Origin of the sequence: Solidesulfovibrio magneticus RS-1, from assembly GCF_000010665.1 — a bacterium.
GTDB lineage: Bacteria > Desulfobacterota > Desulfovibrionia > Desulfovibrionales > Desulfovibrionaceae > Solidesulfovibrio > Solidesulfovibrio magneticus.
In genome coordinates this window covers 1,143,959-1,259,301 of the sequence record NC_012796.1, presented here as the reverse complement: position 1 = coordinate 1,259,301, position 115,343 = coordinate 1,143,959, and the positions used below count along the sequence as shown (strand labels likewise).

Here is a 115,343-nt window from a genome sequence, read left to right as displayed (position 1 = left end):
CACGCCCGGTTTCCGCCGGGCCGAGCGGGAATGCCGCGAGGCGGCCCTGGACTGCCTGGAGTTCGTCGGGCTGGCCGACCTCGCCCACGCCCCGGCCGGGGATCTGCCCTACGGCAAGCAGCGGTTGCTGGAAATGGCCAGGGCCCTGGCCGCCTCGCCCAAGCTTCTGCTCCTCGACGAACCGGCCGCTGGCCTCAATTCCAAGGAGACCGCCGAACTGGGCGTCCTCATCCGGGCCATCCGCGACCGCCGCGGCGTGGCCGTGGGCCTTGTCGAGCACGACATGGACCTGGTCATGAGTGTGAGCGACTATGTGACGGTGCTCCATTTCGGCCATCCCCTGGCCGCCGGCACGCCCGAGGCCATCCAGGCCAATCCCGAAGTCATCAAGGCCTACCTCGGCGAGGACGACTAGCGTCGCCCCTGAAAAAATACGATAGTATTTTTTTAGAAAATACTGGTTTTCGCGGACATGACAGAATAACGACCCCCTGCCCTGGGCAATCCCCAGGCAGGACACCATACCCCATATCGGGGGTCCGGGGGCCTGAGGCCCCCGGCGGAGAGGTCCAGGAGAGGCAGCGCCTCTCCTGGCCGCCGGAGGCACTCTTCCAATGCTGACCCTTCGTAACGTTGATATTCACTATGGCCGGGTGCACGCCGTGCGGCGGGTATCCTTGCATGTGGCCCCGGGCGAGATCGTCGCCCTTATCGGGGCCAACGGCGCGGGCAAGACCACGCTGCTCTCCGCCATCTCCGGCGTCGAGCGCGTCTCGGGCGGCGAAATCGAATTTGACGGCAAGCGCATCGAGGCTGAAAAACCCGAGCGCATCGTGCGCCTGGGCCTGTCCCATGTGCCCGAGCGCCGCCTCGTCTTCGGCCCCCTGTCCGTGGCCGACAATCTGCTCCTCGGGGCCTACACCAAGTTTCGCCGCCGCGAGGTGGCCGCCGACCTTGACGAAATCTACGCCATGTTTCCGGTGTTGCGCGAACGCCGCGACCAGCAGGCCGCCGCCCTGTCCGGCGGCGAACAGCAGATGCTGGCCATCGGCCGCGCGCTCATGGCCCGGCCGCGCTGCCTGCTCCTGGACGAACCCGGCATGGGGCTGGCCCCGCAAGTCTGCAAGGAAATCTTCCGCCACGTCTCCACCCTGCGCCGCGACAAGGGGCTGACGGTGCTGCTCGTCGAGCAAAACGCCAAAAGCGCCCTGGCCGTGGCCGATAGGGGCTATGTCCTCGAAACCGGCCGGGTGCTGCTCTCCGGCACCTCCGAGGAGCTGCTCGCCAACCACGACGTCCGCCGCGCCTACCTTGGGCGCGAGAAGGATAATTAGAGAGATTAAGAGAAGATGCCTCCGGCGGCCGGGGGGCTAAGCCCCCCGGACCCCCTGAATGGGGGGTAAAGGGAGGCGAGGTATTGAGAACGTAACGGGGGCTATTGCCATGCGCGAGTGTTTTGAGCCGAAATTCGAGACCATGGACCGCAAGGATCTGGCCCAGCTCCAGTTGGAGCGGTTGCAGGAGACCCTTGCCCGCGTCGCCAGAAACGTGCCGCTCTACCGCAAACGCTTCGCCGAACAGGGCATCGATCCCGAAAGTTTTGCCGATCTGGCCGACGTGCGCCGGCTGCCCTTTACCACCAAGGCCGACCTGCGCGAGGCCTACCCCTACGGGCTTTTCGCCGTCCCCCTGCGCGATGTGGTGCGTCTGCACGCCTCGTCGGGCACCTCGGGCAAGCCCGTGGTCGCCGGCTACACCCGAAACGACGTCAAGGCCTGGTCGCGCCTTGTCGCCCGGGTGATGGTGGCCGCAGGCGTCTCCCGCGACGACATCGTGCAGATCGCCCTTGGTTACGGGCTTTTCACCGGCGGTATGGGCTTCCACTACGGGGCCGAAACCGTGGGCGCGGCCGTCATCCCGGCCTCCAGCGGCGGCACCCGCCGCCAAGTCGCCATCATGCAGGACTACCGCACCTCGGTTTTCGTGGCCACGCCCAGCTACGCCCTGCACGTGGCCGAGACCCTCGACGCCATGGACGTCAACGTCAACGCCCTGTCCCTGCGCTTCGGCCTGTTCGGGGCCGAGACCTGGACCGAGGCCATGCGCGAGGCCATCGAGGATCGCCTGAAGCTCACGGCCACGGACAACTATGGCCTCAGCGAAATCATGGGGCCGGGCGTGGCCGGCGAATGCCTGGAAAAAGCCGGGATGCACGTCAGCGAAGACTATTTCCTCATCGAGATCATCGACCCGGCCACGGGCGACCCCCTTGCCGACGGCGAGGAAGGGGAACTGGTCATCACCACCCTGGCCAAGGAAGCCTTCCCCATGATCCGCTACCGCACCGGCGACATCACCCGGATCATCCCCGAACCCTGCCCCTGCGGCCGCACCATGCGCCGCATCAGCCGCATCCTCGGGCGCTGCGACGACATGCTCATTATAAGGGGCGTCAACGTCTTCCCGTCCCGGGTGGAATCGCTGCTGTTGGAAGTGGAAGGGGTCACGCCCAACTACCGCATCGTGCTCACCCGCAAGGGCGCGCTGGACGAGGCGCTGGTGGAAGTGGAACCCACCGAGGAACTGCTTTTCGACCGGGTGGGCGAGCATCAGGCGCTTCTGGACAAGCTGGAGCGCCGGCTGGGTTCGGAGCTTGGCGTGGGTTTCGGGGTGCGGCTCGTGGAACCCGGCAGCCTGGCCCGGGGCGAGGAAGGCAAGACCATCCGCGTGGCCGACCGCCGGGGCCTGACGCCGGTCAAGTAGCGGTCCCGCTCCTGCACAGCGCCGAGGGGGACAGCCAAGCCCCATAGAGAAAAACGGCCCGGGAATCCGACGATTCCCGGGCCGTTTGGCGTTTGCGGCAAACGCGGCTGGTGTTTTTCCGGCCACCGCCCGGCCAGCCGTCGTGTCAGTAAAGGCGTCGACAGCGTTTGTCGCGCCTACACCCTCACCCCATGGCGTTCTTGGCGCTACAGCCTACCGCGTCTTGACGATCTGGGCCGGCTGCCACGTGCCCGCGCCCAGCGGCAGCACCGACGGGGCCTCGGTTCTCGGCCAATACAGCCGCATGACCAGATAGATCGGGCCGTCCGGGGCCGGCAGCCAGTTGGCTTCCTTGGCTTTGCCCGGCGAGGTCTTTTGCAGGTACATGGTCAGCGATCCGTCCGGGTTCTTGCGCATCCCCGGCAGCATGGGCGAATTGATGAGATAGCGGTTGATGGGGTTTTTAATGAGCAACTGGGTCACGCCGTCGTACATGGTGATGGACCAGAAGGCGTTGACCGGCGGATACTGCCCGGCCGGGAAGGTGATGGCGTAATCGTGTTTGCTGCCGTCCAGCGGTTGGCCGTCGGCCGTGGTCTTGGCCATGGGATAGACGGCCTCCACGGCGTCGTTGCCGTAGATGCCGGCCTTGGCCGCGGCGGCGCGCAGCAGCCAGTCGCCGTGGTAGAAGGCCCTATCGCCAAAGGCTCCGGCGATGCGCCAGCCGTCGATCTCCTTGCCGAGATCGGCCACGGCCTGCACGACCTTGGCCTCGCCGGCCTTCATGCCGAGCAGGATTTCCGCTTTGTGGGCCAGGGACAGGTCTTTAAAGCTGAAGGTCTTGCCCGGCCCCACGCCGATGCGGGCGAGCTTTTCCCGGATGGCCATTTCCTCGGGGCCGGCCGGGGCGAACTGCAGGGCGAAGTCGAGGTAGTCAAAGAATTCGAGCTTGACGAGTTCCTTGTCGATCTTGGGGAAAGCCACGGCCGGGGCTGCGGCCGGAGGCTGCTTTTTCAGGAACGCCGACAGCGGGCGGGCCTTGTAGCCGGCCTGCACCTTCTTGACGTTTGGCATGTCGGCGGCGGTGAAGAGCTGGGTGCGGAAGATGGCGATGGCAAAGGCGGTGCTCGACCGGAAGACGCCCTGGATGCCGGCCGGCGTCTCGCCCTTCCAGTCCGGGCCGACGACGAGGTAGTCGCCCGGGGCGTCGCCCGTGGCCCGGCTGCCGATGTAGCCGAAATTGAAGGTGTTGCCGTCCACGAGCTGGACGCTGTAGTAGCGCTTCTTTTCCACGGCCGGCACGGAGAGCACCATGGGCTCGGCCCGAAGGTCCATGGCCACGAAGGAATACGGCGTGTCGCTGTTGGGCGTGATCACCGTCGTGTCCTTGTAAGTGAACACGTGGCTTTCGTTGCTGAGCTGATTGAACGGCGCCTTGAACTGCCCGGAGTTGCGGTCCACGGCGAACTCGTAAGTGACCGCGTAGTTCATGACGATGGGCAGGCCATAAATAAAGCCTTCCTCGGCGATGGCCCGGACCTGGGCGAAATCGAGGCGGTCTTTGTCTTGTTCCTGAGCCTTGGCGACCACGTCGCCGCGCCGGGCGCAACCGGCCAGCAACAGCAGCGCGGCCAAGGCGGCCAGTGCGGCGCGCCAGGCAAATGTCCCTTTCATTCCATACTCCTCTCGGTTGAGTGCCTTGGGTACGGCAGTGCCTGGCGTCGACTGTGCAGTGCGCCGCGCCGGATACCGCAGTGGATATCTTGCCTGACAGGATACAGACAAAGGGAAGTTTCTGGCAAGGGATTACGGCGTCACGACGGGAAGTCGCGCCGCCTGGGCCACCGAAGGCGGGGCGTGCCGTCCGGGAAGTGCTATGATTTAGAATAAACCGTGCATGCACTTTTAGGTCAGTTAGTGCGTGGCAGCATAGAGCAATTTATTTGTTGCGGAATTTTTGAGGATTCTTCAAAATCTGGCAATTGATATTCAAGTTACAGGAAAGAGCTCTTGCGCTCAGGTTTTCCGTAACCCTAGCCTCAACTTTGCTAAAAATAAATACATTGAAATAAATATGCTCATCGAATAGCGTTCAGGATGTGGGCCGAAAACACAGCACACATAGCTTAGCATACGGTTCCCTTTAATTGACGGACATCACAGCAACATGCTTTGTTAACTAACTGTACCAACAGGATCTACCATGGATGCTGATATAAAAATTACTCTTCAGTATTACAACAAAACACACCGTGAACTTTTGAGCAACTATCCATCTTTTAAGACTATTGATCAACTCGTCACAACGGGATGCGACATTCCCTTCGCAGAGTTTTTCACCTATTATCTCTTCTACAAAAAACGACCGAACCTTAGTGGTTACGATAGCTACGAATCAATATCCAGAAAGATCGATCTGGCACATAAGGAGTTGGATGGATTTATCCTGTTAAATAATAAATCTATAGTTGCTAACCCAGTGGCACTACCTCTCAACAACGCTATGACAGAAAGAATCGGCGAAGGGATTGGGCTCTCTGTCGTCAATAAAATACATGGGCTAACAGGGGCTGATTGGAGAAAAATCCCAGAGCAAAATAAATTTAAAACACTAGACTACGAAATTGCAAGCGATGGAAATAATATAATCCAAATCGAGACAAAAGGAAACTGCAGCAATGACAACACCGAAAAAAATAGTTCAATATCTAGTCACAAGAAAAGCATTGAGGAAAAGAAAAAACAAGTTCGTTCTAAATCTCAACAAACACCACTAATGTACGGAACAATTGCTGCAGTGAGCAGCAATTCACATCCAATACGATGCTGGATCCTAGACCCCGAACCAACACCATACGACAGGTCTCCACAAGAAACTAAACTACTAAACAGGTTATCATATTTATCCGCGTGGACAAGTTACATCAGCCCCCGCTCAAATTTATCAGCGACACTTCTTAACAGGACTAACCTGATTGACAATGCAAAAGATCCTTTTGAATTCGACAACATTCCACTCCTCAACAGTCACCGCGAACCATTCAACCAATATAGAATTGGAGGAAAATACAATATTGACACTTTTTTCCTGGGCAAGTCATACGTCATTAACCATAACTACACTGGAATTGTTCGTTTCTCAGGCATTAATTGCTTCGTGTTCATTGGTATTTCAGAAGACGTAGTCAAATATGCAGTATACCAAAAATATGAAGAGATCCTCCATTTCCAAAAAGAAGCATTTTCATCTACAGTTGAAATAATTTGCTCTATACCGAAATGGCACTGGACAGAGCTAAGCAATGATTTAAAACGAAAAATATCAAGCATTGAGACCAGAAACGCCATACAGTTCAAGCTCATGTTTCGCATTTATCAGAGCAAGTCCGGCCTCGCTATTGGATTTTGTGACAAAAGATCCTTATAGACTCACAATGTCAAGCTGTATTGTCGTTTAATCTCTTCGGTCTATAGAAAGGGGAGAGATTCAGGCCGCGCCGCTGGCGAGGAGACTGGCTACCGGCCGAGGTGGATTTCGCCGGTCTTTTTGAGCTTTCGCAGGAGCTTGTCGTCGGGCGCGGCCAGGCGCGGCGCGTCAGCCACGAAGTTGGCCAGGATCATGCCGCAAAACTTCTCGCCCCGGTAGACTTCCACCCGGTAGACGAGGCCGGCCTTGTCCACGGAAAATTCCTTTTTCAAATCGCCCCGGACGATGACCGTATCGGCTTCGTCGGTCAGGCCCGGCCTGGAAAAGCCGATGACGTTGACCCGGTAGTCCGAGCCCTTGGCCACGGAAAAGCCCTGCCGCACATCCACCACCCGGCCGAAGGGCACCTCCCGGCGCGCGCCGTCGATATCCATAGGCACGGCGGCCAGACTCGCGTCGAACTCCACGAACTGCGGATCAAGCTCGGTCACGTTGGTGTTGCCGAAATACACCTTGAGGCTTTTGTCCGCCGACACCAGGGCCAGGATGGGGCTGGACGGCCGGTATTCCACGGCGCTGTCCTTTTTGAGCGGAATGTAGCGCAGCCGTTCCCGGGCGTTTCGCAGATCGAGAAACATCTTGTCGCCAAAAAACGACACCGCCACATTCTGTTGCAGGGCCTCGGCCACTTGCGGCGCGCCAAGCTCGAACGTGCGTTCGTACTCCAGGCCAAAGGATTTGAAGAACGACTCGATGACCCGCAGATGGTAGTACGACCGCATGGGCGGCGGCAGGTTTTTGCTGCCTTCGATGCCAAAGGCCGGCTTGCCCTGGCCGATGGCGAAATAGGTCAGCGTCTTGGCCATTTCCTTGGCCGTTTCGCTGTTGAGGTCATGGGTATGGGTGTTCTTGACGTGGTAGGCGTGCAGCGGTTCGTAGAGGTGCTCGTTGGCGGCGGCCACGGCCCGGCCGGCCAGCTCCAGAAGGTTGCCGTAACGCGGCGCTTCGGCGGTGTCCTGGTCAATGATGACCGACTGGCCCCAGCGCAGGGGATTTTGCCATTCGTTGACCACGGTCGGGCTGTAGTAGCCCCAGCCGTCGTGAAGGTGCAGCACCGCGTCGACCTTTTCGTCGCGGATGATGGCCTTGATCTTCTGCACGGCGGCGTATTCCGGATCGCCCGGGTCGAGGTCGGCGAACTTGCGGTTCATGTCGCCGTACACGCCCCGCGAACAGCGGATGATGCTGACGAAATTGAGATTAGGCACCACCCAGACCGCGCCGGAGTTGATCTTGTAGTGGGAGACCAGCAAGGCCGCCGCCGAGAATCCGCCCGGTTCGTCGCCCTGGATGCCGCCGATGACCAGGATGGTCGGTCCGGGGCGGCCGGAGTCGAGCTTGTGCAGGGTAAAGTCGAGGTTGCCGCAGGGCGCGGCCGTGGCGGCGAAAAGCAGGACAAGCAGAGCCGTGAGCAAACGCATGGGACCTCGGCGCGGCGCTTTTAGAGGTGGCAGGACGCGGCCAGCTTACGCCAATCCGGGCCAAAAGTCACCTCGACGAGCTGCCGTGCTGGGCGGGTTGGCATCACCCCGGGACGACGGCAAACGGTTGTCGCCCCACCTGTCAAGGGAGTGCACCGCCAGCCTCTCCGGCAGACAGCTTCACACAGATATCCCGGGCACTGGCCTGCCCGTAGCCGCGTCTCCTGGCCCACAACGCCGTCCAGGGCGACACGCCCCGGCACGCACGCCCCTTGGCCAGTCTGCCGCCCCACGGCCAAGCCGTCGCAACCTTCCCGCTACTGGCTTTTCATAAAGTCACAACCATCTAATTTTACAGTTAATTATTTTTTTTGCGAAGCCTCTTCCCAGGTCCGCTGGTTCCTGTATAGTTCCGCTGTCTCGTCTTTTAAAGCTGGCTTATTTGTCGCTTAAAAAATTCCAAAAAACAGGACGTACCGATGACCAATCGCCGATTGTGGCTCATTGACGCTGGCTACATGTACCGGGGGCAATCCTATTTCAGCAGAGAATATAGCATTGACTATGTCAAGCTGCGCAACAAACTGGAAGCCGAAACACCCATCTGGCGCGCCTATTACCTCAATTCCATTCCCCATCCCACCCCGGAATCCCAGATCGCCTTCTACAACTGGATGCGCTCCGCTCCGCCCCAGGGACCGAAGATCATCACCAAGCTCTACGAACTGCGCACCAGCGAAATCAACGAACTCTACTGCGAACAGTGCCGCCGCAAGGTGCCCGTCACCTGCCCCAACGACCGGGCCCATCGCTTGAGCCGCGAACAGCAAAAAGGCGTCGACGTGGGCCTGGCCACCCTGGCGCTGACCCATATCGAGAACTACGACACGCTCATTCTCTCTTCCGGCGACAGCGACCTCCTCGACGCCGTGGAGTACATCACCGAAAAAAACAAGCGTTTCGAGCTGCTGGTCTTTAAAAACGGCGTCTCCACCGACCTCCAGTGCCGGGCCGACCGCATCTGGTGGATCGATGAGTTCGCCCACGAAGTGGCCCGCGAAGCCCGCGTCATGTCCTAGTGTCGCGCCCGCAAAAAGCGCATAAGGCATTCCGTAGGCAAGACCTTGGAACTATAGGTTCTCCTTCAAAATACTACCGTATTTTTTAAGGAACGCTACAGCTGCCCGCTTCGGGCCTGCCAGTTTTGACGCCATGCGGCCGGGACACACGTCCCGGCCGTTTGTTTTTTCGCTTCCGCCGAGTTGGTTAACAGCCCCCGGACGTTCAGGCTTTCCCGGTCCGATCATTTCATGATCAGGCTGCCACAGGGGTATGCCGCTTCCCGCTTCGACCGGGTTCAGGACCAGACGGCTTGGCGCCGCCTCCCTCCTCTCGCGTCGACGCAGCCCCCCTCGGATTTTTTTTAGCCCGGAACCGCGACAAAAAATATATTTAATTACAGCCTATTAGATACTTATCCAACAACCGTCGTTTCGTACAAAGGGTGAATTATAATCCCATACAGCGCAGTATGGGCTAATTATTCGCCCTAAAATCCGCCAGCATCCTGGCCTCAGCTGACGTCTCGCCATCAACCATTAAAAATAACAAACTTTTTATTTTCGGCACGGTTCCTGCCTTTGGCTCGGCCAAGAGCACCGCCATGCCGCCCAAACCACACCACCCCTTTCCCACGCCGCCCTGCCGGGTCTGTCTGGCCTGCCACGGCCCCAGGCTCGCCACCCTGCTGGAGACGGCCACGATCTTCCGCTGCTTTGCCCTGGCCCCGGACGGCGTGGCCGCCCTGGCCTCCTGGACCATGCCGCCGGGCGGGTTGATCGCCTTGGCCGATCTGCTCACCGCCGCCGACGTCGGGCACCTCGTCTGCGGCGGGGCCACCTGCTGCTGCCTGGCTCCCTTTGCCCGGCGCGGCATCGCCGTGGCCGCCTGGATAAGCGGCGACGTGGCCGATGTGCTGCCCGCCATCGCGCATAACCGCCTCGACGCCCTGCTCGCCCCTGGCGCGCGCCCGGGCCGGATCGCCTCCGGCCCGGGCCGTCCGGGCCGGCCCGGCCGACGGGACAACCTGACGGAGTTGCTTCGCCATGAATGAACAAGGCCTTCGCGACCTCAACGAAGAAATCGGCGGCAAGCCCAAAGCCGCCGGCCTGGATCAGGTCCGGTCCGTCATTGTCGTGCTCTCGGGCAAGGGCGGCGTGGGCAAGTCCACGGTGGCCGCCAACCTGGCCGCCGGACTGGCCATGGAGGGCCTGCGCACGGGGCTGCTCGACGTGGACGTCCACGGCCCGAGCATCCCGCGCCTGCTCAAGCTCACCGGTTTCAAGCCCGGCATGTCCGCGCGCGGCCTGGTGCCCGTGGAGTGGCACTGGAACCTCGGCGTCATGTCCATCGGCCTGCTTCTGCCCAGCCGCGACGACGCCGTCATCTGGCGCGGACCGGCCAAGGCCGGGGTCATCGCCCAACTGGCCGAGCAGGTCGACTGGGGCGCGCGCGACGTGCTGGTGGTCGACTGCCCTCCGGGCACCGGCGACGAACCCCTGTCCGTGCTCCAGATTTTCGGCCCCAAAGCCATGGGCCTCATCGTCACCTCGCCCCAGGACGTGGCCGTGGACGACGTGCGCCGCTCCATCACCTTCTGCCGCCAGCTCGGCAACCCCATCCTCGGCATTGTCGAGAACTTGAGCGGTTTTGTCTGCCCGGACTGCGGCGCGACCCATCACATCTTCAGCACCGGCGGCGGCGAGCGTTTGGCCGAGGAAGCCGGGGTGCCGTTTCTGGGCCGGCTGCCCATCGACCCGGAAGTGGCCCGCTCCGGCGACGACGGCGACGTCTATCTGGCCGTGGCCGGCCAGGGACCGGCGGCGGCCGCCTTCAAGCCCATCCTGGCTGCCGCCATCCAGGCCGTGGGACCGGCCGCCGCCCCGCAGGCCACCGACGCCAAGGAGCCCGCCCATGCCGGCTAGCCCCGACAAGGACACCCTGGACATGCTGCTCGACGTTTTCGAGCAGGAGCAGCGCGACGACCTCATCGCCCGCTTCGGCGAGAAAGGCTTTGCCGTCTGGCGCGATGCGCCAAACAGGGCGCGCCTGGAAGCGCCGACCACCATCGGCACGGTCAAGGGCTCCTGCGGCGATACCATCACCATCAACCTGCTCGTTTCCGGCGAGCGCGTCACGGCCGCCGACTGCGACACCGACGGCTGCGCCTCAAGCCTCATCGCCGCCGTCACCGCAGCGTCCCTGGCTGTGGGCAAGACCCTGGACGAGGCCGTGGACATCGACGAAGCGGCCGTGGTCGCGGCCGTGGGCCGGTTTCCCGACGACGACCGCCACTGCGCCTATCTGGCCGCCGCCGCCGTGCGCGAGGCCGTCCACCGCTGGATGATCGCCGGCGGCGCCTTGGCCGCGGCCCAGGGCCAGCAAACCAGCCAGGACGCCCAGGCCTAACCCATGGAGATAAACATGCACGCCATCATCGCCGTCAGCAGCGAAGGTCCCACCCTGGGCGACGCCGTGGACCCGCGCTTCGGCCGGGCCGCCGGCTTCGTCCTCGTGGACCCGGCCGGTAACGTCACCTATCTCGACAACGGCTCCTCCCAGGCCATGGCCCACGGAGCCGGCCTGGAGGCCGCCCGTCGTCTGGCCGACGCCGGAGCCTCCGTCGTACTCTCAGGCGTGGTCGGCCCCAAGGCTGCCGCCGCCCTTAAGACCGCCGGGCTGACGGCCGTCGAAGGCTTCGACGGCCGCACCGTGGGCGAAGCCGTGGCCGCCTACCGCGCCGGCCAGGCGGGCTAAGGCCGTGGACGCAACGAACATGCTGTCCCCGATGCCCCAGGATCGGCCATGGCGATGACGCGCGCCGTGAAAAAAGGCCTGCGTCTGGCCATTGCCAGCGGCAAGGGCGGCACGGGCAAGACCACCGTAACCGCCGCCCTGGCCAGCATCTGGAGCCAGGCCCTGTGCCGGCCGGTGGTGGCCGTGGACTGCGACGTCGAGGAACCCAACCTGCACCTGTTTTTGCGCCCGGTCATCCGCCGGGCCGAGACGGCCAAGCTCGAAGTCCCCATGGTGGCCGAGGCCGCCCTGTGCGCCGATTGCGCGGCCTGCCGGGAGCTGTGCCAGTTCGGCGCGGTCACGGTCATGGCCGGCAAACCGCTGGTTTTCCCGGAGATGTGCCACGGCTGCGGCGGCTGTCTGGCCGTGTGCCCCACCGGCGTCCTGGTCGCCGGCTCCCGCGAGCTTGGCCGCATCGAGGAAGGCGCTACCGAGACGGCCAGCTATCTGGCCGGGCGGCTGCGCATTGGCGAGGCCCAAAGCCCGCCGCTCATTCGCGCCGTGCTGGCTCGCCTGAACAAGGTCGCCGAACCCGGCGCGGACGTGCTCATCGACGCCCCGCCCGGGGTGAGCTGTCCGGCCGTGACCACCGTGTCCGGGGCCGACGCCGTGCTGCTGGTGGCCGAACCCACGCCCTTTGGCATCCACGATTTCGAGCTGGCCGTGGAGGCGTTCACGCCGCTTCACAAGCCCATGGCCGTGGTCATCAACCGCTCCGGCCCGGGCACGCCCGAACTGCTGGCCCTGTGCCGGGGGCACAACCTGCCCGTTCTGGCCGAAATCGCCAGCGACCGGACCGTGGCCGAGACCTATGCCCGGGGCGGGCTGCTCCACGAAGCCGGGGCCCACTACCGGGCCGTGTGCTTCGCCTTGGCTCGATCCCTGGCCGAGCTGCCCCAAACCGCCCGGGAGGCCGCCCATGCCTGAGATCGTGGTCCTAAGCGGCAAGGGCGGGGCCGGCAAAACCTCCGTGACGGCTGCCTTTGCCGCCCTGAGCCGCAACGCCGTCCTGTGCGACCTCGACGTAGACGCCCCGGACCTGCACATCCTGCTGGCCCCGCGAGGTTCCCGGCGCGAACCCTTCGTGGCCGGCCATCTGGCCGCCATCGACCCGGCGCGCTGCGACGGCTGCGGCGAATGCGCCGCCCGCTGCCGCTACGGGGCCGTGTCCGCCGCCGACCGCGACCGATTCGTTATTAACCCGGCCCACTGCGAAGGCTGCAAGGTCTGCGTCGTCCTGTGCCCGAGGCAGGCCATCCTGTTCACCCCCCGCACCTGCGGCGTCTCGGCCGTGTCCGACACCCGCTACGGCCCCTTTGTCCACGCCCGTCTCGATCCCGGCGCAGAAAATTCCGGCCGGCTGGTCGCCCTGCTGCGCCAAAAGGCCAAGGCCCTGGCCAAGGAGCAAGGCCGCGACCTGATCCTTGCCGACGGCGCGCCGGGCATTGCCTGTCCCGTGGTCAGCTCCATAACCGGCGCGACCTTGGCCGTGCTGGTCACCGAGCCGACCCCGTCAGGCAGCCACGATCTCGGCCGGGTGGCTACGCTTTGCGACCACTTCAAGCTGCCCACGGCCGTGCTCCTCAACAAGGCCGACCTCAACCCCGACGAGGCCGCCCGCATCGAGGACGCCTGCCGCGACGCCGGCCGGCCCATCGTCGGCCGGCTGCCCTACAGCCCGGACGTGACCGCCGCCATGGCCGCCCGGCAAACCCTCACCGAATACGGCGGCCCCCTGGCCGACGCCCTGGCCGAGGCCTGGGCCAATGTCCTTAATCTGGCCGCCGCCCCCAAACCCCAACGCAACCCGTTTTAACCCAAAGGAACAAGCCCCATGGAAACTATCCGCCTCGCCATCCCCTCCGCCGCCCCCGGCGGCCTTGACTGCGAACTCGGCGCGCACTTCGGCCACTGCGACTGCTACACCGTGGTGGATGTGGCCGACGGCCGCGTGGCCGCCGTCAATACTCTGCCCAACGTCCCCCACGTCCACGGCGGCTGCATGGCCCCGGTGGAACACCTGGCCGGCCATGGCGTGGGCGCCCTGGTCGCCGGCGGCATGGGCCTGCGGCCGCTCATGGGCTTTGCCCAGGTCGGCATCACCGTCTACCACGGCGGCCCGGCCGCCTCGGTGGGACAGGCCGTGGAAGCTTTCCTGGCCGGTTCGCTCACCCCCTTTAGCCGCAACCAAACCTGCGGCGGCGGTTGCGAGAATTAAGCGCGCCTCCGGCGGCCAGGAGAGGCGCTGCCTCTCCTGGACCTCTCCGCCGGGGGCCTTAGGCCCCCGGACCCCCAACATGGTGTATGGGAAGGCATGTTACAGCGTCGGCGGGTGCGTGGAAAAACACGGCCGGCGGCTGTTCCTGGAGAAAAATGCCGATTTATGAGATTGTTTGCGACGCTTGCTCCTATGCCGGCGAAACCATCACGCCGGGGGCCACCGATACGCCGACCTGCCCCGTCTGCGGCGCGCCGGCCCGAAAGCTCATGGCGGCCACCAGCAGCCTGACCGGCAAGTCAGGACCATCCCGGCCCGGCCCCTCGGACCACGGCTGCTGCGGCTCCCGGCCCGGCCAGGCCAGCGGTTGCGCCGGACCCGGCACGTGTTGCGGCAAGGCAGGGGCATGATGCGCCATATCTGTGTGGCTTCCACCAATCCCGAGGCCCTGGCCCCGTTTATCGCCGCCCTGGCCCAGGCCGGCTGCGCCGTGGACTGTCTGCCCACGGCCGCCGCCACCGCCTCGGCCGTGCGGGAGAAAGCCCCGGACCTGTGCGTGGTCGATAGCGACCTGCCCGACAGCGACGCCTTTGCCCTGGTGGCCGGGTTGCTTGAGATCGATGCCCGGGTCACCTCGGCCGTGATCTCATCCCTGTCCGACGAAGCCTTTCACGACATCGGCGAAGGCCTGGGCATCCTCCTGCGCCTGCCCCCCGCCCCCGGACCGGCCGAAGCCGTCCGGCTGCTGACCGCCCTGGAGGCCATCAGCTAGGGCCGCATCACAAATTTACCCGAGGCGCACGCGGACGTTGGCCGGGCGAGAGGTTCCATGCCCGCCCCCACCCTGAACGCGGTCCCGGCAAACGGGCCAAGGAGACGACATATGGCCGGTTTCACGATGCTGCTCAAACTGCTGACCGGCGCGGCCGTGGGCGGCGCGGGCATGGGGTCGGGCCTGGGCCGCATGGCCGGCCAGGGGCTGGCCAAGGGCCTTATCGGTTCGGCTGCCCGAGGGCTTGGCGGCGGTAAAAGCGGCATGGGCGGGGGCATGGGCAGCGGCAAAGGACGCGGCCAGAGCGGCGGACAAGGCGGCGGGCAGGGCCGTTGCGGTTGCGGCCAAGGCGGTGCCCAGGCAGAGACCGGCGAACAGCTGGTCAAGATCGTGGAACTGGTGGCCAAACGCCTGGCCGAGCGCAATGCCGGCCAGAGCGCGCCGGCCCTGGCGGCCGAGGACAAGCCCACGTTGCCGGCTTCAGCCCGCACGACCTTGAGCCTTGCCGTCGTCGAACCCGAAAACGCCGCCCCGACCATTGAGGTGCGGGCCGTGCCCATGGCCGCTTATGCCTGCCGGATGTGTGGCCGGCGCATTGCCGTGGCCGCCGACGATCCCATCGCCGATCCCCGCTGCCCGCAGTGCGGCGGCCCCATGGACGCGGCCCCCGAGGCGTAAACATGAACACGCCGGGAGGGGGTGCCCTCCCGGCGTGTTGCACGAAATCCGTTCCATCCTCTCCCCGGACTGCTCCAATGCCTCACCCCAGGACCGATGACGGCGGCGGTCAGTCCGCCGGCCGGGGGATGGCCGCGCCCCGTTTTCCCCCGTGAGGCCTAGGGCACGATCCAGGCTTCAATGAATGGCCGGGCCTTGTCGGCCGTGGCCGGGCGGCTGGGCTGGGACAGACGGCCGGCGTTGACAGCCAGCATGTCCACGTAGGGCGCGGGATTGGTCAGTTGCGGGGCCAGTCCGGCGGCGCGCAGGTATTCGCGGCCCATGAAGGCCACGCCCCAGGGGCTGGGATGGATACCTTCGGGCATGATGGCCTCGCCGCCAAGCTCCGCGGTCAAGGCGGCCTTGAAAGCGTCCATGCGCGGGCGCAGGTCGAGCAGCGTCACCTTGCCCTTGCTGTCCGGCAAGGCGGCCAGCTTGGCGGCGGCGGCGCGAAGGGCCTGGTTATGGCTGCGCTTTCCCTCGGGAACCTTCGAGGGGAAAAGCGCCTCGAAACGAAACGCCTCGGCCGGTACGCCCATGATGGAGCCGTCCGGGATGGCGTCGAACATGTCGCACAGGATGACGGCGGCCCCGACGTTTTCCAGCACCGCCCGGCCAAGGGCCAGCCAGTTGGCTTCGTAGGCGTCGGGGTCCTGGCCGTGGAAACCGGCGTCTTCAAGGATGACCACATCGCCGTCGCGGATGACGCCGTCCTTGGCCAGCGCGGTCAGTTTGGCGGCCCGGGCTTCCACTTCCTTGGGAAAAGGCTGCCCCAGCGCCCCGCCGTAGGCGGCAACCAGCCGGGCTGCAGGCACGGTGTCGCCGCCGTCGGGCGTGTCGAGCAGGCCGGCGGCCGCGAACTGGAAATTCATGGACGAGGCCAGGGAATGCATGGGCCACAGCGGATCGGTCCCCTTGCCCTTGGGTTTTTCCTGGTCGCGCATGAGTTCGGCCATGGCCGAAACCATATAGGCATGATCGTTGGCGTTTTCCTTGATGGCCGAGAAATCGACCTCGGTGAGGCTGCACAACATGACCACCGAGTCGCCGAAAATAAAGACCACCCGGCCATAGGCGTCGCGGTTGGCGACGATCTGTGTAAACACCGGATCGGGCGGAAATTCCTCGGCACGGCCGCTGGCCGTCCCCAGCAACAGGGCGGCCAGCCCCAGCAGGACCAGGCGCGGCAGGAAGCGGATGGACTGGAGCATGGGGCACTCCCCCCTAGCGCAGACGGCTTTTGAAAAAGTTATGCAAGGCCAGATCCAGTCGGGCAAAAAACCAGCCGCCGACCGCTACCGCGCCCAAACCCAAAAAAGCTCGGGCATTATCCAGAGGCCAGCCCAGGGTGTAGACCATGATGGAAAAGACCGCCGACAGGATGACGGCGTGGATCAAATAATAGGCATAGGCATAGTCGCCGAAATTGGACACGGCGATGAGGAAGGGATGGCGCACATAGTCTTCAAGCTTGACCACGGCGAACAAGGTCGCCGCCGTGCACAGGCTCCAGGGACCGATTTCGCTTAAGGACTTGATGACGCCCAGGGGCCGGTTCCAGCCCCAGGCCACGGTAAAGACGGAGCAGGCCACGAGGATGCCCACGGCCAGGGCCGGATGCATCGGGCCGGTACGCTTTTGCAGGTAATAGACCAGGGCGCCGGTGATGAAATAGAGGTTGTAGCCGGCGAAAAGCACCGTGCGCCAGGTGTTGAAGACATAGCCCTCGCGCAGGCCGAAAGCCAGATAGGCGACGATCACGGCCAAGCCCCATATAACGAGGAAAGCCGGGAAATAGCGTCGCAGCCGGGGCGCGGCAAAGGGCGCGATGACGATATAATAGACGATCTCATAAATGAGGGTCCACTCCACCCGAAGCGGCAGATCGGCCGGCCCCACCGGCAGCAGGGAGGCGGCGGCGAAAAGCTCCTTGCCGGGCAGCTTGCCCCACATGAGATAGCCGACAATGACCGATATGGCCACGCCGCACCAGTAAGTCGGATAGACGCGCAACAACCGCCGAGGCAGAAAGTTGCGGTAGCCGATGTCGATGAGGAAGGCCATGATGAAGCCGGAGATGCTGAAAAACGGCAAGGCAACAGCCATGAACGCATCTGGGACCAGGTTGAAGACGGTGTCCGTCTGCCCGCCATAAATGAAGAGATACGCCCTCACATGCAGATAGAGGACCATGGACATGAAAACAATGCGGAGAATCTGAATGGAATAGTAGCGCATGCCGGTTCTGTTATCTCCCAGTGCGAGGTAAAGGGGCGAGCCAGGGCACGACGTGGAGGCGTCCCGGCACGATGCTATCCGTAAGGGCTTTTTTGCGAGAAGGCCACTAAAATCGGCTCAGACACGACGCTTTGCGGCCGGGCATTGGCGCGCCGGACCGCCGGGCAGAGCCGGACCAAGGATGCGGCGCACAGGTGGGGCGGCGCGCGGCGGCGCGTTTCGGTTACGCCGGTCAGGTGCAAACGGACGCGGCGGAGCCAGGATGCTGCGCCGTACGTGCGCCTGGCGGAGGGGCCGACGTTGTGACGTTGCGACGCGGAGCCTGGTCACGCCGCGCGCAGATACGCCCCAAGCGGATGTCCGGCAAAATCAGACGCCTTCGGCCCGGGCGGCGGCGGCGCGGGCCTCGTCGTGGCGGCCCTGGGCGGCCAGGGCCCGGGACAGCTCCACCCAGAATTCCCGGCGCTCCGGCCGCAGGGCCACGGCCTGCCGGGCCATGGCCTCGGCAATGGCCGGGTCCTCGCCCTCGGTCAGATAGACCCGGGCCATGAGTTGCAGGGCAAAGGCGTCCTTGGGATCGCGCAAAAGGGCCTGGTGCAGATGTTCTCTCGCCTCGTCGAGCTGGCCGCGAGCGAAGGCCAACCGGGCCAGATGGCGCAGGGTCGGGGCGGCCGGACCGCCGGCGGCCAGGGCCCGGCGGTAATATTTGAGGGCCTCGGCAAAACGCCGGTTCTCCTCGGCCATGCGGCCCAGACGCAGCAGACTCGACACATGGGCCGGGTCGGCCCGCAGGCACTTCTGAAACGCGGCCCGGGCGGCGGCGGCCTCGCCCTGGCGCATCAGCACGCAGCCAAGGTTATACAGGGCCATGGCGTTTTTGGGTTCGCCCCGGATGACCCGCTCGAACTCGGCCCGGGCCTGGGGCAACCGGCCCAGCCGCGCCAGACAGATGCCCAGCGAATTGCGGGCCAGGGCGTTTTTCTCGTCAGCCAGCAAGGCCTGCTTGTATTCTTCCATGGCGGCGTAGACGTCGCCTATGGCGAAATGGCGGTCGCCGCTGACGGTGAGCGACAGGGAGTCGAACACGGCCAGACGCGGGCCGGTCGGCAACAACAGGGCATGGTCCAGGGCCTTGCGGCAGTTCTCGGCCACGTCGCTTCGGGCATGGTCCAGGCAGGGATGGCCGGCCACGCCCACGGCGGCGTCGAGCTCCAACTCGGCCCGCAGGGCAGCCAGGAGCCGGCCGGCCGGTTCGGCCAGGGCGGCGGGGTCGATCCCTGGCACGAAAAAGACCAGTTTGGAAGCGCTGAAGCGCCCGCCCACGGCCTCGTGGCCGAAGACCCGGCGGCACAGCCCGGCCGCGGCGGCCATGTCGGCCTCGGCCGGCCGGCCGGCCCGGCGTCTGGCCGGCGGATCGGCCAGTTGGATGAGGACCTGGGAAAAAACGGCGTTTTTCTCCCGAGCCTGGGCGGTGGCGCGCTGAAAATCCCGGTAGGGGTACAGGCCCGAGGCCGGATCGCGGCGGGGCGCGCCGGTAGCGTCAGCGGCATCGCCCTCCTCGGCCTCGGGAATAAGGGCCAGCCGGTCGCCGGGTTCCAGGGGCAGATGGGGGTCGGCCAGATGGAGCACCTCGGCAAAGGCCATGTCCTCCACCACCTCGGCCAGGACGATCTCGCCCTTGACCGCCGCCGGGCTGCGGCCGCTCAGGCGGCCGCCGTCGGCCCCGCGCACGTCCACCTCGCGCTCCAGGCGCGGCGACCAGACGAGAAACCGCTGGCCCGGCTCGGCGTCCACCCAGCGGCCCAGGCTCACGGCCGCCCGGGCGAGCGGCAGGGTTTCGAGCACCACCCCGCCCTCGGCCAAAATGCGACTGTAGGCCATGGCCTGGTCGCGGCCCAGATCCTTGGCCACGGCCAGGCCCTTTTTGGCTTTGTGGACAAGCAGCCTGGCCTGCTCGGCCGGCGAGGCCGCGAACTGGCCGCCGCGCACGTCCTGGGGATAACTCACGCAGCCGGCGCTGGCGGTCAGCGAAAGCGATTCGCCCGTGGCCGGAATGGGAAACGGCGTGCGCCCGAGCTCGGCCAGCAGGGCCTCGGCCGCCTCCCGGCAGCGCGCGGCCGAAGCGCCCGGCAAAAAGACCGCGAAAAGATCGTCGTGGAGCCGGGCGGCCAGCCCGCCCTCCGGCGTGGCCCCGGCCACGGCCGCCCCGGCCCGGGCCAGCACGTCCTCGGCCATGAGAAACCCGAACCGACCGGCCACCCGGCTGAACCGGTCGAGGTCAGCCACGATGAGGCCGAAACCGCCCCGGCAGGCGGACAGGGGCAAATCGCCCAGACTGTCGCCGCCGGGCAGGATGCGCTGCTGCACGGCCTCGATCTCCCGGGAAAGCGCCGCCAAAAGCGCCTCCCCGGTGGCCAAACCGGTGACAGGATCAGCCACGGCGGCCAGGCGCAGGCGCAACTGGTCTAGGGCCATGGCGGCGATGCGGGGAAGCAGGGAGAGCAGCGCGCGGCGTCCGCCAAGGCTGGCCCCGCGGGCCACGAAGACGCCCAGCAGCCGGCCGTCCTCGGCCAGGGGGATCATGACCTTGCGCTCGGTGGGCAGATGGGCCGCCAGCCCCAGGTCCGGCCCGAAGGCGTCGGCCAGGGCGTCGCCGGGCTTGGGAAAATACAGGCTGTGGGTCTTGAAGGCCAGAAACCGGGAGAACACGTCGCGCAGGGCGTGCTCGTTGGCGATAAGCTCTCGTTGGGTCAAGGCAGGCGCGGCCATGGCGTTCTCCCATATGGTGAAATAGGCCGGCCACCTGTAGCGCCCCCGGCCAGGGAAAACAAGGCCGGCCGGCCCCTTGACGGCAGCCGCCGGGCGCGGCATCCCCAAGGGCGGGCCAAACCCGCCAAGCGCCACCGGAGGCTTCCCATGGATATACTCGCCTTTCCCCTCGGACCCCTGGAAACCAACTGCTATCTGGCCATGGCCGGCACAGCCGCCCTGGCCGTGGACCCGGGCGGCAATCCCGGCGTCGTCCTCGACCAGATCGACAAACGCGGGCTGACCCTCGAAGCCATCTGCCTCACCCACCTGCACTGCGACCACCTCTACGGCGTGGCCGCCCTGGCCAAGGCCACCGGAGCCAAGGTCTGGGCCGGGGCCGAGGACGCCATGCTCATGGAAACCGAACTTGGCCGGGGCGGGCTTATGGGCCTGCCCATGGTCGACGGCTTCGACTGGGCGCCGGTTGCGCCCGGCGAGGCGACCATCGCCGGGGAGCCCTGCCGGGTGTTGGCCACCCCGGGCCATTCCCCGGGCAGCCGGTCGTTTTATTTCCCGGGGGCCGGGGCGGTCTTCGTCGGCGATCTGCTCTTTTACCGCTCCATTGGTCGCACCGACTTTGCCGGCGGCGACTACGACGTGCTCATCAAGTCCGTGGTCACCGAGATCTTCCCCCTGCCCGAAAAGACCCTGGTCTATCCCGGCCACGGCCCGGCCACCACGGTGGGCGACGAGAAGCGCCACAACCCGTTTTTCTCGGAGTTCGCCCGGTGACGGCCGGACCACCGGTCGTTTTTCTGTGCGGTCCCCGGGCCGGCGGCAATTCCGACGCCGCCGGCCGGGCCTTTGCCGCCGGTCTGGCCCGGGCCGGGCACGCGCCCCGGCTCATCGCCCTGCGCGACCACAGCTTCGCGCCCTGCCGGGGCTGCGGGGCCTGCGCCGGACCGGCCCATCGTTGCGTTCTGGACCGGCCCGGCGACGCCGCCGCCGAGCTGTTCGCCGCCCTGGACGCCGCGCCCGTAGCCGCCTTTGCCGCGCCCATCTACTTTTACCATGTGCCAGCGCTTTTCAAGGCCTTCATCGACCGGGCCCAGCGCCGCTACGAGGTCCGACAGGCCCAGGGCGCGGGCGAAACCCCGGACCGGCTGGCCTATCCCCTGCTGGTGGCCGGCCGGCCGCGCGGTGAGCGGCTCTTTGAAGGCGCGCTCATCACGCTCAAATACTTCCTGTGGCCCTTCGGCTTTCTGCCCGGCCCGGCCACCCTGCTGCGGGGGCTGGACGCCCCGGACGACCTGGCCGGCGACGCCCAGGCCCTGGCCGCCATCGAGGCCGCCGGCGAAGCGGCGGCTGTTTTCCTCGGCGACCAGCCGTGACCGACGGGACCGGCCCGATGCCCGGCCTGACCGCCCTGCTGCGTCGCCTCGGCCGGCGGCTCCTGGCCGCCTGCGACCGCTGCCAGGCCTGCCAGGGGCTGTTGCCCGCCCACGTCGCCCTGCCCCTGTGTCCGGCCTGCCGGGACCGTCTGGCCCCGCGCCTGGGCGGATTTTGCCCGCGCTGCGGGGCCATGGGCCAGGACGCTGCCGCCACGCCCGGACTGTGCCTGGACTGCCGGCAAGGCAGCCGGCCCTGGGACGGATTTGCCTTCCACGGCCGCTACGAGGGCCTGCTGCGCGAACTCGTGCTGGGGTTCAAATTCCACGGCCGCCTGGGCCAGGGCCGGCTGCTGGCCGGCTTCCTGGCCGCCGCCTGGCGGCGGGCCGCCGCCAGCAATGGTCCAGGCAGCCCGGACGCGACGCCCGACCTCCTCGTGCCCACGCCCCTGCATCCCCGTCGCCTGGCCTGGCGCGGCTTCAACCAAAGCCTGGAACTGGCCCGGCTGCTTGGCCGGGAAATCGGCGCGCCGCTGGCTCCCCAGGCCCTGGTCCGCCTGCGCGACACCGTGCCCCAAAGCTCGCTGCCGGGCCGGGAGCGGCGCACCAACCTGACCGGCGCTTTCGCCGCCGACCCGGCCCAGGTGGCCGGACGCCGCGTGCTGCTCATCGACGACGTCATGACCACCGGAGCCACGGTGGAAACCGCCGCCCAGGCCCTGCGCCGAGCCGGCGCGGTGCGGGTGGACGTGGCCGTGGCGGCGCGGTGAGGGGTAAACGATGAGCAAATCAGGAGGAATGCCTTGTATGTTTCCCCATCGAGGTTAGCTTGATGGGGTCAAGGGGACGATAGGTCGAAATTGCCTTGAGTTTTAAGCTCGAGCCGGAGCCATGATCGTCGTCCCCTTCTTCCATGAAGCCCGAACCGTTGCTTGGGCTAAGAGCCCGTATCACAAGGCTGGGTACTGGAGGAATGTACATGGCTGCTGACTGTTTCATCGGAATTGATGTCTCTAAGGAAACTCTTGCTGTCCACACGCTTCCTGACGGAAATGACTTTCAATTTGTTAACGACCCCGATGGTATAAAAGCTATCTGCAGGAAATTTTCAAAATTTCGTCCAAAGCTTATTATCATCGAGGCGACTGGCGGCCTTCAAATTCCTGTTGCCACGGCATTGAGTCTCAAGAAATTCCCCGTTGTAGTCATCAATCCCCGCCAGGCTCGGGATTTTGCGCGAGCTAAAGGACGGCTGGCTAAAACAGACAAGATTGACGCTGAGATTCTTGCTCTTTTTGGCAAGCAGATGGAGCCTGAAGTACGCCCTCTGAAGGACGAGCAAGCGCAAGAAATGAGTTCGCTAATGTCCAGGCGCAACCAACTCATTCGAATGCTTGTCATGGAAAAAAATCGTTTTACTCGTGCTTATGGCTCGGTAAGAGCAGATATAGAGAAGAATATTGACTGGCTTGAGGAACGATTGTCTGAGATCGACACGCATCTTGGCACAGTAGTACGAGCGAGTCCGATTTGGCGTGAGCGAGACAATTTGCTCCGGAGCGTCCCTGGAGTCGGAGATGTCCTATCAAGGTCGCTCCTTTCCAATCTGCCTGAGCTTGGAACGTTGAATCGTCGGGAGATCGCTGCTCTTGTTGGGGTTGCCCCTTTGAATTGTGACAGCGGAAAGCGTCGAGGAAAACGTCGTGTATGGGGAGGTCGAAGTGATGTTCGATCTGTATTATATATGGCTGTCTTGTCAGCTAAAAAATACAATCCCGTCATACGTGATTTTTACAATCGCCTCAAGGAAGCCGGCAAACCACATAAAGTCGCCGCAGTTGCTTCGATGCGAAAGTTGATAACGATTTTGAATGCAATGGTGCGATCCGGGCAACCGTGGGGACAGTACGCACACGCGGCGTAGATCCCTGATTATCGGTTGACTCAGAACACCGTTGCTCCGGCGGCCGGGGGGATAATCCCCCCGGACCCCCTGAAGGGGGAGGCTTACGCCAGGTCAGCCGGCAGGGTCAGGGGCAGGCGCACCCTAAAGATCGTGCCGACCTCGCGGTTGGAGACGAAATCCGCCCGGCCGCCCAGGTAGCGCTCGGTCAAGAGCTTGATGGAATAGGTGCCAAGGCCCCGGCCAACGCCCTTGGTGGAAAACGACCGGCTGAAAATCCGCATTTGCACGCTGCGGGGAATGACCCCGGCGTTTTGCACGGAAAATTCCACGGCGTCGGCCAGGGCGCGGCTGCCCAGGCGGATCTCGCCGCCGGCCGGCGTGGCCTCCAGGGCGTTTTTCACCATGTTGCCGACCACCCGCCGCAACAGCACCGGGTCGGAATGGAACACCACCTCGGAACAGACGTTTTCCACCACGATGCGCCGGTCCCGGGCCTGCTCGCCGCCCTGGAAGGTGGCCGCCACCACGTCGAGAATGTCGTCGCTGCGAAGCGGCGTGCAATTGGTCTCCAGTTCGTTGGTCTCGGCGGCCAGCAGCTGCTTTTGATAGATGATCTCGTCGGTGAGCTGGGACACGGCCCGGTGGATCAGCCTGGCGTCGGCCTGCAATTCCTCCGGGACTTCCTCGGCCAAAAACTCCAAAAGCCCTTGGACGCCGCCCACGGTGTTGAGCATGTCGTGAAAAAACAGGCGCTCCAGGGTGCGGCGGCGCTTTTCGTGGCTCACGTCGTTGATGGAAAAGATGAGGTAGGGTTCGGCGTCGAGATGGACCGAGGCCGAGGAAACGCGCAGGTCCAGCGCCTCGATGCCCGAGCCGGTGTCGCGGTTGATGGCGCACTCCTGGACATTGTCCGTACCGGCAAGGCCAAGCAGTATGGAGCGCACCGCGCCGCAGTGGGCGCAAAACTCGCTGGTGCCGCAGCCGCCCGGATGCTCGTCGGCGTGGACGCAACGAAAGGCCTCGCCCGGCCGCTTGCCCAGGGCCTCCCGGATGTCGGCGATGCCCAGCACGTCGGCGAACTTGCGATTGCCATGCACCACCTGGCGATGCCGGTTGAGCACCATGGCGATGATGGGCATGGCGTTTAAGACCAAGGGGATGGCGTGCTGGGACAGCACCGCGAACTGTCGGTCGATGTCTTCCGGGCAGGCCCGTTCGGACGGCGCGAAGCAGGTGGGGTCTTTGGCATCGGCCATGGGACGACTCCTGACGATGGGACGGTGAGACTGCTGCGCCCTGCATCATTCAGAAGTCCGACCCGAATGTAAAGCCCCAAGCGGTGCGGGGCCGCCCCGGCCCCGGGCGCATCAGGAACTGTCGGTGGTCGTGGCCTGGCTGGCCACGAGATACCCGATAAGCGCCGAGTTGAGGATGCTTCCCGGCGTGCCGTTGGCCGCGGCCGTGGCCGATCCGGCGGCAAAGGCCGACGTCGGCGTGGTCGAAACCGTGGGCGCGGTGACGCCCGAGGTGTCCAGCCCAAGCGACGTCATGAGGGTCTTCATGGAATCGGTGAGACTGGCCGCCTGAGCATTGAGGGCGTTGGCTCCGCTGGTGATGGCCGACATCCAGGCGGCCGAGGCGTTGGAGGCCATCTTGGCGGCGCTGGCCAGCATGGACTTGATGCTGGCGGCGGCATTGGAAATATTGGTCTTCTGTGCGGCCAGGGTGTCTGAGGCCAGACTGTCGAGGGTGGTCGAGGTGGCCGTGGGCAAGGTCAACCCGGACAGTTCGCTGTAGAGGGAGTCCAGGGCCTCCTGACGTTCCGTTTCCGTGGTCGCCCCGGCCAGGGCCGTATTATAGTTTGTATAGGCGTCGAAATACTGGAACTGTACGCTCGACTGGACTTCGGACGGCACCAAGCTCTTCATGGTGGCGTTGAAACTTGCCTGGGCTTCGGCAATGTCCTTGCTGCGCGTGGCCGAAGAGCTCGCATTGGCTTGGGCGGAGCTCAGCTTGGCGCTGGCCAGGCTGTACTGATAGGCCCAATTGACGACGTCGTTGGTGGCGGCTGATGTGGCCATGGGGAAGCCTCCGGGCGGCAAGTTCGGCCCTTCTCCACCGGGAGAGGACCCTTTGGCCCTTCATTGAGCAATTCCCCTGCCATCCGGTTTATTCTCGCAACACACTAATATCCCACATGAAGTCTCTTTTGGCTGGCGGCAGATTTTGCCGGCCGGCCGGCTGGACGGCCGCCGGCGTCACCGAGTCTCCACACGACCGACACGCCCCTTTCAAATGTCCCGGGCAAAAGGCGACCATGCGGTTCCCGGGAGCGTCCCGGGAAACTCCACCAACCGACGCCAACGGAGCGACGCCATGGGACATCTCGACGTGGACCGGATCAGTGAAGTGCTGCGCGACATGCTGGAAACCCTCAAAGGCAAGTCCCGGGACTCCCTGGGACTCATGGCCCGGGAAGAAACGGCCTGCCCCGACGCCGTGGACCGGGCGGCGGCCGAGTCCGACCGCCACATGGCGCTGATTATGGGCGAGCGCGACCGCCAGCTCATCAGTGAAATCCACGAGGCCCTGGCCCGGGTCAAGGACGGGGAATACGGCATCTGCCAGGAGTGCGGCGAGGAGATCGGCCTGGCCCGGCTGCGCGTCCAGCCCACGGCCACCCTGTGCGTCCACTGCAAGTCGCTGCTCGAAGACATGGGGCGGCCCTACATGCAGGGCGGCCGGGCCGAGTCCGCGTTTCTCGAAGAATAGGCCGGCGTTTGCCGGCCGCTTCATTTCCGGCCGGGGAGCGTCAGGCGGGCCAGCCCGCCGCCGTCCGGGCCGCGTTCCAAGGTGAGCGCGCCGCCCATTTCCTCGGCCCGCCGCCGGGCTATGGTCAACCCCATGCCCACGCCCACGGCCTTGGTGGTAAAAAAGGGGTCAAAAGCATAGGGCAGGACGTGGTCGGCCGGCCCGGGGCCGTTGTCGGCAACCGTTAGCGTCACGCCCTCGTCCTGGTGGGCGCAAGCCAGGGCCACCCGCGCCCCGCCTTGTGGGGCGGCTTCCAGGGCGTTGGCGCATAGCGCCGCCAGGATGGCGATCAGCATGGCCGCGTCGGCCCGCACGTTCCCTTTCGGGCCGTCCAGACCCGCCGTTTCCAGCCGGCCCGCCCCGCCCGTGGCCGCGAGGGCTTCGGCAAAGGCCCGGTCGGCCAACTCGGCCAGATCACAGGGGGCCATGGCCGGATTCTCCCGCCGGGCGTAGTCCGATACCGCCCGCACCACGGCCTCCAGCCGCCTGGCCCCGTCCAGGATCATGGACAGGACCTCGGCCTCGGGATCGCCCTCCCCTTTCCCCCGCAACAGCCGGCCCGTGAAACCGCCGATGACCATGAGCGGATTGCGGATCTGGTGGGCCACGGCCAGGGAAAACCGGACAAGCCCCTCGATGCGCTCCTTCTGGGCGGCCTGGACGCCCAGGAGCCGGTCGCGGTCGCGTTCGTGGAGGCGGTAGATCTCGGTGACGTCGGTGATCTCGATGAGGATGCCGAAGATTTTTTCGTTTTCCAGCAGCAGCGACCCCGACAGGCGATAGCGCCGCAACTGGCCGTCGGGATGGGCGTAGGCGATGGCCAAGGGCTCGGGCTTTTGGCCGTGTTTGATGGGCGCGGCCAGGAACCGGGCCAGGCGGCGGGGGGCGTCGGCCCGGGCCACCAGGGCGGCCGATGCGGCCGGATCAGCCAGTTCCCGGCGGCTGACCCCGAGCAGCCGGCAGGCGGCCTCGTTGGCGGCGTAGACCAGCCCCCGAATGTTGCAGATGACCACGCCGGCCGAAAAACTTTCCAGCAGATCGTGAAAGTAGGTCGAGTGGGCAAAGGTGAGCATGGCGGCCCCGGCTGGCAAGGGTGGAACGTGTCCGCACCATGGGCCAGAGGCGTTACGGCCGTATGACGCGGCCCGACCGACGCTTTTGTCGCCCGCAGCCACGATTTTGTCGACCAGGCGTGCCTTGCCGACGACAGCCAGCCGACAATATTGAATAAAAAATCTGGACCGGTATTTGCTTTTCCCCGGACATGGACACCATCGACACCTGCTACGGCCCCCTGCCCATCGAAGGCCTCGTGGAACGCCGCCCGGACGGCGGCGTACGCGCGGCCTTTCTCGCCGCCCCGGCCGCCCTGGCCACGTCCATCGGCCGGCTTGTGCCCCAGCACACCATCGACGACGCCCGGCGCATGACCAAGCCGCCCGTCACCTTCCACGACAACGGCCAGGTCCGCAGCCTGCCGCTGGAAACCCGTACCGTGGTGGAAACCCCGGCCGGGCCGCTGCCGGCGGAACTGGTCACCTTCCACGACAACGGGGCCGTGGCCCGGGTGTTCCCCTTAAACGGCAAACTCTCCGGCTACTGGACCGAAGCCGACGAGGCCGGGCTGGCCGAAACCCTCCCCCTGGCCACGCCCGTGGGGCGGCTTAGCGCCAAATGGCTGGCCGTGGCCTTCGACCCCAAGGGCCGCCTGCGAAGCCTGACCCTGTGGCCCGGCGAGGAACTGCCCGTGCCCACTCCCTGCGGCCAACTGCCCGTCCGCCTGGGACTCAGTTTCCATCCCGGCGGAACCCTGCGCTCCATCGAGCCGGCCCGGCCCGTGGAAGCGCCAACCCTGGCCGGGCCGGTCTGGGCCTTTGATCCCGACGCCGTGGGCATCGCCGGCGACGACAACTCCCTGGCCTTCACCCCGGACGGGGAAACCTCCCGTCTGGCCACGGTGCGCACGGCCGTGGCGGTGCGCCTGCCCGACGGCTCGCGCCGCGAACTCGCCCCCAAGGTGCGCGACAGCATCTGCGGCGACGGCGACCACGAACTGACCCCCCTGGTCCTGACCTTCTCCCCGGACGCCGTGACCGCCGCCCACGGCTGCGCCAAACCCTTCGCGGTCATTCCCAAAACCGGCGCCCACTTCACGGCCCGGCCCTTTGTCTCGGCCTTTGCTGTGTCCTTTGTTCCTAAACAATGTTCCATGTAGACCGGTTTTCCTTGACGAGTCCCCCTTTGCGACTGATATAAGAGACCATCAAGAACCGACGCTCCCGGTCGCCGCTGTTGGACGGCCGGGTTGGCGCGCTGGCCCTTGCTTCCCTCCGGGCGTGCACGGCTCCTTGTCGTCATGCCGTGGAGTGAAGTCGGGCTTGACACAGTGTCCGGCCAAAATGCCGCGACACGTAACAAGGAGGTCTTTCGTGGGTCGTACCGCATGTGTCTTGCTGGCTGTTTTTGCTTTGCTTTTTGCAAGCGTGGAACTGGGCCTGGCCAAACGGCTGGGCGGCGGCGGTTCCATGGGCAACCGGCAGTCCTTCAGCACGTCCACCACCCCCCGGCCCGATGCGGGTTCCCCTTCAGGCAGTTTTTCCTCCCAGCAGGCCCGACCCAATCCCACGGCGGCCACCCCTGGCGGCGGCATGTTCTCGCGCCCGGGCCTCGGCGGCATGCTCGGCGGCCTGCTGGTCGGCGGCTTGGTCGGCTCCATGCTTTTTGGCGGCGGCCATGGCTGGGGCGGTCCCAGCCTGCTCGACATGCTGCTGATCGGCGGCGGGTTGTTCCTGCTTTTCCGGTTCATGCGTTCGCGCCGCACGGCCACGGCCCAGGGGCCGTCTTTCGGCCAGCCCATGTCCCGGAGCTACGAAGCCGAGCCCCAGTCCCAGGCCCAACAGGCGGCGGCCGGGGGCTGGAACAACCTCGGCGCGGCGGCCCAGGCGACCGCGCCCGCCGGACCGGACCTGCCGCCGGGCTTTGACGCCGCCGACTTCCTGGCCGGGGCCAAAGCCCTTTTTGCCCGGATGCAGCAGTCCTGGAGCAAGCGCGATCTGGCCGACATCGAGGCCTTTGCCACCCCGGCGTTCATGGCCGACGTGCGCAAGCAGGCCGCCGAGGACCCGACCCCGGCGCCCACCGACGTGCTCCTGGTCGACGCCAAGCTCCTGGAAGTGCGCAGCCAAGGCGGCGCAACCATCGCCTCGGCCTACTTCGACGTGCTCATGCGCGAGGACCCCAAGGCCGGGCAGCCCGAACAGGTGCGCGAAGTCTGGCATTTCACGCGCAAGGAAACCGTGCCCGGCGACGCCTGGAAGCTCGACGCCATCCAGCAACTGGACGCCTAGCCTTCCGGAGCCGTCCCCGACTCGCTCCGGCCCGCTCCCTTGACCCGGAGAAGCCGGCGGGCCGCCCGGGACGAAACCCGCCCCAGTGTCTTGCCAGACGCCAAACGGCCCGGCCCTCATCAGGAGGGCCGGGCCGTTTAACGTCGCCGGTGCTTTGCGAACCGTCCCATTGCCGCGCTCGCCCCGCAGGCCGAACCAGCCCCCAACCCCGGGGCGGCACGGCTGGCCGGGCAGCCGGCGGTGGTTGGCGTCGCCGCCGGCGAGCCGGAGCCGGTCATGCCGCCCCGTCAGCACCGGCGTACGGGGCAACCCGTTACGGACGCTGCGCCTCGGCGCGTCTCACCTCGCGGGGCGGTGCGGATTCTTGTGGAGCCAAAATGACCAGCCATGATTCCCCTTGGGCCGAGGCGTCTCCGGGAGCGCCTGCCCTCCGGCCTGACCTTCCAAGACTCTCTAGGCAATATGTTTTTGGCCCTTTTCCCAAGCCTCCATGACCCGGCTGATGGCGTGCTTGAGGGTGTCGTATTCCAAGGGCTTGACCAGGCATTCGTTCATGCCGGCCTCCAGGAAATTCTCGCATTGGCTGTTCATGGAGTAGGCCGTCGTGGCGACGAGAGGCATGTCCGGCCGGCCGCCCCAGCCTTCCCGGACGGCCTTGGCCACCTCCACCCCATTCATGACCGGCATCTGCACGTCGAGCAGCATGAGATCAAAGGATTGGGCGTCAAGCAGGAGCAGCGCCTCACGGCCATTTTGCGCCACCGTGACCTGGTGCCCCAGCTTGCCCAACATGCCGACGGCGACCATACGGTTGATGGCGTCGTCCTCGGCCAGCAGAATGCGATAGCGCCGGGGCGCGACTTCGGCGTCAGGAGCACGGGGAAGATCGGCCTCCCTGGGAACGGGAAGGGTCACCGGCACGCTGAGGTGGACGGTCGTGCCCTCCCCCTCGACCGATTCCAGGCACAGGGCTCCGCCCATGAGGCAGACCAGGCGCTTGACGATGGAAAGCCCCAGGCCGGTGCCGGCATATTGCTTCTTAAACGAGCTGTCCCCCTGGGTGAACGGTTGAAACAGTTCGGGCAAAAGCTCCGCCGAGATCCCCTTACCCGTGTCGGCGACCGTCACCACCAGCGTCGCCTTGTCGGACGAGGCCGGCGAGCCGGCGTAGGCCACGGCCAGCCGGACCTGACCGTTTTGGGTGAACTTCACGGCGTTGCCGACGAGATTGAACAGCACCTGGCGTATTTTGGGGACATCGCCCGTCACCTGCTCGGGCAAGCCGTCGTCGGCGGAAAAGGCCATCGTTACGTTCTTGGCCTTGGCCATGCCTTGAAACAGCAACACGGGTTCTTGCAGCAATTCAAGAGGCGAGAACGGCTCCTGGACCATCACCGTGCGTCCGGCTTCGATGCGGGAAATATCCAGGATATTGTTGAGAAGCTGCAAGAGGCGTTCGGAACTGTCGTAAGCGAGCTTGATGAAATCGTTGCGTTCTTCATCGCAGCCCGTCAGCTTCAGCAGCTGGAGCATGCCCATGACACCGTTTAGGGGCGTGCGGATTTCGTGGCTCATGTTGGCCAAAAATTCGCTCTTGGCCCTGGCGGCGGCCTCGGCCGCCTCCTTGGCGGAGGCCAGGGCGGCCGTGGCCTGGACCCGCTCGGTGACGTTTTCATGGGCCACCACGGCCCGGGCCGGCCCGTCCCCGGGAAAACGCGTGACGCGCACCTGGAACCACCGCTTTTCGGTGGGTGAGTGGCAGGGGTACTCCAGGCTGAAAAACGGCAGCCGGCCGGCCAGGACCTCGCGGATGGCCCGGGCGATCCGGCCGGCGGTATCGGCCTCGTCGCCGATTGCCCCCTGGCAGGCGCGGAAATAATTGGCCCCCTCGCTCACCGCGCCCGGCGTGCAGGAGGCGTCGGCGGCAAAGGCGCGCCAGGCCGAGTTGACCGCCAGGATGTTCCCGGCCTCGTCCACGATGGCGATATGGGCGGAAAGTCCGTCGAGGGTGCCCCGGGCGAAGCGCTCGGATTCCATCAGGGCTTCCTCGGCCTTGCGGCGGGCCGAGATGTCGCTGACGGCGAGAAAGAGCTGGGGCGCCGGCCCCGGTTTTTCCAGACCGGCCGGCTGTTCGTGGACGCAGGCCTCCAGAAGCACGGGTTTATCGACGCCCCCGTGGACATCCAGGACCGTCTCCACCTTCTTGCCCTCGGGGCTTTTGAAAAGCGCCCGGTAGCGGGCCACGAATACCGGACGGGCCGGCTCGGCGATGTACTCGAAAAACGGCCGTCCCACGGGTTTGCGGCCGGTCCAGCCGATCATATCCAGAAACGTGTGGTTGACCTCCTGGATCATCGCGTCCTTGTCCAGGACCACGTAGCCGACCGGGGCCTTGTGGAAGAGGATGGAGAAGCGCTCCAGGGCCAAGGCCAGTTCGACCTGGGAACGCTGGAGCTCCTCGTTTTGCAGTTCCAGTTCGATCTGGTGGACCTGAAGCTCGTGGATAACGGCCTGATTCTCTTCCGGGGAAAGGGACCGGCCGGCGACGCCATGGGCTTGCAACAACTGTTCGGCGCGTTCCCGGAGTCCCTGGGCGGCGGGAAGTTTGTCGGAAGTCATCTGACGATACCCCTGTTCAGTATAGGCGGTTGCAGGGCGGTTTGGGCGTGAGGCCGGCGCGCGGGCCATTTCAGGGCTGCTTTTCATCGCTGTCCGGCCTGGCCGGGGGATGGGTGTGTGCCGTTTGGGAGTCGGCCGGCGCATCGCCAGGGCGGGGAGCCTCCCACCGAAGCCGGTCCTCGGCGGCCTTTAGCGCGGTGATGTTGTCGTGCATCAGCAGGACCCTTCTGCCCTTGGGCGTGTCGAAGGGTTGGATGCGGGCCAGAAACCAGCGTTGCCGGCCCTCCTGATGGCAGGGATACTCGATCTCCGTGGCCTCGTCGCAGCCGCCAAGGGCTGCCCGCACGGCCTGCGCCGTCCGCTGCGCCTCCTCGTGGCAGGGCGGAGCCGCTTCCTCGCAGATCCGCAGATAATTGGTCCCCACGGCGTCGGCCGGCAGGCGCAGGCCGTTGTCGCGGCCAAAGGCCCGCCAGGCCGCGTTGACGTATTCGATCACGCCGTCCTGGTCCAAAATGACCAAGTGGGCCGGCAGGGCGTCGATGACGCTGCGCAGATAGCTCTGGGACAGGCGCAGGGCGTCGCGGACGGTGACGAGGTCGGTGACGTCGAGCACCATGCCCATGGAGATCGTGGCTTGTCCGGCTTCGTTGCGCGTCTCCACGGATTTCTCCTGGACGATGCGCACCTCGCCTCCCGGCCGCACGAGGCGGTGGACGACCTCGTAGGGGACGCCGTCCCGCAGGGCGCGCTGGTAGGTCTTATCGACGGTTTCCCGGTCCTCGGGGTGCACCAGTTCCATGAAGGTCTCGTAGGTAGGAGAGAACGTCTCCGGATCGGTGCCGAAAATGCGGTGGACTTCGGCCGACCAATCCAGGCGTCTGGTCCCAAGGTCCAGCTGCCAACTGCCGACGCGGGCCATTTCCTGGGTCTTGATCAGGAGTTCCTGATGCATGGCCAGAGCGTCCCGGCTTTGCTTGAGCGGTCCGGTATCCATGAAGGTGATGAGCATCCCGGACGAGGTCGAGGACCCGATGGCGTAAGGCAGCACGCGCATGAGGTAGCATTCGCCTTCAAGGGTGCAGGCTTCCTGGGACACGGGCTGCCCTTGGCGCTCCACCTGGTGCAGCGCCTCCATGACGTCAACCCCGTGCAGCCGGTGGGTCAGATGGGAGATGGGGCGCCCGACGTCGCTTTGCAGGATGCGGAAGATGTTGGCTGCAGCCGGGGTGAATTTCCGAATTTCCAGATTCTCGTCCAGAAACACCGTGGCGATCTGGGTGGCGGAGATGAGGTTGTCCAGGTCGTTGGTCATCTCGGTGAGTTCCAATATCTTGTTTTGGTACTCCGCGTTGACCGTGTGCAGTTCCTCGTTGACCGACTGGAGCTCCTCGTTGGTGCTTTGCAGCTCCTCGTTGCTGGCCAGGAGCTCCTCATTGGTGGCCTGGAGTTCCTCGTTGGAGGTTTCCAGCTCCTCGATGGTGGCCTGCAGGTTTTCCTTGGTGAATTGGAGGTCCTGTTCCAGATCGAGAATACGCTGTTCGGCTTCGCGGCTGATGTCGAGTACCTGGGCCGCGCCGGGCTGGGTTTCCGACTTGCTGGGCGCGGACTCCTGGAGGATGACAGCAGCCAGCGGCAACTGCCCTTTTTTCTCGGCCAGGGGCCGGATGCGCATGACGATGGTCCTGACCCCGTCGCGGGCAGGAAGGCGGATGTTGGCGTAGCTGATTTCCTGGCCCGAATGGAAAACCTTCTGCAGGCCCGTGGCCAGGGGGATGGCCAGCTCTTTGACCGCCATGCGGGTGATGTCGTTGCTCTGCTTGCCCGACGGCAGGCGCAGGAGTCCCTCGGATTCGCCCACCAGATGCAACAGCTCGTGGTGTTCGTTGACCACGGCCACCAGGGGCACGTAATCCCCGGCCAGGGATTGGAGCAGCCTGTCCTGGATGCGTTCCTCCTCGCGCTGGCCCAGGGCGTACTCGTTGCGGAAAAACCGCGAGGCGTACTGACGCGAAAGCCGGTCCCCCGTGCCTTGGAACAGCGGTTTTTCAACGGGGTGACGACGTTTGCCGCGCGAGCGGAAAATCTTGAACCGGTGATGCAGGGGTTCGAAGTACTCCCCCATTTCCCCCGGCGTCTCGCTGGTGCCAAGCAGCAGCAGGCCCTGGGGATTGAGGGAGAAATTCATGAATTCCAAGACCTTTTGCTGCAGCACCGGCTGCAGGTAGATGAGCATATTGCGGCAGCTCAGCAGATCGATGTTGGTGAAGGGCGGGTCCTTGGTCAGGTTGTGCTGGGCAAACACCACCATCTCTCGGAGGTGGCGATTCACCTGATAGTGGTCGTCGCGGCGCACGAAATGCTTGGCCAACATGCCCGGCGGCAGGTCGGCGGCGATGGATTCGGCGTAAAGGCCGTTGCCCGCATGGAGGATGGCGTCCCGGTCGATGTCGGTGGCGAAGATCTTCACCGAAAGCGGCCGGTCCAGGCGCTCCAGGCACTCCTGGGCCAGGATGGCCAAGGTATAGGCTTCCTCCCCGGTGGAGCAGCCCGCCACCCAGAAACGGATCTCGCGCCGCTCGCTGGCCTTGAGCAAGGCGGGCAGATAGACGTTGCCGAGCTCCGTGAAGACGTCGCGGTCGCGAAAGAAGCTGGTCACGCCGATGAGCAGTTCCCGGTACAGGGTCGTGACCTCGCCCGGACTCGACTCCAACAGGCGGACGTATTCCCGTAGGTTGGCGGTCTGGCAGACGGTGATGCGCCGCTCGATGCGCCGCAGCACGGTGCTGGGTTTATAGTAGGTGAAATCCACCTTGGTCTGTTCGCGCAGCAGGGCGAAAATGCGGGTCAGGCCGTCCTCGTCGGACAGCAGGGCCTGGGGATGGCCGGGGGCGGAAGTGAAGGGGTGTTTGGCGAAGGAGATGAGCTTGCCGGGCATGGCGTCGGCGGCAAGGATCATGTCGGCCAGCCCCGTGGCGATGGCGGCGCGGGGCATGCCGTCGAACTTGGCCGAATCCTCGCTTTGCACCATGATCATGCCCCCGGCCTCCTTGATGGCCCGGATGCCGCGAACCCCGTCGCTGCCGGTGCCCGAGAGGATGATGCCGATGGCCTTGTCCCCCTGGTCCTCGGCCAGGGAACGGAAGAAGATGTCGATGGGCAAATTGATGCCCTTGGCGTGGTCGAGGTCGCTTAAAAGGAGTTTGCCGTGAAAGATGGTGAGCTGCTTCCTGGGCGGAATGAGGTAGACGGTGTTGGCCGTAACGGCCATGCCTTCCTCGGCGCGGCGCACGTTCATGGCCGTGCGCTTGGACAGCAACTCCACCATGAGGCTTTTATAGTCCGGCGAAAGATGCTGGATGACGATAAACGCCATGTCGCTGTCCACCGGCATTTGGGAAAAAAACGCATCCAGGGCTTCGAGCCCGCCGGCAGATGCGCCTATGCCTACGTAATACTTTGGTTCTCTGTCTGCGGTATCCATAAACTCCCCAGCGGACATCGCGTTGCAAAACGGCTGGCGACAACGCCGCGTGCGCGGCCCAGGGCCTGCCGGCCGCCCTTCACGGCTCGGCCACTTTCTTCAATATACTTTGACGCCAGCGCCATGCAAGCGCAGGTCGCCACGAGAACGGCCCACGGCAAGACGTTCTACAAATGATGTACTCCATTACTTTTTTGTCATGCACTGAAAACATTAGATACAAGAACTGTTATGATTCTTCAACAAATAACGTCTGACCGCGAGACATCGCCAGCCGCGCCGCGGACAACAGCACTGCCGATCTCCGCCAACACCCGCGCCTGGCCTTGCACCAACGGCAGAAACCGGCTGTCCGTGGTCACCTGCATTTCCGTCTTCACAGAAGGCATCGCCTTGACCCTCCGGTCGTCGTGGACGGCGCCGCTTTCCCCGCCCCTCGTCATGGCCCCGGCCGCGTTTGGGCCTCTACGAAGAGTTGGAACACCACCAGACACAGGCTCATGGACACCGGACCGTAAATCAGCCCCAGAGGGCCAAAAAGCAGCACGCCGCCGATGATGGCCACGAAAATCAGCAGCAGCGGCAACTGCGCGCCGTCGCGGATGAAAAACGGACGCACCACGTTGTCCACCGTGCTCACCACCACAAGCCACCACAGCGTCAAAAAAACCGCCTTGCCCATCGCGCCAAGGGACAACAAATAGACAATGGCCGGCACATGAATAAGCGTCGTGCCCACCACCGGGATCAACGACGCCAGCAAGGCCACGAAACCCCAGAACAAGGGATCGATGCCCACCAACCACAAGCCGAGCATGGTGGCCAGGCCCTGGGACAACCCGGCGGCCGCGCCGCCGACCAGAATTGAGCGGGTCACGGTCTTGAGCCGTTCCGTGAGTTCCTGCTCCTGGCTGCGCCGCAAGGGCGACAACAGCCGCAAGCCCCGCACCACCTGTTCGGCCTGCGACAGGAAATAGAACAAAAACAACACCAGCATCACCGTCTGGGCGGCAAAGCCAGCCATCTGGCCGGCCAACCCGCGCCCCATGGCCAGCAGTTGCCGGCCGGCCGCGCCGGCCGCGCCGAGCAGGCTGACCTTGAGGCCCTGGGAATCGATGGGAATCATGTCCAGCAGGCCCTGCACCCAGTCGGGCAGGGCCACGGCCTGGAGCCGGTCCAGGAGGCTGGCCACGCCCCCCTCGCTCCACCACTGCACGCCCTCGACCAGCAACGCCCCGGCCTTGCTGGTCAAGACGGCCGCCAAGACGGCCGCGGGCAAGACGATGAAAATCAGGGTGGCCGCGGTCAACAGGGCAGCGGTCAGATAGCGGGACCCCTTGAGCGCGGCCTCCATGCGCCGCCGCAGCGGCGAAAGCAAAATCGCCAGGATGGCGGCCAGGATGACGGCATGGCGAAACGGCCATAAAAGCCCTCCCACCGTCGCCACCGCCGCCAGAAAAACCAGCAGCAAAAATGGGCGATAATACCGGGCATGAAGCGGGCCGTGCTCGTCGCCGTCCGCCTCGGCCGGGACGGCCGGAAGCACCGGCTGCGGGCGGTCCGGGGCGGCGGCCGACGGAAGCCCGGCGGGTTGTGGGGAAAGGCGTTCGTCCTGATCGGGCATATTCCCCTTCCTTGTGCAGTGTCCGAAAGCCGCGGGCGTCTTCAGGATGTTTCCAGTTCCAGGTCGAAATCCGTCAATACGGACGCGTCGCCCAGGGGCTCGCCTCGGACGTAATTGTAGACATTGCGCGCATGGACGTTTTGCAAAAACATCGGCCGGGTCTCGATCTGGGCCACCGGAGCCTTGTCGTAGATGGCCGGATGGTCCACCCAGAAAACCGTATGCGGCGGACGGTTGCGTTCAAGCAGGCTCACGAAGGCGTTGGTGGCGTCAAAGAAGTCGTAGACCGTCCCGTCCTTGTATTGCAGACCGTTGGGGAAGTTGATGTAGAGTTCGCCCTGGGGCAGGCGGCTGCCGGCCTCCAGGTCCGTCACGACCTTGTGCAGCCGGGCCACGAAATGGCGTGACAGGGCGTCGTCGTTGTCCAGGCGCGTGGTCAAAAGCCACGGCGCGTCCGGGAAGGCCTCGGCCACGGCTTGGCGCGCCCGGGGCAGGACTGTTTCGAACGCGCCGCAGTAGACCGGCCGGAAGTTGGCGTAGCCTTCCAAAGCAGCGATCAGCCGGCGAAACGGCGGCGGCGTGGCCTCGTCAAAGAGCACGAACCACAGAAAATCCTGGCAGGTCTGCCCCCGCACCGAGGGCAGGCAGAACCGGCGGAAAAGCTCGAAACGCTCGACCAGCCAGGTGGAGCCGAGGCGGAAATCGTAGGGGATCGCGTTGATGTGCACGTTAAAGCGCGTGATGATGGCATGGGCAAAAGACATGACGGCTCCTTGGGGCGGCCTGACCGCCTGGCGAAGGCGATGATGCCCGCCGCCGCAAGCGGCGTCAAACAGCGCCGGCCGCCCCCGAAACGCCCCTGTCGCCAAACGTCCTGGACACGGGTTTGCACAGGTCTGTACCGCCCAGACGAAGCATCATCGGTTTCGATTGCCCGCTGCAAGAGTTCCTTGGCCTCCTCGGTGAGGGCTGCGGTTTTCCTCCCCCATACAGCGCTCGTCCGTTGACAGGACTCCTTGGTTTTGAAAATACATGCGAACTGTTTCGATGCAGATGATTATTTTCAGACCATGTCCATCTACAATTAAAGAATCCTTCAAACCGCAGACAACTCGGGGAGACGCCATGCACTTGTTGAAAAGATTCTGTCTGTTGCTGTCACTATTTCTGCTTGCTGGCTGCGGAAAATCCCTGCAACAAGCTCGAGATCTGGCGGCTCCCAACATGTATCAGGATGCGACATACGAAAATGCGGGCCAACCTGGGCCAAGCGTCATTGTCGTCGGCGGCACGCTCACCTCCAGGACCTACGAGTTCCTGTCCCAGATAAAGGCGGACAACTTGCGGGAATACGGCGAACTGGAGCTTGGCAAGGCAAACTTCAAAGTCATGGAGAAAAACTCGCTCTCCAATATTTACCAGGAAATTTCCATTGCCGCCAACCTCGGCGACGGCTCCGTGGCCAAACGCTTCAGCAAGCACAAGATCACCCCGCCCCAGTGGTTCGTCGTCTTCGACATCGCCGACGTCTCGGCCCAGACGCTCAATTTCAGCTACACCGACAAAAATTCGGCCATGTTCGCCGGCGCGCTCATGGGCAGCTTCCTGGGCAGCGCCTCGCTTGGACAGGGCGTCATCGGCTCCATCAACAACGCCAAGGAACAGCGCGCCTGGAACGTCACCCTGCGCTACCGTATCCTCGACGGCGTGTCCGGGCGACAGCTCCACGAGGGCCAGTTCACCGAACAAGCCACCATCAACCGCGAGCTGACCGGGTTTCTCGGCGTGGACGCGGCCCAGGCCGGCGGCCTGACGCTGGGGACCGTGACCCAGCGGCTGGTGCAAAAGGCCGTGGCCGACATCGACAAGCAGTACAAGCTCGCCGCCGCATCCGAGCCCGAACCCGCGCCCAAGGCCAAAGGCGGCAAGCCGGCCAAGCCCGAACGCGCCGGCAAACGGGCCGCCATCGAGGACGCGCCCGCCCCGGCCGCGCCCGAGGTGGCCTGCGCCCAACAGTCCGTGGGCGGCTTCGTGTGCCAAATGCCGGTGGCCTGGTCCACAGGCGCGCCGCCCCGGGCCGTGGAAGTGGCCGTGGCCGAGAAACCGGAACTGGGCCGGCTCCTGGAAGCCAGCAAGCGCAACGGCGGCAAGCAGGGCTTTATCGACTCGGTGGTGGCCTTCGACATCCTGCGCACGGCCGGCCCCCTGGTCACCCTGACCGAACCGGAATCCCCCCTGTCGGGCATGGGCAAGACCCTGGCCCTGACCGGCGAGGGCGTCGAAGGGCGCATTTTCGTGTTGCAAGGGGCAGCGGGCAAATTCTCGGCCGACAAGCTGGCCGAGGCCATCCTCGGGCACATGCGCAACGCCGTGGTCGTGGAACCCCTGGGCGTCGAAGCCGTGGCCGCCAAGGACGGCCAGCGCAATATCGGAGTATTTAAGTACATCAAGGTGGAGCGGCGCAAGGAACTCCAGGAAAAACCCGATTACGACCGCGACAAAAAGGACGAGTACAAGATCACCTCGATCCCCCACTACCACAACATGGCCATGGCCGTGGTGCCAAGGGGCAACGACATGCTGCTCGTCATCGTCATCGCGCCCGAGGAAAAATTCCTGCCCCACCTCGAAGGCGTCAAAAAGCTCGTGGCTTCGGCGACATAACGCCTCGCGCAAAAAGAGGAAAACATGCCCCCGGCCCCCCAGCTGGAGAAAGGGGTTAAGGGGGGCGGCGTAAAAGAACTGTCTGGCCGGTTGGACCGGCCCGGGCGCGAGAACGGACAACGGGCGGCCCCAGGGCCGCCCGTCGCTTGCGGGGACGGCGTCATGGCGGCCCCGTCGATGACAGGCCGGCCGCAGGCCGCCTCAGATGGGCCGCACCGCCACCACGGCCTGGCCGGCCAGGCCTTCGAGGTCGGCCGGGATGACGATAAGGCCGTCGGCCATGAGCAGGGTTTTGAGCAGCCCGGACTTGCCGAGCACCGGATGGGCCAGGGGCAGTTCTCCTGGGCGAGGCTCCAGGCGCACCCGGACATGGTCCTCGCGGCCCTGTTTGGAAGCCACGTTGCGCGACAGCAGCGCCGGAAAGGTGCGCGGTGCGCGGTCGAAGGCAGCTTTGTCGCCGGCCAGATGGGCCAGAAGCGGCAGCCCGAAGACGTCCAGCACCACCTGGGCCGAGGTTACCTGGCCGGGCAGGCCGATGACCGGCTTGCCGTAAAGGCTGGCCAGGATGGTCGGCTTGCCCGGACTGAGGGCCACGCCGTGGGCCAGGACCACCGCGCCAAGGCTTTTTAAGGCCTCCAGGGTGAAATCGCGCGCGCCAACGGAACTGCCGCCCGAAAGCAGGGTCAGGTCGTGGCCCTCGGCTGCTGTTTTGAGCGCGTCCCGGATGGAATCGAGGTCGTCGGGCACCAGCGGAAAAGTCGTGGGCGCGGCTCCGGCCCGGGCCAGCATGGCGGCCAGGGCGTGGCTGTTGACGTCGCGAATCTGGCCCGGTTGCGGCGTGGCCTCGGCCGGCACGAGTTCGTCGCCGGTGGAGAGCAGGGCCACCGAGGGAATCCTGCCCACGGGCACGTCAACCACGCCCAGGGCGGCCAAAAGCCCGACTTCCTGGGGGCGCAGGCGCGTGCCGGCCCCAAGGGCCGTCTCGCCGCGCCGGGCGTCCTCGCCGGCCAGCATCACGTTGTCGCCCGGGGCCACGGGACGGCGGATCTCGATGGCCCCGGCCCCCAGGTCCTCGGCGTATTCCACCATGACCACGGCGTCGGCCCCGGCCGGCAAAAACGCGCCGGTGACGATGCGGGCGCAGTGCCCGGGCGGCAAGGCCGCCTCCGGGATGACGCCGATGGGGATGTCCATGGCCAGATCGAGATAGCCGGGGTTGGACTCGCCGGCCCCGAAAACCTCGGCCGCCCGCACGGCGTAGCCGTCCATGGAAGCCCGGCTGGCCAGGGGCAGGTCCTCGCCGGAGACGACGTCAGCGGCCAAAAACCGGCGGCAGGCCGCGCCAAGGGGCACGGTTTCGACGCCAAGGGGGGAAAAAGAGCGGAGCAGATCACGAAACTCGGCCGTGGACACGGCCCGGAAAAAACCGTCGCGCATGGATAACGTCCTTATGTTCTGTCAGGCTTGGAGCAGATCACGCGCCATGGCGGCGGCCCCGTAAAGGCCCACGTCCTCGTCGCGCACCAGCCGCACGGCCACGGTGCGCAAAAAATCGCCGTACGTGGGGGAGGCGTAAAACTCCCGGGCGAATTCGGGATGCCGCACCAGCAGGGGATTTTTGGCGGCCACGCCGCCACTTAAGTAGACGCCGCCGGCAGCCACCACGGTCAGGGCGTAGTCGCGCACGGCCCGGCCGTAGAAACGGGCGAACCAGGCCGTCGTCGGGCTGTCCGGGGTGAGAAGCCGCCCGACCTCGCCCGGGGAAAGGTCGTCGCCGGTCAGGAAGCGGTGCAGATGGGCCAGCCCCGAGCCCGTCACCACGGTGTCGCGGCGGACGTAGCCCTCTCCGGTGGCCTCGAAAAGATAGGCGGCAAAGGCGGTTTCCTCGGGGCAGACAAAGGGCATGGCCGTCTGGCCGGCCTCGGAAGCCAGGGCCAGCACGCCGCCGCCGGGCAGCGGGGCCAGACAGGCATGACCAAGGCCGGTGCCGGCCCCGATTACGGCCTGGACCTTCCCCGGGTTCATGTCGCCGGGCAGCACCACTTCGGCCGTGTCGCCAAGCAGCCGGCAGCCGTGGGCCTGGGCCAGGAAATCGTTGACGCAGGCGCTTTTTTTCAGGCCATGCCCGGCTTCAAGGGCGTCGAGGTCCAGCTCCCAGGCGATGTTGGCGAACCGCACCCGGCGTCCCACCACCGCCCCGGGCACGGCGAAAACGGCCGCCGCCGCCTGGGCCGGGGCGAGATCAAAGCCGGCCGCCGGCAAGGCGGCCAGAAGGTCGTCAAAGGACGCCGCCGCCTGGGTGGACAGGCGAGCCTGGGAAACAAGGGTCAATCCGCCGTCCGAAGCCAGCTCAAAATGGCCGAAACGGCTGGAGGTGCCGCCGATGTCGGCGGCCAGCAGATGCCGGACGGCGGGGACGGCGGCGTCGGCCATGGTGGTCTCCTTGCAAGCGGTGGGCGTTTGCGGCAGGAAAAAGCCCGCGCCGACGGCAGTGTAGCCGGGGCGCCCAAGGAAACGCAAGCATGGCCGACATCGCAAGCGCCGCCCTGGCCGGGGCGGCCATGGGGCTTTCCGCCGGCTTCGCCCCGGGGCCTTTGCTCTCCCTGGTGCTGTCCCAGACCCTGGCCCATGGCCCCCGCGAGGGCGTCAAGGTGGCCCTGGCTCCCATCCTCACCGACACGCCCATTATCCTGGCCACCTGGCTGCTGCTCTCGCGCCTCACAGGTACGCCGGCCGTCCTTGGCCTCGTCGCCCTGGCCGGGGCGGCGCTGCTGTGCCGCTACGCCTACGACTGCTTCCAGGCCCCGCCTCCGGACGCCGGCGACCCGGCCAAGGCCCCGCGCTCGGTGCTGCGCGGCGTGGCCGCCAACTTTTCCAATCCCCACCCCTACCTGTTCTGGGCCACCGTGGGCGTGCCCTACCTCCTGGAAACGGCCCGCTCCGGCCCGGCCGGCCCCATCGCTTACCTGACCGCCTTCTACGTCTGCATCGTCGGGGCCAAGGCGGCGGCGGCCGGGCTGGCCGGACGCTTCCGGCGGTTCTTGTCCAGCCGCGGCTACCGGCTGCTCATGGCCGGGCTTGGGGCCTCGCTGCTCTACTTTGCCTGGGGATTCGCCGGGCAGGGACTCTCCCTGCTGGGCCTGGCCGGCTAAACGGCCGGGCGGGACATTGTCCTTTGGAGCAATCGTCCGTATCATGCCGCGTTTCCCATTATCGACCATAAAGGAGCCTCCATGGCCGCGCCCTTCACCATCGGCCTTATCCAGATGGCCCCGGCTTCCACCGTGGCCGCTTCCCTCGAAAAAGCCGCCGAGCGCATCGAGGCGGCGGCCAAGGCCGGCGCGCAGGTCGTCTGCCTGCCCGAACTCTTTGCCACGCCGTATTTTTGCCGCAACCAGGACCACGACGCCTTTGATCTGGCCGAACCCATCCCCGGCCCGACCACAAACGCCATGGCCGAGGCGGCCAAGGCCCACAAGGTGGTCGTGGTGACCCCGCTCTACGAACGGCGCGGCCCGGGCTGCTACCAGAATTCCCTGGCCGTGCTCGGCCCGGACGGCGACCACCTCGGCGTTTACCGCAAAATGCACATCCCCCACGATCCGGGCTTCGAGGAGAAGTTCTACTTCGCCCCCGGCGACCTGGGATTTAAGACCTTCCAAACGCCCTTTGGCCCCATCGGCACGCTGATCTGCTGGGACCAGTGGTTTCCCGAGGCGGCCCGGGCCACGGCGCTTCTTGGCGCCTCGGTCATCTTCTACCCCACGGCCATCGGCTGGCACCCGTCGGAAAAGGCCGAATACGGCGAGCGCCAGCGCGACAGCTGGATCACCATCCAGCGCAGCCACGCCATCGCCAACGGGCTGTACGTGGCCGCCGTCAACAGGGTCGGCATCGAAGGCTCGGGCGAAGGCTACGGCGAAACTCTGGAATTCTGGGGCTCGTCCTTTGTTGCCGATCCCTCGGGGCAAATTATCGCCCAGGCCGGCATCGTCACCGAAGACATCCTGCTGGCCGAAATCAACCCCCAAACCATCGAAACCACCCGCCGCCACTGGCCGTTTCTGCGCGACCGCCGCATCGACGCCTACGGCGGCCTGGGCAAGTTGTTCGGCGAATAGCGTGTAGAGAAGCGAGAAGATCGGGGCGCTGCCCCGAGCCCCGCCGGGGGGATGATCCCCCCGGACCCCCGCAATGTTTCGACCAGGGGCACGACATCTACCACCCCCGTTAAAAAGTTTTTGGGGAAAGAGGGGGGCGCGGGGGGGAGGAAACCCCTTTTTTCAAAAAGGGGTTTCCTCCCCCCCGCCTGACCGGAGGTCAGCAGCACTATGAGACGCAATATCTATCTGCGGACGATTCCCATTGAGGAGGCGCTCACGCGGGTTGTGGAGCGGCTGGATCGGGAGCGGCTTGTCGGCGTGGAGCGTGTCGGGGCCGAACGCGCAACCGGACGGGTCACGGCCGAGCCGGTCATTGCCCGCTATTCCTCGCCCACCTACCACAGCGCGGCCATGGACGGCATTGCCGTGCGCGCGGCCGAGACCTTTGCCGCCCGCGAAGGCTCGCCGGTGCGGCTCGCGCCGGGCCAGGGCTTTGTTTTCGTCAACACGGGCCATCCGCTGCCGACCGGGTTCGACGCGGTGGTGATGATCGAAAATGTGGTCATGGACGGCGAGGCGGCCTGCATCGAGGCTCCGGTGGCCCCTTTTGCCCATGTGCGGCGCATTGGCGAGGACATCGTGGCCACGGAGATGATCCTGCCGCGCCATCGCCGCATCACGCCTTACGACGTGGGCGCCCTGTTGTCCTGCGGCGCGTATGACGTGTCGGTCTACGAGCGCATCCGCATCCGGGTGATCCCCACCGGCGACGAGGTCATGGATTTCACCTCGCGCCCGGCTCCCGGGCCGGGCCAGGTGGTGGAGAGCAATTCCATGCTGCTGTGCGCCCTGGCCGACGAATGGGGCTTTGTCTGCGAGCGGGTGCCGCCGGTATCCGACGATCCCGAGGCCCTGGCCGAGGCGGTGCGGGCCGGCCTTGAATCCGACGCCCACATCGTGGTGACGGTGGCCGGCTCCTCGGCCGGCAGCAAGGATTTCGCCCGGGCCACCATGGAACGGTTCGGCGAAGTCCTGGTGCACGGCGTGGCGGCCATGCCGGGCAAGCCGTCGCTTCTGGGCGTGGCCGAAGGCGGCAAGCTGCTCGTCGGCGCGCCGGGCTATCCGGTCAGCGCCGTGGTCTGCTTCGAGCGGCTGCTGTATCCCCTGGCCTGCTGGCTGTCCCGGGTGGAGCCGCGCAGCAAGCAGACCGTCACGGCGCATCTCGCCCGCAGCGTGCCGTCGCGCATCGGCATGGTGGATTTCGTGCGTCTGGCCGTGGGCAAGGTCGGGCAGCGCCATGTGGCCCTGCCGCTGTCGCGCGGGGCGGGCAGCATTTCCACCCTGACCAAGGCCCAAGCCGTGACGCAGCTGCCGGCCGCGGCCGAAGGGCTGGAAGCCGGGGCCGAGGTCACGGCCGAGCTGCTCTGCGATCCAGGCGAGCTTGCCCGCACGCTCGTGTGCGTTGGCAGCCACGACAACACGCTGGATCTCTTGGCCGACCTGCTCATGCGCCACACCCCGGCCATCCGGCTGGCGTCGAGCCATGTGGGCAGCATGGGCGGACTGATCGCCCTGCGCAACGACGCGGCCATGGTGGCCGGCACGCACCTGTTTGATCCCGAGACCAACGACTACAATTTCCCGTTCCTGGCCAAGTACCTGCCCAATCTTCCCGTGACGGTGATCAACCTGGCCGTACGCCAGCAGGGGCTCATCGTGGCCCCGGGCAATCCGCTGGGCATTGCCGGCGTGGCCGATCTGGCCGACGGCCAGGTGCGGTACTTGAACCGCCAGCGCGGGGCCGGCACGCGCATTCTCTTCGACTACCATCTGGCCCAGGCCGGCATTGATCCGTCACGGGTGTCGGGCTATGGCCGCGAGGAGCACACCCACATGGCGGTTGCCGTCAACGTGGGCACGGGCGCGGCCGACTGCGGCCTGGGCGTCTATGCGGCGGCCAAGGCCCTGGGGCTGGATTTCGTGCCCCTGGCCCGGGAGCGCTACGATCTGGTGGTGCCCACGGCCTATCTGGGCGACCCCAAGATCGAGGCGGTGCTGGAGACGGTTCGCGGCGGGGAGTTCGCTGCCCGGGTGGAGGCCCTTGGCGGCTACGAGACGGCCTGGACCGGCCGGATCATGGAGCCGGGCATGGGGCTGCCGGGCTAGCCGCCGCGTCCGCGAAAAGCGTTTATGATGTTTCGCAGGCAAAATGCTAAAACCATTAATTTTTTAAAAATACTGTCGTATTTTTAAGGGTCGCGGCCCTCGCCGCCAACCACCGCTGCCTCCGGCCCCCTTTTTTCCCATACGGGGGGGCCGGGGGCCTCAGGCCCCCGCCGCCGGAGGCATCTTCCCTAATTCCTAACGCGCATCACCTGATGAGGACGACATGGACTGGAAACTGTTTGCGACGACGTTTGCCACGATTTTCGTGGCCGAGCTGGGTGACAAGACGCAGCTGGCCTGCGTGCTGACGGCGGCGGATTCGAGAAACCCCTGGGTGGTCTTTGCCGGATCGAGTCTGGCCCTGGTCGCCACCTCGCTTCTGGGCGTGGTCTTCGCCGATTTCATATGCAATTTCGTGTCCCCGGCCATCATCAAGAAGGTCGCGGCCGTGGCCTTCGTGGTCATGGGGACGCTTATATACTTCGACAAGCTGTAGCGACCGCAGGAACGGCCGGCGACGGGAAACCGCGCCCGGCAGGTTTTCCGGGCAGGCCTTGGATTGGGGGAGCCCGAACATGAACCCGCCACCGGGACGTGGTCGCGGCGGCTCTGCCCGGGGCCGGCCGGAAAGGAAGGCGCAAGCATGAACGACGAACGCGTTTTCGTGGATCTGCGCGACAAGTGCTGAGGGTTGGGGCTGGAGATAGGTTGGTATCTCCGTCTGTCCCGGGCGCGCGAGCTGGAATTTCTCGTGTCGCCCAAGGCCCGGCCGGTGCTGGAAGATCAACTGTTCACGGTATCGGGCTGGAGCCTGGACGTGGCCGAGGCCGAGGGGTTCCTGCGGGCCGTCTATCGGCGTTTGGCCCCGACGAAGTGAAGGCCGGAGGCGATTTCGATAATCTGGACATTTTGCGGCAAATGGTATTTTGAGTAGGGATGAAGGCCCCTGCTCGCACGACGTCCGGCAGGCTTTTGAACCGGTCCATGGCCACCTTGCTGGTGGCCGTGGCGCTCTTGGCCGCCTTGCCGGCCACCCTGGCCATCCTCTGGACCAGCTTTGAGGCCCGGGGCCGGGCCGAGGCCGAGGTCACGGCCAATCTCGTGACCCTGACGCGCAGCCTGGCCGCCGTCCAGGAGACCATCAACCGCCAGGCCCTGGGGATGCTCGAAACCCTGCGCGCCACCAGGGCCGTGGCCCAGCGCGACCTGCCGGCCGCCAACAGGCTCTTCACCACCGTCCTGGCCGACCGGCCTGAACTATCCAACGTCTTTTTGACCGACGCCGGCGGCCGGGTCATCGCCTCGGGACTGCCGCCGTTTTTGGGCCAGGACCTGTCCGACCGCAAATATTTCCGCGACGCGGCCGCTTCCAAGCGACCGGGCATCGGCGATTTCATCTTCGGGCGCACCACGGGAAAGCCCATCCTCGTCTACGCCATCCCCTTGCTTGACGGCAATGGCGACCTTGCCGGCGTTCTGGGGCTGTCCTATTTCCTCGACGGCTACGAACGCTTCGTGGCCGGGCTGGCCATGCCGCCCCATGTCCGGGTGACCCTGCTCGATCCCTCGGGCCGGCGCATGGTGGCCTACCCGCCAAGCCCGGTTTATCCCCTGGGACAGCCGGCTTTCCCTCCGATCTGGGAGCATGTCCGCGACGCCGCTGCCGACGCCGTGACCTTCACAAGCCCCCGCCCGACCGGCCAGGAAGCCCTGTTCAGTTCCCTGCGCCTGCGGCAGTTCCCGGACGCGCCGCCCTACCTGACCATCATCCTGTCCAGCGCCCGCGACGAAGCCTTTGCCGAGGCCGATCTGCTCCTGCGCCGGGGCCTGACCCTGGCCGTGGTCGCCGGCCTGCTGGCCCTGGCCCTGGCCCGGCTGGCCGGACGGGCGGCCATCGGACGCGGCATCGAAAGCCTCGACCAGGCCGCCGCCGCCCTGGCCGGCGGCGACCTGTCCGCCCGGGCCGCCGTTGACGGCGGCGCGGCCGAGGTACGGCGATTGGGCGAGAGCTTCAACGCCATGGCCGACACCATCGAAATCCGCCAGCATGAGCTGGCCGACGCGGCCAAGGCCATGGAAAAGCTGCGCGGGCAACTCAGCAACATCCTGGAATCCATGCCCTCGGCCATCATCGGTCTGGACGCCGCCGGCCGCGTCACCCATTTAAACGCCCAGGCGGCGACCTTGTTCGGCCTGCCGCGCGAGACCGTCATCGGTCGGGAGGCCGCCCTGGCCGTGCCTTTCCTGGCCGGCCATATGGACGCCATGGAAGACGCCCTGCGCCAGCGCCGCAGCCTGCTGCTGGAATGCATGCCCCTGCGCCGGGGGGAAGACGACCGGCTCATGAACATGCTGTTCTATCCGCTGGTAGCCAACGGGGCCGAGGGCGTGGTCATCCGCCTGGACGACGTCACCGAGCGCGAGCGGCTGCGCGAACTCATGATCCAGACCGAGAAGATGATGAGCGTGGGCGGACTGGCCGCCGGCATGGCCCACGAGATCAACAATCCCCTGGGCAGCATCCTGCAGGCCGCCCAGGTGGTGGAACTCCAGCTCGACCCGGCCCTGCCGGCCAACCAGGAGGCGGCCCGCCAGCTCGGCCTGGACCTCGCCGTCGTGCGCGCCTACCTCGAAGCCCGCAAGGTGCTCAAATTCCTGGCCGGCATCCGCGAGGCCGGACTGCGCGCCGCCTCCATCGTATCCAGCATGTTGGAATTTTCCCGCCAAAGCGACTCGCGCCACGTCCAGGCCGATCTCCGGGCCATGGCCGACAAGAGCCTGAGCCTGGCCGAAAGCGATTATGACCTCAAGAAACGCTACGATTTCAGACATATCAGCATCGAACGCGACTATCCCGAGGAGCCGGTTTCGGTGTCCTGCGCGCCCACGGAAATCGAACAGGTGCTGCTGAACCTGTTTAAAAACGCCGCCCATGCCCTGGCCGGCGTGGCCCAGGAAGGCAAGGTCCCGACCATCGCCGTGCGGGTGCGGTCGCTGCCCGAGGCCGGGGAAATCGTGGTGGCCGACAACGGCCCGGGCATGGACGAGGCCACGCGCGCCCGGGTGTTCGAACCCTTTTTCACCACCAAGCCGGCCGGCGAAGGCACCGGCCTTGGCCTGTCGGTGTCCTATTTCATCATCGTCAACAACCACGGCGGCTCCATCCGCATGGACGCCGAGCCGGGAGCCGGGACGCGCTGCACCATCACCCTGCCCCGCCGGGAGCCGTCGTGAACGCCGCCCCGGCTGTCCTTGTTCTCGACGACGAGGAACTGTTGCGCGAAAGCCTGGCTCTGTACCTGGAGACCCACGGCTTTGCCGTACTCCAGGCCGGCAGCGCCGAGGAGGCCCTGGAGCTGTTGCCGGATCATCCCTGCCGGGCGGCCGTGGTGGACATCCGCCTGCCGGGCCTGACCGGACTGGATTTCATCGCCCGGGCCCACGCCGCCTGGCCGGCCATGCGCTTTGTCGTCTACACGGGTTCGCCGGGCGTGCGGCCGGGGCCGGAGCTTGCGGCCGCCGGCCTTGGCCCGGACGACATCATCGCCAAGCCCGCCGCCGGCCTGGAAATCCTGGCCGCCGCCCTGCGCCGGGTCCTTGGCGAGAGCGGAGACGCGCCATGACCGACGCTCCCAAGGCCACCATCCTGACCATGGACGACGCCGAGATCCTGCGCGAAGCCATGGCCGCCTACCTGGAAAACCACGGCTACCGGGTGCTCCAGGCCGCCGACGGCCGGGAGGGGCTGGAGATCTTCGAGGCGGCCCGGCCCGATCTGGTGCTCATTGACCTGCGAATGCCGGTTCTTGGCGGCATGGAGGTGCTGGCCCGGCTGCGCGAGATGGCCCCGGACACGCCCACCATCGTGGTTTCGGGCACGGGCCTGTTGCAGGACGCCCTGGAGGCCATCCGCCTGGGGGCCTGGGATTTTATCACCAAGCCCATGGCCGACATGGCCGTGCTGCTCCACGCCGTGGACAAGGCCCTGGACCGGGCTCGGCTGCTGGACGAAAACCGTCGCCACCGGGAGCACCTCGAAAGCGAAATCGCCCGGCGCACCCTGGCCCTGGAACGCTCCCTGGAAGAAAAGAAAGTGCTCCTGGCCGAGATCCACCACCGGGTCAAAAACAACCTGCAAATCATCCTGGGGCTGGTCGCCATCCAGGCCGAGGAAGCCGACAGCGACGCCGAACGCGAACGTTTTTCCCGCCTGGAAACCCGGGTGCGCTCCATGGCCCTTATTCACCAGCAGCTTTACAAGCACGGCGACCTGTCCACCATTGACATGGCCGAATACGCCCAGGCCCTGATCAGCTCCCTGGCGGCCATCTTCCGTCACGCCATGGCCGGGGTGGAGGTGATCTGCGACTGCCAGCCCTTCCAGCTTGGCCTGGGCAAGGCCGTGCCCTGCGGGCTTTTGCTCAATGAACTCGTCTCCAACGCCTGCAAGCACGCCTTCACTCCCGGCCAGGCCGGACGACTGACCATCCGCATGGCCCTGGAAGACGGCCAGGCCGCCATCGAGGTGGCCGACGACGGCCGGGGGCCGGGGCCGGATTTCTCCCTGGAAACGGCCCAGACCATGGGCATGACCCTCGTGCGGGAACTCACCCGCCAGCTCGAAGGGACCATCCGCCGCCTGCCCGGGCCGGGCCTGCATCTGGCCGTGACCTTCCCGGTCGACCAGGCCAGCGCCAAGCCGGCCGCCTGAAGCCGGCGGCAAGGGCCAAAAGCGCCCAGCCGGTGACGGTGCGGCCCGGTTTCCCGCCGTCCCGAACCTTTGCCCCTGGGCCGCCCCCGTGCTAGGCTGCCCGGACAGTCCCACACCCCGGGAGGCGACATGACCGTTGAATGGATCAGACACGACGACAGCACCCACTACGTCAACCTTGGCAAGGCCCTGCTCGTCACCGTGGTCCAGGAACGCATCGGCGCGCCCGGCTGGAAAGTCCACGTGGGCAAACGCTCCATCAAGGACAAGATCCCAGACCTCGACGCAGCCAAGCGCGTGGCCCTGGCCTTTGCCCACCGCGTACTCAAGGACGTGGTGGTGGACCTTGAGGAGATCGCCCCGTCCGCGCCCCAACCGCCCAAGGAGTCCGCATGATCCGCCGCGACGACGCCCTGGCCCTGATCAAGGCCCAAAACCCCAACCCCGGCCTTTTGGCCCACGGCCGGCAGACCGAGGCCGTCATGGGCGCCCTGGCCCAGCGCCTGGGCCAGGACCCGGAATTGTGGGGCCTAACCGGCCTGCTCCACGACCTGGACTACCCGGCCACGGCCGAAACGCCCGAGCGCCACGGCCTGGCCCTGCGCGAGCTTTTGCCGCCGGACGCCCTGCCCGAGGAGGCCCTGGCCGCCATCGCCGCCCACAACGACGAACACACCGGCCAAGCCCCGGCCACGCCCTTTGACTACGCCCTTCGCTGCGCCGAGTCGGTCACCGGCATCATCAGCGCCGCCGCCCTGGTGCGGCCCGACAAGATGACCGGCCTGGCCGCCAAGAGCATCAAAAAGAAAATGAAGGACAAGGCCTTTGCCGCGGGCGTCCGGCGGGCCAACATCCTCGAATGCGACAAGGCCGGGCTGCCCCTGGACGAATTTTTGACCCTGGCCATCGCCGCCATCGCCGGCGTGGCCGCCGAAACCGGTCTGGCCTAGGCCCCCCCATCTTTCCCCCATGGCACGCACCATCCTTCTTGGCGCGCTGGCGGCGCTGTTTTTCAGCGCGACCTTCATCCTCAACCGGGCCATGAGCCTGGAAGGCGGCCATTGGCTGTGGTCGGCCAGCCTGCGCTACGCCTTCATGCTGCCCATCCTCCTGCTGTGGACCCTGGCATCCGGCGGCCCAAGGGCCGTGACCGAGGCCCTACGCCTTTTCGGGCGCAATCCGCTGTTCTGGACCCTGGCCGGCTCGGTGGGCTTTGGCGTGTTCTACGCCGGCGTCACTCTGGCCGCGGCCTATTCCCCTGGCTGGGTCACGGCCACCACCTGGCAGGCCACCATCCTGGCCACGCCGCTGGTCTTGGCCGCCCTCGGCCGACGGGTGCCCAAGAAAGGCCTGGCCTTCACCGGGGCCATCTTCGCCGGCATCGTCCTGGTCAACGTCGAGCAGGCCGGCCCCCTGGCCGATGTCGGGAATTTATGGGGCGTGGCCGCCGTCCTGACCGCCGCCCTGGCCTATCCCCTGGGCAACCAGCTCGTCTGGGAGGCCCGCCACGGCGGCAAGGGCCGCATCCCGCGCATCGACCAGCCAAGCCTGGACGCGGGGCGCACGCCCACGCTGCTTCTCACCATCGGCTCCATCCCCTTCTGGCTCGTGCTCATGGCGGTCATCCAGCCGCCGCCGCCAAGCCCGGGGCAGGTGATCCAGACCGGGCTGGTGGCCCTGTCCGCCGGGGTCATCGCCACGACGCTTTTTCTGCGCGCCCGCAGCCGGGCCAAAAACGCCTACGAACTGGCCGCCGTGGACGCCACCCAGGCCCTTGAGGTGGTCTTTTGTCTGGCCGGCGAGACGCTGATCCTGGCCGCGCCCCTGCCCGGCCCCCTGGGCGCGGCCGGCATCGCCCTGGCCGTGGGGGGGCTTGTGCTCTACGTCTGCCGCCAAGTCTGAAGGGCCGCCGACTGGACGGCCGCAAGACCCTGCGCGGGTAGCTCGCCCCGTCACACGCCGCCAGCTTGCCTTGGTTGAACCCGCAAAAAAAGACGCCCCGGAGCTTGTCCGGGGCGTCTTGCCAAGTGGCGCCAAGGCTCGCCGTCCATCGGTCTCGACCCCTGGCGGCGCCGACGGCTTGGGCAAGGCGGCGCGGCAGGCCCGGCCCTTGCCGAGTCCCCGGCAAATGCCAGGCCTGTTGCGGACGCGACGTTAGATGGCGCAGCCGGCAGCCGGGTTCTGACAGCTCTTGGAGTCGCCGGCCGGGGCTTCCGGGTCCTCGCACACGGCCACGTAGGGGCTTAAGAATTTGATGCTGCTGTGTTTGTGGGGCAGCACCAGCCACACTTCCTTGTCCGTGGACTCCACCACCTTGACGGTGACGCCGTCGGGCACGGCGATGCCTTCCTCGCCAAGGGCCTTGGCGGGCTCGGCGAGCAAACGCTGCTTGAAGGCGGCATCGGCTCCGGCTTTGTCGATAATGGCTTCCCAGTTTACGGTTTTCATGGATGATCCTCCAGTTCGAAACGACTTCTGGTTGAGCGCACAGGGGCTGCCGCGGGGACGGCAGGCTCTCCCTAAACTGTCTCTTGTGGAAAGCGACTCTCCGCATGGCAAAATTCATCGCCGATGGCAAGGAAAATTAGGTCGGCCTCACCGCCGGTTCGCCCACTTGGCGCTTAACGGAAATTCCAGCGCACGAACTTGCTCGGTTCATGCGCGCCAAAGCGCATCTGCTCGGGCAAAAAATGTTCCCGCCCTGCTGTTCCCAGGAGTATTGCGGGCCGCGACGCATCAAGGGGGACGGGGCGTGGCATCGCCGCAGCCGGGAGGCCGCGTTGCACCCAACCGGCGCAGGCCAGGCAAAAAGAAAGGCCCCGGCTGCACAAGCCGGGGCCAGTAACTTTATGTTGTAACAAGACTCATGGGTTGACGATTTCGCCTCGGCTTGGACTGTAGAGCCAGTGTTTACCACACCTGGAGTTTGCCAGACAATTGCATTTTACTGGCCTGGATATGCTCTACTGCGAAGAAGCCTCTCCGACAATATTTTTACCCAATGGCATCGCCTCCGTTAGGGTTGCTGACAACCTTCACAAGGGACACGTCTAAGATATAGGTCCACGCCATGGTGATGTCCAGTGCTTTTCTGAAGCGGCCGGCAAAAACGTCGCCGCAAACACCTCGAAAAGATAAAATCCCGTACTTTTCAGGGGATTATCTCCTGCCGCCTCTGGCCGACGCCACTTCGTGACGCGAGCCGCTGCCCCCTCCTGTCCCCCAGGCCCCCCTGTTCGGGGCACGATACCGATCGGCGTGAGAGGCGTCCTGCGGATGTTCCCGAGATGCGGAGAACTGGACTTCAAGACGGAGGCACGGTATCCTTTGAATACAAAAACAGCGTCCATGCTGGGCACGCGTTTATTTCAACGACGCATGTCCGAAGAGGCCGGCCTGTCGGTACGGCCGGAATTCCATCGGGCGATAGAGAGCAGCCATGACCATGACTCTCCCTTGAGGACCCTTTTCCTGAAGGCCGCACAGGCTGCGCCGCTTCAGGGAGAACCACAAACACTCCTGGCGACAACGGTTCGGAAAAATGGTTTTGCACAAGCTGTCGGGGATTGATCCTTCGACAGTTTTTTTCTTGCCCGCGACCCGGGCGACGGCCGTCTTAACCATGGCCTGGCCGCCTTCTGACCATGAACACGCCGACAGCTAGAAGAGCATGAACGTCGAACGACAGAACATACCCCACGACTCGCGCACCGTGACCTTTTATTGCCTGGCCATCCTCCTGAGCGTCGGCGCCTGGCTTCGCCTGCACAACCTGGGGGCCCCCTTCATGTGGGCCGACGAAATGCAGGCCGCGTTCGGCGCGTCGTTTCCCCTTGACTATCTGGCGCGATGGATCATGCAGGTGGAGGTCCATCCTCCGACGTACCATCTCCTGCTCAAAACCTTCCTGCTCTTTGGCGATGCGGACGCCATCCTGCGACTCCCTTCCGCCCTATGCGGCATAGCGACCATCTACCTCGTGTACCGTCTGGCCGCCGAAAGCCAGGGAGAAGAAGCCGGACTTTTTGCCGCCGCCTTGTTGACCGGCAACAGTTTGCACATCTGGATATCCCGCCAAGTTCGCCCCTACGGCGTCCTGGTCTTCCTGTTCAGTCTGAGCCTGCTGTATTTTTTGCGTTTCCTGCGGGACGGAACCGAGAAAAATTTCCGCCGCTTTCTGCTGGCCAACATCCCGGTGGTACTCTTTCATTTGTTAAGCGTCTTGATTTTGGCGGCCCAAGGCGTCATTTTGCTCGGCACAACCCTTGGCAAGCGCACGCGGCCCAGGCATCTCGCCGTGTTTTGCATCGCTTCGGCCGTGTGTTTCCTGCCGGTGAGCCCGGTGCTTCTCAAAACCATGCTGCACCGGCCCGATCTGACCACGCCAAGCCCCTTGGGCAAAGTCATCCAGGACACGCTTGGCAATCTTTCCGGCTTGTTCGATTTTTTCCAAACAGGCTGGACGTTGCCGGCATATCTTGTCCCCTTGGGCTTGGGACTTGTCCGCCTGGGCTTCGTCTCTGGGCTGAGCCTGGGGGTGACCGCCGCCTTTGTCCTGACGCCGCTTGCCATCATCATCCTCAAACACTACGCCGCCTATTATTTCTCCACGCATCTGGCCTTCATGCTCCCGGTGCTCCTGATCCCGGCGGGGCTTGGAGCGGCCATGGCCTGCCCCTTCGGGAAGCGTGCCGCTGGCGTCCTGTCGGTCTGCCTGGCCCTGGCGCTTGGCGCTTCCGTGTTCTCCAAGAACGGGGACAAGCTGTACCGCGAAGACTCCCTGGTCGTTACCTGGTGGGATTTCGGCAATTTCAAGGCCATGGCCAGGGCCTTGGGAGACTATGCGACAGACAAGGCGATAATTGTGTTCAACGATCCGTTCCTTGAACAGGCGGCGGACTGGTACTATCGGCAAGAACACCGACGCAGTTTCATGACTGCACAAGGGCTCACCCCGCAGGACAAGCAGGTGACGCTGCACGTGATGGATATTCACGACAGTTTCAGCGGACTTTCCGACCTCCTGGAGCGAGCCAAGCGTGGCGGCAACTTCCTGGCTACATCTCGGGCTGAAAAACTGCACGTCGCCACACTATCCTTTCCCCGGTTTCCCATCACGGCAATCGACAGCCTGCCCTTCACCGTCACCTACACTGCCGAACCGGACGATGTTTTGGCGCGTGCCTACGCCCTCAAGGACGTTGGCCTGAAGACGGACGGCTCCCGTTTCTTGCGTGCCGCGCGCTATGACTCCCCAGGCGTGGTTGCGTATTGTCTGGAAAACACCACCCGCGCGCCCATTGATTTCATCGCCGTCGGCGTCCAATTCGAAAACACGGGCAAGGACAATCAGATCAGCCTGGAATATGCTTTCGACGCCGGGCCGCCGGTTCGAAAACTCCTGACCAAAGGCCCCGACACGCGCCGGTTCTCCTACGACACGATCCAGCCGCCTGGGGAATTCCGCACGCTCCATCTGAAAGTGGAAATGGCCTGCCGGCAGATCACTGCCCAAAAAGTCGAAGGCAACCTTGAGACGTTGTTGGTCAAAAGCGTCTTTGTCGCCCTGTGCGACCCCCAAACCCAGGGACCATGCAGCACAGGCATCATGGACTGGCACAACAAAATGCTGCAATCCTCCTATATCGCCGAAGATTTTTCACGGTCTGGACCCGAACAAGCATTTTCCGTCACGGATCCGTCGGCCTCGACATCGCATTCCGAGAAGGCGGGTTGGGAAATCCTTTCGCCCGCCTCGGACGACCGCCCTGTCCTGTTACGGGTCAATCTCCGGTCAGTTGGCCAGAATCTTGTGTTTTACCCACGGGTTGGCGGCAACAGTTCGATTCGAGCCTTCCAGGTCGGCCCGGACGGCGCGCAGAACACCATTATGACGATTCCGGGCATTCCCGGGAGTTGGTCGCCTGTTGGTGCCCAATATCCGCTGCCGGAGATACAGGGAGAACTGTTTATCGAACTCAAGGGGAAACAGGCACAGTTGTGGCGCACCCCAAATACGGTGCTCTTTTCCCGGGACTCGTATCACGTCCCTTGATCAATACGCGCGCACTTTGCATAAAATTAATAGTTTTAGATCCTTGACTGCGAAATATTCTCTGTGCTTTTCGTGGGCTCGACACAAGCGCGCAACAGTTCCTCCCCGTTGAGGCGGTCCGGACAAATAGCCGTCGGGCGGCGCTGCCGGCGGGGACAGCCGCAATCGGCGAAAATCATACGGAAATACTCATGAAACTGGACATCATGACGCTCCTCGTCATGAACCTCATCGTCAACGCCGTCAGCGCCTGGGCCATGGCCGTCATCTGGCGCGAAAACCGGCGGCAGTATCCGGGCATCGGCTTCTGGCTGGCCAACATGCTCCTGCAAACCGCAGGACTGGCCCTGATCCTCATGCGGGGCCGGCTGCCGGACGTGTTCTGCGTGCTTCTCGCCAACCTCATGATGCAGTCCGGGGCCGTGCTGCTGCTGGCGGGCCTTGCGCGTTTCACCGAAGCCCCCTGGCGCCAGGGCCGCAACATCGCCCTGTTGGCCGTATTCTCCCTGGCCATGGCCTACTATCTCTACGTCGGCCCGGACATGCAGGCCCGCCAGATCATCGTCTCGGCCTCCATCATCCTGATCACCGGACAGGCCGCCTGGCTGCTGTTGCGAGAGATCGCGCCGCGTTTTCGGGCCGTCACCAACCTCACCGGCTACGTCCTGGTCGGCTTTGTGGCCACCAGCCTGGCGCGCATAGTCCTCATTGTGACCAAGCCGTCGGCCACCCAGGACTTTTTCAATTCCGGCATGGCCGACGCCCTGGCCATCACCCTGTATACGACCCTCAACGCCTGCCTGGCCATCTGCCTGGTCCTGGCCGTCAACCGGCGGCTTTTGGCCGACGTGGGGGCGCTCAAGGACAAGCTGGAGATCCTGGCCACCCACGACGCCCTGACCGGCCTGCCCAACCGGCCGCTTTTCTACGACCGTCTGGCCGTGGCCCTGGCTGGAGCCAGACGCCAGGACGTCCAGCTCGCCGTCATGTCCGTGGACCTCGACGGCTTCAAGGGCGTCAACGACAGCCTGGGCCATCCGGCCGGGGACACGCTCCTTCGGGAAGCGGCCCGGCGTCTGGCCGGGTGCTTGCGCGCCTCGGACACGGTGTCGCGCTTTGGGGGCGATGAGTTCGTGCTGCTCATCGGCGACGTCGGCGGCCCTGGCGACGCCCTGGCCGTGGCGGCCAAGATCCTGGCCGCCTTCCGGGAACCGTTTACACTTGCCGGCCAGGAGGCACACGTTTCCGCCAGCATCGGCGTGGCCCTGTCCCCGGCCCATGGCCGGGAGATCGAGGAACTTGTCCGCCGCTCCGACGAAGCCCTCTACCGGGCCAAGGCCGGCGGCCGGGACGCCTGCCGGCTCTACGGCGAGGACGCGGCCTGATCCCGACCCGGCCCCCCCAAAAGACAAACGGGCGGGACGCCCAAGCGCCCCGCCCGCCAACACTTGCGAACCTTCTTCGTCGCTTGGCCCTAGGCCTGGGACGCGGCCACGGCGTCCGGCCGCTTGGCCCGGACCATGCTGCCCAGGATGATGACCGCGCCGACCACCAGCGAGACCACCATGAAACCGAAGCTCACCTTGTCCAGCAGGGCGATGGTCGGCTCGCTCACGTCCATGAGTCCGAGCTTGGCCAGGTACTTGGGCATGGCAAACCCGCGCGACAAGGCCACGATGAGCATGATCGTGCCCATGACGATCTTGATCATGTGTTCCTTGACAAAGGTGGTGCCGATGGCCCCGAGCTGCACGCCCAGAAGCGAACCGGCCAGGATGATGAGTGTGAGGCGGATGTCCACCATGCCCTGCATGGCCCAGTTGACCGAGCCGGCCAGTCCCATGACAAAGGCGATGACCAGTTCCGTGGCCGAAGCCACCAGGCTCGACGCGCCCAGGATGTAGATCATGCCCGGCACGCCGACAAAGCCGCCCACGGCGATGGTGGCGGCGAGCAGGCCGGTGGCCAGGCCCACGGGCAGCAGAAACCACAGGGAAATACGCAGGTTGGCCTTCTTGAAGGTCATCATGGGCCACAGCTCGATCTTCTGGAGCCGCAGGGCCAGGAAGCAGGTCTGCTCCGCGCCGCAGGACTTGGCCGAAGCCAGGGCGTCGCGCATGACGATGCCGCCGACCACCACCAGCACGGCCACAAACGATACGCTCACGTAGAGGTCCGAACCGGCCGGCCCCCACAGGTTCAGGACGTAATTTTGGATCTTGATGCCGATCTGCACGCCGATGCCGGCGAACGCGGCCAGGTACAGCCCGAGCTTGATGTCCACCTGGCCGTACTTGTAGCGTTTGATGGACCCGACCAGGGCCTTGGGAAACTTGTGGCACATGTTGGAGGCCACGGCCACGGTGCCGGGCACGCCCAGGCTCATCATACCCGGGGTGAGCACAAAGGCCCCGCCCGAACCGATAAATCCGCTGACCAGGCCGCCGATGAAGCCGACAATGAAGAGGAAACAGATTCCGGCCGGATCGAGCTGGATGAACCGGGCGGCGTCGTTAAGCATATCCATGAAACGCGCTCCTTGAAATCGTGTGGTCGTTGGTTTCGGGCCGAACAGGCCGGACTAGACGCTGACCGTGGCCCGGGGGCGGTTGTCCTGGCGGGCCGGGGCGCGGGTCGCGGTCTGGGCCGGAGCCTTGGTCACGGCGCTCACGCCGAGCACTTCCCACAGCGTCCCGGCGAAGGTGCCGTGGACCCAGGAGAACAGGAAGACCGTGGCGATGGGCAGGGCCGTGAACACGCCGCCCCGGGCAGACGTGGTCAGAAGGATATCCTGGAACTGGTACACGGCCGCATACAGAGCCACGCTGCCGATGCCGTACGCCAAGAGCTTGGCCAGGGGCTTTTTCGCCTTCGCTTGCATCAATGCCTCTCCTTTACCCGTTCGTTCATCCGTTACAGGGACGACGTCCCCTAACCAGTCACTTCAAACAGCGGCATGCTCACCGCGAATCCGTCCCTGGCTCGCTGTTCGCGGGCCGCCAGCACGAATTCCACCCGGCGCAGCCGGCCGCATTCCTGCTCCACCACCTCGGCCGGACGGCCGAAACACACCACATGCCGAAATCCCAGCCCCAGCCGCTCGGCCTCCCGGGCGAACTCCCTGGCCGAGACCTTGGCCCGGCGCAAAAACGCCTCCCGGCCCCGGCCCGAAGCGCCACCCTCGGCCGGCGCGGCCACGGTCAACCCCACGATGTCCGTGCCGAGCCGGCCGGCCACGCCCAGAGCCCGCCGAACGAGCCCCAGGGGGAATTCCGGGGCCGTGGACACGGCTACGATCTTCTTGCCCTCGGCGGCCCCGGCCCCCTGGGGCATGGGCTCGAACCGGCTGCCCGCCTCCGACAACGCCAATTGACCAAGCGGGCCGGACACCTCGCCCGTCAGCGACAGGCCATGCTCGGCCAGCCCCACGTCCTGGGCCGTGTCTTCCAGGAAGCGCCGTAGCCGTGACGGACGCCCCAGGCGCGTCCCGGGCAACGCGGCGGCCTTTTCGCGCTTGACCATGTCGGGCTAGACCCGCACCCGGGGACGGTTGTCGATCCGCTTGGCCGCCACAGCCGACGCGTCGGCCGCCTGGCCTCCTTCGGCAAGGACTTCCCGGGCCTCCCTGGTCAGATGGCGTTCGGCAAAGGGCAGGGCGGCGAAAACGGTCTCCACATGTTCCCTGATGCTGGCCATGTCCGTGTCCTCCTGTCGTTTCCTGCTCTTTGTCCAAGTTCCGTACCAACAAGACAAACGCTGTAATGATTGCATTTTTTAACAGGCTAAAACTTTTTTCGTTGCGAAACGCAACACCATGCCGGCTCAGCCCCAGCCAGTCGGCGTTGCTTATTGCAACAGGCGTTGCGGATTGCCTCGGCGGCTGAATCCGGTGTTGCGAGGGGGCTTAAAAAAGCTCAATCATGAGGGAAACCACGGAGAAGCCATGCTGTTTTTCCAGAAACGCACCGAGGGCGCGCTGCCGCCGCCGCCCGTTAGCGACATCGGCCAGTTGCGCGCGCGCATCGACAGCCAGGAACTGCCCCACCACGCCCGGGAAGCGGCCAACCGCGAGCTGGAACGGCTGGAAAAGACCGATCCCTCGGCGGCCGAGTACGGCGTGGGCCTGGCCTATCTGGATTTCCTGCTCGGCCTGCCCTGGGCCGCCGTCACCCCGGACCGCCTGGACCTGGCCCAGGCCGAGGCCGTCCTTGACGCCCGCCACCACGGCCTGGGCCAGATCAAGGACCGGGTGCTCGAATACCTGGCCTCCCGGGCGCTGCGGGCAGCCCCGGATTTCCATGTGCTGGTGGTGGACGACGAGGACATCGCCCGGGCCAATCTGGAGCACGTGCTGCGCAAGGAAGGCTACAAGGTGCGGGGGGCGGCCAACGGCCTGGAAGCCCTGGCCGAGGTGCGGCGAAGCGAGTTCGACCTCATCGTCACCGACCTCAAGATGGACAAGATGGACGGCCTGCAGCTTTTGGCCGAAGCCCGGCGGCTGTCCCCGGCCACCCGGGTGATGCTGGTGACGGGATTCGCCACCGTGGACACGGCCGTGGAAGCCATGCGGCAAGGCGCGGTCTACTACCTGGCCAAGCCGGTCAATCTCGACGAGCTGCGGGCCACTGTGGCCGCGCTGGCCAAGGAAAAGACCGCGCCGGCCTCGTTTCGAAGCCCGGTCTTATGTTTTTCCGGCCCGCCGGGCACGGGCAAGACCTCGGTGGGGCAGGCCATCGCCGAGGCGCTGGGGCGGCGTTTCCACCGCATTTCCCTGGCCGGCCTTCGCGACGAGGCCGAGTTGCGCGGCCATCGCCGCACCTATGTCGGCGCGCTGCCCGGCCGAGTGCTCCAGTCCTATGCCCGGCTGGGCGTGGCCAACCCGGTCTTCATGCTCGATGAGATCGACAAGATCGGCAAGGACTTCCGGGGCGATCCGGCGGCGGTGTTCCTGGAGATGCTTGACCCGGAGCAAAACAGCCAGTTCGTGGACAACTATCTGGAAGCGCCCTTCGACCTGTCGCGCACCCTTTTCATCGCCACGGCCAACGACCTGGCCGAGCTGTCCGGGCCCCTGCGCGACCGTCTGGAAGTGGTTCCCTTTAGGGGCTACACCACCCGGGAGAAGGTGCGCATCGCCGGCGAGCACTTGCTCCCGCGCCAGTTGCGCGAGCATGGGCTGACCCATCCCTTTCCCACAGTCACCGAGGAGGCCTTGCGCCAGGTGGTCACCGGCCACACCCGGGAAGCCGGGGTGCGCAACCTCGACCGGGAGCTTGGCCGCATCTGCCGCAAGCTGGCCCGACTTCGCCTGGAGCAGGGCGAGGGCGCGGCTCCGGCCGAGGTGGACGCCGCCCTGGCCGCGGCACTGCTTGGCCCGCCGCCCTACCGGGGCGAAACGGCCGGGGCCGCGCCGCGCCTGGGCGTGGCCACGGGGCTGGTCTATGCCGACTACGGCGGAGAGATCATTTCGGTGGAAGCCATCCGCATGGAAGGAACCGGGGAACTTCTGCTGACGGGGTCGCTGGGCGAGGTGCTGCGCGAATCGGCCCGCACGGCGCTCAGTCTCGTGCGCTCCCGGGCCGGGGAGCTTGGCGTCGATCCCGGGCTTTTCGCCACCCAGGACGTCCACGTCCACATTCCGGCCGGCTCCATCCCCAAGGAAGGCAGCTCGGCCGGGCTCACCGTGGCCGTGGCCCTGGCTTCGCTGTTTTCCGGCCGGCCCCTGCGCCCGGACGTGGCCATGACCGGCGAGATCACGCTGACGGGCAACGTGCTGCCCGTGGGCGGCATCCGGGAGAAGATCCTGGCCGCCGCCCGGGCCGGCATGCGCGAGGTGCTGGTGCCCGAGGCCAACCGGCCCGAGGTGGCGGCCATGGCCGGCGAGGACAGCCCGGAAGTGCTCGTGCGCCACGTGGCCACGGTCTTTGCGGCCCTGCCCCTGGCATTGGCTTAAAAACGCGTCGTAAGGCCGCGCCCCTACTCCACGGCCAGCCCCAGGCGCTTGACCTTGCGCCACAGCGACACCCGGTCGATGCCGAGGATCTCGGCCGCCCGAGTCTTGTTGCCGTCGCAGTAGGTCAGGATGTCGCGGATATGGCGGCGTTCCAGCTCCTCCAGGGCAATGAGCTCCGGCCCCTCGCGCCGGGCCAGGGCCGGGGCGTCGCCGTGCAAGTCCTGGGGCAGGTCGCCGGCCTCGATGACCTCGCCCCGGGCCATGATGACGGCCCGCTGGACGATGTTTTCGAGTTCCCGGATGTTGCCGGGATACTCGTAGGCCATGAGCCGCCGCACGGCTTCGGCCGAAAAGCCGGTCACGGGCTTGTCCATGCCCCGGGCGTAGCGGGCGGCGAACGCCCCGGCCAGAAGCGGAATGTCCTGGCGGCGGGCGGACAGCGGCGGCACGCGCAAGGTGATGACGTTTAAGCGGTAGTACAGGTCGGCCCGAAACAGCCCGCGCTCCACGTCGGCCTTGAGGTCGCGGTTGGTGGCGGCCAGGATACGGGCGACCACGGGAATCTCCTTGTCGCCGCCCACCCGGAAGAAATGCCGCTCCTGGAGCACGCGCAAAAGCCGCACCTGCATGCTGGGCGACATCTCACCGATTTCGTCGAGAAACAGCGTCCCCTCCCCGGCCACCTCGAAAAGCCCCTTCTTGAGGCTCATGGCCCCGGAAAAGGCCCCCTTTTCGTGGCCGAAAAGTTCGCTGGTCAACAGCTCCTCGGTAAACGCCCCGCAGTTGACGGCCAAAAACCGGTTGGCCCGTTGCAGGCCGGCGGCATGGATGGCCCGGGCCACCAGCTCCTTGCCCGTGCCGGTCTCGCCCAGGATCAGCACCGTGGAGTCGGTGGGCGCGATGTGGCGGATGTTGTCGATAAGCGCCTGGATGGCCGGGCTTTCGCCGATGATAAGCGGCCCCCGGCCAAGCTCGGCCACTTGCCGCGACAGCCGGGCCACCTCCAGCCGCAGCCGGCGCTTGTCCATGGCCTCGGCCACCGTGGCCCGGACCTCGGCCAGGCCGTAGGGCTTGGTCAGGTAGTGGCAGGCCCCCAGGCGCATGGCCTCCACGGCCGAGAAGACCGTGGCGTGGCCGGTCATGACCACCACCTCGGTGTCCGGCCACAGCCGCTTGGCCTCCCCAAGCACGGCCAGCCCGTCCAGGCCCTTCATGCGCAGGTCCGTCAGGACCAGATCGAACTCCCGATCGGCGAGCAGGCCCACGGCCGCCTCGCCGCTGGCCGCCGCAGCCACGTCGTAACCCTCCCGGGCCAGGATGTGGCTGAGGTTTTCCACGGCAATGGCCTCGTCGTCGACCACCAGCACCGACGCGCCCTTCATGCCGCGCCCTCCCCGGCCCGGGGCAGGGGCAGGCGGATGACGAAACGCGCCCCCCGGCCGCCGGTTTTTTCGGCCACGATGGACCCTTGGTGCTTTTCGATGATGCCGAAAACGATGGACAGCCCAAGGCCCGTGCCCTTGCCCACCTCCTTGGTGGTGTAGAAGGGATCAAATACCCGGCCCAGGTCTTCGTCGGCAATGCCCGGCCCGGTGTCCTCCACCACGAGGGCCACGGCGTCGGCCTCGACCCGGGCCGAGACCGTGATGGCCCCGGACGGGGCGTCGATGGCCTGGACGGCGTTTAACAGCAGGTTGATGAGCACCTCCTGCATCCGGGCGGCGTCGAGATTGAGGACCATATCCTCGGGCACGTCCCGGGACAGGGTGATCCCAGACGGCGTCTGGCTCGACACCAGCCGAAACGCCCCGGCCACCACCGGGGCCAGGGGTGTGGGCTTGAGGCTGAAGTCCTTGGCCCGGGAAAATTCCAGCAGCCCTTTGACGATGTCCCGGGCGCGCAGCACTTCTTGCTGGATATTGGTGAGCATCCGCCCGGCAAAGGCCGGCTCGCACTGGCCGTGCTCCTCGATGAGGATCTGGCAGGAGGTGGAGATGTTATTGAGGGGATTGTTGAGCTGGTGGGCGATGCCCGAGGTCAACACGCCCAGCGACGACAGTTTTTTTTCCTGGACGAGCTGGGCCTGCCGACGCTCAAGCTCCCGGGTCATGCGGTTGAAGGCCTCGATGACCAGGCCCGTCTCGTCGCCAGCCTGGGGGGGAGCCAGGGTCTTGAAACGGCCTTGGCCGATATCGGCCGTGGCCTGGACGATGACGCCAAGGGCGCGCAGGATTTTGCGGGCCAGAAGCCAGGCCAGGGCCAGGGCCGAGGCGATGACGCACAGCCCGGCCACCAGCAACTGCCGCTTGAGGTTGGCAACCAGGGCCAGGGTACGGCTGCGTTCGGCGTTTTTGATGTCCAGCGACAGGTCGACCATATCCTTGCCGGCCTGGCGCAGGGCGTCCAGGCGTTCGGCCGGGGCGGCGGCGGCCGGCCCCAGGGCTTGCCCCTTGGCCTGGTAGGTATTAAGCGCCGCGTCCAGGGCGGCGATGCCGCGCCGGCTGCGGCCGTCGCGGGCGTCGGCCGACATGGCGAGCAGGGTGGCCCGGGCCTGGTCGATATAGCGCTGGGCTTCCTCGAAATCCTCGCCGTGGCCGTAGAGCAGGAAGTTTTTCTCGTAACGCCGCACTTCCAGGATGGTGTTGGAGAGGTCGTCGGCCATCTCCATAAGCGTCAGCGTCGTTTCCAGGCGCATCAGGGAATTGAGCGACACCACCCCGACCACGGCAAAGGCCAGCACCGGAATGACGACGCCGGCCAGCACCTTCTGGCGGATGGTGAGATGGGGCAGCCGCAACGACTGTAACAAGGCGTCCTCCCGGGGCTGGGGCGGCCATACGCCGTCCGCCCGGGGCACGGTACGCCCGAGCCGGGCTTTTGTCAGCCCGGCTCGGGGACCTGCCCCGACACCCGGCCGGCCCCGGACACCCCTCGGACGGAGGCCTGGGCGGTCGCCTCCAGGGCGCAGGACATCAGCCGCACAGGGCTGCCGGCGTCGATCCTCTTGTGTGCTCGCGACTGCCCGCACAATCCGCCCCCACACACGCACTGATTGACCGGCTCCGTCCGTTTCTTTATTGTTTTATGGTTCAAAGCAGTCGGCTCCAGTCTTGCCCTGGCTATAGCGACGTACCGGCGCCTGCCCACAACCCCTGGCAACGGAGCACGACATGGGTCGTTCCCTGGCCGTCGATCTCGGCTGGAGGGCCTTGTCCCTGCTGGAGATGGGCGGCGTCATGGCCATCTATTTCTGGGGCATCTGGCAGGTCGGCCCGGCCCTGGCCCAAAACGGGACCGCCCTTGGCCCCGGGGTGGGCGGCTTGTTTCTGGCCACGGCCGTCTATGCCGCCGTGGTCTCCCCTCTGGTCGTCCACCACGACTCCGGGCCGCTGCGGGGCGTTGGCTCCTGGCGCCGCGGCTTCCTTCGCACCGACAACCTGGGCCGGGCCCTTGCCGTCTACGGCTCCCTCGCCAGCGCTGCCTTGCTCCTCATCGTGGCCGCCGCTCTGGCCACCGGCCGCTTCTCGCCCCTGGCCTTCGACTGGGACGCCCTGGGACGGCGTTTTTTCCTCTACATCTTCTCGGCCCTGGGCCAGCAGCTGTTTATCTTCGGCTTTTTCTACCCCCGGCTGACCTGTCTGCTCTACGGCGGCCGAACCTTTAACGGCGACCACCTCGACGCTGACGCCTGCCGCCGGCCCTTTGCCCAGGCCCGCTTCTGCCAGGGACTCACCGACCGTGAGCTACTGTGCGTCGGCTGGCTTGGGCTGGTGGCGGCGCTGTTTCATTATCCCAACACCACGCTTATGCTCGGCGTCTTTTTCGCCGCCGCCCTGTGGAGCCTCGTGTACCGCAACGTGCCCAATATCTGGGTCTCGGCCGTTGCCCATGCCGCCATCGGCGCGTCGCTCAACCTGATACTGGGCGTCAATACCCGCATAGGACCGTCCTTTGGCTCCAATTACCGGGGCTTTTTCCGCACCGTGTTCCCTTTCCTGGAACAAGTCATCAACGGGAAGTTCTAGGAACTTCCAACCGGCCAGGCCATGCCCCCCACCCGCCTTGCCCGCATCGCCGGCCACGCCCTGCGGGCCGTCTGGGCCTACCCGACAAGCGCCTGTTTCTCCATTTTGGCCGTTGCCCTGGCCATATGCGTGGTCAGCCTGACCGAGGCGGCCACGCGCGGGGCCAACGCCAAGATCGAGGAGTTCGTCCAGTGGTTCGGGGCCGACGCGGCCTTCGTGGCCGGCGGCGAGGTGCGGGGCAAACCGGTGGGGCAGCGCAGCGAAACCATCACCATGGCCGATTGGCGGGCCATCCGCGACGGTCTGCCCGGCGTATACGACGTCTCGGCCTCGCGCCTGGCCCGGCGCAAGACCTTCAAATACGGCAGCCGGACCCATGAGACGCCGGCCCTGGTCGGGGCCATGCCGGGATTTACCCGGGCCTGGAACTGGAGCCTGGCCATGGGCCGCGACCTCGAACCCGATGATGAGGCCGGCCGGGCCAGGGTGTGTCTGCTGGGCGAAATCCCCAGGCGCGCCCTTTTCGCGGGCGAAAATTCCCTTGGCCGGCAAGTGCGCCTGGACGGCCAGCCCTATACGGTCATCGGCGTGCTGTCCGAGCGCGGTTTCGTCAGCGGCGGCGTGTCCGTGGACGACCGGGTCGTCGTACCCCTGTCCAGCCTGACCCGGCACTACAACCTGAACCCGCTGTATCTGCGCGGCATCCGCCTCAAGTTCGCCGCCGCCTCGGACATGGACGCCAACATCGCCGAGCTGCGCCGGTTCCTGCGCCGGCTCCACGGCCTGGGGCCGGGACAGGAAGACGACTTCACGGTGTTGACCATCCAGGAGATCTTTAATTTCCTGTCCGTGCTGCGCCTGGGCATCCAGCTGTTTCTGGTCGTCACCTCGGCGGTGGTCATCGCCGCCGCCGGGTTCACGGCGGCCAATCTGGCCTATCTGAACATCAGCCTGCGCCGGGTCGAAATCGGCCTGCTCATGGCCGTGGGGGCCAGGCGGCGCGACATCGTCGCCCACATCGTACTGGAGCTGCTCATTCTTGATTTGGCCGGGGCGGTCCTGGGCTACGCCCTAGGCGAGGCGGCCTGCTGGCTGGTCAACCGGCAAGGCCTGCTCGTGGCCGTGGCCACCTGGCGCACCTTTGGCCTGGCCCTGGGCCTGGGGCTGGCCGTGACCCTGGTTTTCGGCCTGCGCCCGGCCCTGGCCGCCGCCGCCCTGCAACCGGACCAGGCCCTGCGCGGCTAGAGCCGCGCCCCTAAAAAATACGATAGTAATTTTTAGGGGCGCGGCCCTGACAAAGGGGAGGATGCCTCCGGCGGCCGGGGGGATGATCCCCCCGGACCCCTCGACGGGGAAAGGGATAACGCGTGGGTTGCGTTGATGGAACCCACCGGCTCGCCAAGCGATTTAGGCGGCGGGCAGCCGGCTTTCGTCTCCCTGGCAAAAAAATTTCGCCCTGCCCTCCTGAAACTGACCAGCCAACCGGAGCCAGGATGCAACCCAGCCGCCAGCCGACGCAAATACGGACAAAGCAAGGCTAACAGCCCTGAATCATTAACCGCAAAACTCTACCTCCAAACTCTGCAACAGGAACGACTAGCACAGCGCCCCATTTTCCAACCGCCCGCAATCGCCGAAATTTTTTATCCCGACAAGCTTGCCGGCCATATTTTCTATTGCGTAAATCCACGTTCCAGGTATTGTCCCCCGAACCCAACAACGTGCATGATGCATTCGCCCCTCGGAACGCAGCGCAAGTTCATCCCGGACGACGAAATTAGCCCCATGCCAAATACCGGAGCCCAAGCCTAGCCATGTCGAAGAAACTTTACGTCGGCAACCTGTCCTTCTCCTCCACCGAAGACGATGTCCGCAATCATTTCGCCTCTTATGGCGAGGTGCTGAGCGTCAACCTCATCACCGACCGTGAAACCGGCCGCCTGCGCGGCTTCGGCTTTGTGGAAATGGACGACGCCGGCGCTGCCGCCGCCATCCAGAACCTGGACGGCAAGGAACTCGGCGGTCGCACCCTGAAGGTCAACGAGGCCCAGGAAAAGCCCCGCTCCGGTGGCGGCGGCGGTGGTCGCGGCGGTTACGGCGGCGGACGCTGGTAGTCCTTCGGTCCGGCGGCCGACGTCGGACACGGCGCTCACGGAGCGCTGTCCTATAGCCTGATTTGGGGCCGAGGCTTTTGCCTCGGCCTTTTTTTTCCTCCTGGCCCTTGCGGCGGCGGCAAGTCTTGGCTGCGTCGCTTGCCCTGTCGCCCGTCCGGCGTATCCCGGGCTGGCGGTCGCCTTTACCGGCTGCGTCCGCCTGGATCCATCGCCAACGGTTGCCCGCCGTCCTCCCTCTCCCTGCCCACTGCCCATGCTTCATGCCCCGTCCGGCCTTGCGCGCCACGGCTTCCGCCTTCGCCGGCGGCCTCCCGCTCTGCCAAGCCCGGCCTTCTACAGCCCTTGCACCGCCCGGCCGCCTTCCCTGCCACGTCCGGTTGGTGTCTGCTCCTTTTGAACGCCTGCCTGCAGCCGCCGGCAACTCCCCATCAAGGCCGAAACAACCCCGCATCACTCGTACGTTGCATGACGCATCGTCGGCGTTGGGACCAAACAGGACGCCGAGCATCGATCCGTTTTTAATAATAACAACTTTAATAGTTTCAACTTACAGCCTTTCCACGACCTCTCACGCCCCCGACAAACCCGTTCAAGCTGCACCCTTTTTCACGGAAGCGCTTGATTCTGCCGACCCTATCGTGTCAAGAAGAATATCTATTGCGAAATCTGCACCGTCTTGCCATACCAAGGAGGAGCCCATGAAACGTCTGATCACCGCAGCCCTGTGCCTTGCCGTTTTGTCTGTCGCCGCCACGGCCATGGCCGAGGAGCGCGGCTCCAAGGACGAAGCCGTGGCCATGGTGAAAAAAGCCGTGGCCGCCATCAAGGCCGACGGCAAGGATCAGACCTTTGCCGTGATAAACGCCCCGGGCGGTCCCTACCACGACCGCGACCTCTATGTCGTGGTCTATGACCTCTCCGGCAAATGCCTGGCCCATGGGGCCAATCCCAAGCAGATCGGCAAGGACCTGCTGGAGCTGCGCGATCCCGACGGCAAGTTCTTCGTCAAGGAGCGCGTGGAAATGGCCAAGACCCAGCCCAGCTTTTGGCAGGACTACAAGTTTCTCAATCCCGTGACCCGCCAGATCGAGCCCAAGTCCATGTACCTGGAAAAGGTCGACGACATGCTGGTCGGCTGCGGCATCTACAAGCCGTCCTAACAAGCCCTTCCCTTTCCCCATCCTCGGGAGGACTCCATGAACGGTTTGTCCGTCGGCACGAGAATCATGACCGCGTTTCTGGTGATGGCGGCCATTGCCCTGGCCGTGGGCGCCGTGGGCTGGAGGGGCTTGTCGCGGACCTCCTCCTCCATGGACGACATCGTGGCCAGGCGGTTGCCGGCCATTCCGGCGCTTATGCGCGTCGGCGCGGGCCTGCGCGAAATCATCATTGCCCAGCGCACCCTGCTCATCCCCGGCATCGACAAGGCCGTGGCCGCCGAACAGGGGCGCGTCATGGACAAGGCTCGCGAAACCATGGCCCGGGCCATGGCCGAGGCGGCCCAACTGGCCGACGCCCCGGCCGAGCGCCAGCGCCTGGACGCCCTGCGCGCCGTTCTCGACGCTGCCCAGAAAGGCAACGACGTCCTTTTGGACAAAATCCGGGAGTGGGCCAAGGATAAAAGTGACATCCTGGCCATGATGGACGTGCTGGCCACGGCAACCGATCTGCGCGCCGTCCAGGCTGCGGTGCTGTCCGCCCTGGACGAAGCCATCGCCGCCGCCGTGGCCGAATCCCGGCAAGTGGTGGACGCGGCCGAAAACGTGGCCGCCGCCAGCACCCGCAACATCCTCATCGGCATGGCCGCAGGCGCGCTTCTGGCCCTGGGCTTCGGCGCGGCCCTGACCCGCATGATCACCCGCCCCCTGGCTGCTGCCGTCACTTTTGCCGACGACATCAGCCGGGGCAATCTGGATGGCCTCCCGCCCCGCCGCGGCTGCGGCGAATTGGCCACCCTCGGACAGGCTCTGACCCGCATGGCCGGCGAAATCCGCCGTCTTCTGGCCGAGGCCAGGCAAAAAACCGACGAGGCCGACGCCGCCGCCAAAAAGGCCAACACGGCCGTCCAGGCCGTGGAAGAGGCCCGCAAGGACTCGGTCGAGGCAACCCGGCGCGGCATCGCCCAGGCCGCTTCGGAAATCGAGCAGGTGGTGGCCGTGGTCACCTCGGCCTCGGAGCAGCTTGCCCGGCAGGTCGAACTGACTCGCCAGGGCATGGAGAAACAATCGCGCAACCTGTCCGGCACCGAATCGGCCATGGACGTCATGTCCCACACCATCGCTGGCGTGGCCGAAAACGCTTCGGTAGCCGCCCAAACCGCCGAGGACGCCCGGTCCAAGGCCCTGGAAGGCGAAAACGTGGTGGGGGAAGTGGTGTCGGGCATCGACAAGGCCCAAAAGCTGGCCCTGGGGCTCAAACAGGACATGGCCGCCCTGGGCGGCCACGCCGAAGGCATCGGCCGGGTCATCGGCGTCATCAGCGAAATCGCCGACCAGACCAACCTGCTGGCCCTTAACGCCGCCATTGAGGCGGCCAGGGCCGGCGACGCCGGCCGAGGATTTGCCGTGGTGGCCGACGAGGTGCGCAAGCTGGCCGAAAAGACCATGGTGGCCACCCGCGAAGTGGACGTGGCCGTGCGCGACATCCAGGCCGGAGCGCGCACCACCATCGACGGCGTGGACCAGGCCGTGGCCGCCATCGACGCCTCCACCAACCTGGCCGCCGCTTCCGGCCGCACCCTGGCCGACATCGTGGCCCTGATCGAGCGGGCTTCCCAGCAGGTCCAGGCCATTGCCGAAGCCTCCCGCAAGGAGGCCGCCGAGGGCGAGGAGATCGACCAGGCCGTCCGGGAACTGGCGGCCATTTCCCAGGAAACAGCCGAGGCCATGGGCCAGGCCAGCCGGGCCGTGGGCGAGCTGGCCGGCCAGGCCCATGTCCTGCAACAGCTTGTGGAGAACATGCAGCGCGCCGCCTAGGGGTTGCTTGCCGGCGCAATCGCCACAACAGCCAGCGCCCGCGCCAAACGACAAAGGGCCGCTCCGTTGCCGGAGCGGCCCTTTCCCATCCCGAAGGATCGGCAATTAGCGGATGAACAGCATTTCCTGGTAGCTCGGCAGCGACCACAGGTCGTCGGCCACCACGGCTTCCAGGGCGTCGGCCACGGCCCGCACTTCGTTCATGGCCGGCAGGACCGTGCAGCACATGTGCTTGGCTTCGGCCAGGGCGCCGTCGGCCGTGTGCTCCATGATCTTTTCCAGCTCGGCGGTCTTGGTCTGGAGGTCGCGCAGCTTGGCCGTGACGCACTCCAGGGTGTCCATCTTGTAGTCGTGGCCAATGGCCTTGAGGTTGGCGCAGGCGGCGGCCAGTTCGCTCTGGTAACGCATGGCGGCCGGGAAGATGATGGTCTTGGCCATGCGCACGACCAGATTGGCTTCGGTCTGAAGGGTCTTGACGTACTGTTCGAGGTAGATTTCCTCGCGGGACTTCAGTTCGGCCTCGCTGAACACGCCGTAGGTGGTGAAGAGCTTGACCACCTCGGGGGAGGTCAGCACCGGCAGGGCGTCGGGCGTGGTCTTGAGGTTGGGCAGACCGCGCTTGGCCGCTTCGGCGTGCCATTCCTCGGAGTAGCCGTCGCCGTTGAAGACGACCGCGTCGTGTTCCTTGATGATTTCCTGGATCACGCTCTGCACGGCCGCGTTGAGCTTGGCCGGGTCGCCGCCGGTGGCGGCTTCGAGCTTGGTGGCGATGTAGTCCAGGGACTCGGCCATCATGGCGTTAAGGGCCACCTGGGAGCCGGCGATGGACTGGCTGGAGCCCACGGCGCGGAACTCGAAGCGGTTGCCGGTAAAGGCAAACGGGCTGGTGCGGTTGCGGTCGCCCGGATCCATGGGCAGCGGCGGCAGGGTGTCGACGCCGATGCTCATGACGCCCTTCTGCTTGGAGCCTTCGACCTTGCCCTTCTTGATCTGCTCGAAGACGTCGGTGAGCTGCTCGCCGAGGTAGACGGACATGATGGCCGGCGGGGCCTCGTTGGCGCCCAGGCGATGGTCGTTGGACGGCGTGGCCACGGTGGCGCGCAAAAGCGCCCCGAACTTGTGGACGGCGCGGATGGCGGCGGCGCAGAAGACCAGGAACTGGGCGTTCTCATGCGGGGTGTCGCCCGGATCGTACAGGCTGCCGAGTTCGGCGTTGCCGATGGAGTAGTTGAGGTGCTTGCCCGAGCCGTTGATGCCGGCAAAGGGCTTTTCGTGCAGCAGGCAGATCATGCCGTAGCGCTTGGCCACGGTGCGCAGCACCGTCATGACCATCTGGTTGTGGTCGGTGGCCAGGTTGCCGGTCTCGAAGATCGGAGCGATCTCGAACTGGCTGGGGGCCACTTCGTTGTGGCGGGTCTTGACCGGGACGCCGAGCTTGTACAGCTCGCGCTCGACTTCCATCATGAAGGACAGCACGCGGCGGGGGATGACGCCGAAGTACTGGTCCTCGAACTCCTGGCCCTTGGCCGGCTTGGCGCCGAACAAGGTCCGGCCGGCAATCAGCAGGTCGGGGCGGGAGAAGACGAAGTTGCGGTCAATGAGGAAGTATTCCTGCTCCGGGCCGGCAAAGGAACCCACGGGCAGCTTGGTCTCGACGCCGAACAGCTGGAGCACCCGTTTGGCCTGCTTGTTGAGCGCCTGGGTGGAGCGCAAAAGCGGGGTCTTCTTGTCCAGGGCCTCGCCGGTCCAGGACACGAAGGCGGTGGGGATGCACAGGAAGGTGCCGTTGGGATTTTCCAGGATATAGGCGGGGCTGGTCACGTCCCAGGCGGTGTAGCCGCGGGCTTCGAAGGTGGAGCGCAGGCCGCCGGAGGGGAAGCTGGAGGCGTCGGGCTCTCCCTGGATGAGCAGCTTGCCGGAGAACTCGGCGATGGCGCCGCCCTTGCCGTCGGGCACCAGGAAGGAGTCGTGCTTTTCAGCGGTCAGGCCGGTGAGCGGATAGAACACGTGGGTGAAGTGGGTGGCCCCGCGTTCGATGGCCCAGTCCTTCATGGTGTTGGCCACGGTGTCGGCGATGGAGGCGTCCAGCTTTTCGCCAAGCTCGATGGTCTTTTTGAGCGACTTGTAGACATGCTTGGGCAGGCGCTCGCGCATGACCTTGTCGCTGAAGACGTTGCAGCCGAACACGTCGGTGGGCTTGGTCTCGCTGAAATTGAGAGGGGCATGGGCCGGCTTGTAGCCGATGATCGCCGAAATCGCGTCCAGACGAGCTTTAATTCCGCTCATAGGGTCCTCTTGCATGTGTTAAGCGGGTTACACGTCAGGCCGTCCGCCTGCCTGCCCGCCGGGTTTGGCGTGATGTCGCGCCTGGGTCCGGCAATGTGGCAGGGCCGTGTCGGGCGGCCCGTTGCCGAAAAGGGCGTTCCCTCATCTTGTGCCCTGTCCGGACTGAAAATTTCCACCTCTCGCCACGCCCGCGGTCACTCTCCATCCGCAGACGCGCGAACTAGCAATAATGTAAAACCCAAGCCCCGTCCATAGCCAAAACGCCCCAAAACCATTGCCCAGGACAGCCATACCGGCGTTTGTGTCCGGTCGCGCAATTGAAACAATTGTGTCAATCGGCCTCAGGAAGCCCCGGGACGCGGCCGGTCGCCGTCGCCGAGCAGACGCCGGATGTCACGCAGTTCGTCATAGACCTGGCGCAACACCGTCGCCTCGCGGCCGGGGCCGGCCAGACGGCGGCGCGCCCCGTCGATGGTGAGCTTTTCGTCGTATAAAAGCGTTTTGATGGTCATGAGCAGGGCGAGGTGTTCGTCGGTGTAAAGCCGCTGCCCTTTTGGGGTGCGCACCGGGACGAGTTGGGGAAACTCCGTCTCCCAAAAGCGCAGGACAAAGGGCTTAAGCCCTGTAATTTCCGCGATTTCACCGATCTTGTAGGTCTTTTGGCTCATGCCCGGCCAACATGCGCCAAGCCCGCCCCCGGGTCAAGCCCGGCCCCTCCCCTTTACTTCTCCCCGGCCTTGCCTAATTGTAATGGATACGCGGTGTCCGGCCTCCCGCCAGCGCCCCCGCAAACGAGCCGGTTGCTCCAGGCGGAGCCGTCCGGCTCCCCAAGGAGACGGATCATGGCAACCTTCACGACGCGAGACGGCGTCAGGATTTATTATAATGACTGGGGTTCCGGTCGGCCGGTGGTTTTCAGCCACGGCTGGCCCCTTTCCGGCGAAGCCTTCGAGGACCAGATGTTCTTCCTGGCCTCGCGCGGCTACCGGGTCATCGCCCACGACCGACGGGGACATGGCCGCTCGGACCAGCCCTGGCAGGGCAACGACCTGGACGCCTACGCCGACGACCTGGCCGAACTGGCCGCGGCCCTGGATTTGCGCGACGCCGTGCACGTGGGGCACTCCACCGGCGGCGGAGAAGTCGTGCGCTACATCGGCCGCCACGGCACGGGGCGCGTGGGCAAAATCGCGCTCATCGGCGCGATCCCGCCGCTGATGCTTAAAACCCCGGCCAACCCGGGCGGGCTGCCCATGGCGGTCTTTAACGGCATCCGCGACGGCGTGATCAAGGACCGCTCCCAGTTCTTTTTGGACCTGACCCTGCCGTTTTACGGCTACAACCGCCCCGGCGCGGCCGTGTCCGAAGGCGTGCGACAAGCCTTCTGGCGACAGGGCATGATGGCGGGCTTCCCGGCCGCCTACTTCTGCATCAAGGCCTTTTCCGAGACCGACCTGACCCAGGACCTGGGCAAGATCAACGTGCCGACGCTTCTTCTTCACGGCGACGACGACCAGATCGTGCCCATCGACGCCTCGGCCCGAGCGGCCGTCAAGCTCTTGCCCAACGCCGTGCTCAAGGAATACCCCGGCGCGCCCCACGGCCTGTGCACCACCCACAAGGAGGCGGTGAACGCCGACCTGCTGGCGTTTATCGAATCCTGAACACCCGCCCGAATAACCAAAGCCCCGGCGCATGGCCGGGGCTTTGGCGGTTTCAAGGCGGGCGTGCCTGCGGGGGCGGCGGCGATCCGTGTCGCCTTCCTGCGCGATCCAACGGGATGGCGCGACCAAACAACGGCATGCGCGGGGGCCGGAATCCCGTTTCCGGCCCCCTTGAAGGCGCGGCCCTAGGACAGATTGCTCTCGATCCAGGCGTCCAGCTCGCCTTGGCGCTCCAGCCGGCGGGCCTTCCACTTGTCGCGAAACTCCTCTCGCAGGGCGTCGCGCTTGGCCCGCTGCTCCGGGGTCAGCACGGCGTCCATGGCCGCCTTGACCCGGCCCCGGGCCACGGCCAGCTCCACAGCCGCGTCGGCCACGGCCTTGGCTGCCGCCCGCACCGCCGCCTCGTCGCCCGGCGTCTTGGCCATGACGCCGCGCAGGGCGTCCATGGCCGATTTGACCGAGTCGCGCAGGGCCTTGGTGCTGTCCCGGTTGGCCTTGAGGATGCCGGCCACTTCCCGCTTCTGGGCGGCGCTCAAGTCCAGTTCGGTGAGCATCCGCGTAAGCCCCGGGCCTTTCCCGGCCGGAACGTCGCCGCCCGGCGCGCCGGACCAGGCTGCAGCGGCGACAAGGAGCAAGGCGCACAGGGCCGCCGCCAGGGTGAATTTGCGTCGCATCATGTTTTTCCTCGCTTGTTGCATGGGGTTTGGCGGCGCGCCCACCGGCCCGGTCACGAACCCGAGGGACGGGAAGCCAGGCCGTCAGGCGTCGGCCGCCTCATTGCCCATGATACGCGCGCGCCGGCGTCTCCCCCCGGTGGCGGCCCCGGGAGACGAAAACCGTCTGCAACCAGGACTCCGCACGGAATCTGCGCCCCGCCGGGGGGGGTAGCACAATTATTTGCTCCGACCAGCCATGGGTAGGCAAACCCCGCCCGTCGCCCGGCATCCAGCGGCCCGCCGCTGGTTTTCGCCGGACAGCCGCAAAATCTGGCGGGGGATTTCCCCGCCCCGGCCGTATCATCCCCAAATGCCGCCAACTGGCGGTCCATGACGCCACCAAAGCGAGGAATACCCATGCCGATTGTTTCCCCAGCCCGCGCCCTGGCCGGACGGACCAAAACCCTGGCCGTCGCCGTCGCCGTGGCCGCCTGCCTGGCCGTCGCCGGGCCGGCCGCTGCCCAGCAGCCCGCTTCGGCCGCCGGCCAGGCTCTCAAGGAAGCCTGCAAAGGCGACTACAAAACCCTGTGTTCCGGGGTGCAGCCCGGCGGCGGACGTATTGTCGCCTGCCTCAAACAGCAGGCCGACAAGCTTTCGCCCGGCTGCAAGCAGGCCTTGACGGCGGCCCAGTCGGCCAAGCAGGCTGGCGGAGCCAAGCAGTAACACGCGCCCGCCCGCGTAAGGCCCCAGGCCGGCGCGGTCGGCCTGGGCGGTGGGGCTCGGCCCGCCGCCCAGCAACCCCAAGGCCCGGACGAACACCGTGGAAAAATGCTGGTCCTTTGGCGGCTGGCTGCCGCTCCCGCGCCGCCCGGCCGCGCCCGGCCCCGGACCGGCGGCTGCCGCGCCGACGCCCCGGGACTACGCCGAAGCCGACGACGACGCCCTGGCCGCCTGGGCCGGTGGCGGCGACCGCCGGGCTTTCGACGCCCTGGTCCTGCGCCACGGGGCTTTTGCCCTGCGGGTGGCCACCCGGCTGACCCGCGACGCGACCGTTGCCGAGGATCTGGCCCAGGAAGCCTTTGTGCGGGCCTGGAAGGCCATCGGCCGCTTCGATCCCCAGCGCGCCCGGCTGACCACCTGGCTGTATCGCATCGTGGCCAACCTCTGCCGCGACCACCAGCGCCGGGCGCGGCCCGAGGCCTTGCCCGACGGCTTCGATCCGGCCGATCCGGCCGCCGGCGCGGAAGAATCTCTCGCCGCCGGCCAGCAGGCCCAGGCCATGGCCGCCGCCCTGGCCGCACTGCCGGACCGGCAACGGGCCGCCCTGACCCTGGTCTACGAGGAAGGCCTGTCCGGGGCCGAAGCGGCCAAGGCGCTAGGCGTTTCGGCCAAGGCCGTGGAACGGCTCCTGGCCCGGGGCCGCCAGTTTTTGCGCACCCGGCTGGCCGATGCGGCCGGCCAAGGAGGTCCGCCATGATGCCCCTGTCGCGCTTTGCCGCCCTGGCTGACAGCTACGGCGGCGACATCGGCCGCTGGCCCGAAGACGTCCAGAACGAGGCCAAGGCCCTGGCCGCCGCCTCGGCCCAGGCCCGCGCCCGGCTGACCGAGGCCGCCCGCCTGGACACGGCCCTTTTGGCCGGCGCACGCCGCGACCTCGAAACGCTGCTGGCCCCGGGGGCTCAGAACGCGGCCGTGGAGCGGCTTCGCCGGGGCGTGGCCGGACGCATCGCCGCGCCGTCCCTTGCGCCCGCCCCCCGGGCCGCCTGGCGGTCTTGGCTCGCCGACCAGCTCCCGACCCTGCCGCGCCTGGCCGGACTGGCCACCGCCGGCGGCGTCGTGGTCATGGCCGGGCTGCTCGTTGGCGCGCTCACCGTGGCCCAACCCGACGGCGACACGTTGGTGTCGCTTATGCAGCCCACGCCCCTTGCCGTTTTTATCGAATAACGAGGCCGCCATGGACGTCACACCCAATCCCCCGCGCGGCTGGCGGCGCTTCGTCCTGCCCTGCTCACTTTTGCTCAACCTGTTCCTGATCGCGGTCATCGGCGGCCGGCTGCTCTACGGCCGAGTCGAACGCCTGGACGGCGCCAGCATGCTCTCGCGCCTGACGACCCGGGCCGAAGCCGTGTTGCCGGCCGGCGAGGCCCAGGCCTTCAAGGCGGTCATCGAACGCGACGCGCCCCGCTTCGCCAAGACCCGGCATCAACTCGGCGCGGCCCGGGCCGAACTGGTGCGCCAGGTGGTGGCCGACCCGTACGACAAGAAGGCCACCGGCCAGGCGCTTTTGGCCTGGAAAGCCGCCTGGGACAGCTTTGCCGCCGATTTCAGCGACACCCTGGTGGACGCCCTGGGGCAAGTCTCCCCGGAAGGCCGCCGCAAGCTCATCGCCGGCCGGTTCGGCAAGCCGGCCAAGGAGTAGCCGGGCGAGAACGACGAGGCGAACACACCAGGACCTCTTGCGCCAAGGCCCACGCCCTTGCGAAACTGAGGCGGCGCGGGCCTTGTTGTTTTGGCGGCATGTGCCCACGCAGCCCTGGCAGCTCCCTTCGCTATTTGCCAAACCGGGAAGAATCTGCCATGACGCAAAGCGTCCGTCATATGATGCCACCGGCTGGCCGCTGCACGAAATCCTCACTTAAGCATGAACTCGTCTCTTCCACAGTCCACGCCCGTTGCCAGGGATACCACAACAGCGCTACGCGGCATTGCCATCCTCATCGTGCTGCTCTCGCACTTCCTGACGAACTTCATCGTCAGCCACGACAGTTTCGGACATGCGGGGAACGCGGCCGTGGCCCTGTTTTTCATCGCCAGCGGCTACGGCAATGCCTGGTCGCTTGAGAAGCGCCAGGCCGGTGGGCATTTTTCATTGCGCCAATTATATTGCGACAGATTCTTCCGTCTCTATCCATTGTACTGGCTGGCGCTGTGCGGCATTTGGGCATCGACCAATGTCGTTCCCGATGTATGGGCTTTTTTGGCCATCAAAGCGCCTTATTGGTTCGTCAGCGCCATCATCCAATGCGCCGTTGCCGCGCCGCTCCTGTACCGCATCCTGAGACGAGTCGGCCCCTGGCGGTTCTCCTTGGGCCTCTTCGGGCTGCTCGCCGCCGCCACGGCCGGGGCCATGGGGCTTCCCGAGGACCTGCGGGCCATCGTTTTTTCCAACACCGTAAGCTACCGAAACATCGTCTTGGGCCACATCGGCTTTTTTGGCATCGGTCTGGCCCTGGCGTTTGTCCCTTTGGCCGGCCCCCAAGCCGGGACAGCGACGGCCCCGCTGCGCACCAAGGCCCTTGGCCTGCTGGCCCTGGCCGGCCTGCTGCCCGGACTCGTCCTGCTTGGGGAACCCAAGGGCCAGCTGGCCGCCAGCCTCGCCGGCCTGGGCCTGGCCGCGCTTTGCACGGCTTTCACGGTCTTGTTGCTTACCGGCTGGGCGCAACTGCCCTTTGAAAGGGCGCTGGTCTTTTTGGGGCGCAATTCCTACGCCCTCTATCTCTTCGAACCCAGCTACTTCTGGGCCATGGCCAGTCTGGGGTTCAATCCCTGGACCAGGGCTGGACTTATCTGGTGCGTCCTGGCCGCGCCGGCCTTTCTGTTTTTCTGCCAGACGGCTGAATCCCTGGCTGGCTGGTTGTCGCGACGGCCGATGTTCCGCTTCGAAGCGGACGGCAAAACCACGCCAAGCACACGCTAGTTGCGTCCCAAAAAACTGCGATCGGTATTTTCAGGGCGCTTTGTGCAAGAAATTGCAACGGGGCCCGGTAATCCTCCCCATAGTTGCGACAGGCTCTCCCAGAGGGCAAAACAAAACGCCCGCCCCGCAGGGTCCTGCGGGGCGGGCGCTCATTTATTGGAGAAAGCCTCGACGTCGGGGACAGCGTCCCCATCCTCTACGGCAACGATCACGACTCGGTCGCAAGCCGCGACCCCGCGCCTTGACGAACGCGGACCGCCGCCGCCAGAGCGATGAAACCCGTTACGGGCGCGTCACCGGCAGCTTGGCCAGGACAGCGGCCACGAGAGCCTCGTGGACCTTGTCCACTTCCTTGTCCTTGAGGGTCTTTTCCGGGTGGCGGTAGGTCAGCCGGAAGGTCAGGCGGCGCTCGTCGGTTCTCTCGGGGGTGAAGGCGTCGATCAAAAGCACGTCCTCGAAGATGGCCGCCTTGGCCTCGGCGATGGCGGTCAACACGTCGCCCACGGCCACGCCGGCCGGGGCGGCCAAGGTCACGTCGCGGCGCACCGGCGGGAAGCTCGGCAGGGTCCTAAATCCCCGCGTAACACCATCGGCCAGGGCACGCAGCGCGTCCAGGTCGAGTTCGGCCAGCCACAGGGCATGGCGGGCGTGGTAGGCGTCGGCCACTTCCGGCGTCACCTGGCCGATAACGCCCAGACGTTTGCCGCCCACGGTCACCACGACCTGCGGGGCCAGCCAGGGCAGGCTGTCATCGCGCGCGTAGATTCCGGCGGGCAGCTTGAAATGGGCGATAAGCGCCTCGACGATGCCCTTGATGTCGCCGTAGCCGGCCAACTCATCCTTGGGCCAGGGCCAGCCGTCGGGGTGGCGCAGGCCGTGCAGCGCGATGCCGAGCCGTCCGGCCTCCCGGGCCGAGGTCTCGGAGGTCGCGTCGGCGGCGAACACCCGGGCGACCTCGAAAAGGCGCAGGTTGGCGTTGCCGTGGGACAGGTTGTGGCGCACGGTTTGGAGCAGGCCCGGGGCCAGCATGGGCCGCATGACGTTCTGGTCTTCGGACAGCGGATTGGCCACGGACACGCGGCAGGCGGCGTCCAGGCACAAAATGTCGAGATCGGCATGGCCGACGAAGCTGTAGTTGACGGCCTCGCGAAGGCCCAGGCCCACGGCAAAGGCCCGCACCCGCGACCAGAAACCGAACTCGGACTCGGCCGGCACATCGTCCAGGGCCTTGGACACCCGGGGCAGACGCGGCGCGATGCGGTCCAGGCCGTACACCCGCCCCACTTCCTCGATAAGATCGGCCTCGCGCTCCAGGTCCAGGCGATGGGACGGCGGGGTCACGGCAATAACGCCCGAAGGATCGGTCTCGGACAGCTGGCAGCCAAGACCCGTGAGCACCTTGCGGCAGAAATCCTCGGGCATGTCCTCGCCGAGCAGCAGGGTGGCCCGGGCCGGGCGGAAGCCGATGCCGCGCGGGGTGAAGGGCTTGGGTTCGGCCATGGCCACGCCGGGCAGGGCCGAGCCGCCGGCGGTTTCGAGCATGAGCGCCACGGCGCGGTTTAAGGCATAGACCGAGCCGACCTGATCCACGCCGCGCTCGAACCGGTAGGAGGCTTCGCTGGGCAGGGCCAGGCGGCGGGCGGTCTTGCGGATGGTCCCGGGACGGAACACGGCGCATTCCAGCACCACGTCGGTGCTGCCGGCGGCCATCTCGCTGTTGGCCCCGCCCATGACCCCGGCCAGGGCAACGGGCTTGTCTGCGTCGCAGATGAGCAGGTCGCGGGCGGTAAGCTTTCGCTCCTGGCCGTCCAGGGTGACGATGGCCTCGCCCTCGGCGGCGTTGCGCACCTTGATGACGTTGCCTGCCAGCTTGTCCCGGTCAAAGGCGTGCAGTGGCTGGCCCAACTCAAAAAGCACGTAGTTGGTGGCGTCGACGATGTTGGAAATCGGGCGCTGGCCAATGGCGGTCAAACGCCAGCGGATGCGGTCGGGCGAGGGGGCGACGGCGACGCCGGAAATGATCTTGGCCCGGTAGACCGGGCACTGCTCCGGGTCCTCGATGTCGATGGCCAGTTCCTTGGCCGCCTCGGGGCCGGACTCGGCGTAGGCGACCTGCGGCAGGGTCAAGGGCAGGTCAAAGGCCATGGCCGTTTCCCGGGCGATGCCGAGTACGGACAGGCAGTCGGCCCGGTTTGGCGTGATGGAGACGTCGAGCACGCAGGTATCGAGGGAAAGCGCCTCGGGCAGCGGCGTGCCGACCTTGCAGGTCTCCGGCAGGACCATGATGCCCGGGCTTTTTTCCTCGGCCAGTCCCAGCTCGGATTCCGAGCAGATCATGCCTTCGGAAACCTGGCCGCGAATCTTGCTTTTTTTAATGGTCAGCCCGCCCGGCAGGGAAACGCCCACCGTGGCCACGGGCACGAGCTGGCCGGCGGCCACGTTGGCCGCGCCGCACACGATAGGCAGCGGGGCTTCGCCGCCGACGTCCACGGTGCATAAGGACAGGTGGTCGGAATCGGGATGGGCTTCCCGGGTAAGCACCCGGCCGACGACCACGCCCATGATGGCTTCGAAGGGGTTGAAAATGTCCTCGATTTCGAGGCCGAGCATGGTCAGGCGGTCGGCCAATTCCTGGGCCGTGCCCTGATACGGGGTCAATTCGCGAAGCCAGGACAGACTGAGCAGCATGGTAATATGCCTCCGGCGGCCGGGGGGAAGTTGCCCCCGCTCTTGAAAAGGGGTTCCGACGGCGACCTGCCCGGCTCCGAAATGGCGACAGCGGCCGCAAGGCCTGGAGCGGGCGGGACCGGCAGAACCCCGGCGAGACAGGGAAGGCCCCTGGTTAAAACTGACTCAAAAAGCGGATGTCGTTTTCAAAAAACATGCGCAGATCGCCGATGCCGTACTTGAGCATGGTCACGCGCTCCACGCCCATGCCGAAGGCAAAGCCGGTATAGCGCTCGGTGTCGTAGCCCACGGCGTCGAACACGTTGGGATCGACCATGCCGCAGCCCAGGATTTCAACGAAGCCGGTGCCCTTGCACACCCGGCAGGGGCCGGACGCGGTCGAACCCTTGCCGCCGCACAGGACGCAGGAGATGTCCACCTCGGCGCTGGGTTCGGTGAAGGGGAAAAAGCTCGGCCGAAAACGCACGTTGGTCTTGGGGCCGAAAATGCGTCGCACAAAGGCGGTCAACGTGCCGCGCAGATCGGCCATGGACACGCCCTCGTCGACCAAAAGCCCCTCGATCTGGTGGAACATCGGGGTATGGGTGAGGTCGGAGTCGCGGCGGTAGACCTTGCCCGGGGCGATGACCGCGACCGGCGGCTTATTCGCCAGCATGGTGCGGATCTGCAAGGGCGAGGTGTGGGTGCGCAGCACAATGGAGTCAGATATGTAGAGGGTGTCCTGCATGTCCCGGGCGGGGTGCTCGGGGGGCATGTTGAGGGCCTCGAAGTTGTAGTAGTCGGTCTCGATCTCGGGGCCGGTGACGATGGAAAAGCCAAGCTCCTCCAGCGCCTTGCAGATCTCGGCCGTGACCAGGGTCACGGGGTGGAGGCTGCCGGCGGCCGGGGCGTAGCCCGGCACAGTGGGATCAAACCCGGCCAGGGCGACGTCCATGGCGGCCCTGTTGAGGTCGGCCAGGCGGGCGTCGTAGAGAGCGGTGAGGCGCTCCTTGACGGCGTTGGCGGCCTTGCCGGCCTCGCGGCGGGCGTCGGGATCGAGTCCTGGCAGGCGGGACATGACGGCGGCGAGCTGCCCCTTGCGGCCGAGGAATTCGACCCGGGCGGCTTCGAGCTCTTCAAGCGCCAAGGCCCGGTCGAGGCGTGCAGCGCACGCCTCGACCAGGCCTTCGAGCTCGGCGACGAGCGAAAGTCCGGACACTTAGGCCACCTTGGATTTGACGAGCTCCGCCAGCTTCTGGAAGCTGTCCTTTTCGCGAACGGCCATGTCGGCCAGCACCTTGCGGTCGAGCTCGACGCCGGCGACGGTCAGTCCGTGCATGAACACGCTGTAGGACAGGCCGTTTTCACGGGCGGCGGCGTTGATGCGCAGGATCCACAGCTTGCGCATCTGGCGCTTGCGCTGCTTGCGGTCGCGGTAGGCGTAAACGAGCGAGCGTTCGGCGACTTCGCGTGCGGTTTCGTACAGCTTGCTGCGGGCGCCAACGTAGCCCTTGGCCATCTTCAGAAATTTCTTGTGCCGCTTATGGGCGGCTTGACCGCGTTTCACGCGCATGGGGAAGCTCCTTGAATCGTATAAGCGGCCCGGCTAGGGCCGCCTGCCGCGCCCGGCCGGCGCGGCAGGCGCGGGCCAGGGCAAACAGCGAGAATGTTAACTTAAAGGATACGGCGGTATCGTTTAAGGCCGCTCGGTCTAGGCGTAGGGCAGCAGGCGGCTGACGGCCTTGACGTTGGCGGAATCGACCAGGGCGCCCTGACCCAGACGACGGGTGCGTTTGGCGCTTTTCTTGGTCAGGATATGGCGCAGGTTCTGGCGGCGGCGGGTGAACTTGCCGGAACCGGTCTTGCCGAAGCGCTTGGCGGCGCTACGGTTGGTCTTCATCTTGGGCATGACGGACTCCTTGGTGTCGCGCCGGCTTACGCGGGCACGGTCGGTTTCTTGACTTGCGGGGCCAGCAGCATGGTCATCATGCGCCCCTCGGTACGAGGCTCCTGCTCCACCTTGATCAATTCGCCAAGGTCGGCAACCACGCGAGTCAGGATGGTCAGGCCGCGATCCTTGTGCACGATTTCGCGTCCGCGAAAGAACACCGTGACCTTGCAGCGGTCGCCTTCTTCAATGAAGCGGCGAATGTGCTTGAGCTTGGTCTGGTAGTCGTGCTCATCGGTCTTGGGCCGAACTTTAATTTCCTTGAGCTGAACCGTGGTCGCCTTTTTCCGGGCCTCTTGCAGCTTTTTTTGCTGCTGGTACTTGAAACGCCCGAAATCCATGATCCGGCAGACGGGGGGCTCGGCATTGGGCGCGACCTCAACGAGGTCCAGGCCCTTTTCCTGGGCCATGCGCAACGCCTCGCTGGTCGGGATGATACCCACCTGCGAGCCGTCGTCGGCAATCACCCGCACCTCGCGGGCGCGGATCCGGTGATTACACCGAGGATCACTACTGGGAGCAGAAGTTATAGCGCATCCCTCCACGCTTGAATGGTTCTTGGCAGTCGGCCGTGATCATGAGCGCCACTTCGTCCAGGGTCTTGACGCCAAGATTTTCCCCGGAACGCAGGCGAACATTCAGGCCGCCGAGTTCCTTTTCCTTGTCCCCTGCCACGAGCATGTAGGGGATCTTCTCCACCTGGGCCTCGCGAACCTTGAAGCCCAGTTTCTCGTTGCGATCGTCGAGTTCGACCCGGATGCCGGCCTCTTTGAGCCGGGCCAGGGCCTGTTCGGCAAATTCTTTCTGGGCGTCGGTGACGATGAGGATGCGGGCCTGCACCGGCGACAGCCAAGTCGGCAACGCCCCGGCGGTGTGCTCGATGAGCACGCCGAGGAACCGCTCCACCGCGCCCAAGATGACGCGATGCAACATCACCGGCCGTTTGCGCTCCCCGTCCGCGTCGGTATAGACGAGGTCGAAACGCTCCGGCAAGGTGAAGTCGCACTGGATCGTGGCGCACTGCCACCGGCGATCTAAAGCATCCTTGAGCTTGATGTCAATCTTGGGTCCGTAAAACGCCCCGTCGCCCTCGTTGACTTCATAGGGCAGCCCGATGGACTCCATGGCGTCGACCAGCGCCTTGGTGGCGCGGTCCCAGTCCTCGTCGGAGCCGATGGACTTCTCCGGCCGGGTGGACAGCTCGGCTTCGAAATCGAAGCCGAAAAGGCCGACCACGTCCTGCACGAAGCGCACGACGCCGGTGATTTCCTCTTGCAGCTGATCCGGGCGGCACAAGATATGGGCGTCGTCCTGGGTGAACTGGCGCACACGCAACAGGCCATGAAGCACGCCCGACTTCTCGTGGCGATGTACCACGCCAAGCTCAAAGTACCGCTGGGGCAGATCGCGGTAGCTACGCACCCGGGATTTATAAATGAGCATGTGCGACAGGCAGTTCATGGGCTTGATGCCGTAGGACTGTTCGTCGATCTCGGTGAAATACATGTTCTCGCGGTAGTTGTCGTAGTGTCCCGACCGTTCCCAGAGTTCCCGGCGCAGGATCAGCGGCCCGCGCACGAGGTCGTAGCCCCGGCGCAGATGCTCGCGGCGCTCGAAATCCTCGATGATGGTGCGGATCAGCTCGCCCTTGGGGTGCCAGATGCACATGCCCGCGCCCACTTCCTCGGAGAAGCTGAACAGGTCGAGCTGCGCCCCGAGCTTGCGGTGGTCGCGCTTCTTGGCTTCCTCGATGTGGTGCAGGTAGGTCTTGAGGTCGGCCGCCGAGGCAAAGGCCGTGCCGTAGATGCGCTGGAGCATGGGCCGCTTCTCGTCGCCGCGCCAGTAGGCGCCGGCCACGGACAAAAGCTTCACGGCCCGCACCAGACCGGTGGTCGGCACATGGGGACCGCGACACAGGTCGGTGAACGTGCCGTGCCGGTACAGGGACACGGTGTCGCCGACGATGTTCTCGTCCATGATCTCGAGCTTGTAGCTCTCGCCCTGGGCGGCGAAAAGCGCCTTGGCGTCGGCCTTGGGCACATAGGTGCAAGAAAACGGCTGATTGGCGGCGATGCTCTTTTGCATCTCCGCCTCAATGGCCTCCAGGTCGTCCGGGGTAAACGGACGCTCGTAGGCGAAATCGTAGTAGAAGCCGTTTTCGATGGCCGGGCCGATGGTGACCTGGACGGACGGGAAAAGTGTTTTGACGGCCTCGGCCATGATGTGGGCGGCCGAGTGGCGGATGATGGACAGCCCCATGGGCGAGTCGGCGGCGACAAGGGCCAGCTCATGGGCGTCCTCGGGCAGCGGGAAAGCGAGATCGCGGGGTTGCCCGTCCACCAGGCAGGCCACGGCGTTTTTCAGGCGCTTGCCGGAAACGGCACGGGAAAGGACTTGGCCGCAAGCTTCGCCGGCCGCCGCCTCCAGGGATTGATCCTCGATTGTGACCTGCACGTCGCCTTCTCCGGGGGCGGTAGCCCCGTCATCATCTAAAAAAAAGGGAGGCCAAAGCCTCCCTGGAGTTTCGTGGTAGGAACGGGGAGATTTGAACTCCCGACCCCTTGCGTGTCAAGCAAGTGCTCTCCCCCTGAGCTACGCTCCTATTTTCATAAGCAGGGAAGGTGATATCTATTCCGAACTCTTCCCGAAGTCAACCCGAAATTTTCCGTTTCCCGGATTTTTTCGGGGACCAACCCGTTGGCGCTTGTTGGCACCGTGTTGGCGAGGTGGGTAAGTACGGTTTCTGGACGGGGAGGTCAAGGGGAAATTATCGTGGGGATGACGGAAAAACATACAGCCCGAAGAAATAAATAATTCTCAATTATTTCAATATGTTACGTAAGAATGTCAGCATGCCACCCTCATGCAGGAAACTGCACTCGTGACCCCCCCCCCACCTCATTTCGGGAAAAGTTTAAATCAGACCAAACAAGATAATGAGCTTATCCAAACAGTTGGCGATAAAATTTTCCACCTGAGACTATGAGGATAGCCGTTACTTCTGGGAATTTAAACGCCACCTCACTTCCAGGCAAGTATTATATTTTTTCTGAAAGTCGTGACAATCCGATAGAACTGTATAATAGGATAGCCATGGAAGTGGACTCAACAAAGCGCCACATGAAATCCACCACTACTACGACAGGAGAGCAAATATGCGCTTCAGTGACTTGAAAATCAAAACGAAAATCATGGCTGGGGCGCTAGCGCTTGTACTTATAACCGTTACATTCGGCGGCTTAGCCTATACATATATCGGCAAAGTATCCTCTGCCCTTTTAGGTATAACCGACCGAGACGCCAAAGCGGTAGAATACGCTACCGGGGTCGAGCGCATGGCCCTCAATACTATCATGGAGGAAAAGAATTATCTTATCAGTCAATCGGATGACGCACATCTACGAGCCGAACAAAACGTCAAAGAGCTTAATTCATTTCTCGACAAAGTGGATGAAATTGCGCGTGCAAATAACATCGACACTCTCTTAGAAAAGTCCAAGATTGCTCGGTCTGAAACAGCAAAATATGCTGAAAAATATAGAGAAGGAGTAAAATCGATTAAAGAAAATCGTGATGCAGTAAAAGAAATGGTTCGCACCGGCAATATTGTCGGAGATGCAGCCACTAAGTTTTTATCGATGCAGGTATCAGCTTACACTAAGGCTCAAAAAGACGGTGCAGACCCAGCTACTCTCGACAATATGTACAGCGTTATATAATTACTACAAATATTTACGAGCTTGCTCTCAAAATCATGCGCGCCGAAAAAGAAGAGGTAAACTATAAAGACAGAAAAGCATACGGATTGATGCAAAAGATGCTCCCCGAGTTAATGGAACTCTACAACAAATTAGAAAAGATAACCACCGACCCCAGCGAGACACAACTCATCAAGGATGCCAGAACAGCTACGCTCATTTATGAAAAGGCAGCAGCTTCATGGATTAAAAACGATGACAATTTAAATTCGATTTTAAAATCGATGTCAACCATGGGTTTAAGCGTCATTAAGCAAGCCCAGGAAGCAGAAGAAGCTGGCTACAAAAAACTTGAACAAGCGAAGAACTCAGCCCAAGCAATAAGCTCTGAAGCAAACACGATAATTATTTCAACGATTACAATCGCAATAGTTCTGGGACTAGCGATAGCTTTCGGGTTGGCTTCCATCATTAGCAGACCAATAATTAAGGGAGTTACGTTTGCCAAGGCTGTCGCAGAAGGTGATTTCAACCAAACTCTTGATATTAAGCAAAAAGACGAAATCGGCGTTTTAGCTGATGCGCTGAGAACCATGGTCAAAGAGCTAAAAAACAAAATCGAGTACGCTGATGGCGTTATCAATGGCATAACAGTCCCGTGTGTTATCGGCGACTCTTCTGGAAATATTTTGCTCGCCAACCAACCAGTTATCGATTTTTTTGAAAAGAATGGATCTCCAAAAGATTTTGTCGGAACGAGCATGGGTTCTTTTGCGTACAATGATAAAAACAAAAAAACCATCACCCAACAAGCCCTAGAAGAAAAGCGCATTATCAAGATGGATCGCGTCGAAATGAAGACAACGACTGGCAACGAAAAAATTGTCAACATTGACGCCTCACCTATCTACGATTTCAATCAGAATGTCGTCGCAGGAATAACCCTCTTTAACGATGTAACAGAAGTTGTCCTTCAACAGAGATTAGCAGAAAGAGCAAAAGCTGAAGGTATGCTTCAAGCAGCTCAACAACTTGAAGGTGTCGTGGAGATCGTGACTTCAGCGTCAGAACAACTTTCGGCACAGATCGAACAGTCAAGTCGAGGTACTGAAGAACAAGCAAACAGAATCGCTGAAACAGCCGCAGCAATGGAAGAAATGAACGCAACCGTACTTGAAGTTTCAAAAAACGCTTCCCACGCGGCCTCGACCGCCGATCAAGCCAAAACCAAAGCTGAAGAAGGCTCACGGGCGGTAAGTCAAGTTGTTAAGGGCATTGGTCAAGTCCAAAACCAATCCCAAGAAATGAAAATTGACATGGACAATTTGGGAAAGCAAGCCGAGGGAATCGGACAGATTCTTAACGTTATTTCTGACATCGCTGACCAGACGAACCTACTGGCTCTGAATGCTGCCATCGAAGCGGCCCGGGCTGGTGACGCCGGCCGAGGATTCGCAGTTGTTGCTGATGAAGTCCGAAAGCTGGCCGAAAAGACCATGACCGCGACCAAGGAAGTCGGGAACGCGATCCGGGGCATCCAGGACGGTACCAAAAAGAACATTGAAAACGTAGAGCGCACTGGGAAAAATATCGAAGAGGTCACAAACCTTGCGACAAACTCCGGTGACGCCTTACGACAAATTGTCACCTTGGCTGAGAAAACTACGGATCAGGTTCGGTCGATTGCCACAGCGTCTGATCAACAATCAGCTACTAGCGAAGAAATTAATCGCAGCATTGAATCTGTTAATCGGATTTCATCCGAAACTGCTGACGCCATGCGTCAATCTGCTCAAGCCGTGGGCGAGTTGGCCAACCAAGCCCAAGTGTTAAAAAGGCTTATTGAGGAGATGAAGTCGGATAGTGGATCTGACACTGTTTCCCTCCCCTCTAGAAAGAAACCCCTTGCTCTCGGGAGAGGGTGAGTTGGCCAATCCAGCTCAGTCAGGTCCTTAAGCGACTCATTGACGAGATGAAATGACGGGTCGGGAACGCGTGCCCTTTCGGCACTTAGCCCTAAAAAGCTTATTTAGTTCACCAATACAAACGTAAACCGAGGGATAGGTCATAAGCTCCAACAGCCTATCCCTCATAAATGAACATGTCATACAAAGACCTTATATTCATATCTAACCAAATTATTGGCGAAGCTTCTTCAACAACATTCGAGAAGAAAGTCTTACTCATCATGTACTTTTCAGAACTCTTAGTACTCAATTTCACTGAAATTGATATTTTATTCAAAAAACATGGCCGAGAAAAAATATTCAAAATATTCTATCTAGACAAAGATTTTGTCGAATACATTTATGCTCATTTCTTAAACCACGACATAGACACTATCATGCCCCAGATTTTCGACAGGCTCACCAAGCTCCACGAACTATTAGACAAGTGGATTACGCTTAAATCCTGTGAAACTTCTGGATATGTGCAATAATTGCCACTTCAACTAGCTATAAAAAAATTTGTCAGTTAGAAAAAACCTTATTATGATAGCTAACGTAACTGAACCGGCTACGCACTACTCCAGGACCAAGTACCGAAAAATTTCAGTTACAATGGCAGTAAACGGAACCGAAAAAATCGCAAAGTTCTTCAATCAGAAACCATCCAAGAAATCTGAAAATCAGAAATTGCAGCTTCCTGCATTTCAGATAGCTAGGCCCTTTCAAGACAATAGCCACCAAGCGGGGCTGAAAAATCGCAGGATTCTGCCATTGGACACGGGTGATTTTGCTCCAAAATGCCATCCAGCAGGCCATCAGCTGAAAATCAAAAGTTCCAGTAAACTGGAATTTTCAACTTCCTGTATTGCATCAGCTATCACCGGAGAGGACAGTTCAAGCCCTTCCCTTGGGAGCTTTTTGGGAATGGGCTTTTCCCCCGGCCCCCCTCCCCCACTCTCTACCGGGCCTGTCCTGAGGCTATTCCAATCGTCAGCCAAGTTGGGCTTCCCCCTGGGTTAAAATACCAGAAAATCGCGTTCTACACCCAACGTCTGTTTTCCATAGGGCCCTATCACTTCCGAAATCACATTCAAATTGTCATATGTCGAAAAAGACATGGCATTGATGCAGGAAACTGCATTTTGCCACAATTTTAAACAATACTACTTTGGATTACTATGAGCAACGTCTTTTACTAAAACATTTGTCTAGAAAAATTTTGCAGCAGAGGTAAAAAGCTGATAGACTTAAAGCTCCTAACAAAATGCATTAATTGCCATACAAGAGTCAATATGTAACTGACACCAGCTTGAACATCTTTGTTCAAGCACAGAACAACGTCGGACTGCTTGATCGAAAAAATAGCAAAAGCGCTTACCTGGAATTCGGAAAACTGACGGGGAGGAATCGGTGAAAGAACCAAAAGATAGTTGCGACGATCAGTACTTAACTTTTACACTTGAAAAGGGGCTATACGCCCTAAGTATCAATCACGTACGAGAAGTTCTTGAGTATGTGACAATTACCAGAATGCCGAGAACGCCGGACTATATCTGTGGCGTTATCAATTTAAGAGGTCACGCAGTCCCAGTAGTTGACCTCAAAGTAAAGTTCGGCCTCGGACAAACTGAAAAAACCATCAATACGTGCATCATAATTACCGAAGTAAATTTTGAAGGGGACCAAACTGTCTTTGGAATTCTTTCTGATTCTGTACGAGAAGTATACGAAATGGATGAAGGACAAATCGAACCACCGCCCAATATGGGTACAGCCATTCGAAAAGATTTTATAGTTGGGATGGGTCGGTCAGAAGATGTATTCATCATCATTTTAGACATCAACAAAGTTTTCAACTCACAAGAGTTAGCTAGCGTTTTCGATGCTGTCGAACAAGACAACATTTCCGCCATAGCTCTTTAATCTTTCATTCCAAATGGCTGTCGCAACTTCATTTTGAACCAACTCAATACTAATCAGGAGGATAAGATGCGAAATCTTAAACTTGGAATAAAGATAGGCATTGGATTTGGCATCCTCATTTTAATCGCATGCACTCTTGGCGGGATGGCTATACTTAACATGACAACAGTAGAGCACAATGCCAAAAGGTTATCAGACGAGTATATCCCCGAAGTAGCTATTGCCAACAACGTTGAACGCTCTTCGTTCATGACGATGTACGCATGGCGAGGATACAGTCTTTCAGAAGAAGAATCTTTTTTAGAAGAAGGCAAAAAAGAACTTATTCAAGTTCAAAAGTTTTTATCTGACGCGAAAGGACATGCCGACAAATACTCTGACTTGGTTAAGTTACGCGAAAACGTGGCATTGGCTCAAAGTAAAGTTAATGAGTATTCGAAACTTGCCGATCAAACCGTTGCCCAAATCCAAGCTCTAGATAAAGACCGAAAAATTCTTAACGACTCGGCTACAAACTACATTAAAAGCTCTAATGAATTTTTAAAAAGCCAAGAAGATTCACTGGCTAAAGATATAACCAGTGGAGTCTCCGCAGAAAAACTGAAAGAAAGATCGAGCAAAATTTCAATAATTAACGACGTGATCGACCTCGGAAATGATACACGAATTTCTGTTTGGAAAGCACAAGCACTCAGAGAACCCAAAGTTCTTGAAGGGGCGATGAGCAATTTTTCCAAAATCGAAGATTTGTTGTTCAAAATAAAAAACATCACTTTTGCTGAAAACAATCTGAGACAATTAGCCGCGATATCCGAATCTGCGCAAACTTACAAATCTGCGATGACCGGTCTCTTGGCCAACTGGAACGAATTACAGAAAATAAACGTAAAAAGGACAGAAATCGGCCAAGCAGTTTTAAGTGCTGCCGCTCAGACCTCCCTTGTAGGTATGGATCAAACCAGTGAAATTTCGAAAGAAGCAGTCACTAGCCTTGGAACTGCCTCTACTACTATGGTTGTAGGACTTTCCATCGCCCTTCTCCTTGGAATTATCGTTTCAGTCGTTTTAACAAAAGCAATTACAGGGCCAGTTCAAAAGGGTGTTCAGTTCGCTGAAGCCATGTCCAACGGCGATTTCACCAAAACCCTTGACATAGACCAAAAAGACGAAATTGGTATTTTGGCAGCATCGATGAATACTATGGTTGTAAAATTGCGAGAAGTAGTAGCTGAAATCCAATCTGCCTCAGAAAATGTCGCGTCAGGTTCAGAAGAATTATCTGCCTCAGCTCAAAGCATGTCTCAAGGTGCAACAGAACAGGCTGCTAGTGTCGAAGAAATTTCAGCTTCCATGGAGCAGATGTCTTCAAACATTAAGCAAAATGCTGAAAATGCACAGCAAACCCAGTCAATTGCAGTAAAAGCTGCTCAAGACGCTCAAGAAGGTGGGAAAGCTGTCATTTCAGCTGTGACCGCTATGAAAAATATCGCTGAAAAAATTTCGATCATCGAAGAAATAGCACGTCAAACCAACCTTTTAGCCTTAAACGCCGCTATCGAAGCGGCTAGAGCAGGTGAACACGGTAAAGGATTCGCAGTTGTCGCCGCAGAAGTCAGGAAACTGGCCGAGCGTAGTGGGAGTGCTGCTTCGGAAATCTCAGATCTTTCGACCTCGAGTGTCCGAATTGCTGAGCAAGCTGGGGAAATGTTGACCAAGATGGTCCCAGACATCCAGCGGACAGCTGACCTTGTCCAGGAAATCGCTGCATCCAGCATTGAACAAAACTCTGGTGCAGACCAAATCAATAAAGCTATCACCCAACTTGATCAGGTTGTCCAACAGAACGCATCCGCTTCCGAGGAAATGGCTTCAACATCTGAAGAACTCTCAAGTCAAGCTGAACAACTTCAAAGCACAATTGAGTTCTTCCAAGTTGGCACCACAGGTAACAGACGGCGTTCAATGCCCAAAGCTTTGCCGACTGGACGTTCACGGGTCGTTCACTCTGCCAGAAAACAAACATCTACCGTAAAGATTGATCTGGATATGGAAGATACCGATTTTGAAAAATTCTAGCATGTAAATATGGGAGGAGGTCCTTGACCTCCTCCCCATTTCAGTTGAGGGGACAAATGAATCTCACCCACACCATAGAAATGAATTCCAAAGTTGCAGAAATGATCCAGGAGGTAGGAAGTAAAATTTTGGGTGCTCCAGATATAAGGACACAAATGCATAAAAGCTTTCTTGCATTGTATTTTATCAATCTTATCATACTCAGAAACAAGAAATTTCTCGAAGCTTACAATGCAGTAGGAAAAGAAAACATCCTAATTTCCCTATACAATTCAGAAATGTTTCTCAAAGAAATTGAGCTAAATTTCATTGACAATAACTACGGACAGATCATCCGCCTTCTTTCATCTTTTCTTATAAACATTTTGCCAACTAAACCAACTACGAACTACACATTGTGTTAACATCTACAAAAGGAAACATCATGTCACAAGAGATTCTTCTTGAAACAGGTACAAATGAATTCGAAATTCTGGAGTTTTTCATTACAACCAAACAATGCCAGCAAAAACTTACTCAAAAAAGCTTTTTCGGCATCAATGTTGCGAAAGTGGTCGAAGTAATTGAAAATCCCGGTCTTGAGATAACGTACGACAACGTCAACCCTTGTTTCATGGGGGTTATTCCCTTACGAGGAGCGATCTTGCCGGTCCTTGATCTATCTAAATGGCTTAAATTAGATCGGGAAAAGACAAAAAATGAAATAATAATTGTTACTGAATTTAGCAAGCAAACAGCCGGTTTTTTAGTTTCAGGTGTAGTTGAAATTCATCGACTTGACTGGACCCAAGTGGAATCACCTGACAAATTAGTGGCGTCCTACAATGACAACTGCATAGTCGGGATAGTCCAAATCGAAGACAAAATTATACAATTACTTGACTTAGAATACATGATTTCTGACCTAACAGGTATCCAGATGGAACCCAAAACGGATATCTTCGTTTCTGAGACAAAATTTCGCGCTGCGATTGCTGACGACTCTAAACTTATCCGCGAGATGCTTAGAACATCATTAAGAGAAGCGAATTTTGAAGTAACTGAATTCACCAATGGTTTAGACTGTTGGAACCATTTAAACCAGATGGCTATTGACATTCAGCACGACTCTATCTCGAAAAATACTTGCTACGACATTGTTATAACAGACATTGAAATGCCTCAAATGGATGGCTTTACGCTTACAAAACAAATTAAAAAACATGCATTTTTGAAAAACCTTCCTGTCTTGCTTTATTCGTCGATCATTACAGAAGAACTATATCACAAAGGTCAATCTGTTGGCGCAGATGAGCAAATGTCAAAACCAGACTTACACAAAGTTCCACATATTGCCGCAGAGCTTATAAAACAAAAAAGCAGAATTAACAATTAAATTCCAAAGATTACTGGATGTTGACATCTTAAAAGGATTAAGAATGTTGTTTTCACTGCTTGTTCACCCTCCCGCCATTTCTGTACCTATCCAAAATTTACCTTTAATTTTCCTCATAAGTAAACGGTAGGTAGGTATTTGACCCCTTGGAGCGACGTCGTCACAGGTCCCTGGATAGCAGCTATTTGCCTGCCCTTTGGGTTCGTGAATTCACCATAAGTTGTCTACCATGGATCCTGAGCATGTGGCTCTATTATTCCCAAGAGTTATATAAACTATTCCCAATAAGTCGTAGACTACATTAACATCTAGTGCTAAAACAGCAGAGTCTAATCGAAACTATCCACACAAAAAATTATCAGAACAATGAATTATCTATTATAAACGCGGACGAAGCATGACCAACTTCAAAGATTACGGCCATATGCACCCCCAAAATTATAGTTCGGCTATCCAACGGATAAGCGAATTAGAAGACTACATTAAATCATCGATAGAATCAAATTATATCAACAAAATGAATTTACAAAATTCATTGAGCGATTTGAAACAGAAATTTTCAATAGTCGCAGACAATTGCTACGACTGGGAATATTGGAGAGGGTTGGACGGTAAATATATTTGGGTATCACCTTCATGCGAACGCATTACCGGATACACACCGAACGATTTTCTAAGCGGAAGAATATCTATAAAAAAAATAATTCACTATAAAGACGCAATCTTATGGGATAGCCATATCAATGAAATGAATTGTAGTAATTTCCAGTCTCCACACATAGAAATCGAATTCCGCATAAATAATTTAAAGGGGGAAATCGTATGGATTAGTCATACCTGCAAGGCTATTTACAACTCCGCAGGAATTTGCCTAGGACGCCGAGGATGCAATCGAGATATTACTGAAAAAAAATTTGTTGAAATATCTCTCAAAAAAAATCAAGCAATCCTCGAGAAACACCTTTTGTGGAAAGAAAATATTCTAAACACTTCTGCAGTAGCAATTCTCGTTGTCGTGAAGGACCGCGTTATAGCAGATGCAAATATTGGTTTTGAAGAAATGTTTGGATACTCTAAAAAAGAACTTATAGGACATTCTGTCAGAATGCTCCATGTTGATGGCGAACTATTTGAGCAATATGGCAAAATCAATTGGTCACAAACATCTACGACAAAAGTGGTCAAATGCGAATGGAAACTCAAAAAAAAAGATGGTTCAATAATTATCTGTGAAGTAAGCGGTTCTGCAATAAACCCTCACGATTTATCTGAAGGGGTTATATGGATAGCGACAAATATCACTGAAAAGAAAAAATTTGAATCAGAATTGATCTCTTCAAAAAAAATAGCAGACGCAGCGAACAAAGCAAAATCTGAATTTTTAGCCAACATGAGTCACGAGATACGAACTCCATTAAACGGCATTCTGGGCATGCTTCAACTACTTGAGTCAACGCAAACAAACCATCAACAAAGTGAATATATCGACATCGCTCTAAATTCCGGGAGAAACTTAAACAAATTGATCTCTGGCATATTAGATTTGTCCCGAATAGAACAAGGGAATACTACTTTAGAGAGCCATGGATTTAATATCAAACACCTCATCGATGACATCGTCAACACTTTTATCACAGAATTATCTTCTAAAAAATTACTAATAACTACAACCATTGCGAAAATCATGCCAGATGTTATCTATGGCGACTCAGGTCGACTTAGGCAAATAATTTTCAATATTGTCGGCAATTCAATTAAGTTCACTCCTTTCGGTAGCGTTGCTATTTCAATTGATTCTTTAACTTCTGGAAATACGATACACGTTTTTATTGAAATCTCAGACACTGGCATTGGGATACCAGAAGACAAACTTGACGATATATTTTATCCTTTCACTCAACTAGATGGATCTTTAACACGTAAATATGGAGGAGTTGGTCTTGGACTTTCAATTGTAAAAAAACAACTTCTTGCCATGGAAGGAAGCATTACTGTCGAAAGTAATGAATCAGGTGGCACTAAAACTTGTATCGCAATTCCTTTTAAAACTAATGAACCCTCGCTCCCAGAGTACACAGATAAAATTTGCGACAGTTGTTTTGAAAAAAATCCACCGTTGAAAATACTTATTGCAGAGGACGACAAAGTCAACCAACTAGTCATATCTAGATTTGTCAAAAAAATTGGTCACATTCCATTATGCGCAAACGACGGACTAGAAGCGTTAAAACTATTGCGATCAGAACAATTTGATTTAATTCTTATGGACATCCAAATGCCAAACCTAGACGGATTAGAAACGACATTAGAAATAAGGAACTCCCACGAAACATTTTCGAAAATCCCTATTATAGCTTTAACATCACACGCCATGCGTGGCGACCGCGAAAAGTTCATATCATTTGGAATGGACGGATACCTTTCGAAGCCAGTAATAATAGAAGACATTAACAACGTTATTAATCAAACTTTCGCTAAAATAAAAAAATCAACTTACAAGTGCGTTGTTAAATAAAAATGGCACCACGGGACATTATAAACCATTCTACAAATTATGAAAACTACAGTATCAATCCTTCTCGTCGAAGATGACCTTATCAACAGAATTGCACTTTATCGCTTCTTTAGCAAAAAAGGCTATGTGGTTCATCCCGCTAAAGACGGCAAAGAAGCCCTGGAAATATACTCCAAAAATGAATTTGATCTAATAATAATGGATCTTGTTATGCCAGAACTAGATGGCGCTGAAACAGCAAGAAAAATGCGGTTTATATCGAACAACACAAACGGCAATTACCCACCAATTATTATAATCACCGCCGTTGACCATCGCGCACAAAATTTAGAAAAGATATTCAGAGCGGGCGTCGACAGAGTAGTACAAAAACCCATTGAGCATGCCCAACTACTGGAGTGCATAGATGAAATATTACTACTTAAACAAACTAACGAAAAAACTACAAGCCGTTCTTGAATGACGAGATGAAGCAAAGGTTTTTTAATTCAATTAAAAACTCAATCTTATGTTCAAAACGAGAACAATCTTCATTTAGCTCAACACTTTTTATAAAGTTATATCAGAAGTTTTTCAGTCACAATCTAATACGGCTAAACAATATTCAGATATTACCGACCACGTTGATCCAAGTTATTTAAAAGACATTCGTAAAAACAACATCCTGAGAATAACCACTTTCACAATCTACAAGGCAGCTATCGCACATGTTTTGGCACATTGCATTATCACAATTATTTCCACATCGACAGAAACAAATTTCATATATGTTGGCTTTTATATTATGAAAAATATTTTAGAACTCAACAACTAAACCAAATCATCATTCATCAAATTTAAACTACTAAAAACACACAATGATCAACATATTATTTGTCGATGACGATATCAGCATGCTCTATTTATACAAGGTATATCTAGAGTCAACTAGATATAATCCTCACACTACCAATGACACCAACATCGCGATTGAATTGCTTATTAAGAATGCTTACAAAATAATTATAACCGACTACTTTATGCCGAACGTAACCGGCCTTGAATTTGCCCTAAAAGTAAAAACAACTTGTCTAAAACTTAATATCAAATATCCATACACAATACTTGCATCATCCGAAGCATTTGAAGATAAGCATGATAAACAGCGAACAATATTTAATCTTATTCTACAAAAACCATTAACTAGAGAGACTCTTCTTTCAACCCTAGATTCAATCCTAACAACAAAAGAGTAAAAGCCCACACCCAAGTTATTGGGCTATATGGGCCTTTACTTTTCATTAGCTTATCAAACTACTTCTTTTCCAAAACGATCCGCCCTTCTTCTAGGCTCGACACTTTAAATTCATCCCCGATTTCGAAACCATAGTTCCCCAAAAGGGTCGGAGACAACCGCAGTCCATTTTTTGAAAACTTCACATTTCCCGACACGGTTCTCTCATCCATCCCTTCGATTCGATAGAACTTTTGATCCATTTGCATGAGTTTTAGGAGATGAGACTTCAAAGTAATCTTGTTGATTCCAAAAGCATCCATGATTTGCTGAGCGGTCTTCACTTCGGTGATCATGGTACGAAGTTTCATCGCGTCGAATTTCGATTCTTTTCCAGGCATGGGTAGAACTCCTTCGTTTTGAGGTCAAAACTTCTGAGCAGAACTTATACAAACTACAAAGAATGTCAATACAATCGATCACGAGGTTTTGCCAGAATCGATAACGGCGAGGTTGAATTCATCACCTTAATTCACACTTAGGTCGCTTCAAAAACGTGAATAACCTCGCATTTGATAAAGTTCATCATATCTGACAGTTACACTGGAGCCACTCCCCTCCCCCTCTGACTTGAGCCAGGCCAGCCAGCTTCACGCACATTTACAAAAAACAGGACCGAAAAATGGCAGACTCCTGCCATCCAGCACCATCATTTCCGGCACATTTCATCAAAATCAATTGATTTAACCGAGATTACAGAAGAAAACTTCTAACGACAGACACTATTACTACACTCCCAACAGACCGATTTCCTACCCAATCTGCAGAAAATCAAAAAGTGCAGCTTCCTGCACCGCAGAACTACCTAAAATATCGATAGTTTCTTTATGAAAACAGATCAGGCAACCCTTGGGGGAAATCTGGGGTTGGACTCTTTCCTCGGACACCCCTCCCTACTCTCTACCGGCACCGTCCTGGGGTTTTCCCAGATGGGCCTTCCCCTTTGCCCCGGCTCCCCCGAAACCTCAGGGAATCCCAGCCTCGGCCCAATGTCCGATTTCAATAGCCTTTGTCCTAAATTTACTAAACTACCGCTACATACAACAAAAAAAACAGTTGAAGTTGGCAGCTAAAATGTTATTTAAAAACTACTCAACAATGGGAGACGCCATGTCAACCGACAATTCACTCGCTACAATAGATTACATTGACAATCTTTACTACAGAACTACACTAGACTTCTCAAAAGGTTCACATTTTGAAGTAGGACAAGCCTATGCCCAAGCAATAGTTGATACTTTGCCAACTTTCGGTGCCACTGTCGACAACTTTTTATATCTTTCCGCGAAATCCGCACCGGAGACACCAGAGCTTTCCACCCTCATTACGAGGTCATATAATCTTATTTCAAACATGCCCCAACAATACAAAGACGAAATGGCGGGCATGATTACTATTTTTAATTATCCAATTGACAAACTTGGCGATGGTATATTGTCTTCAAACGAACTATTAGTATACGAAGTTATGCATGATGTCATCGACCCTGGCAGTTGCTCCGCTGCCGCAGTTTATGGAAACGCTTCAGCCACAGGCTCAACAATCGTTGGGCGAAATTTTGATTGGTATGATATACCAGGCACTTCCGAGCTACACAATGTGCAGATCTATCTAAATAACGACTCTACCTATGATATTGTCGGCATAGGATTTCTTGGCCAGCTGTTCCCTGCATCCGTATTTAGTGAAAACCATATTTCTGGAGCTCTACTTGATAGCGACATGAAGCAAGGCTACTTCACAACAGTTGGAGCTAATTCTTACCCATCAGATTTTCGGTATGCCTTTGAACACTTTGATAGCATCGGAGGAGTTAGCTACTACCTGTTAGGACAACAAGACACCCATTCTTACATTGCATTTCTTGCCGACACAAACTCTGCAGTTGTCCTTGAAAATGATCTTGAACATCCTTCATCTCGCGGGCTTCGAACAAGCTCTTCCGTTCTTCGTGATGGCGCTACTTGGGAGATTCCAAACACCGTTGTAGCCGTTAATTCTTTTCTACTCCCAGGCACAACGGATGAATTCACCGGAGAGCCTTCAAATACAAAACGCTTTGCAAGTTATAGCTCGCTGCTTAGCGGCGACTTATTGTCACAAGGATCTATTAATATGCAAGATATGCAGAGTATAATGTCTTACGCTGGATCTGACGGGATCGCTAAAAATTCAGGCGCAATTTATCGAGCGACAAACGATTACCCAACACTTCAATCTTATATTTTAGACATGGGTTCTTTAGAATTAGTCGCAAATTTTGGGCCAACCAGCGGAAACCCTCCACATCCTACTTATACTCAAGTTTTTGCATCAAGTCCTTTCTAATATTGGTATTTTTAACCGCGAGGTCGTCACAGACATCACTTTTAATCTTACCCTAAAACGCGGATAACCGTGCATTTGATAAAGTTCATTATATCTAACGGTTATATTAGAGCCACTCCCCTCCCCCTCTGACTTGAGCCAGGCCAGCCAGCTTCACGCACATTTACAAAAAACAGGACCGAAAAATGGCAGACTCCTGCCATCCAGCACCATCATTTCCGGCACATTTCATCAAAATCGATTGATTTAACCGAGATTACAGAAGAAAACTTCTAACAACACGACTCCATTTTCACTACCCTATCTGCTAAAAATCAAAAAGTGCAGCTTCCTGCATCACGTAACCTTCTGTGGGATATCGATAGTTTCTCTTAGAACACATTCCAGCCCCGTCTCCCCTGCCCCGGGTCAGCCCATCCCCTCGGATACCCCTCCCCTGCTCTCTACCGGCCCCGTCCTGGGGCTTTTCCAGCGAGGCCTTCCCCTTTGCCCCGGCTCCCCCGAAACCTCAGGGAATCCCAGCCTCGGCCCAATGTCCGATTTAAATAGCCTTTGTCCTAACTCTCCCATTAATCCCGGACAAGAAGTTCATCATCAAAATATTTCGGGCTTTCAAAAAGACTTTGCTCATACAAGACTGAGTCACATGAGCCGCTTCTGCAGTTCGCGATACATATTTTTGTTCAACCAAAACCAAAAAAAGAGGCAACAAATTCAAATCATAAACATAACTATTCCGCTGGATCATAATAAGTATTCCCCCAGAGATATAGACTACAATAAAGCTGAGTGTTAACGAATTAAATACTAGGACAACTTCCACCCGACCAGAAAAGACTTTAACAATTCAAATCACATACATTTCATACAGCAACCATCAAGGTTTCTTCAAAATTCATACACAGCAAAGCCAGCGATGGAGAAAACCATTATGAACATACTTGTCGCCGAAGATGATGCTATTAATATTGTTTTCTACATACGCTTTTTGACCAAACTTGGGCATAAAGTCACTGTTGCTCATAACGGTGAAGAAGCATTCCACTTTTCGGAGTTAATAAATTACGACGTAATTTTGATGGATATTAATATGCCAATAATGGACGGGATAGAAAGCTCAAAAATGATAAAAAAACAAAAAATGCAAAAACTCCAATACTTGCAGTCACAGCTACAGATACTAAATTAATACCTGACAACGAAAACAACAACCTATTTGCAAAGATAATTTCCAAACCATTCCGCGCTGAAGATCTCACTGACGCCATCAACAGGTGTAATATTTTCTAGTGCCAACTCTTAAAAATAGTGTATTCATACATTTTTTAGTGCCGAGTAAAGATCAGACCGCTATGGACAATAAAACAATCTTGCTCTTCGAGAACATTTTACCAGTTTTATGTAAAGATATCTTGAATTCTGTTCATGACGGAGTTTACATAGTCGACAAAAAAATGAGAATAATATTTTGGAACGAAGAAGCTGAAAAAATTACTGGTTTTTTAGGAGAAGAGGTCTTAGGAAATACTTGCAGCAACAATATTTTAAAGCATGTTGATAGCAGTGGATTAAATTTATGTCTATCTGCTTGCCCGCTAATGCAAACACTTAAAACAAATCAAAAATTAGTATCTGAAGTATTTTTGCATCACAAAAATGGCCACAGAGTACCTATACAAATAGAAACATCACCGCTAATTATCAATAACAAACTATATGGGGCCATTGAGTTTTTTAGAAAAATTGGAGATGATATTGGATGCAAAGAAAGATTAGAAATACTTAACAAGCAAAGTTTAGTCGATCATTTAACTGGCATTTCAAATAGGCGGCACATTGACATAACCATCGAGCGTAAAATATTAGAATTTAACAGATACGGATGGGACTTTTCCATAGCTCTATTCGACATCGACAATTTCAAAACATTCAACGATAATTACGGACACACAGTAGGTGATGATATTCTAAAAATTATTTCTAAGACGATTACTGGTTCTTTGCGCTCTTTCGATTTTCTAGGAAGATGGGGTGGTGAAGAGTTTCTTGCTATCCTCCCTGAGATTGATTCCGACGAGCAACTTAAAAAATATGCGATAGAATTCTTAGAATTGTTGCAGTCTCAGAAACTCGGCATCTAGACACTCTAATCAACACAACGATGTCTTGCGGCGCGACTAGGATACAGAAAAATGACACTATTAACAAAATTTTTAACAGGGCCGATATTGCATTGTACAAAAGCAAGCAAAATGGGAAAAACTGTGTAACCATTGGATGATTAACTGTTCCAAACCCAACAGAAACAATCTAGAGGCGTTGGTTATGATCATCATTTCAAGCATAAAAAATTTTTTCACTCTAACTTCTACAATAACAGGCCTTGTTGAATATTTTTATAACTCTGGAATATAAAAGACTAAAATCTGCACATGAAATTGCAATCTGATTTTCAAAAAAATTCATGCTTTAGCCCAAGAAAAATCAACATTCAGAAGTGATCACAAGTTAGAACTTTAATGCCAAATTCTATGAACCGTGACAACGCAGACAAATTTAAACAAAAAAAATACTAAATAATTATAAGTTACTATACTTGGAATATTAACTTAAGAACTGCTTTAAAAAAACTAAAACTATTGGAGAGAAGAGAATGAACATTAAACCAAAACCAACCATCGACAGCTCATACGATATAAATAAAAATCGTGCGGAAGTTTATGATTACGGAGACAGCATTTTGAAGATGGACATCGATCTAAACACAAAAATTTCAATCTTATCGCTGTACTACATAAAAGTAATGACATATAATCACAAGCAATTCTCAATACTTTGCCATGCAATAGGAGATGAAACTATATTCAAAAAAATACACTCTAGCAGTCAATTAGTAAAAGAAGTGTATAATCTTTATGTGTCAAAAAAGTATGAACTTCTAGGAAAATTATTTTCAGAGATCGTTGTTGAGCTTTGCCTGGAAATTTACTTAAAAATGCAGACGCCTGACTCTACACAGCAACAGTAATGCTACATCAATCAATTACACAACTAACAATATAACAACTTTTTTCCACACCAACCAGCTATTTGCAAAAAGGGACAAAAAATGGACACCTATGATTTGAATATTGCAATGCCATTTATCCAAGCAACAAAACATGTTCTCTCTACTATGGCCCAAATTTCTCCTACCCCAGGAACCCCTTTTATTAAAAAAGGAACAGCTGCGACAGGAGATATATCTGCAGTCGTTGGATTGACAGGCACAAAGAACGGCAGCATTGCGCTATCATTTTCGAAGAAATGTGCAATAAACATCTTGAAAAACATGATCGGCGACGACATAGAAGATGTTGTTAAAGATGCAATGGATACAGTCGGCGAGCTTACGAATATGATTTCTGGACAAGCTCGGGCACAACTATCACAAATTGGACTAAACCTAACCGCATCAACACCGACCATTATTGTAGGCGACCACCACAGAATCGAGCATATGACAACCTGCACAATCATAGCAATTCCATTTTCAACTTCTCATGGAAATTTTTCAGTTGAATTTTCTTTCGAAGGATGTCACTCCTCAAAGGTTTAAACCAAGTATTGGAAAGTTAAGTCATGAATATAGCTAAATTACGAATCTTGGTAGTCGATGATTTTTCAACTATGCGTAAAATCATCAAGTCAATGCTGAGAAAAATTGGGGTCAAGTCAATCGATGATGCGGAAGATGGCAAGATTGCCCTCAACCTAATAAATATTCATACTTACGATCTAATTATTCTAGACTGGAATATGCCTAACATGTCTGGCATAGATCTTTTAAAATCCATAAAGAAAGATCAAAAACCGAAATATACTCCTGTTTTGATGGTCACTTCAGAAGCAACAGAACCTCAAATAATAACAGCCGTCCAAGCCGGAGCATCAAACTACATTGTAAAACCATTTACCGAAGCAACTCTCACAAAAAAACTTTGCGCTATCTTAAACATTGGAAATAATATTTAGTTTAAAAATTAATCATTCTTCTAAATGCTTTATATATACGAGGCGAATCGAGCAGTTAAGACGTTGCTTTTACAACAGATAGACATGCTGAAACATCAGTCACTCGCCATAACAAGACCAAAAACTGAATCAATGGATAGGAGAAGTTTGCAGAACACTATGTCATTTCTCAGGTCGGTCCAGACCAATTTAACTGCCCCATCGACTGAAAATGCAGCGTCCTGCAATTCAGAGATATAGGCCGTATCAAGAAAATCCCCCCCAATTGGGGGTGAAAAATGGCAGGATCCTGCCATTGGACACGTGTGATTTTGCTCCGAAATGTCATCCACCACCTAATTGATTAGTTTCCTACTTATCAGTCATATTTCAAAAGTTCTAGTAGACTGGACTTTTAAATATCAGCAATGTTGATTTTTTTCTCAGCAAACAGTTCAAACTCTTCCAACGGAATATTGAGGCCCTAGCTTTTCCCCCAGGAGACCTTTTGACACGAGCCGCAACAGATTTAAATTATTCTTCACTAAAATGAAAAATCCTTTACTGTTTGCTATTTACAATATTTTTGGAGACAAGTCACTCCATACAGAAAAAACAAAAATAGCAATTTGCATCTATTTTACAAAAATATACATATTAATAAACGATGATTATGATATATTTTACCAAGAAAAAAAACTTCAACTGTTAAAACAGTATCTTTTTCCTTACCCGAATCAAACTAATCAGATTTACGAATTTTTACTAAACTCAGAAATAACAAAAGCCACCGAAGTCTTGCACAGATTATTAAGCGCAGAGGAATCATATGGGACAAAGCATACCAACATATACAGTTCGAAAAAACCAAATTTTCATTAATTTTACAGGAGAGTCCTTTGGATTTACTTTAATTGAAATAGTCGCAACGCTCATCATTCTTGGAATATTAGCTGCGGTGGCAATCCCAAGATTTACAGATGCTAATTCTTCTGCAATTGTTGATGCTCAAAATTTAAAATCTTGCTTGAGAAAAACACAAACAAAATCATTGTCTGATGCTTATACAACCACGGCAGGTGATGCAAATTGGTCTCTAGAGATTTCAGGAAATTCGGCGATAATTAAAAGAGCAGGAGTGACAAAAGACACTTGCAATTTTAGTTCTACATCAATATCAGGTGGTCCGGTTTATTTTGACAACCGTGGACGACCCGTCAATTCAAATGGACAAGTTCTAACAGCCACAACATCATTTACAGTTCCAGGCTACGGAGTTTCAATTACAGTAATTCCCGTGACGGGGTTTGTTGAATGAAAAGAAAACATGGCTTCACACTTATCGAAGTAATACTAACGCTAGTAATTTTAGCAATCGCCGCCTCCATGGTCATGCCGTATTTTATGTCAGGTGCATTGACAAGCGCTAACCCCATGAACAACGTATCAACCCCTCTCACGTTACAAACCGTTATGTCAAAAATAGTTTCAGACTATAATTCCAACTTTGGTACTACAAATCTACCATCTTTAGCAAGTCTTGCAACAAAGATATTATATACCTCCAACAACATATACGGAATAGACTCAAATTTCATAGTCACAGTAGACCAAAACTATAAATTTGATTCTAACGACACAGACACATCGCTGAAAGTTACGCTAACCAACAACCAAGGAATTTCCAAAGAATCTTTAACTTATATATTTACAAAAAAATGAAATCTAAACACCAGGGATTTACACTTATAGAAGTAGTTGTGACACTTGTTTTAGTCAGCATTATTGGTTTGGCCTTTTCAGATTTTACATCTGGGGTCATACGAGGTCATCTTAATGCAGCTCAAATATCTGCAGCCACAGAAAAAACTCAACTTGCTCTGATGCGCATTAGTCACGAGATTGCAAACATTGACACATACCGATCTTTTAATTTTTCGAACAATCAAATTACTTACTACTACAGGACAGATACAAGTCAATCTACAATTCAACTTTCAAATGGCAGACTAAAATTAAACAACTACGATTTACTTGATTATGTTACTGTGTTTACAGTCTCTAGGCCGAAGAGCCCTTCTGACACGGGCAAGGATGGAACCATGCTGACTATCACTATAACAATAAACGCACTTGGCCAAAATGGAACACTTTCTAAAACTTTTTCAACATCAACTGATTTGATTACTTTGAAATTTCAACAATAGGGATTGCCATGTGTAAATCACCTAATGGATTTTCTTTAATTTGGCTAATATCTTCAATCACTATCATTTCCTTATTAGGCGTAGGGATTTCGAGACTTACCTCTAGAACGACAATCAATGAATTACAACTCAACCAAGACATGCGCGCCCGTTACTTAGCAGAGTCAGGAATAAACTACGCGCTTCTTTATAAATCTTATGTGGCGAACTCTACAACAAAAGATCTTTTAGACTTGAATAACAAAATCATAGAAAATCTTGGAACTGGTGAAAAAATTATTCTTAAAGTTAATCAAGTTGGCGTCCAAACAAACTACAACTACAATGTAACATCTCGTGGAACTGTAAATTACGGATCAGGCCTAGAAGCTAGCTATGAAATTTCTAATTTTATAAATGCTCCAGCAGATAGTGGCGTCGCGATCAATGCCACAGACAAATCCAAAGTTTATCTATACAATGACAACCAAGGCAACACAACAATCCAAGCAGATTTGAGTGCGTTAGGTTACTTTGTTGCCACAGTAACATTTAATCCCAATAAAACTGCAACAACAAAAGAGCCTAAATTTACAGGATATTACGGTCCATTTGGAACCGGAGTACGTTTTTATTTTAAATACAAAATATCGAGTTCTGCAACAGGAGATGGCTTTGTTTTTGCCATTAAAAACGCTTATAACAACACAGTTGATGACGTTGGTCGCTACGGAGAATATCTTGGCTACGCAGGACCATCAAACACCGCAGGTTCAAATGCTTTTGGAATACAACCACCCAAGTTTGGAATCGAATTTGATATTTTTCAAAATAGCGGAAAAAATTACTGCAATCACGCAGGCCAAAATGACAACAACAATGCTCACATGGGCTATGTTTTTTGGGGTGTAGACTCTACTCCTGACCAGACAAATTGCTCAAGTTCTACACCTCAAATGTGGGATGATGTTTATCATGGAGCCGGCAGAAACAACACAAAAGACGACATCGACCCAAAAAACTCACAGAATGGCGATGCTGATGGGTTTTATTCCTTTTCAACACGATCGAATACAACCAATGACACAAAAGCCATCATCGGAAGCGAACACAAGATCAGAATTGACATTGTAAGAAATTTAACACCTGAATCAAGCAATAACAATCAAAGAAAAGGAATGTACAAATATACATTATCAACATACTTCAACTGCACCGAGAACAAGTGCACTGATTTATCGACCGACTACACCCCATCGAACCCAGCCCCTACAAATATTATAGCCATAAAAAAAGACGTTTACTTAACTGACGACCTGCACAACAAATTCGAAAATTTCATGTACGGATTCACAATTTCGACTGGCGCGGCAATGGCAAACTATACATTTTCGCTGCCAGACATGAAGCTTCGTTAAAAAAGCAATATCATTATTTTCTTTTAGAACACATTTCACCCCCGGCTCCTTTGCCCCGGGTCAGCCCATCCCCTCGGACACCCCTCCCCTGCTCTCTACCGGCCCCGTCCTGGGGATTTTCCAGCTGGGCCTTCCCCTTTGCCCCGGCTCCCACGAAACCTCAGGAAATCCCAGCCTCGGCCCAACGTCCGATTTCCATAGGGCTATTCCCAAAATCACTCAAGCTCCCGTGACCGCCTGCCCCTCACAAGGTATCCTTCCCCAAAACTGCCTCTGTAGTGCAGCCCCAGAAGGATACCATATGGAACCACAAGACCTCGAAAAGCTGGACCTAAAATCAGCAATCATCAGCGCATTCCGACCAATTGAGCAACTGTTCAAGATCATGGACACCACCGCCATCGAAGTCGATGGAGCGATACTCCGTTGCTATGCCGAAATCGGACTCGAACTTACAATGAACTTTCGCAAGAAACTTGAAAACTTGCTGAACTCAAATCAGGATGGTCCTGAAAATGCCGAACGATAAAGCTTTTGGAAACGTCATCTACTCCTACTCCAGGGCAGAGGCGATTGCTGACGGGGTGTTGGTCGATGTCACCGAGCAAGCGAAAGCCACCGGCTTCAAACTGCCCACGGTGGTCACCGACAACCTGTATCATCATTATATAGAACCACCAGCGGGGCTGGCTGGCGAGGGGCAGTCCGTGACGGGCAGGCTCCACGACCTGCTGACGCTGGCGCTGTTTGCAGCCAAGAGGGCGGTCAACTCGGACAGGGTCTATTTCAAGGTGGCGTTCCTGATGACGCCAGGACACACGGAAACAGTCGAGGTCATTGCCCATATCGGCCCTGGCGACAGCGCAGAACCGGTCCTGACGATCATGCTCCCTGAGGATGACTGAAAGGTGACGCGGGAAAGCCCAGGTCACTTCTGGATCAGCACCCGGGCCATGGTCAGGATCGCTCGCACTTGCTCTTCGCTGGCCCCGGCCAGCAACTCCAGAAGTTCTTTCTGCACCTGCTCCCGCGTCATGCCGACATCCCCAAGGTCAAAGAGGGATGCCAAATCTTCCTCGAGGGCGGCGGATAATCTTTCGATATTCACCAAGGTCGGATTCCCCCTGCCCCGTTCGATCTCCCCAACGCTTTGGAGGGACAGCCCCGCCCGCTCCGCAAGCTGCTCCTGGGTCATGTCCTTTGCCCGCCGCAATGACCGGACACGTTTTCCAAAAACCTTAAGAATCTCGCCCATGGAATTGTCCTTTTCGGACAGTTTAGGGCTAGCGTGTCCTTCTTATAAGAAAGTTAGGTATGCAAATTGCTAGATATTAACAAGTAAACTTTAATTTTTGTCAATTTTTCCGTCTGAGCCTTGATTCCTGGCGGTTCAGGCCCCGGGCCACCGGAAAATAATTCCGGTGATTTGCCGGGAAATGCCCGCTGAACAAGGAAGGAGATGCCTCCCCATGGCATTGGTCATAAACCACAACCTCATGGCGATGAACTCCGCCAGAAATTTGTCAGACCACTATGGGGCGCTGAGTACGTCGACCCAGCGGTTGTCGTCTGGGCTGCGGATCAATTCCGCCGCCGACGACGCTGCCGGTCTCGCTGTTCGGGAGTTGATGCGATCCGACATCAGCACCATGAACCAGGGGATCAGGAACGCTAACGATGCCATCTCCATGATCCAGACAGCGGATGGGGCATTACAAGTTGTCGATGAGAAGTTGATTCGGATGAAGGAACTGGCCGAGCAAGCGGCGACTGGAACTTATACGGAAGACCAAAGAGCGATCATAAATAGTGAATTTCAAGCCATGGCACTTGAAGTACAGCGCATTTCAAACGCTACTGACTTCAATGGAATACCCCTTCTTAATGGAAATTTGTCTGGAATATCGAATACTTCTAGCTTAAGTTCTTCTGGATCACTCATTGTCCACTTTGGCACCAGCAACAATTCAGCTGAAGATTACTATTCTGTTTCAATAGACGATTCCAGACTCCCCTCGTTATTTAGTAATGCAAACCTTGTTGGATCAGTACTTCCAGATTCAATACCGATGTATGAACCAGAGGGGAGCAGCAAACAAGTAAATACGTTTACAACCGGCGACCAAGAATACCCTTCTTTAACTTCAATCGAAGGAGGTAATTTCCTATCTGTTTGGCAATCACAAAATCAAGGGGGAGCAGGCTGGTCGATCCATGGCCAAATCATGGATACGAATGGCAATAAAGTTGGATCTGAATTCCAGGTAAATACATACAACATTAGCGACCAGACACAACCCAAAACAACAACACTAGGGAATGGCAACTTACTTGTCACATGGGCGTCCAATGGACAAGATGGATCTGGACTAGGAGTCTATGGACAGGTTCTTCAAAAAGATGGCTCAAAAATAGGAAGTGAATTTCGGCTAAATAGCACGACACCAAACGATCAACAAACATCCATACAATATGTAGGAAATCCTTTGGTTGCCTTGGACGACAACCGTTTTGCAGCAGTTTGGTCGTCGGACCTACAAGGAGGCGCAGGTTCGAATACAATATTTAGAATATTCGACAACGAGGGCAATCCCTTAACGAATGAATCCATCGTCAGCGACTATCCTAACGGCTCAAACATAATACCATCAATCACTAAACTGACAAATGGGAATACAATAGTCACATACTCCGGAGGAGGAGGGGGCGGCCCTGACCCAAGTAGCTATGGGATTTATTCTCAAGAATATGACACAAGCGGGGCAAAAGTTGGGAACAACATTCTAGTTAATGATTACACGACAAACGTTCAAAACTGGTCGTCCGTTCAATCTCTTTCGGACGGAAAATACGTTGTTGCATGGTCATCTTTTGACCAAGAATCCCCTGGAAGCTGGGGAACTTACGCAAAAATATACAATCAAGATGGGACAGTATATAAATCCGAATTTAAAGTAAATGACGCAACAATCAACGACCAACACATGCCTGTAATTGCTGACTTAAAAAATGGAGCTTTCATTGTTTCTTACAATTCAGGTGGATTTGATGGAAAAATTGGTTGGGCTATGGGTGCGCAAATCTTCGGCTACAATGGGACAAAGCTTGGAAATGAATTTATGGTCAACAGTGAATTAGCAGGAAATCAATCAAATCCAGCAATCACAGCACTAGACGATGGAAGCTTCGCAATAGCCTACAATAATGACGCGGGGGAAGATCCTTCTGGAATCGGAATTTCTGTCAGAATCTATCAACCCTTCCTAGATATAAGAACACAAACCCGCGCTCAGGAGCATTTAGAAAAGATATCATCAGCCTTAATCAAAAAAGACAAAATCAGAGCAAACCTTGGAGCCACTCAAAATCGTCTTGAAAACACGGTTTCAAATATCCAGATTCAGGCTGAAAATCTTCAAGCAGCTGAATCACAAATCTCTGACACCGATGTCGCTGATGAAATGACCAATTTTGTCAAAGAACAAATACTTTCGCAAGCTGCCGTTGCCATGCTCTCACAAGCTAATTCATTGCCAAAAATGGCGTTGCAGCTTATCGAGGGTTAAAACGATATCTGTTTTGCATCAAAACAAAGACTTCTATTCAAGCCTAACTACACAATAGCCCTTGACAGCAACAAGGCTTTCAATTTCTTTATAGCGAGGGAAAATAACTTCTGTTTCTTTCTCTCCAGGAATGAATTCCTCATAAACTTAATTTTTCTCATTTCTTCTAAAATGCCTTCTGGAACACAAAAAAATCGTTTTTATTTCGTGCAAAAAGATACATCTTGAGATTTAGCTTGCTTTGATGAATCGCGAACGGCATGCCTAATCGATCTTTCCTGTCAGCACTTAAGGTTCAGATTCTCCGTCAAGTCTGGTGCAATTCTTGGACTTAAGAAACGCAGATAACTACGCATTTGAAATAATTTAAGATTTCATTCGACAGTCACCCACTATCTGCCCTCCGTCACTATTGGACCAAGCAGAGGACTGCGCCACTAAATCTACACTAACATAGCCCGCGAGATGGCAGACTTCTGCCATCCGACACCATTTTTACTGCCCAATCTACTTAAAATCGGAAAATGCAGCACCCTGCAAATTGTAACTATCTAAAATAGCAGTACTTTATCTCAGAAAACAGCTCAAACACCCCTTGGGGGAATTTGGGGTTGGGTATCTTCCCCAGACTCCCTCTTAGAGGGACACCCCCAACTCCCGGCTCACCAAGTCAATGTCCTCGCCTCGAAGCAGCCGCAGCACGGCCTGAGTCTTGTGACGCGCCCAAAATCGCTTGGGCGCTCCTTCCTCTCTCTGCATACGACACCTCCCGAGCGGCAGATTCATACCGCCAAGTTGGTGTCCAAGAAAACCCTAGGCCAATCCAAAAGTTAGGTATGTAAATTGCTAGATATTAACAAGTAAACTTTATTTTTTGTCAATTTTTCCGTCTGAGCCTTGATTTCTGGCGGTTCAGGCCCCGAGCCACCGGAAAATAATTCCGGTGATTTGCCGGGAAATGCCCGCTGAACAAGGAAGGAGATGCCTCCCCATGGCATTGGTCATAAACCACAACCTCATGGCGATGAACTCCGCCAGAAATTTGTCAGACCACTATGGGGCGCTGAGTACGTCGACCCAGCGGCTGTCGTCTGGGCTGCGGATCAATTCCGCCGCCGACGACGCTGCCGGTCTCGCTGTCCGGGAGTTGATGCGATCGGATGTAGCAACCCTGAACCAGGGGGTAAGGAACGCTAATGATGCCATTTCTCTAATCCAAACTGCTGACGGAGCTTTACAGATAATTGATGAAAAGTTAATTCGGATGAAGGAATTAGCTGAACAAGCTGCTACTGGAACTTATTCGAGCGATCAAAGGATAATCATTGACAGCGAATTTCAAGCAATGATGTCTGAAATACAACGAATTGCAATATCTACTGACTTCAATAGCATTAAACTCCTTGATGGAAGCTCTAATCCAATCATAGAACTTGGTGAACAAATTAATCAAAGTGGTTTTGGAATTAGCCCCCTAACAAATAGTGCTTCATATGGAATAGTTGAAGCTGGCGGAACTCTATATTGCTCTGACAGCACAAACAGCATATATAAATACGACGGGAACAAATCTTGGACAGCTGTATCCTCAGGATTGCCAGCTGGCATAAAATTAATATCTAAATATGATGACAACTTAGTCTGCGGAATACTGACTGGATCAGGCGTTGGTGTTTATCAATATCAAAATTCAACTTGGACCCAAATAAATACTAATGGATTTGGAAATCCAAATAATTTTGGAATGGACTCTATGATAGAAAAGGATGGCGACCTGTACGTCTCCACAAACAATCCAACCGATGGTGTGAATATTTATAAATACAATTCTGGGACTTCATGGACAAAAATAAACACTGACGGATTCGGTGATTTAAACAATACAAACGCAAACCTTGGAACTTCAAATGGCAAACTATACGCTTCAACATGGAATAACAATGGAACTATAGTTTACGAAT

At 59.8% G+C, this 115,343-nt stretch carries 103 protein-coding genes, 1 tRNA gene and 3 pseudogenes (1 of these 107 cut by a window edge); 73 read left to right on the top strand and 34 right to left on the bottom strand.

What is annotated here, in order from left to right; all coding sequences use genetic code 11:
- From DMR_RS05170 to DMR_RS05160, 3 genes are all read left to right on the top strand, one after another.
- Positions 1–415, top strand: partial view of an ABC transporter ATP-binding protein gene (locus tag DMR_RS05170; RefSeq protein ID WP_015859853.1) — the 3' portion only. It extends 356 nt beyond the left edge of the window; only the last 415 of its 771 coding nucleotides appear in the window; the start codon falls outside the window, past its left edge; its stop codon occupies positions 413–415.
- A 199-nt stretch (positions 416–614) separates the two neighbouring features.
- Entirely contained in the window at positions 615–1,334 is a 720-nt protein-coding gene (locus DMR_RS05165; protein ID WP_006922657.1) for an ABC transporter ATP-binding protein, read from the top strand.
- Between the two features lie 109 nt (positions 1,335–1,443).
- On the top strand, positions 1,444–2,763 hold the full coding sequence (locus DMR_RS05160; protein WP_015859852.1) for a phenylacetate--CoA ligase family protein: 1,320 nt from the start codon (positions 1,444–1,446) through the stop codon (positions 2,761–2,763).
- 213 nt (positions 2,764–2,976) lie between these two features.
- Here DMR_RS05160 and DMR_RS05155 read toward each other — a convergent pair whose 3' ends face one another.
- Positions 2,977–4,437: a DUF1254 domain-containing protein gene (locus DMR_RS05155; protein ID WP_015859851.1), complete on the bottom strand. Its 1,461-nt coding sequence runs from the start codon at positions 4,435–4,437 to the stop codon at positions 2,977–2,979.
- A 529-nt stretch (positions 4,438–4,966) separates the two neighbouring features.
- Between DMR_RS05155 and DMR_RS24305 the strand changes: the two genes are divergently transcribed.
- The gene (locus DMR_RS24305; RefSeq protein ID WP_015859850.1) at positions 4,967–6,190 is read left to right on the top strand and encodes a hypothetical protein; all 1,224 of its coding nucleotides are present in this window, start codon (positions 4,967–4,969) and stop codon (positions 6,188–6,190) included.
- 89 nt (positions 6,191–6,279) lie between these two features.
- On the opposite strand, the gene DMR_RS05150 is transcribed toward DMR_RS24305, so the two are convergent.
- On the bottom strand, positions 6,280–7,671 hold the full coding sequence (locus DMR_RS05150; protein ID WP_015859849.1) for a M14 family metallopeptidase: 1,392 nt from the start codon (positions 7,669–7,671) through the stop codon (positions 6,280–6,282).
- A 479-nt stretch (positions 7,672–8,150) separates the two neighbouring features.
- Between DMR_RS05150 and DMR_RS05145 the strand changes: the two genes are divergently transcribed.
- From DMR_RS05145 to DMR_RS05095, 11 genes are all read left to right on the top strand, one after another.
- Entirely contained in the window at positions 8,151–8,750 is a 600-nt protein-coding gene (locus DMR_RS05145; RefSeq protein ID WP_015859848.1) for an NYN domain-containing protein, read from the top strand.
- Positions 8,751–9,334: 584 nt separating this feature from the next.
- A complete protein-coding gene (locus tag DMR_RS05140; protein WP_015859847.1) occupies positions 9,335–9,784 on the top strand; it encodes a hypothetical protein in 450 nt (149 codons plus the stop codon).
- Complete coding sequence (locus tag DMR_RS05135; RefSeq protein WP_015859846.1) at positions 9,777–10,655, top strand: Mrp/NBP35 family ATP-binding protein; 879 nt, start codon at positions 9,777–9,779, stop codon at positions 10,653–10,655. The genes DMR_RS05140 and DMR_RS05135 overlap by 8 nt, the downstream gene beginning before the upstream one ends.
- Positions 10,645–11,139, top strand: coding sequence for an iron-sulfur cluster assembly scaffold protein (locus DMR_RS05130; protein WP_015859845.1), 495 nt, complete (start codon positions 10,645–10,647; stop codon positions 11,137–11,139). The genes DMR_RS05135 and DMR_RS05130 overlap by 11 nt, the downstream gene beginning before the upstream one ends.
- A gap of 15 nt (positions 11,140–11,154) precedes the next feature.
- Positions 11,155–11,487, top strand: coding sequence for a NifB/NifX family molybdenum-iron cluster-binding protein (locus tag DMR_RS05125; RefSeq protein WP_015859844.1), 333 nt, complete (start codon positions 11,155–11,157; stop codon positions 11,485–11,487).
- A 48-nt stretch (positions 11,488–11,535) separates the two neighbouring features.
- Positions 11,536–12,453 carry a 4Fe-4S dicluster domain-containing protein gene (locus tag DMR_RS05120; RefSeq protein ID WP_148208365.1) on the top strand — a complete coding sequence of 306 codons (918 nt, stop codon included), beginning with the start codon at positions 11,536–11,538 and terminating at the stop codon, positions 12,451–12,453.
- Positions 12,446–13,342 (top strand): ATP-binding protein, encoded by an 897-nt coding sequence (locus tag DMR_RS05115; protein WP_015859842.1) that lies wholly within the window; start codon positions 12,446–12,448, stop codon positions 13,340–13,342. The genes DMR_RS05120 and DMR_RS05115 overlap by 8 nt, the downstream gene beginning before the upstream one ends.
- A gap of 18 nt (positions 13,343–13,360) precedes the next feature.
- Positions 13,361–13,744, top strand: a complete 384-nt coding sequence (locus tag DMR_RS05110; RefSeq protein WP_015859841.1) for a NifB/NifX family molybdenum-iron cluster-binding protein — start codon at positions 13,361–13,363, stop codon at positions 13,742–13,744.
- 155 nt (positions 13,745–13,899) lie between these two features.
- Positions 13,900–14,154 (top strand): FmdB family zinc ribbon protein, encoded by a 255-nt coding sequence (locus DMR_RS05105; RefSeq protein ID WP_015859840.1) that lies wholly within the window; start codon positions 13,900–13,902, stop codon positions 14,152–14,154.
- Positions 14,151–14,516 carry a hypothetical protein gene (locus DMR_RS05100; RefSeq protein WP_232502880.1) on the top strand — a complete coding sequence of 122 codons (366 nt, stop codon included), beginning with the start codon at positions 14,151–14,153 and terminating at the stop codon, positions 14,514–14,516. Before DMR_RS05105 ends, DMR_RS05100 begins: the two co-directional genes overlap by 4 nt.
- A gap of 111 nt (positions 14,517–14,627) precedes the next feature.
- On the top strand, positions 14,628–15,194 hold the full coding sequence (locus DMR_RS05095) for a hypothetical protein (protein WP_043600121.1): 567 nt from the start codon (positions 14,628–14,630) through the stop codon (positions 15,192–15,194).
- Positions 15,195–15,352: 158 nt separating this feature from the next.
- On the opposite strand, the gene DMR_RS05090 is transcribed toward DMR_RS05095, so the two are convergent.
- The 3 genes from DMR_RS05090 to DMR_RS05080 form a co-directional block, all read right to left on the bottom strand.
- Positions 15,353–16,444, bottom strand: a complete 1,092-nt coding sequence (locus DMR_RS05090) for a hypothetical protein (RefSeq protein WP_015859837.1) — start codon at positions 16,442–16,444, stop codon at positions 15,353–15,355.
- Positions 16,445–16,457: 13 nt separating this feature from the next.
- Entirely contained in the window at positions 16,458–17,471 is a 1,014-nt protein-coding gene (locus DMR_RS05085) for an acyltransferase family protein (RefSeq protein ID WP_015859836.1), read from the bottom strand.
- A gap of 369 nt (positions 17,472–17,840) precedes the next feature.
- Complete coding sequence (locus DMR_RS05080) at positions 17,841–20,240, bottom strand: tetratricopeptide repeat-containing diguanylate cyclase (protein ID WP_043601515.1); 2,400 nt, start codon at positions 20,238–20,240, stop codon at positions 17,841–17,843.
- A gap of 147 nt (positions 20,241–20,387) precedes the next feature.
- Between DMR_RS05080 and DMR_RS05075 the strand changes: the two genes are divergently transcribed.
- The 4 genes from DMR_RS05075 (at position 20,388) to DMR_RS23170 (ending at position 23,534) form a co-directional block, all read left to right on the top strand.
- Positions 20,388–21,014 carry an MBL fold metallo-hydrolase gene (locus DMR_RS05075; protein WP_015859834.1) on the top strand — a complete coding sequence of 209 codons (627 nt, stop codon included), beginning with the start codon at positions 20,388–20,390 and terminating at the stop codon, positions 21,012–21,014.
- Positions 21,011–21,613: a flavodoxin family protein gene (locus tag DMR_RS05070; protein WP_015859833.1), complete on the top strand. Its 603-nt coding sequence runs from the start codon at positions 21,011–21,013 to the stop codon at positions 21,611–21,613. The genes DMR_RS05075 and DMR_RS05070 overlap by 4 nt, the downstream gene beginning before the upstream one ends.
- A 17-nt stretch (positions 21,614–21,630) precedes the next feature.
- Positions 21,631–22,380, top strand: a complete 750-nt coding sequence (locus tag DMR_RS05065) for a ComF family protein (protein WP_015859832.1) — start codon at positions 21,631–21,633, stop codon at positions 22,378–22,380.
- A gap of 209 nt (positions 22,381–22,589) precedes the next feature.
- Positions 22,590–23,534 (top strand): IS110 family transposase, encoded by a 945-nt coding sequence (locus tag DMR_RS23170; RefSeq protein WP_148208341.1) that lies wholly within the window; start codon positions 22,590–22,592, stop codon positions 23,532–23,534.
- A gap of 83 nt (positions 23,535–23,617) precedes the next feature.
- Here the strand turns inward: DMR_RS23170 and DMR_RS05055 are convergent, their stop codons facing one another.
- Positions 23,618–24,772, bottom strand: coding sequence for a sensor histidine kinase (locus tag DMR_RS05055; protein ID WP_015859831.1), 1,155 nt, complete (start codon positions 24,770–24,772; stop codon positions 23,618–23,620).
- Between the two features lie 111 nt (positions 24,773–24,883).
- Positions 24,884–25,597 (bottom strand): hypothetical protein, encoded by a 714-nt coding sequence (locus DMR_RS05050; RefSeq protein WP_015859830.1) that lies wholly within the window; start codon positions 25,595–25,597, stop codon positions 24,884–24,886.
- A gap of 295 nt (positions 25,598–25,892) precedes the next feature.
- On the opposite strand from DMR_RS05050, the gene DMR_RS05045 reads away from it, so the two are divergent.
- Positions 25,893–26,288, top strand: a complete 396-nt coding sequence (locus tag DMR_RS05045; RefSeq protein WP_015859829.1) for a TraR/DksA family transcriptional regulator — start codon at positions 25,893–25,895, stop codon at positions 26,286–26,288.
- 20 nt (positions 26,289–26,308) lie between these two features.
- On the opposite strand, the gene DMR_RS05040 is transcribed toward DMR_RS05045, so the two are convergent.
- Positions 26,309–27,400, bottom strand: a complete 1,092-nt coding sequence (locus DMR_RS05040; protein WP_015859828.1) for an ATP-binding protein — start codon at positions 27,398–27,400, stop codon at positions 26,309–26,311.
- 191 nt (positions 27,401–27,591) lie between these two features.
- Here DMR_RS05040 and DMR_RS05035 point away from each other — a divergent pair, with 191 nt between their 5' ends.
- Together DMR_RS05035 and DMR_RS05030 are read left to right on the top strand one after the other, a co-directional pair.
- Positions 27,592–28,542, top strand: coding sequence for a hypothetical protein (locus DMR_RS05035; protein WP_015859827.1), 951 nt, complete (start codon positions 27,592–27,594; stop codon positions 28,540–28,542).
- 214 nt (positions 28,543–28,756) lie between these two features.
- Positions 28,757–29,674 (top strand): Tim44 domain-containing protein, encoded by a 918-nt coding sequence (locus DMR_RS05030; protein WP_148208364.1) that lies wholly within the window; start codon positions 28,757–28,759, stop codon positions 29,672–29,674.
- Between the two features lie 453 nt (positions 29,675–30,127).
- Here DMR_RS05030 and DMR_RS24300 read toward each other — a convergent pair whose 3' ends face one another.
- The 4 genes from DMR_RS24300 to DMR_RS05005 form a co-directional block, all read right to left on the bottom strand.
- Positions 30,128–32,293: a PAS domain-containing hybrid sensor histidine kinase/response regulator gene (locus tag DMR_RS24300; protein WP_015859825.1), complete on the bottom strand. Its 2,166-nt coding sequence runs from the start codon at positions 32,291–32,293 to the stop codon at positions 30,128–30,130.
- 70 nt (positions 32,294–32,363) lie between these two features.
- A complete protein-coding gene (locus tag DMR_RS05020) occupies positions 32,364–35,774 on the bottom strand; it encodes a chemotaxis protein CheB (RefSeq protein WP_148208362.1) in 3,411 nt (1,136 codons plus the stop codon).
- 439 nt (positions 35,775–36,213) lie between these two features.
- Positions 36,214–37,398 (bottom strand): AI-2E family transporter, encoded by a 1,185-nt coding sequence (locus DMR_RS05010; RefSeq protein WP_015859823.1) that lies wholly within the window; start codon positions 37,396–37,398, stop codon positions 36,214–36,216.
- A gap of 41 nt (positions 37,399–37,439) precedes the next feature.
- A complete protein-coding gene (locus DMR_RS05005; RefSeq protein ID WP_015859822.1) occupies positions 37,440–38,162 on the bottom strand; it encodes a glycosyltransferase in 723 nt (240 codons plus the stop codon).
- A 460-nt stretch (positions 38,163–38,622) separates the two neighbouring features.
- Between DMR_RS05005 and DMR_RS05000 the strand changes: the two genes are divergently transcribed.
- Positions 38,623–40,062: a hypothetical protein gene (locus DMR_RS05000; protein ID WP_232502878.1), complete on the top strand. Its 1,440-nt coding sequence runs from the start codon at positions 38,623–38,625 to the stop codon at positions 40,060–40,062.
- A gap of 201 nt (positions 40,063–40,263) precedes the next feature.
- Here the strand turns inward: DMR_RS05000 and glp are convergent, their stop codons facing one another.
- Positions 40,264–41,499, bottom strand: coding sequence for a molybdopterin molybdotransferase MoeA (gene glp, locus DMR_RS04995; RefSeq protein WP_015859820.1), 1,236 nt, complete (start codon positions 41,497–41,499; stop codon positions 40,264–40,266).
- Positions 41,500–41,520: 21 nt separating this feature from the next.
- Positions 41,521–42,495, bottom strand: coding sequence for a glucokinase (locus DMR_RS04990; RefSeq protein WP_015859819.1), 975 nt, complete (start codon positions 42,493–42,495; stop codon positions 41,521–41,523).
- A gap of 89 nt (positions 42,496–42,584) precedes the next feature.
- Here DMR_RS04990 and DMR_RS04985 point away from each other — a divergent pair, with 89 nt between their 5' ends.
- The 11 genes from DMR_RS04985 to DMR_RS04935 all read left to right on the top strand — a co-directional run bounded on the left by DMR_RS04985 (position 42,585) and on the right by DMR_RS04935 (position 52,944).
- Positions 42,585–43,214, top strand: a complete 630-nt coding sequence (locus tag DMR_RS04985; RefSeq protein WP_015859818.1) for a LysE family transporter — start codon at positions 42,585–42,587, stop codon at positions 43,212–43,214.
- A gap of 81 nt (positions 43,215–43,295) precedes the next feature.
- The gene (locus DMR_RS04980) at positions 43,296–44,183 is read left to right on the top strand and encodes a carbon-nitrogen hydrolase (protein ID WP_015859817.1); all 888 of its coding nucleotides are present in this window, start codon (positions 43,296–43,298) and stop codon (positions 44,181–44,183) included.
- A gap of 210 nt (positions 44,184–44,393) precedes the next feature.
- On the top strand, positions 44,394–46,331 hold the full coding sequence (locus DMR_RS04975) for a molybdopterin biosynthesis protein (protein WP_015859816.1): 1,938 nt from the start codon (positions 44,394–44,396) through the stop codon (positions 46,329–46,331).
- Between the two features lie 223 nt (positions 46,332–46,554).
- Positions 46,555–46,827, top strand: a complete 273-nt coding sequence (locus DMR_RS04970; protein ID WP_015859815.1) for a TMEM165/GDT1 family protein — start codon at positions 46,555–46,557, stop codon at positions 46,825–46,827.
- Between the two features lie 195 nt (positions 46,828–47,022).
- Positions 47,023–47,208 carry a hypothetical protein gene (locus DMR_RS04965; RefSeq protein ID WP_015859814.1) on the top strand — a complete coding sequence of 62 codons (186 nt, stop codon included), beginning with the start codon at positions 47,023–47,025 and terminating at the stop codon, positions 47,206–47,208.
- A 59-nt stretch (positions 47,209–47,267) separates the two neighbouring features.
- Positions 47,268–49,565, top strand: coding sequence for an ATP-binding protein (locus tag DMR_RS04960; protein ID WP_015859813.1), 2,298 nt, complete (start codon positions 47,268–47,270; stop codon positions 49,563–49,565).
- Positions 49,562–49,954, top strand: a complete 393-nt coding sequence (locus DMR_RS04955; protein WP_015859812.1) for a response regulator — start codon at positions 49,562–49,564, stop codon at positions 49,952–49,954. Before DMR_RS04960 ends, DMR_RS04955 begins: the two co-directional genes overlap by 4 nt.
- A complete protein-coding gene (locus tag DMR_RS04950; protein ID WP_015859811.1) occupies positions 49,951–51,042 on the top strand; it encodes a sensor histidine kinase in 1,092 nt (363 codons plus the stop codon). The genes DMR_RS04955 and DMR_RS04950 overlap by 4 nt, the downstream gene beginning before the upstream one ends.
- A 129-nt stretch (positions 51,043–51,171) precedes the next feature.
- Positions 51,172–51,438: a hypothetical protein gene (locus tag DMR_RS04945; RefSeq protein ID WP_015859810.1), complete on the top strand. Its 267-nt coding sequence runs from the start codon at positions 51,172–51,174 to the stop codon at positions 51,436–51,438.
- A complete protein-coding gene (locus tag DMR_RS04940) occupies positions 51,435–51,992 on the top strand; it encodes an HD domain-containing protein (RefSeq protein WP_015859809.1) in 558 nt (185 codons plus the stop codon). Before DMR_RS04945 ends, DMR_RS04940 begins: the two co-directional genes overlap by 4 nt.
- Before the next feature lie 19 nt (positions 51,993–52,011).
- The gene (locus DMR_RS04935) at positions 52,012–52,944 is read left to right on the top strand and encodes a DMT family transporter (protein ID WP_015859808.1); all 933 of its coding nucleotides are present in this window, start codon (positions 52,012–52,014) and stop codon (positions 52,942–52,944) included.
- Positions 52,945–53,196: 252 nt separating this feature from the next.
- On the opposite strand, the gene DMR_RS04930 is transcribed toward DMR_RS04935, so the two are convergent.
- Together DMR_RS04930 and DMR_RS04925 are read right to left on the bottom strand one after the other, a co-directional pair.
- Positions 53,197–53,490, bottom strand: coding sequence for an NHLP leader peptide family RiPP precursor (locus DMR_RS04930; RefSeq protein ID WP_043600111.1), 294 nt, complete (start codon positions 53,488–53,490; stop codon positions 53,197–53,199).
- 915 nt (positions 53,491–54,405) lie between these two features.
- Complete coding sequence (locus DMR_RS04925) at positions 54,406–54,666, bottom strand: hypothetical protein (RefSeq protein ID WP_043600108.1); 261 nt, start codon at positions 54,664–54,666, stop codon at positions 54,406–54,408.
- A gap of 46 nt (positions 54,667–54,712) precedes the next feature.
- Between DMR_RS04925 and DMR_RS04920 the strand changes: the two genes are divergently transcribed.
- Both DMR_RS04920 and DMR_RS22315 read left to right on the top strand, forming a co-directional pair.
- The gene (locus DMR_RS04920) at positions 54,713–57,097 is read left to right on the top strand and encodes a glycosyltransferase family 39 protein (RefSeq protein WP_015859806.1); all 2,385 of its coding nucleotides are present in this window, start codon (positions 54,713–54,715) and stop codon (positions 57,095–57,097) included.
- Positions 57,098–57,288: 191 nt separating this feature from the next.
- Positions 57,289–58,482 (top strand): GGDEF domain-containing protein, encoded by a 1,194-nt coding sequence (locus tag DMR_RS22315; RefSeq protein WP_015859805.1) that lies wholly within the window; start codon positions 57,289–57,291, stop codon positions 58,480–58,482.
- Positions 58,483–58,571: 89 nt separating this feature from the next.
- On the opposite strand, the gene DMR_RS04910 is transcribed toward DMR_RS22315, so the two are convergent.
- The 4 genes from DMR_RS04910 to DMR_RS24885 are packed head-to-tail and all read right to left on the bottom strand — an operon-like array spanning position 58,572 to position 60,793.
- Entirely contained in the window at positions 58,572–59,624 is a 1,053-nt protein-coding gene (locus DMR_RS04910) for a sulfite exporter TauE/SafE family protein (protein ID WP_015859804.1), read from the bottom strand.
- A 54-nt stretch (positions 59,625–59,678) separates the two neighbouring features.
- On the bottom strand, positions 59,679–59,978 hold the full coding sequence (locus DMR_RS04905; RefSeq protein WP_015859803.1) for a hypothetical protein: 300 nt from the start codon (positions 59,976–59,978) through the stop codon (positions 59,679–59,681).
- A 50-nt stretch (positions 59,979–60,028) separates the two neighbouring features.
- The gene (locus tag DMR_RS04900) at positions 60,029–60,619 is read right to left on the bottom strand and encodes a hypothetical protein (RefSeq protein ID WP_015859802.1); all 591 of its coding nucleotides are present in this window, start codon (positions 60,617–60,619) and stop codon (positions 60,029–60,031) included.
- A 6-nt stretch (positions 60,620–60,625) separates the two neighbouring features.
- Positions 60,626–60,793 (bottom strand): hypothetical protein, encoded by a 168-nt coding sequence (locus tag DMR_RS24885; protein ID WP_158304243.1) that lies wholly within the window; start codon positions 60,791–60,793, stop codon positions 60,626–60,628.
- A 247-nt stretch (positions 60,794–61,040) separates the two neighbouring features.
- Between DMR_RS24885 and DMR_RS04895 the strand changes: the two genes are divergently transcribed.
- The gene (locus DMR_RS04895; RefSeq protein ID WP_015859800.1) at positions 61,041–63,050 is read left to right on the top strand and encodes a S16 family serine protease; all 2,010 of its coding nucleotides are present in this window, start codon (positions 61,041–61,043) and stop codon (positions 63,048–63,050) included.
- Between the two features lie 23 nt (positions 63,051–63,073).
- Here the strand turns inward: DMR_RS04895 and DMR_RS04890 are convergent, their stop codons facing one another.
- Both DMR_RS04890 and DMR_RS04885 read right to left on the bottom strand, forming a co-directional pair.
- Positions 63,074–64,432, bottom strand: coding sequence for a sigma-54-dependent transcriptional regulator (locus DMR_RS04890; RefSeq protein ID WP_015859799.1), 1,359 nt, complete (start codon positions 64,430–64,432; stop codon positions 63,074–63,076).
- Entirely contained in the window at positions 64,429–65,859 is a 1,431-nt protein-coding gene (locus DMR_RS04885) for an ATP-binding protein (RefSeq protein ID WP_043600105.1), read from the bottom strand. Before DMR_RS04885 ends, DMR_RS04890 begins: the two co-directional genes overlap by 4 nt.
- Positions 65,860–66,220: 361 nt before the next feature.
- On the opposite strand from DMR_RS04885, the gene DMR_RS04880 reads away from it, so the two are divergent.
- From DMR_RS04880 to DMR_RS04860, 6 genes are all read left to right on the top strand, one after another.
- On the top strand, positions 66,221–67,075 hold the full coding sequence (locus DMR_RS04880; protein ID WP_015859797.1) for a hypothetical protein: 855 nt from the start codon (positions 66,221–66,223) through the stop codon (positions 67,073–67,075).
- Positions 67,076–67,096: 21 nt separating this feature from the next.
- Entirely contained in the window at positions 67,097–68,320 is a 1,224-nt protein-coding gene (locus DMR_RS04875; protein ID WP_015859796.1) for an ABC transporter permease, read from the top strand.
- Between the two features lie 135 nt (positions 68,321–68,455).
- A complete protein-coding gene (locus DMR_RS24295; protein ID WP_148208361.1) occupies positions 68,456–68,887 on the top strand; it encodes a hypothetical protein in 432 nt (143 codons plus the stop codon).
- A 2-nt stretch (positions 68,888–68,889) separates the two neighbouring features.
- Positions 68,890–69,189 (top strand): RNA recognition motif domain-containing protein, encoded by a 300-nt coding sequence (locus tag DMR_RS04870; protein WP_006920357.1) that lies wholly within the window; start codon positions 68,890–68,892, stop codon positions 69,187–69,189.
- Positions 69,190–69,887: 698 nt separating this feature from the next.
- Positions 69,888–70,349 (top strand): cache domain-containing protein, encoded by a 462-nt coding sequence (locus tag DMR_RS04865; protein WP_043600103.1) that lies wholly within the window; start codon positions 69,888–69,890, stop codon positions 70,347–70,349.
- A gap of 36 nt (positions 70,350–70,385) precedes the next feature.
- The gene (locus tag DMR_RS04860) at positions 70,386–72,164 is read left to right on the top strand and encodes a methyl-accepting chemotaxis protein (RefSeq protein WP_015859794.1); all 1,779 of its coding nucleotides are present in this window, start codon (positions 70,386–70,388) and stop codon (positions 72,162–72,164) included.
- A gap of 105 nt (positions 72,165–72,269) precedes the next feature.
- Here DMR_RS04860 and DMR_RS04855 read toward each other — a convergent pair whose 3' ends face one another.
- Positions 72,270–74,450: a glutamine synthetase III gene (locus tag DMR_RS04855; RefSeq protein WP_015859793.1), complete on the bottom strand. Its 2,181-nt coding sequence runs from the start codon at positions 74,448–74,450 to the stop codon at positions 72,270–72,272.
- Positions 74,451–74,791: 341 nt separating this feature from the next.
- Entirely contained in the window at positions 74,792–75,118 is a 327-nt protein-coding gene (locus DMR_RS04850) for a MerR family transcriptional regulator (protein ID WP_015859792.1), read from the bottom strand.
- 174 nt (positions 75,119–75,292) lie between these two features.
- Between DMR_RS04850 and DMR_RS04845 the strand changes: the two genes are divergently transcribed.
- Positions 75,293–76,114, top strand: coding sequence for an alpha/beta fold hydrolase (locus DMR_RS04845; RefSeq protein ID WP_015859791.1), 822 nt, complete (start codon positions 75,293–75,295; stop codon positions 76,112–76,114).
- 185 nt (positions 76,115–76,299) lie between these two features.
- Here DMR_RS04845 and DMR_RS04840 read toward each other — a convergent pair whose 3' ends face one another.
- A complete protein-coding gene (locus tag DMR_RS04840) occupies positions 76,300–76,791 on the bottom strand; it encodes a Spy/CpxP family protein refolding chaperone (RefSeq protein ID WP_148208360.1) in 492 nt (163 codons plus the stop codon).
- Positions 76,792–77,187: 396 nt separating this feature from the next.
- Here DMR_RS04840 and DMR_RS04835 point away from each other — a divergent pair, with 396 nt between their 5' ends.
- From DMR_RS04835 to DMR_RS04815, 5 genes are all read left to right on the top strand, one after another.
- Positions 77,188–77,493: a cysteine rich repeat-containing protein gene (locus tag DMR_RS04835; protein ID WP_070098048.1), complete on the top strand. Its 306-nt coding sequence runs from the start codon at positions 77,188–77,190 to the stop codon at positions 77,491–77,493.
- Between the two features lie 97 nt (positions 77,494–77,590).
- Positions 77,591–78,247 (top strand): sigma-70 family RNA polymerase sigma factor, encoded by a 657-nt coding sequence (locus tag DMR_RS04830; RefSeq protein WP_015859788.1) that lies wholly within the window; start codon positions 77,591–77,593, stop codon positions 78,245–78,247.
- Positions 78,244–78,714 (top strand): hypothetical protein, encoded by a 471-nt coding sequence (locus tag DMR_RS04825; protein ID WP_015859787.1) that lies wholly within the window; start codon positions 78,244–78,246, stop codon positions 78,712–78,714. Before DMR_RS04830 ends, DMR_RS04825 begins: the two co-directional genes overlap by 4 nt.
- A 10-nt stretch (positions 78,715–78,724) precedes the next feature.
- Positions 78,725–79,189: a periplasmic heavy metal sensor gene (locus DMR_RS04820; RefSeq protein ID WP_015859786.1), complete on the top strand. Its 465-nt coding sequence runs from the start codon at positions 78,725–78,727 to the stop codon at positions 79,187–79,189.
- A gap of 222 nt (positions 79,190–79,411) precedes the next feature.
- Positions 79,412–80,467 (top strand): acyltransferase family protein, encoded by a 1,056-nt coding sequence (locus DMR_RS04815; RefSeq protein WP_015859785.1) that lies wholly within the window; start codon positions 79,412–79,414, stop codon positions 80,465–80,467.
- A 282-nt stretch (positions 80,468–80,749) separates the two neighbouring features.
- Here DMR_RS04815 and pheT read toward each other — a convergent pair whose 3' ends face one another.
- The 7 genes from pheT to DMR_RS04780 form a co-directional block, all read right to left on the bottom strand.
- Entirely contained in the window at positions 80,750–83,155 is a 2,406-nt protein-coding gene (pheT, locus tag DMR_RS04810; protein ID WP_015859784.1) for a phenylalanine--tRNA ligase subunit beta, read from the bottom strand.
- 154 nt (positions 83,156–83,309) lie between these two features.
- Positions 83,310–84,353: a phenylalanine--tRNA ligase subunit alpha gene (gene pheS / locus DMR_RS04805; RefSeq protein WP_015859783.1), complete on the bottom strand. Its 1,044-nt coding sequence runs from the start codon at positions 84,351–84,353 to the stop codon at positions 83,310–83,312.
- The gene (gene rplT / locus DMR_RS04800; RefSeq protein ID WP_015859782.1) at positions 84,354–84,707 is read right to left on the bottom strand and encodes a 50S ribosomal protein L20; all 354 of its coding nucleotides are present in this window, start codon (positions 84,705–84,707) and stop codon (positions 84,354–84,356) included.
- A gap of 138 nt (positions 84,708–84,845) precedes the next feature.
- Positions 84,846–85,043, bottom strand: a complete 198-nt coding sequence (rpmI, locus tag DMR_RS04795; protein ID WP_006918489.1) for a 50S ribosomal protein L35 — start codon at positions 85,041–85,043, stop codon at positions 84,846–84,848.
- 26 nt (positions 85,044–85,069) lie between these two features.
- Entirely contained in the window at positions 85,070–85,612 is a 543-nt protein-coding gene (gene infC, locus DMR_RS04790) for a translation initiation factor IF-3 (protein ID WP_043572667.1), read from the bottom strand.
- Positions 85,593–87,536: a threonine--tRNA ligase gene (thrS, locus tag DMR_RS04785; RefSeq protein ID WP_015859780.1), complete on the bottom strand. Its 1,944-nt coding sequence runs from the start codon at positions 87,534–87,536 to the stop codon at positions 85,593–85,595. The genes infC and thrS overlap by 20 nt, the downstream gene beginning before the upstream one ends.
- Before the next feature lie 73 nt (positions 87,537–87,609).
- Positions 87,610–87,684 (bottom strand) — tRNA-Val (locus tag DMR_RS04780).
- Positions 87,685–88,237: 553 nt separating this feature from the next.
- Between DMR_RS04780 and DMR_RS25270 the strand changes: the two genes are divergently transcribed.
- The 8 genes from DMR_RS25270 (at position 88,238) to DMR_RS25750 (ending at position 99,853) form a co-directional block, all read left to right on the top strand.
- Positions 88,238–88,801 (top strand): hypothetical protein, encoded by a 564-nt coding sequence (locus tag DMR_RS25270; protein ID WP_015859779.1) that lies wholly within the window; start codon positions 88,238–88,240, stop codon positions 88,799–88,801.
- Between the two features lie 35 nt (positions 88,802–88,836).
- Positions 88,837–90,705, top strand: coding sequence for a methyl-accepting chemotaxis protein (locus DMR_RS23145; RefSeq protein ID WP_015859778.1), 1,869 nt, complete (start codon positions 88,837–88,839; stop codon positions 90,703–90,705).
- Positions 90,706–92,139: 1,434 nt separating this feature from the next.
- Positions 92,140–92,652 (top strand): chemotaxis protein CheW, encoded by a 513-nt coding sequence (locus tag DMR_RS04760; protein ID WP_015859774.1) that lies wholly within the window; start codon positions 92,140–92,142, stop codon positions 92,650–92,652.
- Positions 92,653–92,718: 66 nt separating this feature from the next.
- The gene (locus tag DMR_RS04755) at positions 92,719–94,728 is read left to right on the top strand and encodes a methyl-accepting chemotaxis protein (protein WP_043600099.1); all 2,010 of its coding nucleotides are present in this window, start codon (positions 92,719–92,721) and stop codon (positions 94,726–94,728) included.
- Positions 94,729–95,152: 424 nt separating this feature from the next.
- The gene (locus tag DMR_RS04745; RefSeq protein WP_015859771.1) at positions 95,153–96,103 is read left to right on the top strand and encodes a chemotaxis protein; all 951 of its coding nucleotides are present in this window, start codon (positions 95,153–95,155) and stop codon (positions 96,101–96,103) included.
- A 397-nt stretch (positions 96,104–96,500) separates the two neighbouring features.
- On the top strand, positions 96,501–98,618 hold the full coding sequence (locus DMR_RS23140; protein WP_015859770.1) for an ATP-binding protein: 2,118 nt from the start codon (positions 96,501–96,503) through the stop codon (positions 98,616–98,618).
- Between the two features lie 39 nt (positions 98,619–98,657).
- Positions 98,658–99,077, top strand: a complete 420-nt coding sequence (locus DMR_RS23135; protein ID WP_015859769.1) for a response regulator — start codon at positions 98,658–98,660, stop codon at positions 99,075–99,077.
- 398 nt (positions 99,078–99,475) lie between these two features.
- Positions 99,476–99,853 (top strand): response regulator, encoded by a 378-nt coding sequence (locus tag DMR_RS25750; RefSeq protein WP_015859767.1) that lies wholly within the window; start codon positions 99,476–99,478, stop codon positions 99,851–99,853.
- 58 nt (positions 99,854–99,911) lie between these two features.
- Here the strand turns inward: DMR_RS25750 and DMR_RS04740 are convergent, their stop codons facing one another.
- On the bottom strand, positions 99,912–100,232 hold the full coding sequence (locus DMR_RS04740) for a hypothetical protein (RefSeq protein ID WP_015859766.1): 321 nt from the start codon (positions 100,230–100,232) through the stop codon (positions 99,912–99,914).
- Between the two features lie 769 nt (positions 100,233–101,001).
- Between DMR_RS04740 and DMR_RS23125 the strand changes: the two genes are divergently transcribed.
- From DMR_RS23125 to DMR_RS04715, 13 genes are all read left to right on the top strand, one after another.
- Positions 101,002–102,219 (top strand): C45 family autoproteolytic acyltransferase/hydolase, encoded by a 1,218-nt coding sequence (locus DMR_RS23125; RefSeq protein WP_081429581.1) that lies wholly within the window; start codon positions 101,002–101,004, stop codon positions 102,217–102,219.
- 931 nt (positions 102,220–103,150) lie between these two features.
- Entirely contained in the window at positions 103,151–103,408 is a 258-nt protein-coding gene (locus tag DMR_RS04735) for a response regulator (protein ID WP_015859763.1), read from the top strand.
- Between the two features lie 163 nt (positions 103,409–103,571).
- Positions 103,572–104,360, top strand: a complete 789-nt coding sequence (locus tag DMR_RS22755; protein ID WP_081429577.1) for a GGDEF domain-containing protein — start codon at positions 103,572–103,574, stop codon at positions 104,358–104,360.
- Between the two features lie 20 nt (positions 104,361–104,380).
- Positions 104,381–104,500, top strand: a complete 120-nt coding sequence (locus DMR_RS25745; RefSeq protein ID WP_407636336.1) for a hypothetical protein — start codon at positions 104,381–104,383, stop codon at positions 104,498–104,500.
- A 372-nt stretch (positions 104,501–104,872) separates the two neighbouring features.
- Positions 104,873–105,247, top strand: coding sequence for a hypothetical protein (locus DMR_RS24290; RefSeq protein WP_012750602.1), 375 nt, complete (start codon positions 104,873–104,875; stop codon positions 105,245–105,247).
- Positions 105,248–105,328: 81 nt separating this feature from the next.
- A complete protein-coding gene (locus DMR_RS22305) occupies positions 105,329–105,817 on the top strand; it encodes a chemotaxis protein CheX (RefSeq protein WP_012750601.1) in 489 nt (162 codons plus the stop codon).
- Positions 105,818–105,840: 23 nt separating this feature from the next.
- Positions 105,841–106,233 (top strand): response regulator, encoded by a 393-nt coding sequence (locus DMR_RS22300; RefSeq protein WP_012750600.1) that lies wholly within the window; start codon positions 105,841–105,843, stop codon positions 106,231–106,233.
- A gap of 808 nt (positions 106,234–107,041) precedes the next feature.
- Positions 107,042–107,530 (top strand): pilus assembly FimT family protein, encoded by a 489-nt coding sequence (locus DMR_RS23115; protein ID WP_043600090.1) that lies wholly within the window; start codon positions 107,042–107,044, stop codon positions 107,528–107,530.
- Positions 107,527–107,934 (top strand): prepilin-type N-terminal cleavage/methylation domain-containing protein, encoded by a 408-nt coding sequence (locus DMR_RS25740; RefSeq protein ID WP_081429573.1) that lies wholly within the window; start codon positions 107,527–107,529, stop codon positions 107,932–107,934. Before DMR_RS23115 ends, DMR_RS25740 begins: the two co-directional genes overlap by 4 nt.
- A complete protein-coding gene (locus DMR_RS23105; RefSeq protein WP_012750595.1) occupies positions 107,931–108,419 on the top strand; it encodes a prepilin-type N-terminal cleavage/methylation domain-containing protein in 489 nt (162 codons plus the stop codon). The genes DMR_RS25740 and DMR_RS23105 overlap by 4 nt, the downstream gene beginning before the upstream one ends.
- Before the next feature lie 8 nt (positions 108,420–108,427).
- The gene (locus tag DMR_RS24285) at positions 108,428–109,816 is read left to right on the top strand and encodes a hypothetical protein (RefSeq protein WP_012750594.1); all 1,389 of its coding nucleotides are present in this window, start codon (positions 108,428–108,430) and stop codon (positions 109,814–109,816) included.
- Positions 109,817–110,117: 301 nt separating this feature from the next.
- Entirely contained in the window at positions 110,118–110,345 is a 228-nt protein-coding gene (locus DMR_RS04720; protein WP_012750593.1) for a hypothetical protein, read from the top strand.
- A complete protein-coding gene (locus tag DMR_RS04715; RefSeq protein WP_012750592.1) occupies positions 110,332–110,721 on the top strand; it encodes a DUF6573 family protein in 390 nt (129 codons plus the stop codon). The genes DMR_RS04720 and DMR_RS04715 overlap by 14 nt, the downstream gene beginning before the upstream one ends.
- A gap of 23 nt (positions 110,722–110,744) precedes the next feature.
- Here the strand turns inward: DMR_RS04715 and DMR_RS04710 are convergent, their stop codons facing one another.
- On the bottom strand, positions 110,745–111,071 hold the full coding sequence (locus DMR_RS04710; protein WP_012750591.1) for a helix-turn-helix domain-containing protein: 327 nt from the start codon (positions 111,069–111,071) through the stop codon (positions 110,745–110,747).
- Positions 111,072–111,285: 214 nt separating this feature from the next.
- Between DMR_RS04710 and DMR_RS04705 the strand changes: the two are divergent.
- The 3 pseudogenes from DMR_RS04705 to DMR_RS04690 all read left to right on the top strand — a co-directional run.
- Positions 111,286–111,837: pseudogene (locus tag DMR_RS04705) on the top strand (flagellin); the annotation flags it as partial.
- A 1,248-nt stretch (positions 111,838–113,085) separates the two neighbouring features.
- Positions 113,086–113,382, top strand: a pseudogene (locus DMR_RS24280) (flagellin); the annotation flags it as partial.
- Between the two features lie 991 nt (positions 113,383–114,373).
- A pseudogene (locus DMR_RS04690) lies at positions 114,374–114,841 on the top strand (flagellin); the annotation flags it as partial.
- Positions 114,842–115,343: the final 502 nt, after the last annotated feature.

What these genes read in the sequence shown, in the direction of transcription:
- DMR_RS05165 (WP_006922657.1), top strand. Translation starts at nt 615, where the DNA reads ATGCTGACCCTTCGTAACGTTGATATTCACTATGGCCGGGTGCACGCC.
- DMR_RS05160 (WP_015859852.1), top strand. Translation starts at nt 1,444, where the DNA reads ATGCGCGAGTGTTTTGAGCCGAAATTCGAGACCATGGACCGCAAGGAT.
- DMR_RS05155 (WP_015859851.1), bottom strand. Translation starts at nt 4,437, where the DNA reads ATGAAAGGGACATTTGCCTGGCGCGCCGCACTGGCCGCCTTGGCCGCG.
- DMR_RS24305 (WP_015859850.1), top strand. Translation starts at nt 4,967, where the DNA reads ATGGATGCTGATATAAAAATTACTCTTCAGTATTACAACAAAACACAC.
- DMR_RS05150 (WP_015859849.1), bottom strand. Translation starts at nt 7,671, where the DNA reads ATGCGTTTGCTCACGGCTCTGCTTGTCCTGCTTTTCGCCGCCACGGCC.
- DMR_RS05145 (WP_015859848.1), top strand. Translation starts at nt 8,151, where the DNA reads ATGACCAATCGCCGATTGTGGCTCATTGACGCTGGCTACATGTACCGG.
- DMR_RS05140 (WP_015859847.1), top strand. Translation starts at nt 9,335, where the DNA reads ATGCCGCCCAAACCACACCACCCCTTTCCCACGCCGCCCTGCCGGGTC.
- DMR_RS05135 (WP_015859846.1), top strand. Translation starts at nt 9,777, where the DNA reads ATGAATGAACAAGGCCTTCGCGACCTCAACGAAGAAATCGGCGGCAAG.
- DMR_RS05130 (WP_015859845.1), top strand. Translation starts at nt 10,645, where the DNA reads ATGCCGGCTAGCCCCGACAAGGACACCCTGGACATGCTGCTCGACGTT.
- DMR_RS05125 (WP_015859844.1), top strand. Translation starts at nt 11,155, where the DNA reads ATGCACGCCATCATCGCCGTCAGCAGCGAAGGTCCCACCCTGGGCGAC.
- DMR_RS05120 (WP_148208365.1), top strand. Translation starts at nt 11,536, where the DNA reads ATGGCGATGACGCGCGCCGTGAAAAAAGGCCTGCGTCTGGCCATTGCC.
- DMR_RS05115 (WP_015859842.1), top strand. Translation starts at nt 12,446, where the DNA reads ATGCCTGAGATCGTGGTCCTAAGCGGCAAGGGCGGGGCCGGCAAAACC.
- DMR_RS05110 (WP_015859841.1), top strand. Translation starts at nt 13,361, where the DNA reads ATGGAAACTATCCGCCTCGCCATCCCCTCCGCCGCCCCCGGCGGCCTT.
- DMR_RS05105 (WP_015859840.1), top strand. Translation starts at nt 13,900, where the DNA reads ATGCCGATTTATGAGATTGTTTGCGACGCTTGCTCCTATGCCGGCGAA.
- DMR_RS05100 (WP_232502880.1), top strand. Translation starts at nt 14,151, where the DNA reads ATGATGCGCCATATCTGTGTGGCTTCCACCAATCCCGAGGCCCTGGCC.
- DMR_RS05095 (WP_043600121.1), top strand. Translation starts at nt 14,628, where the DNA reads ATGGCCGGTTTCACGATGCTGCTCAAACTGCTGACCGGCGCGGCCGTG.
- DMR_RS05090 (WP_015859837.1), bottom strand. Translation starts at nt 16,444, where the DNA reads ATGCTCCAGTCCATCCGCTTCCTGCCGCGCCTGGTCCTGCTGGGGCTG.
- DMR_RS05085 (WP_015859836.1), bottom strand. Translation starts at nt 17,471, where the DNA reads ATGCGCTACTATTCCATTCAGATTCTCCGCATTGTTTTCATGTCCATG.
- DMR_RS05080 (WP_043601515.1), bottom strand. Translation starts at nt 20,240, where the DNA reads ATGGCCGCGCCTGCCTTGACCCAACGAGAGCTTATCGCCAACGAGCAC.
- DMR_RS05075 (WP_015859834.1), top strand. Translation starts at nt 20,388, where the DNA reads ATGGATATACTCGCCTTTCCCCTCGGACCCCTGGAAACCAACTGCTAT.
- DMR_RS05065 (WP_015859832.1), top strand. Translation starts at nt 21,631, where the DNA reads ATGCCCGGCCTGACCGCCCTGCTGCGTCGCCTCGGCCGGCGGCTCCTG.
- DMR_RS23170 (WP_148208341.1), top strand. Translation starts at nt 22,590, where the DNA reads ATGGCTGCTGACTGTTTCATCGGAATTGATGTCTCTAAGGAAACTCTT.
- DMR_RS05055 (WP_015859831.1), bottom strand. Translation starts at nt 24,772, where the DNA reads ATGGCCGATGCCAAAGACCCCACCTGCTTCGCGCCGTCCGAACGGGCC.
- DMR_RS05050 (WP_015859830.1), bottom strand. Translation starts at nt 25,597, where the DNA reads ATGGCCACATCAGCCGCCACCAACGACGTCGTCAATTGGGCCTATCAG.
- DMR_RS05045 (WP_015859829.1), top strand. Translation starts at nt 25,893, where the DNA reads ATGGGACATCTCGACGTGGACCGGATCAGTGAAGTGCTGCGCGACATG.
- DMR_RS05040 (WP_015859828.1), bottom strand. Translation starts at nt 27,400, where the DNA reads ATGCTCACCTTTGCCCACTCGACCTACTTTCACGATCTGCTGGAAAGT.
- DMR_RS05035 (WP_015859827.1), top strand. Translation starts at nt 27,592, where the DNA reads ATGGACACCATCGACACCTGCTACGGCCCCCTGCCCATCGAAGGCCTC.
- DMR_RS24300 (WP_015859825.1), bottom strand. Translation starts at nt 32,293, where the DNA reads ATGACTTCCGACAAACTTCCCGCCGCCCAGGGACTCCGGGAACGCGCC.
- DMR_RS05020 (WP_148208362.1), bottom strand. Translation starts at nt 35,774, where the DNA reads ATGGATACCGCAGACAGAGAACCAAAGTATTACGTAGGCATAGGCGCA.
- DMR_RS05010 (WP_015859823.1), bottom strand. Translation starts at nt 37,398, where the DNA reads ATGCCCGATCAGGACGAACGCCTTTCCCCACAACCCGCCGGGCTTCCG.
- DMR_RS05005 (WP_015859822.1), bottom strand. Translation starts at nt 38,162, where the DNA reads ATGTCTTTTGCCCATGCCATCATCACGCGCTTTAACGTGCACATCAAC.
- DMR_RS05000 (WP_232502878.1), top strand. Translation starts at nt 38,623, where the DNA reads ATGTATCAGGATGCGACATACGAAAATGCGGGCCAACCTGGGCCAAGC.
- glp (WP_015859820.1), bottom strand. Translation starts at nt 41,499, where the DNA reads ATGCGCGACGGTTTTTTCCGGGCCGTGTCCACGGCCGAGTTTCGTGAT.
- DMR_RS04990 (WP_015859819.1), bottom strand. Translation starts at nt 42,495, where the DNA reads ATGGCCGACGCCGCCGTCCCCGCCGTCCGGCATCTGCTGGCCGCCGAC.
- DMR_RS04985 (WP_015859818.1), top strand. Translation starts at nt 42,585, where the DNA reads ATGGCCGACATCGCAAGCGCCGCCCTGGCCGGGGCGGCCATGGGGCTT.
- DMR_RS04980 (WP_015859817.1), top strand. Translation starts at nt 43,296, where the DNA reads ATGGCCGCGCCCTTCACCATCGGCCTTATCCAGATGGCCCCGGCTTCC.
- DMR_RS04975 (WP_015859816.1), top strand. Translation starts at nt 44,394, where the DNA reads ATGAGACGCAATATCTATCTGCGGACGATTCCCATTGAGGAGGCGCTC.
- DMR_RS04970 (WP_015859815.1), top strand. Translation starts at nt 46,555, where the DNA reads ATGGACTGGAAACTGTTTGCGACGACGTTTGCCACGATTTTCGTGGCC.
- DMR_RS04960 (WP_015859813.1), top strand. Translation starts at nt 47,268, where the DNA reads ATGAAGGCCCCTGCTCGCACGACGTCCGGCAGGCTTTTGAACCGGTCC.
- DMR_RS04950 (WP_015859811.1), top strand. Translation starts at nt 49,951, where the DNA reads ATGACCGACGCTCCCAAGGCCACCATCCTGACCATGGACGACGCCGAG.
- DMR_RS04945 (WP_015859810.1), top strand. Translation starts at nt 51,172, where the DNA reads ATGACCGTTGAATGGATCAGACACGACGACAGCACCCACTACGTCAAC.
- DMR_RS04940 (WP_015859809.1), top strand. Translation starts at nt 51,435, where the DNA reads ATGATCCGCCGCGACGACGCCCTGGCCCTGATCAAGGCCCAAAACCCC.
- DMR_RS04935 (WP_015859808.1), top strand. Translation starts at nt 52,012, where the DNA reads ATGGCACGCACCATCCTTCTTGGCGCGCTGGCGGCGCTGTTTTTCAGC.
- DMR_RS04930 (WP_043600111.1), bottom strand. Translation starts at nt 53,490, where the DNA reads ATGAAAACCGTAAACTGGGAAGCCATTATCGACAAAGCCGGAGCCGAT.
- DMR_RS04925 (WP_043600108.1), bottom strand. Translation starts at nt 54,666, where the DNA reads ATGGTTAAGACGGCCGTCGCCCGGGTCGCGGGCAAGAAAAAAACTGTC.
- DMR_RS04920 (WP_015859806.1), top strand. Translation starts at nt 54,713, where the DNA reads ATGAACGTCGAACGACAGAACATACCCCACGACTCGCGCACCGTGACC.
- DMR_RS22315 (WP_015859805.1), top strand. Translation starts at nt 57,289, where the DNA reads ATGAAACTGGACATCATGACGCTCCTCGTCATGAACCTCATCGTCAAC.
- DMR_RS04910 (WP_015859804.1), bottom strand. Translation starts at nt 59,624, where the DNA reads ATGGATATGCTTAACGACGCCGCCCGGTTCATCCAGCTCGATCCGGCC.
- DMR_RS04905 (WP_015859803.1), bottom strand. Translation starts at nt 59,978, where the DNA reads ATGCAAGCGAAGGCGAAAAAGCCCCTGGCCAAGCTCTTGGCGTACGGC.
- DMR_RS04900 (WP_015859802.1), bottom strand. Translation starts at nt 60,619, where the DNA reads ATGGTCAAGCGCGAAAAGGCCGCCGCGTTGCCCGGGACGCGCCTGGGG.
- DMR_RS24885 (WP_158304243.1), bottom strand. Translation starts at nt 60,793, where the DNA reads ATGGCCAGCATCAGGGAACATGTGGAGACCGTTTTCGCCGCCCTGCCC.
- DMR_RS04895 (WP_015859800.1), top strand. Translation starts at nt 61,041, where the DNA reads ATGCTGTTTTTCCAGAAACGCACCGAGGGCGCGCTGCCGCCGCCGCCC.
- DMR_RS04890 (WP_015859799.1), bottom strand. Translation starts at nt 64,432, where the DNA reads ATGAAGGGCGCGTCGGTGCTGGTGGTCGACGACGAGGCCATTGCCGTG.
- DMR_RS04880 (WP_015859797.1), top strand. Translation starts at nt 66,221, where the DNA reads ATGGGTCGTTCCCTGGCCGTCGATCTCGGCTGGAGGGCCTTGTCCCTG.
- DMR_RS04875 (WP_015859796.1), top strand. Translation starts at nt 67,097, where the DNA reads ATGCCCCCCACCCGCCTTGCCCGCATCGCCGGCCACGCCCTGCGGGCC.
- DMR_RS24295 (WP_148208361.1), top strand. Translation starts at nt 68,456, where the DNA reads ATGGAACCCACCGGCTCGCCAAGCGATTTAGGCGGCGGGCAGCCGGCT.
- DMR_RS04870 (WP_006920357.1), top strand. Translation starts at nt 68,890, where the DNA reads ATGTCGAAGAAACTTTACGTCGGCAACCTGTCCTTCTCCTCCACCGAA.
- DMR_RS04865 (WP_043600103.1), top strand. Translation starts at nt 69,888, where the DNA reads ATGAAACGTCTGATCACCGCAGCCCTGTGCCTTGCCGTTTTGTCTGTC.
- DMR_RS04860 (WP_015859794.1), top strand. Translation starts at nt 70,386, where the DNA reads ATGAACGGTTTGTCCGTCGGCACGAGAATCATGACCGCGTTTCTGGTG.
- DMR_RS04855 (WP_015859793.1), bottom strand. Translation starts at nt 74,450, where the DNA reads ATGAGCGGAATTAAAGCTCGTCTGGACGCGATTTCGGCGATCATCGGC.
- DMR_RS04850 (WP_015859792.1), bottom strand. Translation starts at nt 75,118, where the DNA reads ATGAGCCAAAAGACCTACAAGATCGGTGAAATCGCGGAAATTACAGGG.
- DMR_RS04845 (WP_015859791.1), top strand. Translation starts at nt 75,293, where the DNA reads ATGGCAACCTTCACGACGCGAGACGGCGTCAGGATTTATTATAATGAC.
- DMR_RS04840 (WP_148208360.1), bottom strand. Translation starts at nt 76,791, where the DNA reads ATGATGCGACGCAAATTCACCCTGGCGGCGGCCCTGTGCGCCTTGCTC.
- DMR_RS04835 (WP_070098048.1), top strand. Translation starts at nt 77,188, where the DNA reads ATGCCGATTGTTTCCCCAGCCCGCGCCCTGGCCGGACGGACCAAAACC.
- DMR_RS04825 (WP_015859787.1), top strand. Translation starts at nt 78,244, where the DNA reads ATGATGCCCCTGTCGCGCTTTGCCGCCCTGGCTGACAGCTACGGCGGC.
- DMR_RS04820 (WP_015859786.1), top strand. Translation starts at nt 78,725, where the DNA reads ATGGACGTCACACCCAATCCCCCGCGCGGCTGGCGGCGCTTCGTCCTG.
- DMR_RS04815 (WP_015859785.1), top strand. Translation starts at nt 79,412, where the DNA reads ATGAACTCGTCTCTTCCACAGTCCACGCCCGTTGCCAGGGATACCACA.
- pheT (WP_015859784.1), bottom strand. Translation starts at nt 83,155, where the DNA reads ATGCTGCTCAGTCTGTCCTGGCTTCGCGAATTGACCCCGTATCAGGGC.
- rplT (WP_015859782.1), bottom strand. Translation starts at nt 84,707, where the DNA reads ATGCGCGTGAAACGCGGTCAAGCCGCCCATAAGCGGCACAAGAAATTT.
- rpmI (WP_006918489.1), bottom strand. Translation starts at nt 85,043, where the DNA reads ATGCCCAAGATGAAGACCAACCGTAGCGCCGCCAAGCGCTTCGGCAAG.
- DMR_RS25270 (WP_015859779.1), top strand. Translation starts at nt 88,238, where the DNA reads ATGCGCTTCAGTGACTTGAAAATCAAAACGAAAATCATGGCTGGGGCG.
- DMR_RS23145 (WP_015859778.1), top strand. Translation starts at nt 88,837, where the DNA reads ATGCGCGCCGAAAAAGAAGAGGTAAACTATAAAGACAGAAAAGCATAC.
- DMR_RS04755 (WP_043600099.1), top strand. Translation starts at nt 92,719, where the DNA reads ATGCGAAATCTTAAACTTGGAATAAAGATAGGCATTGGATTTGGCATC.
- DMR_RS04745 (WP_015859771.1), top strand. Translation starts at nt 95,153, where the DNA reads ATGTCACAAGAGATTCTTCTTGAAACAGGTACAAATGAATTCGAAATT.
- DMR_RS23140 (WP_015859770.1), top strand. Translation starts at nt 96,501, where the DNA reads ATGACCAACTTCAAAGATTACGGCCATATGCACCCCCAAAATTATAGT.
- DMR_RS23135 (WP_015859769.1), top strand. Translation starts at nt 98,658, where the DNA reads ATGAAAACTACAGTATCAATCCTTCTCGTCGAAGATGACCTTATCAAC.
- DMR_RS25750 (WP_015859767.1), top strand. Translation starts at nt 99,476, where the DNA reads ATGATCAACATATTATTTGTCGATGACGATATCAGCATGCTCTATTTA.
- DMR_RS04740 (WP_015859766.1), bottom strand. Translation starts at nt 100,232, where the DNA reads ATGCCTGGAAAAGAATCGAAATTCGACGCGATGAAACTTCGTACCATG.
- DMR_RS23125 (WP_081429581.1), top strand. Translation starts at nt 101,002, where the DNA reads ATGTCAACCGACAATTCACTCGCTACAATAGATTACATTGACAATCTT.
- DMR_RS04735 (WP_015859763.1), top strand. Translation starts at nt 103,151, where the DNA reads ATGAACATACTTGTCGCCGAAGATGATGCTATTAATATTGTTTTCTAC.
- DMR_RS22755 (WP_081429577.1), top strand. Translation starts at nt 103,572, where the DNA reads ATGGACAATAAAACAATCTTGCTCTTCGAGAACATTTTACCAGTTTTA.
- DMR_RS25745 (WP_407636336.1), top strand. Translation starts at nt 104,381, where the DNA reads ATGTCTTGCGGCGCGACTAGGATACAGAAAAATGACACTATTAACAAA.
- DMR_RS24290 (WP_012750602.1), top strand. Translation starts at nt 104,873, where the DNA reads ATGAACATTAAACCAAAACCAACCATCGACAGCTCATACGATATAAAT.
- DMR_RS22305 (WP_012750601.1), top strand. Translation starts at nt 105,329, where the DNA reads ATGGACACCTATGATTTGAATATTGCAATGCCATTTATCCAAGCAACA.
- DMR_RS22300 (WP_012750600.1), top strand. Translation starts at nt 105,841, where the DNA reads ATGAATATAGCTAAATTACGAATCTTGGTAGTCGATGATTTTTCAACT.
- DMR_RS23115 (WP_043600090.1), top strand. Translation starts at nt 107,042, where the DNA reads ATGGGACAAAGCATACCAACATATACAGTTCGAAAAAACCAAATTTTC.
- DMR_RS25740 (WP_081429573.1), top strand. Translation starts at nt 107,527, where the DNA reads ATGAAAAGAAAACATGGCTTCACACTTATCGAAGTAATACTAACGCTA.
- DMR_RS23105 (WP_012750595.1), top strand. Translation starts at nt 107,931, where the DNA reads ATGAAATCTAAACACCAGGGATTTACACTTATAGAAGTAGTTGTGACA.
- DMR_RS24285 (WP_012750594.1), top strand. Translation starts at nt 108,428, where the DNA reads ATGTGTAAATCACCTAATGGATTTTCTTTAATTTGGCTAATATCTTCA.
- DMR_RS04720 (WP_012750593.1), top strand. Translation starts at nt 110,118, where the DNA reads ATGGAACCACAAGACCTCGAAAAGCTGGACCTAAAATCAGCAATCATC.
- DMR_RS04715 (WP_012750592.1), top strand. Translation starts at nt 110,332, where the DNA reads ATGCCGAACGATAAAGCTTTTGGAAACGTCATCTACTCCTACTCCAGG.
- DMR_RS04710 (WP_012750591.1), bottom strand. Translation starts at nt 111,071, where the DNA reads ATGGGCGAGATTCTTAAGGTTTTTGGAAAACGTGTCCGGTCATTGCGG.